General features: G+C 43.9%; 117 protein-coding genes and 4 pseudogenes (2 of these 121 running past the window's edge). 72 read left to right on the plus strand and 49 right to left on the minus strand.

All coding sequences use genetic code 11. The features are described from left to right. A protein-coding gene (locus NST47_RS01470) for a helix-turn-helix domain-containing protein (protein WP_341153622.1) crosses the window boundary here: on the minus strand, positions 1-171 show its start. The gene continues 399 nt to the left of window position 1, outside the view; only the first 171 of its 570 coding nucleotides appear in the window; the start codon lies at positions 169-171; the stop codon falls past the left edge of the window. A gap of 125 nt (positions 172-296) precedes the next feature. Here NST47_RS01470 and NST47_RS01475 point away from each other — a divergent pair, with 125 nt between their 5' ends. Both NST47_RS01475 and NST47_RS01480 read left to right on the plus strand, forming a co-directional pair. Further along, the gene (locus tag NST47_RS01475) at positions 297-608 is read left to right on the plus strand and encodes a hypothetical protein (protein ID WP_341153623.1); all 312 of its coding nucleotides are present in this window, start codon (positions 297-299) and stop codon (positions 606-608) included. A 91-nt stretch (positions 609-699) separates the two neighbouring features. Beyond that, positions 700-1,509 (plus strand): hypothetical protein, encoded by an 810-nt coding sequence (locus NST47_RS01480; protein WP_341153624.1) that lies wholly within the window; start codon positions 700-702, stop codon positions 1,507-1,509. A gap of 204 nt (positions 1,510-1,713) precedes the next feature. Here the strand turns inward: NST47_RS01480 and NST47_RS01485 are convergent, their stop codons facing one another. The 4 genes from NST47_RS01485 to NST47_RS01495 form a co-directional block, all read right to left on the minus strand. After that, positions 1,714-2,631 carry a P63C domain-containing protein gene (locus tag NST47_RS01485; protein ID WP_341153625.1) on the minus strand — a complete coding sequence of 306 codons (918 nt, stop codon included), beginning with the start codon at positions 2,629-2,631 and terminating at the stop codon, positions 1,714-1,716. Position 2,632: 1 nt separating this feature from the next. After that, positions 2,633-3,079: a transposase gene (locus NST47_RS37100; RefSeq protein WP_445667343.1), complete on the minus strand. Its 447-nt coding sequence runs from the start codon at positions 3,077-3,079 to the stop codon at positions 2,633-2,635. A 304-nt stretch (positions 3,080-3,383) separates the two neighbouring features. After that, a complete protein-coding gene (locus NST47_RS01490) occupies positions 3,384-3,950 on the minus strand; it encodes a recombinase family protein (protein WP_341153626.1) in 567 nt (188 codons plus the stop codon). 337 nt (positions 3,951-4,287) lie between these two features. Beyond that, positions 4,288-4,656: a helix-turn-helix domain-containing protein gene (locus tag NST47_RS01495; protein WP_341153627.1), complete on the minus strand. Its 369-nt coding sequence runs from the start codon at positions 4,654-4,656 to the stop codon at positions 4,288-4,290. 481 nt (positions 4,657-5,137) lie between these two features. Here NST47_RS01495 and NST47_RS01500 point away from each other — a divergent pair, with 481 nt between their 5' ends. Continuing rightward, the gene (locus tag NST47_RS01500; protein ID WP_341153628.1) at positions 5,138-6,022 is read left to right on the plus strand and encodes an SHOCT domain-containing protein; all 885 of its coding nucleotides are present in this window, start codon (positions 5,138-5,140) and stop codon (positions 6,020-6,022) included. 310 nt (positions 6,023-6,332) lie between these two features. On the opposite strand, the gene NST47_RS01505 is transcribed toward NST47_RS01500, so the two are convergent. Continuing rightward, the gene (locus tag NST47_RS01505) at positions 6,333-6,755 is read right to left on the minus strand and encodes a very short patch repair endonuclease (RefSeq protein WP_341153629.1); all 423 of its coding nucleotides are present in this window, start codon (positions 6,753-6,755) and stop codon (positions 6,333-6,335) included. A 215-nt stretch (positions 6,756-6,970) separates the two neighbouring features. Here NST47_RS01505 and NST47_RS01510 point away from each other — a divergent pair, with 215 nt between their 5' ends. Beyond that, positions 6,971-8,119, plus strand: a complete 1,149-nt coding sequence (locus NST47_RS01510) for a DNA cytosine methyltransferase (protein ID WP_341153630.1) — start codon at positions 6,971-6,973, stop codon at positions 8,117-8,119. A gap of 47 nt (positions 8,120-8,166) precedes the next feature. On the opposite strand, the gene NST47_RS01515 is transcribed toward NST47_RS01510, so the two are convergent. Continuing rightward, positions 8,167-9,777 (minus strand): hypothetical protein, encoded by a 1,611-nt coding sequence (locus tag NST47_RS01515; RefSeq protein ID WP_341153631.1) that lies wholly within the window; start codon positions 9,775-9,777, stop codon positions 8,167-8,169. Between the two features lie 480 nt (positions 9,778-10,257). On the opposite strand from NST47_RS01515, the gene NST47_RS01520 reads away from it, so the two are divergent. Continuing rightward, positions 10,258-10,830, plus strand: a complete 573-nt coding sequence (locus NST47_RS01520; protein ID WP_341153632.1) for a hypothetical protein — start codon at positions 10,258-10,260, stop codon at positions 10,828-10,830. Positions 10,831-11,070: 240 nt separating this feature from the next. Further along, entirely contained in the window at positions 11,071-11,337 is a 267-nt protein-coding gene (locus NST47_RS01525) for a hypothetical protein (protein ID WP_341153633.1), read from the plus strand. On the opposite strand, the gene NST47_RS01530 is transcribed toward NST47_RS01525, so the two are convergent. Then, a complete protein-coding gene (locus NST47_RS01530; RefSeq protein WP_341153634.1) occupies positions 11,330-11,701 on the minus strand; it encodes a helix-turn-helix domain-containing protein in 372 nt (123 codons plus the stop codon). The two genes, NST47_RS01525 and NST47_RS01530, sit on opposite strands and share 8 nt — an antisense overlap. A gap of 183 nt (positions 11,702-11,884) precedes the next feature. Here NST47_RS01530 and NST47_RS01535 point away from each other — a divergent pair, with 183 nt between their 5' ends. The 21 genes from NST47_RS01535 (at position 11,885) to NST47_RS01635 (ending at position 30,667) form a co-directional block, all read left to right on the plus strand. After that, positions 11,885-13,201: a stalk domain-containing protein gene (locus NST47_RS01535; protein WP_341153635.1), complete on the plus strand. Its 1,317-nt coding sequence runs from the start codon at positions 11,885-11,887 to the stop codon at positions 13,199-13,201. A gap of 101 nt (positions 13,202-13,302) precedes the next feature. Next, positions 13,303-13,731, plus strand: a complete 429-nt coding sequence (locus NST47_RS01540; protein ID WP_341153636.1) for a hypothetical protein — start codon at positions 13,303-13,305, stop codon at positions 13,729-13,731. A gap of 313 nt (positions 13,732-14,044) precedes the next feature. Next, complete coding sequence (locus NST47_RS01545; RefSeq protein ID WP_341153637.1) at positions 14,045-15,106, plus strand: helix-turn-helix domain-containing protein; 1,062 nt, start codon at positions 14,045-14,047, stop codon at positions 15,104-15,106. A 168-nt stretch (positions 15,107-15,274) separates the two neighbouring features. After that, positions 15,275-15,727 (plus strand): hypothetical protein, encoded by a 453-nt coding sequence (locus NST47_RS01550; protein WP_341153638.1) that lies wholly within the window; start codon positions 15,275-15,277, stop codon positions 15,725-15,727. A 117-nt stretch (positions 15,728-15,844) separates the two neighbouring features. After that, entirely contained in the window at positions 15,845-16,609 is a 765-nt protein-coding gene (locus NST47_RS01555) for a hypothetical protein (protein WP_341153639.1), read from the plus strand. 43 nt (positions 16,610-16,652) lie between these two features. Beyond that, positions 16,653-17,453: a hypothetical protein gene (locus NST47_RS01560; protein ID WP_341153640.1), complete on the plus strand. Its 801-nt coding sequence runs from the start codon at positions 16,653-16,655 to the stop codon at positions 17,451-17,453. Beyond that, entirely contained in the window at positions 17,446-18,039 is a 594-nt protein-coding gene (locus NST47_RS01565; protein WP_341153641.1) for a bifunctional DNA primase/polymerase, read from the plus strand. The genes NST47_RS01560 and NST47_RS01565 overlap by 8 nt, the downstream gene beginning before the upstream one ends. Continuing rightward, entirely contained in the window at positions 17,991-20,282 is a 2,292-nt protein-coding gene (locus NST47_RS01570; RefSeq protein WP_341153642.1) for a DUF927 domain-containing protein, read from the plus strand. Before NST47_RS01565 ends, NST47_RS01570 begins: the two co-directional genes overlap by 49 nt. Positions 20,283-20,691: 409 nt before the next feature. Further along, positions 20,692-20,889: a hypothetical protein gene (locus NST47_RS01575; RefSeq protein WP_341153643.1), complete on the plus strand. Its 198-nt coding sequence runs from the start codon at positions 20,692-20,694 to the stop codon at positions 20,887-20,889. A 48-nt stretch (positions 20,890-20,937) separates the two neighbouring features. Beyond that, on the plus strand, positions 20,938-21,360 hold the full coding sequence (locus tag NST47_RS01580; RefSeq protein ID WP_341153644.1) for a hypothetical protein: 423 nt from the start codon (positions 20,938-20,940) through the stop codon (positions 21,358-21,360). Between the two features lie 50 nt (positions 21,361-21,410). Then, positions 21,411-21,725 carry a JAB domain-containing protein gene (locus NST47_RS01585; RefSeq protein WP_341159579.1) on the plus strand — a complete coding sequence of 105 codons (315 nt, stop codon included), beginning with the start codon at positions 21,411-21,413 and terminating at the stop codon, positions 21,723-21,725. Beyond that, positions 21,709-21,855 (plus strand): DUF960 family protein, encoded by a 147-nt coding sequence (locus NST47_RS01590; protein WP_341153645.1) that lies wholly within the window; start codon positions 21,709-21,711, stop codon positions 21,853-21,855. The genes NST47_RS01585 and NST47_RS01590 overlap by 17 nt, the downstream gene beginning before the upstream one ends. An 11-nt stretch (positions 21,856-21,866) precedes the next feature. Continuing rightward, positions 21,867-22,028: a DUF960 family protein gene (locus NST47_RS01595; protein WP_341153646.1), complete on the plus strand. Its 162-nt coding sequence runs from the start codon at positions 21,867-21,869 to the stop codon at positions 22,026-22,028. A gap of 154 nt (positions 22,029-22,182) precedes the next feature. Next, positions 22,183-22,404 (plus strand): hypothetical protein, encoded by a 222-nt coding sequence (locus NST47_RS01600; RefSeq protein ID WP_341153647.1) that lies wholly within the window; start codon positions 22,183-22,185, stop codon positions 22,402-22,404. A 22-nt stretch (positions 22,405-22,426) separates the two neighbouring features. Beyond that, on the plus strand, positions 22,427-24,010 hold the full coding sequence (locus NST47_RS01605; protein ID WP_341153648.1) for a recombinase family protein: 1,584 nt from the start codon (positions 22,427-22,429) through the stop codon (positions 24,008-24,010). After that, entirely contained in the window at positions 23,983-24,435 is a 453-nt protein-coding gene (locus NST47_RS01610; protein WP_341153649.1) for a recombinase family protein, read from the plus strand. The genes NST47_RS01605 and NST47_RS01610 overlap by 28 nt, the downstream gene beginning before the upstream one ends. Before the next feature lie 5 nt (positions 24,436-24,440). Then, positions 24,441-26,105 carry a recombinase family protein gene (locus tag NST47_RS01615; RefSeq protein ID WP_341153650.1) on the plus strand — a complete coding sequence of 555 codons (1,665 nt, stop codon included), beginning with the start codon at positions 24,441-24,443 and terminating at the stop codon, positions 26,103-26,105. 100 nt (positions 26,106-26,205) lie between these two features. Continuing rightward, positions 26,206-26,970 (plus strand): DUF5986 family protein, encoded by a 765-nt coding sequence (locus NST47_RS01620; RefSeq protein WP_341159580.1) that lies wholly within the window; start codon positions 26,206-26,208, stop codon positions 26,968-26,970. 30 nt (positions 26,971-27,000) lie between these two features. Continuing rightward, positions 27,001-28,167: a helix-turn-helix domain-containing protein gene (locus tag NST47_RS01625; protein WP_341153651.1), complete on the plus strand. Its 1,167-nt coding sequence runs from the start codon at positions 27,001-27,003 to the stop codon at positions 28,165-28,167. Between the two features lie 74 nt (positions 28,168-28,241). Continuing rightward, on the plus strand, positions 28,242-29,282 hold the full coding sequence (locus NST47_RS01630) for a hypothetical protein (protein WP_341153652.1): 1,041 nt from the start codon (positions 28,242-28,244) through the stop codon (positions 29,280-29,282). 143 nt (positions 29,283-29,425) lie between these two features. Further along, positions 29,426-30,667, plus strand: a complete 1,242-nt coding sequence (locus NST47_RS01635) for a PDDEXK-like family protein (RefSeq protein ID WP_341153653.1) — start codon at positions 29,426-29,428, stop codon at positions 30,665-30,667. 164 nt (positions 30,668-30,831) lie between these two features. Here NST47_RS01635 and NST47_RS01640 read toward each other — a convergent pair whose 3' ends face one another. Further along, the gene (locus tag NST47_RS01640; RefSeq protein WP_341159581.1) at positions 30,832-31,350 is read right to left on the minus strand and encodes an ATP-binding protein; all 519 of its coding nucleotides are present in this window, start codon (positions 31,348-31,350) and stop codon (positions 30,832-30,834) included. Positions 31,351-31,462: 112 nt separating this feature from the next. Here NST47_RS01640 and NST47_RS01645 point away from each other — a divergent pair, with 112 nt between their 5' ends. The 4 genes and pseudogenes from NST47_RS01645 to NST47_RS01660 all read left to right on the plus strand — a co-directional run bounded on the left by NST47_RS01645 (position 31,463) and on the right by NST47_RS01660 (position 34,366). Then, positions 31,463-32,521, plus strand: a complete 1,059-nt coding sequence (locus NST47_RS01645) for an N-acetyltransferase (protein WP_341153654.1) — start codon at positions 31,463-31,465, stop codon at positions 32,519-32,521. Further along, on the plus strand, positions 32,499-32,870 hold the full coding sequence (locus tag NST47_RS01650) for an ASCH domain-containing protein (protein ID WP_341153655.1): 372 nt from the start codon (positions 32,499-32,501) through the stop codon (positions 32,868-32,870). The genes NST47_RS01645 and NST47_RS01650 overlap by 23 nt, the downstream gene beginning before the upstream one ends. A 125-nt stretch (positions 32,871-32,995) precedes the next feature. Further along, positions 32,996-33,109, plus strand: a pseudogene (locus NST47_RS01655) (23S rRNA (pseudouridine(1915)-N(3))-methyltransferase RlmH); the annotation flags it as partial. Positions 33,110-33,154: 45 nt separating this feature from the next. Next, complete coding sequence (locus NST47_RS01660) at positions 33,155-34,366, plus strand: protein kinase family protein (RefSeq protein ID WP_341153656.1); 1,212 nt, start codon at positions 33,155-33,157, stop codon at positions 34,364-34,366. 169 nt (positions 34,367-34,535) lie between these two features. Here the strand turns inward: NST47_RS01660 and NST47_RS01665 are convergent, their stop codons facing one another. From NST47_RS01665 to NST47_RS01695, 7 genes are all read right to left on the minus strand, one after another. After that, positions 34,536-34,709, minus strand: coding sequence for a hypothetical protein (locus NST47_RS01665; RefSeq protein ID WP_341153657.1), 174 nt, complete (start codon positions 34,707-34,709; stop codon positions 34,536-34,538). 290 nt (positions 34,710-34,999) lie between these two features. Then, the gene (locus NST47_RS01670; protein ID WP_341153658.1) at positions 35,000-36,646 is read right to left on the minus strand and encodes a recombinase family protein; all 1,647 of its coding nucleotides are present in this window, start codon (positions 36,644-36,646) and stop codon (positions 35,000-35,002) included. Beyond that, on the minus strand, positions 36,627-37,064 hold the full coding sequence (locus NST47_RS01675) for a recombinase family protein (RefSeq protein ID WP_341153659.1): 438 nt from the start codon (positions 37,062-37,064) through the stop codon (positions 36,627-36,629). Before NST47_RS01675 ends, NST47_RS01670 begins: the two co-directional genes overlap by 20 nt. Positions 37,065-37,080: 16 nt before the next feature. After that, positions 37,081-38,625: a recombinase family protein gene (locus NST47_RS01680; protein WP_341153660.1), complete on the minus strand. Its 1,545-nt coding sequence runs from the start codon at positions 38,623-38,625 to the stop codon at positions 37,081-37,083. A 118-nt stretch (positions 38,626-38,743) separates the two neighbouring features. Further along, positions 38,744-38,941, minus strand: coding sequence for a hypothetical protein (locus tag NST47_RS01685; protein ID WP_341153661.1), 198 nt, complete (start codon positions 38,939-38,941; stop codon positions 38,744-38,746). Positions 38,942-39,393: 452 nt separating this feature from the next. Beyond that, positions 39,394-41,745: a phage NrS-1 polymerase family protein gene (locus tag NST47_RS01690; protein ID WP_341153662.1), complete on the minus strand. Its 2,352-nt coding sequence runs from the start codon at positions 41,743-41,745 to the stop codon at positions 39,394-39,396. Positions 41,746-42,647: 902 nt separating this feature from the next. After that, positions 42,648-43,768 (minus strand): IS3 family transposase gene (locus tag NST47_RS01695; protein ID WP_341153663.1). Its coding sequence is split into 2 segments (ribosomal slippage): positions 42,648-43,519 and positions 43,519-43,768, totalling 1,122 coding nucleotides; the frame shifts between segments, so codons are not numbered across the junction. 93 nt (positions 43,769-43,861) lie between these two features. Between NST47_RS01695 and NST47_RS01700 the strand changes: the two genes are divergently transcribed. The 5 genes from NST47_RS01700 to NST47_RS01720 all read left to right on the plus strand — a co-directional run bounded on the left by NST47_RS01700 (position 43,862) and on the right by NST47_RS01720 (position 49,503). After that, entirely contained in the window at positions 43,862-44,068 is a 207-nt protein-coding gene (locus NST47_RS01700) for a hypothetical protein (protein WP_341153664.1), read from the plus strand. Between the two features lie 543 nt (positions 44,069-44,611). Then, positions 44,612-45,772 carry a tryptophan synthase subunit beta gene (gene trpB / locus NST47_RS01705; protein WP_341153665.1) on the plus strand — a complete coding sequence of 387 codons (1,161 nt, stop codon included), beginning with the start codon at positions 44,612-44,614 and terminating at the stop codon, positions 45,770-45,772. Positions 45,773-46,235: 463 nt separating this feature from the next. Next, the gene (locus NST47_RS01710) at positions 46,236-46,997 is read left to right on the plus strand and encodes a helix-turn-helix transcriptional regulator (protein ID WP_341153666.1); all 762 of its coding nucleotides are present in this window, start codon (positions 46,236-46,238) and stop codon (positions 46,995-46,997) included. Between the two features lie 234 nt (positions 46,998-47,231). Beyond that, positions 47,232-48,608: an MFS transporter gene (locus NST47_RS01715; RefSeq protein ID WP_341153667.1), complete on the plus strand. Its 1,377-nt coding sequence runs from the start codon at positions 47,232-47,234 to the stop codon at positions 48,606-48,608. A 43-nt stretch (positions 48,609-48,651) separates the two neighbouring features. Continuing rightward, complete coding sequence (locus tag NST47_RS01720) at positions 48,652-49,503, plus strand: creatininase family protein (protein ID WP_341153668.1); 852 nt, start codon at positions 48,652-48,654, stop codon at positions 49,501-49,503. A gap of 190 nt (positions 49,504-49,693) precedes the next feature. Here NST47_RS01720 and NST47_RS01725 read toward each other — a convergent pair whose 3' ends face one another. After that, a complete protein-coding gene (locus NST47_RS01725) occupies positions 49,694-50,332 on the minus strand; it encodes an NADPH-dependent F420 reductase (protein ID WP_341153669.1) in 639 nt (212 codons plus the stop codon). A 126-nt stretch (positions 50,333-50,458) separates the two neighbouring features. Here NST47_RS01725 and NST47_RS01730 point away from each other — a divergent pair. Together NST47_RS01730 and NST47_RS01735 are read left to right on the plus strand one after the other, a co-directional pair. Beyond that, positions 50,459-50,788 (plus strand): annotated as a pseudogene (locus tag NST47_RS01730) (winged helix-turn-helix transcriptional regulator); the annotation flags it as partial. A 92-nt stretch (positions 50,789-50,880) separates the two neighbouring features. Next, entirely contained in the window at positions 50,881-51,489 is a 609-nt protein-coding gene (locus tag NST47_RS01735; RefSeq protein ID WP_341153671.1) for a DUF4304 domain-containing protein, read from the plus strand. 146 nt (positions 51,490-51,635) lie between these two features. Here the strand turns inward: NST47_RS01735 and NST47_RS01740 are convergent, their stop codons facing one another. Continuing rightward, the gene (locus tag NST47_RS01740; protein ID WP_341153672.1) at positions 51,636-52,001 is read right to left on the minus strand and encodes a MerR family transcriptional regulator; all 366 of its coding nucleotides are present in this window, start codon (positions 51,999-52,001) and stop codon (positions 51,636-51,638) included. An 82-nt stretch (positions 52,002-52,083) separates the two neighbouring features. On the opposite strand from NST47_RS01740, the gene NST47_RS01745 reads away from it, so the two are divergent. The 7 genes from NST47_RS01745 (at position 52,084) to NST47_RS01775 (ending at position 59,784) form a co-directional block, all read left to right on the plus strand. Beyond that, entirely contained in the window at positions 52,084-52,935 is an 852-nt protein-coding gene (locus NST47_RS01745; RefSeq protein WP_341153673.1) for an SDR family NAD(P)-dependent oxidoreductase, read from the plus strand. Between the two features lie 199 nt (positions 52,936-53,134). Further along, a complete protein-coding gene (locus tag NST47_RS01750; protein ID WP_341153674.1) occupies positions 53,135-53,641 on the plus strand; it encodes a MerR family transcriptional regulator in 507 nt (168 codons plus the stop codon). Beyond that, the gene (locus tag NST47_RS01755; protein ID WP_341153675.1) at positions 53,638-54,087 is read left to right on the plus strand and encodes an SRPBCC family protein; all 450 of its coding nucleotides are present in this window, start codon (positions 53,638-53,640) and stop codon (positions 54,085-54,087) included. The genes NST47_RS01750 and NST47_RS01755 overlap by 4 nt, the downstream gene beginning before the upstream one ends. Before the next feature lie 209 nt (positions 54,088-54,296). Next, the gene (locus NST47_RS01760) at positions 54,297-54,422 is read left to right on the plus strand and encodes a hypothetical protein (protein WP_341153676.1); all 126 of its coding nucleotides are present in this window, start codon (positions 54,297-54,299) and stop codon (positions 54,420-54,422) included. Between the two features lie 522 nt (positions 54,423-54,944). Next, on the plus strand, positions 54,945-56,477 hold the full coding sequence (locus NST47_RS01765; protein WP_341153677.1) for a malate:quinone oxidoreductase: 1,533 nt from the start codon (positions 54,945-54,947) through the stop codon (positions 56,475-56,477). A 461-nt stretch (positions 56,478-56,938) separates the two neighbouring features. Then, the gene (locus tag NST47_RS01770; protein ID WP_341153678.1) at positions 56,939-58,669 is read left to right on the plus strand and encodes a sensor histidine kinase; all 1,731 of its coding nucleotides are present in this window, start codon (positions 56,939-56,941) and stop codon (positions 58,667-58,669) included. Further along, positions 58,669-59,784: a response regulator gene (locus NST47_RS01775; RefSeq protein ID WP_341153679.1), complete on the plus strand. Its 1,116-nt coding sequence runs from the start codon at positions 58,669-58,671 to the stop codon at positions 59,782-59,784. Before NST47_RS01770 ends, NST47_RS01775 begins: the two co-directional genes overlap by 1 nt. 122 nt (positions 59,785-59,906) lie before the next feature. On the opposite strand, the gene NST47_RS01780 is transcribed toward NST47_RS01775, so the two are convergent. The 5 genes from NST47_RS01780 to NST47_RS01800 form a co-directional block, all read right to left on the minus strand. Then, positions 59,907-63,044, minus strand: coding sequence for an ATP-binding protein (locus NST47_RS01780; RefSeq protein WP_445667436.1), 3,138 nt, complete (start codon positions 63,042-63,044; stop codon positions 59,907-59,909). Between the two features lie 114 nt (positions 63,045-63,158). Then, positions 63,159-65,111: an ABC transporter permease gene (locus NST47_RS01785; RefSeq protein ID WP_341153681.1), complete on the minus strand. Its 1,953-nt coding sequence runs from the start codon at positions 65,109-65,111 to the stop codon at positions 63,159-63,161. Continuing rightward, positions 65,101-65,862 carry an ABC transporter ATP-binding protein gene (locus NST47_RS01790; RefSeq protein WP_341153682.1) on the minus strand — a complete coding sequence of 254 codons (762 nt, stop codon included), beginning with the start codon at positions 65,860-65,862 and terminating at the stop codon, positions 65,101-65,103. The genes NST47_RS01785 and NST47_RS01790 overlap by 11 nt, the downstream gene beginning before the upstream one ends. 100 nt (positions 65,863-65,962) lie before the next feature. Next, a complete protein-coding gene (locus NST47_RS01795) occupies positions 65,963-66,967 on the minus strand; it encodes a sensor histidine kinase (protein ID WP_341153683.1) in 1,005 nt (334 codons plus the stop codon). Next, positions 66,960-67,655, minus strand: coding sequence for a response regulator transcription factor (locus NST47_RS01800; protein ID WP_341153684.1), 696 nt, complete (start codon positions 67,653-67,655; stop codon positions 66,960-66,962). Before NST47_RS01800 ends, NST47_RS01795 begins: the two co-directional genes overlap by 8 nt. Before the next feature lie 241 nt (positions 67,656-67,896). Between NST47_RS01800 and NST47_RS01805 the strand changes: the two genes are divergently transcribed. From NST47_RS01805 to NST47_RS01850, 10 genes are all read left to right on the plus strand, one after another. Further along, positions 67,897-68,238, plus strand: a complete 342-nt coding sequence (locus tag NST47_RS01805) for a zinc ribbon domain-containing protein YjdM (protein WP_341153685.1) — start codon at positions 67,897-67,899, stop codon at positions 68,236-68,238. A 289-nt stretch (positions 68,239-68,527) separates the two neighbouring features. Continuing rightward, a complete protein-coding gene (locus NST47_RS01810; protein WP_341153686.1) occupies positions 68,528-69,436 on the plus strand; it encodes a dihydrodipicolinate synthase family protein in 909 nt (302 codons plus the stop codon). Continuing rightward, positions 69,436-70,095 carry an SGNH/GDSL hydrolase family protein gene (locus tag NST47_RS01815; protein WP_341153687.1) on the plus strand — a complete coding sequence of 220 codons (660 nt, stop codon included), beginning with the start codon at positions 69,436-69,438 and terminating at the stop codon, positions 70,093-70,095. Before NST47_RS01810 ends, NST47_RS01815 begins: the two co-directional genes overlap by 1 nt. A gap of 8 nt (positions 70,096-70,103) precedes the next feature. After that, the gene (locus NST47_RS01820; protein WP_341153688.1) at positions 70,104-71,522 is read left to right on the plus strand and encodes an ABC transporter substrate-binding protein; all 1,419 of its coding nucleotides are present in this window, start codon (positions 70,104-70,106) and stop codon (positions 71,520-71,522) included. A 66-nt stretch (positions 71,523-71,588) separates the two neighbouring features. Beyond that, positions 71,589-72,464 carry a carbohydrate ABC transporter permease gene (locus NST47_RS01825; RefSeq protein ID WP_341153689.1) on the plus strand — a complete coding sequence of 292 codons (876 nt, stop codon included), beginning with the start codon at positions 71,589-71,591 and terminating at the stop codon, positions 72,462-72,464. A 13-nt stretch (positions 72,465-72,477) separates the two neighbouring features. Next, the gene (locus NST47_RS01830) at positions 72,478-73,320 is read left to right on the plus strand and encodes a carbohydrate ABC transporter permease (protein WP_341153690.1); all 843 of its coding nucleotides are present in this window, start codon (positions 72,478-72,480) and stop codon (positions 73,318-73,320) included. A 26-nt stretch (positions 73,321-73,346) separates the two neighbouring features. Further along, positions 73,347-74,036 (plus strand): N-acetylmannosamine-6-phosphate 2-epimerase, encoded by a 690-nt coding sequence (locus NST47_RS01835; RefSeq protein WP_341153691.1) that lies wholly within the window; start codon positions 73,347-73,349, stop codon positions 74,034-74,036. 9 nt (positions 74,037-74,045) lie between these two features. Next, positions 74,046-74,924: an ROK family protein gene (locus NST47_RS01840; protein ID WP_341153692.1), complete on the plus strand. Its 879-nt coding sequence runs from the start codon at positions 74,046-74,048 to the stop codon at positions 74,922-74,924. Positions 74,925-74,991: 67 nt separating this feature from the next. After that, a complete protein-coding gene (locus tag NST47_RS01845; RefSeq protein WP_076233791.1) occupies positions 74,992-75,846 on the plus strand; it encodes a MurR/RpiR family transcriptional regulator in 855 nt (284 codons plus the stop codon). Between the two features lie 57 nt (positions 75,847-75,903). Then, a complete protein-coding gene (locus NST47_RS01850) occupies positions 75,904-76,380 on the plus strand; it encodes a YhcH/YjgK/YiaL family protein (protein ID WP_341153693.1) in 477 nt (158 codons plus the stop codon). A 71-nt stretch (positions 76,381-76,451) separates the two neighbouring features. On the opposite strand, the gene NST47_RS01855 is transcribed toward NST47_RS01850, so the two are convergent. From NST47_RS01855 to NST47_RS01870, 4 genes and pseudogenes are all read right to left on the minus strand, one after another. Next, a complete protein-coding gene (locus tag NST47_RS01855) occupies positions 76,452-76,598 on the minus strand; it encodes a hypothetical protein (RefSeq protein ID WP_341153694.1) in 147 nt (48 codons plus the stop codon). 2 nt (positions 76,599-76,600) lie between these two features. Continuing rightward, positions 76,601-77,149 (minus strand): annotated as a pseudogene (locus NST47_RS01860) (HD domain-containing protein); the annotation flags it as partial. Between the two features lie 67 nt (positions 77,150-77,216). Then, entirely contained in the window at positions 77,217-78,089 is an 873-nt protein-coding gene (locus tag NST47_RS01865) for an RNA polymerase sigma-70 factor (protein ID WP_341153695.1), read from the minus strand. Between the two features lie 39 nt (positions 78,090-78,128). Further along, positions 78,129-79,313 carry an NAD(P)/FAD-dependent oxidoreductase gene (locus NST47_RS01870; RefSeq protein ID WP_341153696.1) on the minus strand — a complete coding sequence of 395 codons (1,185 nt, stop codon included), beginning with the start codon at positions 79,311-79,313 and terminating at the stop codon, positions 78,129-78,131. 208 nt (positions 79,314-79,521) lie between these two features. Between NST47_RS01870 and NST47_RS01875 the strand changes: the two genes are divergently transcribed. Then, positions 79,522-79,956, plus strand: a complete 435-nt coding sequence (locus NST47_RS01875) for an SRPBCC family protein (protein ID WP_341153697.1) — start codon at positions 79,522-79,524, stop codon at positions 79,954-79,956. Positions 79,957-80,159: 203 nt separating this feature from the next. Here the strand turns inward: NST47_RS01875 and NST47_RS01880 are convergent, their stop codons facing one another. Together NST47_RS01880 and NST47_RS01885 are read right to left on the minus strand one after the other, a co-directional pair. Next, on the minus strand, positions 80,160-81,044 hold the full coding sequence (locus tag NST47_RS01880; RefSeq protein ID WP_341153698.1) for a pirin family protein: 885 nt from the start codon (positions 81,042-81,044) through the stop codon (positions 80,160-80,162). After that, positions 81,019-81,492 carry a MarR family winged helix-turn-helix transcriptional regulator gene (locus NST47_RS01885; RefSeq protein ID WP_341153699.1) on the minus strand — a complete coding sequence of 158 codons (474 nt, stop codon included), beginning with the start codon at positions 81,490-81,492 and terminating at the stop codon, positions 81,019-81,021. The genes NST47_RS01880 and NST47_RS01885 overlap by 26 nt, the downstream gene beginning before the upstream one ends. A 236-nt stretch (positions 81,493-81,728) precedes the next feature. On the opposite strand from NST47_RS01885, the gene NST47_RS01890 reads away from it, so the two are divergent. From NST47_RS01890 to NST47_RS01915, 6 genes are all read left to right on the plus strand, one after another. Next, positions 81,729-82,565, plus strand: coding sequence for a YitT family protein (locus NST47_RS01890; protein ID WP_341153700.1), 837 nt, complete (start codon positions 81,729-81,731; stop codon positions 82,563-82,565). A gap of 19 nt (positions 82,566-82,584) precedes the next feature. Continuing rightward, entirely contained in the window at positions 82,585-83,280 is a 696-nt protein-coding gene (locus NST47_RS01895; protein ID WP_341153701.1) for a response regulator transcription factor, read from the plus strand. After that, on the plus strand, positions 83,273-84,376 hold the full coding sequence (locus NST47_RS01900; RefSeq protein WP_341153702.1) for a sensor histidine kinase: 1,104 nt from the start codon (positions 83,273-83,275) through the stop codon (positions 84,374-84,376). The genes NST47_RS01895 and NST47_RS01900 overlap by 8 nt, the downstream gene beginning before the upstream one ends. A gap of 126 nt (positions 84,377-84,502) precedes the next feature. Beyond that, a complete protein-coding gene (locus tag NST47_RS01905) occupies positions 84,503-85,366 on the plus strand; it encodes a M15 family metallopeptidase (RefSeq protein ID WP_341153703.1) in 864 nt (287 codons plus the stop codon). A 181-nt stretch (positions 85,367-85,547) separates the two neighbouring features. Beyond that, entirely contained in the window at positions 85,548-86,033 is a 486-nt protein-coding gene (locus NST47_RS01910) for a CcdC family protein (RefSeq protein ID WP_341153704.1), read from the plus strand. A gap of 202 nt (positions 86,034-86,235) precedes the next feature. Then, complete coding sequence (locus NST47_RS01915) at positions 86,236-87,057, plus strand: Cof-type HAD-IIB family hydrolase (RefSeq protein WP_341153705.1); 822 nt, start codon at positions 86,236-86,238, stop codon at positions 87,055-87,057. Here NST47_RS01915 and NST47_RS01920 read toward each other — a convergent pair. Beyond that, the gene (locus NST47_RS01920) at positions 87,050-88,789 is read right to left on the minus strand and encodes a glycine betaine ABC transporter substrate-binding protein (protein WP_341153706.1); all 1,740 of its coding nucleotides are present in this window, start codon (positions 88,787-88,789) and stop codon (positions 87,050-87,052) included. The two genes, NST47_RS01915 and NST47_RS01920, sit on opposite strands and share 8 nt — an antisense overlap. Then, entirely contained in the window at positions 88,789-89,991 is a 1,203-nt protein-coding gene (locus NST47_RS01925) for a quaternary amine ABC transporter ATP-binding protein (protein WP_341159582.1), read from the minus strand. The genes NST47_RS01920 and NST47_RS01925 overlap by 1 nt, the downstream gene beginning before the upstream one ends. 691 nt (positions 89,992-90,682) lie before the next feature. On the opposite strand from NST47_RS01925, the gene NST47_RS01930 reads away from it, so the two are divergent. From NST47_RS01930 to NST47_RS01940, 4 genes and pseudogenes are all read left to right on the plus strand, one after another. Next, positions 90,683-91,630: a helix-turn-helix transcriptional regulator gene (locus NST47_RS01930; RefSeq protein ID WP_341153707.1), complete on the plus strand. Its 948-nt coding sequence runs from the start codon at positions 90,683-90,685 to the stop codon at positions 91,628-91,630. 65 nt (positions 91,631-91,695) lie between these two features. Further along, a complete protein-coding gene (locus tag NST47_RS01935; protein WP_341153708.1) occupies positions 91,696-92,235 on the plus strand; it encodes a DinB family protein in 540 nt (179 codons plus the stop codon). Between the two features lie 290 nt (positions 92,236-92,525). Continuing rightward, positions 92,526-93,110, plus strand: a pseudogene (locus NST47_RS37105) (YhgE/Pip domain-containing protein); the annotation flags it as partial. Positions 93,111-93,269: 159 nt separating this feature from the next. Next, the gene (locus NST47_RS01940; RefSeq protein ID WP_445667437.1) at positions 93,270-95,246 is read left to right on the plus strand and encodes a YhgE/Pip family protein; all 1,977 of its coding nucleotides are present in this window, start codon (positions 93,270-93,272) and stop codon (positions 95,244-95,246) included. A 96-nt stretch (positions 95,247-95,342) separates the two neighbouring features. On the opposite strand, the gene NST47_RS01945 is transcribed toward NST47_RS01940, so the two are convergent. The 6 genes from NST47_RS01945 to NST47_RS01970 all read right to left on the minus strand — a co-directional run bounded on the left by NST47_RS01945 (position 95,343) and on the right by NST47_RS01970 (position 99,499). Continuing rightward, the gene (locus NST47_RS01945) at positions 95,343-96,137 is read right to left on the minus strand and encodes an energy-coupling factor transporter transmembrane component T family protein (RefSeq protein WP_341153710.1); all 795 of its coding nucleotides are present in this window, start codon (positions 96,135-96,137) and stop codon (positions 95,343-95,345) included. Next, the gene (locus NST47_RS01950; protein WP_341153711.1) at positions 96,125-97,024 is read right to left on the minus strand and encodes an ATP-binding cassette domain-containing protein; all 900 of its coding nucleotides are present in this window, start codon (positions 97,022-97,024) and stop codon (positions 96,125-96,127) included. The genes NST47_RS01945 and NST47_RS01950 overlap by 13 nt, the downstream gene beginning before the upstream one ends. Next, the gene (locus tag NST47_RS01955) at positions 97,021-97,833 is read right to left on the minus strand and encodes an ATP-binding cassette domain-containing protein (RefSeq protein WP_341159583.1); all 813 of its coding nucleotides are present in this window, start codon (positions 97,831-97,833) and stop codon (positions 97,021-97,023) included. Before NST47_RS01955 ends, NST47_RS01950 begins: the two co-directional genes overlap by 4 nt. A 19-nt stretch (positions 97,834-97,852) precedes the next feature. After that, positions 97,853-98,383 (minus strand): CD3072 family TudS-related putative desulfidase, encoded by a 531-nt coding sequence (locus tag NST47_RS01960; RefSeq protein ID WP_341153712.1) that lies wholly within the window; start codon positions 98,381-98,383, stop codon positions 97,853-97,855. Beyond that, a complete protein-coding gene (locus tag NST47_RS01965) occupies positions 98,370-98,960 on the minus strand; it encodes a CD3073 family putative ECF transporter S component (protein ID WP_076233817.1) in 591 nt (196 codons plus the stop codon). Before NST47_RS01965 ends, NST47_RS01960 begins: the two co-directional genes overlap by 14 nt. A gap of 332 nt (positions 98,961-99,292) precedes the next feature. Then, positions 99,293-99,499 (minus strand): dihydrofolate reductase family protein, encoded by a 207-nt coding sequence (locus tag NST47_RS01970; protein ID WP_341159584.1) that lies wholly within the window; start codon positions 99,497-99,499, stop codon positions 99,293-99,295. Positions 99,500-99,663: 164 nt separating this feature from the next. Here NST47_RS01970 and NST47_RS01975 point away from each other — a divergent pair, with 164 nt between their 5' ends. Next, positions 99,664-100,182: a GNAT family N-acetyltransferase gene (locus NST47_RS01975; protein WP_445667344.1), complete on the plus strand. Its 519-nt coding sequence runs from the start codon at positions 99,664-99,666 to the stop codon at positions 100,180-100,182. 52 nt (positions 100,183-100,234) lie between these two features. Here NST47_RS01975 and NST47_RS01980 read toward each other — a convergent pair whose 3' ends face one another. Both NST47_RS01980 and NST47_RS01985 read right to left on the minus strand, forming a co-directional pair. Further along, positions 100,235-100,771, minus strand: coding sequence for a hypothetical protein (locus NST47_RS01980; protein WP_341153713.1), 537 nt, complete (start codon positions 100,769-100,771; stop codon positions 100,235-100,237). A 79-nt stretch (positions 100,772-100,850) separates the two neighbouring features. Then, the gene (locus tag NST47_RS01985) at positions 100,851-101,387 is read right to left on the minus strand and encodes a helix-turn-helix domain-containing protein (protein ID WP_341153714.1); all 537 of its coding nucleotides are present in this window, start codon (positions 101,385-101,387) and stop codon (positions 100,851-100,853) included. A 281-nt stretch (positions 101,388-101,668) separates the two neighbouring features. Here NST47_RS01985 and NST47_RS01990 point away from each other — a divergent pair, with 281 nt between their 5' ends. Genes NST47_RS01990 through NST47_RS02000 form a run of 3 tightly spaced genes read left to right on the plus strand, consistent with a single transcriptional unit; the run spans position 101,669 to position 103,547 of the window. Beyond that, on the plus strand, positions 101,669-102,055 hold the full coding sequence (locus NST47_RS01990) for a DoxX family protein (RefSeq protein WP_341159586.1): 387 nt from the start codon (positions 101,669-101,671) through the stop codon (positions 102,053-102,055). Between the two features lie 47 nt (positions 102,056-102,102). Beyond that, positions 102,103-102,777, plus strand: coding sequence for an alpha/beta hydrolase (locus NST47_RS01995; RefSeq protein ID WP_341153715.1), 675 nt, complete (start codon positions 102,103-102,105; stop codon positions 102,775-102,777). Continuing rightward, positions 102,774-103,547, plus strand: a complete 774-nt coding sequence (locus tag NST47_RS02000; protein ID WP_341153716.1) for a dioxygenase family protein — start codon at positions 102,774-102,776, stop codon at positions 103,545-103,547. Before NST47_RS01995 ends, NST47_RS02000 begins: the two co-directional genes overlap by 4 nt. An 81-nt stretch (positions 103,548-103,628) precedes the next feature. On the opposite strand, the gene NST47_RS02005 is transcribed toward NST47_RS02000, so the two are convergent. Continuing rightward, the gene (locus tag NST47_RS02005; protein ID WP_341153717.1) at positions 103,629-104,207 is read right to left on the minus strand and encodes a TetR/AcrR family transcriptional regulator; all 579 of its coding nucleotides are present in this window, start codon (positions 104,205-104,207) and stop codon (positions 103,629-103,631) included. Between the two features lie 230 nt (positions 104,208-104,437). On the opposite strand from NST47_RS02005, the gene NST47_RS02010 reads away from it, so the two are divergent. Further along, entirely contained in the window at positions 104,438-105,640 is a 1,203-nt protein-coding gene (locus tag NST47_RS02010) for an MFS transporter (protein WP_341153718.1), read from the plus strand. A gap of 41 nt (positions 105,641-105,681) precedes the next feature. Here NST47_RS02010 and NST47_RS02015 read toward each other — a convergent pair whose 3' ends face one another. From NST47_RS02015 to NST47_RS02040, 6 genes are all read right to left on the minus strand, one after another. Beyond that, positions 105,682-105,966 (minus strand): hypothetical protein, encoded by a 285-nt coding sequence (locus NST47_RS02015; RefSeq protein ID WP_341153719.1) that lies wholly within the window; start codon positions 105,964-105,966, stop codon positions 105,682-105,684. Between the two features lie 89 nt (positions 105,967-106,055). Beyond that, complete coding sequence (locus NST47_RS02020) at positions 106,056-106,898, minus strand: carbohydrate ABC transporter permease (RefSeq protein WP_341153720.1); 843 nt, start codon at positions 106,896-106,898, stop codon at positions 106,056-106,058. Next, positions 106,888-107,760: a carbohydrate ABC transporter permease gene (locus tag NST47_RS02025; protein WP_341153721.1), complete on the minus strand. Its 873-nt coding sequence runs from the start codon at positions 107,758-107,760 to the stop codon at positions 106,888-106,890. Before NST47_RS02025 ends, NST47_RS02020 begins: the two co-directional genes overlap by 11 nt. A gap of 118 nt (positions 107,761-107,878) precedes the next feature. Further along, positions 107,879-109,222, minus strand: coding sequence for an ABC transporter substrate-binding protein (locus tag NST47_RS02030; RefSeq protein ID WP_341153722.1), 1,344 nt, complete (start codon positions 109,220-109,222; stop codon positions 107,879-107,881). Between the two features lie 123 nt (positions 109,223-109,345). After that, the gene (locus tag NST47_RS02035; RefSeq protein ID WP_341153723.1) at positions 109,346-110,104 is read right to left on the minus strand and encodes a response regulator transcription factor; all 759 of its coding nucleotides are present in this window, start codon (positions 110,102-110,104) and stop codon (positions 109,346-109,348) included. Position 110,105: 1 nt separating this feature from the next. Further along, entirely contained in the window at positions 110,106-111,851 is a 1,746-nt protein-coding gene (locus tag NST47_RS02040; RefSeq protein WP_341153724.1) for a cache domain-containing sensor histidine kinase, read from the minus strand. 185 nt (positions 111,852-112,036) lie between these two features. Here NST47_RS02040 and NST47_RS02045 point away from each other — a divergent pair, with 185 nt between their 5' ends. Then, the gene (locus NST47_RS02045; protein ID WP_341153725.1) at positions 112,037-112,936 is read left to right on the plus strand and encodes an NAD(P)-dependent oxidoreductase; all 900 of its coding nucleotides are present in this window, start codon (positions 112,037-112,039) and stop codon (positions 112,934-112,936) included. A 94-nt stretch (positions 112,937-113,030) separates the two neighbouring features. Here NST47_RS02045 and NST47_RS02050 read toward each other — a convergent pair whose 3' ends face one another. The 3 genes from NST47_RS02050 to NST47_RS02060 all read right to left on the minus strand — a co-directional run. Then, positions 113,031-114,209, minus strand: a complete 1,179-nt coding sequence (locus NST47_RS02050; protein WP_341153726.1) for an NAD(P)/FAD-dependent oxidoreductase — start codon at positions 114,207-114,209, stop codon at positions 113,031-113,033. A gap of 30 nt (positions 114,210-114,239) precedes the next feature. Continuing rightward, a complete protein-coding gene (locus NST47_RS02055; RefSeq protein ID WP_240415673.1) occupies positions 114,240-114,683 on the minus strand; it encodes a DUF1641 domain-containing protein in 444 nt (147 codons plus the stop codon). Between the two features lie 386 nt (positions 114,684-115,069). Continuing rightward, positions 115,070-115,343: the 3' end of a tetratricopeptide repeat protein gene (locus NST47_RS02060; RefSeq protein WP_341153727.1), read on the minus strand. Its footprint extends 608 nt past the window's final position; the window shows 274 of its 882 coding nt (coding positions 609-882); its start codon lies beyond the right edge, outside the window; the stop codon is at positions 115,070-115,072.

Genomic DNA, 115,343 nt, shown 5'->3' on the forward strand with positions numbered 1-115,343 from the left:
AAACTCCAGTATTTTGTAGCATGTAGCATAGTCGAATGTCTTTATTTTCCCTTTTTCTATTTGGGAAATGTAAGTTATTGCTTTGCCAAGTTTGGTTGATAAGTCCCTTGAACTAATTTTTTGCGCCGTTCTAGCCTGTTTTACGAAATCGCTAAAGCTGAGTAGCTCCATTTGGTTTCCCTCCGTTTATTATCGATATAAGTACAATGTAGCATAAAAAGTTTGTTGTAGCAATATGTTGACAAAAAACATTTTATATACTACAATATGCTACATAAAGATGAGGAGGTATTGATATGACAACAAAAACAATGGAAGCTGAAAAAGGAATGGAACTAATTGAGTCTTTAACAGACAATATATTGGAACTACTTATTTCAAATCATGTAAAGGACGATTATCTATCATTCTTGTTATTGTTCGGAGGAAAACGCCCTGTTGGTTATAGACCGTGGGAAGATGATGAAAAAAATAATATCAATGATTGTAGTAGGGACGAAGATGAATTAATCGATTTGTTGGAGCCTGGTGTTTATCATGCTTATATGGAAGAGAGGGATGAACAAAGAATTACGCAGTTTCTCCTTATACAAGAACACGACATATAATAACCACTAGAGTATTGGAACGATTGTAGTTAGCATTTTGTAAAGCATAATTCAGAAAATTACCAGAAATAATGTGCAAGGGAGCCATAGAATGACAGAGCATTTACATGAAGTATCTATCGATACCCTTTTCTTAGTAGCCAAGCTAACCAAAGAAGAATTAGAAGAAATAAAAGATCAGGTTCGGTTTAATCGGAATTGGAATTACAATAGCTCGTTCAAGTACATCTTGGTAAATATTGAACCGTCATATAGAGTTTATATTGAGCCGAAATTTGGCACGAGATTATACACTAATAGCAGTTACAATATAATGATTCATCTTCATAAAGATGCCATAAAAGCTAAACCTGCATTGATTACACTATTATTAAAAATAGGAAATTGGAAGGTTAAAGTTATGCATGTTGCTTATGATTGGAATATTGCCTTTTCCCGACACTTTATTTATAAGAGTGATAATGTGAAGATGGAGAGACATAAGGGAAGGAATCCAAGTTACTACTTATATAGTAAAAAGACAAATCCATGCATTGCCTTTGTGTACGATAAGAAAAATCAACTCTTAGAAAGTAAGAATATTAATATAGCTGAAAAACATCTTACTCGTTTTGAGATAAGAATCCGACCAAGACATAAAAATGCCCCATATAACGATCTAGCATGGGTAAAAAGTTATATGGATAAATTCACTTTCATACCAGACTGCGAAATAGTCACAAGGGCTTTGGCTAAAAGTCATGATAAAGAAAGTTTCGAAATTGTACGCAGAAGGAAAGGGATGAATTGGAAGGGGGTCTCAAAGAGGTCAAAGGAAAAGATAAGGGATTTATGCAAAGTAGCTGCTATTAACTTTTATGGTCTATTCGAGCAGCATAGCCTAAAGAGTAATTTATTTTAATATAAAGAGCCCAATCTATTAAGGAATGGGCTGATACATAAAAGTAACATTTCATGTAAGGCTGGAGCATCTTCTGACGAACGAGAGTGCTCTCTAAGACACGCTCATGCATTTCCAATCTATCAACATTACAAAGGTGGAGCGGTGGCGCAGAGTCAATCCTGCACATATGTTTTGATACAAATACAAAGTTTCCAAAACATACTAAGCAAAATCAAATTCACCTTGTTCTAGTTCAATAATATTAAACACCCTATTAAACTTCCTTTGAAATTCTTCCCATGTATCTGCCGCTTGCATTAATGTAATCACTTTTATTAAATGTTTCTCTAAATGAACGTTGCCTATATCAAGACTTAAAAATTGATGATGCCTAAACTTTCTTCGACCAGGAGAGGTAGTTGGGTTTTTCTGTTGAAGTTCTTCTTTTACTCCAGGAGGTAAAAGTTCATATACATACTTGTTAGTATAATAGCCGACTATACTTGGTCGTTTACCTGCTGGTCTTGGATAATCCCATTTCCTAAGTCGGAACATTTCCTTATAAAATTCATCAGGGAAACGTTTCGCCCATGGTAGAAGTTCCTCAGAAATATATGCTGCTAGTAATTTTTGAAGTTCTTCCCTGTCTCTATCAACCTGATAACCAGTAGCTTCATCTACAAGTGCAACAATACCAATTTTCGACAAACTTCTAACTATAATTTCACTTGCCTTAGCTAGATTTTCTTGTTGAACATTTAATTGCTTGTCCAAACGGGAAGATAGGTATACATCACATAACATGGGGATTATTCCTGCTTTATACCCTTCAACTAATTTTCCATTGCTGCCCTTATAGACTATTTTTTCATATAATAATTGTTTGAGGTCCGAATTGATATAAGGTAATAGGTTATTGGCATCAATGAAACTTGGTAGATCGGGCATATCTGCAACACGTATTTCACCACTTTTGCGACCGCGATTAGTCCTACCAAATACAATGAATATCGCATTTTTAGAAATAATCCTTGAGCCGTCTTCAAGAACAGCACAGTTTAATTCCTTTTCACCGATTTTTAATTTTCCATGATGCGTAGCGACCATAACGTTTTTATTCTCTTCCATATAAGTATCCATATCAATATCTCCTTCGCTTTGTATTTATCAGCAGAACTTTTGACAAAGCTTCAGCCTTTTCCGTGTCGTATCCCAGGATTTGGGCAACTTCAAGTTTATAGCTGTTAAACAGTGAGTTAAATTTCTTAAGTATTCTGTAAGCTGTCTTCTTATCAATGTTGACAATCACCGATAGCTTCCTGGAACTTAACTTATTATCTTGCAGATAAACGTCAAGTGATGTTACCCATTTTCTTAAATCAATTTTGGTGTTGTGCATTACCGTATTAACAGTTAGGCTGTGGTCAGAATTGCATGAATTACAGTGAAATCTAAAAGAGAAACGTAGTGGTGTATTTGATTTTGAGTTACAAAAGGGACAAATGATCTCAGATTTCCATTTGAGTGTTAATAGATACTCCGTGTAAGCATCCTCCGTAGGAAAGGTAATAAAGTATTCATTGACCATTATTGCAACCCCTTGAGAATTTCCCTAATATTAACATATTAAATACAATCGGACACTATAATTAGATGGGTCATTTTAGTATAAAGTTTAGTATAAGAACTTTTAGAAAATCCATATAAAGTAAAATGATCCAATATTAGCTCCAAGCATCTTCACAGCTGCGATAGGGTATCCACTAAAACAAAGATTAGTAAAGAATATATAGGTTCCTCACGATTTTCTTTTGGAATAAAAAATAAAAAAAGTACCAAGCAAGACCAATAACTTGCTTGGTTATACGAACTTTAGTTCGATAATAATGTCGTTAGTTAATTTTGACCTCATATTCTTTTACAAGTCTATAGAATGTCGGTTTGGTTAGTTTCGATAACTCCATAGCTTTTACTGCGGTTATTTCTCCATCTTTCCATTGCTTATACGCTTTCTTAAAAGCTTCTGAAATTTCTACTCTTGGTCTGCCTATTTGCTTGTTATTCATTCTGGCAACCGCAATGCCTTCTGCTTGGCGTTCTTTAATCAAGTCACGCTCAAACTCGTACAACGCTCCAAATATCGTCAGCATTAGCTTCCCTTGTGGTGTTGATGTGTCTATGCGTTCCTTTAATGATACAAGGGCTACACCTTTGTCCGATAAATCTTTAACAATGCTTAACAAGTCAACGGTATTCCTTGCTAATCGACTAAAAGATTCAATATAAACGGAGTCACCTTCTCGTACAAATGAGAGCATTTCTATGAGTTTTGGTCGTTCCTTGGTTGCACCGCTAATCTTTTCGGTATAGAATTTCTCAATTAAGTGTTCTTTCATCATTTCTAATTGACGCTGTTCGTTTTGATCTGCTGAACTTACACGTATGTAGGCAACTTTCATTCTTTCACGCCTCTCCAATTGAACTAGGTAATACTATTGTCCAACAAACCGTTTCTAAAAGTCAATAATATTTTTGATACGTCCCTAAAATAAAAAAGGACTTAAAGAAACTTACCGAACTCTTATTATACCGATACTAGAAAAGCGTTAAGAAAGGTGTGCTTTTTGATACGCTATTTTAATTAAACTAGACACTAGACACTAGATGCTCTCAAAGGGTAATACCCGGGGGTAGTTCCTACTTTATTTGATTTTGATATAACATATATGACTCGTAGCGCTACAAGAGCGCCAAGTGAAACAAAAACGACCACGACATTGAATCCGTCGTGATCGTTTAGCTTTTAGTATTCTTACCGTAATCAATTGCGGATAGCACTTCCAGACTTATTTTTTGCGCTATTCGAATTTCTTCTATTGAACGTTTCATTAGGGAAGCGTAAAGGTTGTCAAGAACCAATTTCTTATCGGCACGGGCTTCAAACAAGTTTAGATCATGAAATTGTAAGAGTTCGCTCGGTGAGGATTCTAAGGCATTTGCAATTTTTTCGATGGTTGCAAGTGATAAGTTTCGACCATCTCTTTCAAGTCTTGTTAGGTATGTATAAGACAAATTTGCTTTTTCGGCAAGTTGTTCTTGAGTCAAACCTTTTTCTTTCCGCAGTATTCGTATTTTGGCTCCGACTAACTTATAAAAGTCCGACAATCAAACCACCTCTCTATTTTAAGAGTAGGTTAGTATAAATACAACGCACAGTTAACTACAGAACAAATAATTATTGAATTTTTGTCTTATAATGTTTATAGTCTAGGAATATAGTGCAAAATTGGGAAATATTATTTACAAGTATAAGTAGTGAATGAGCAGGTTAGACAAAATGGACGGATATTTTCAATATGTAGTTAAGAGTTTATCCAAGCAAGAAGTAGCCGTGTTGTCCGCACTCAAAGATAATGACCTACAATTAAGATTAAAGCCATAAAGAATACGCTTCTATTAGAAAAGTGTGATTTATCTGAAGCGATACTTCGAAAGGTGCTTGATAAGTTAAAAGCTCTAAGGTTCGTTGAGGTTAATAGTGAATGAAGGAGCATTCTCTTTATATAACAGATTTTGTGAAGACTGCTTTGAAGATAGCATTGGAGAGTTAGTTAAGTAATATTTTATATAGAAGGGAATACAGGAAATGAACAATGAGAAAAGGAAGAGAAGCTGGAAGGGCTGGATAGTATATTTTGTTGTAGTTAGTCCTATTACGGTTTGGGCGTTCAGTTGGGAAACTATAAAGGGTGAGGAAACTAACTTTTTTGGTTGGTTTGCTTTAGTTTTTTTCTTTTTAATGATTCCTGCTTGGATTAGCAATGCGAAAGAGAAGGAACAAGAAAGAGAAGAAAAAACTAATACTAGATTGAATGCATTCCATGGCAATATCAGAGTAAATAAAGGCTTTAACGTTTCAAAGAAAATAATTGCGGCTGACCTTGACACAGCAATCTGCCTTGATGAAGAGTCAAAGACAATTTGTTTAATGTACGCAGGTATGAAAACCTCAAAAGTGTATTCATACAAGGATATTCTTGAAGTGGAAGTTGTTGAAGATGGAAATACAATTACCAAAACATCAAGAGGAAGCCAAGTAGGTGGTGCATTAATTGGGGCTGTGCTTGCTGGAGGTGTTGGAGCAATTATTGGTGGATTGTCAGGCAGTAAAGTTCAATCAAATCGAATTAATCGGATTGATCTGAAGATGGTCGTTAACGATACAGAAAAACCTGTTGTGTTTATTAACTTTATGAATGAATACGATGAAGCAACAGGCATCAAGGACACTAGAGGTGAGAAAAAGGATAGCAAGAAATATAAGTCAGCATATGAAAAAGTCACTCAATGGCATGGATTAATGAGTGTGCTAATAAAACGTGCAGATGAGGATGATAAAACAGAGGTTGCTAGGATCGATAACAGTAATTCTGTAGCTAATGAAATTTCTAAATTATTCAAACTTCAAACTGAAGGAATAATTACAAAAGATGAATTTGAAAGGCAAAAAGAGAAACTGTTAGCAAAATAACGGAAAGAGCCTATGGGGGGAATACCGTAAGGCTCTTTCCTTTTACAGCGGCACAATGAGTTCGGCTAAAATTACATTACAATGTATATTTTGTGTTCATAAGTAACTATGTTCTTTGATTGGTTTAGGTGAACCGTACCATAAATGACGGCTAAATTTTTCGTGCGGAAGGGCGTAGAGGCGCTGTAAGAGGTTGGAACTGGTAGGATGAGGGACGTAATAGAAGAAGCCCAATTAGCTTCTTTATGAGGCTAATACGGGCTTTGTTGGTTCTTTATATTTGAATATCTTCATTCTATTCTGTGCATTTTTATACACAGGTTGCTTTACACGTATAAATGAAATCAGTAATTTGTCCAACAGTTTCCTCGAAAGCCCCCCTTTTTAAATCATGCTCCCATACCCGTAACACATTCCAGCCCTTCTCTTGGTAAAAATCGTTCACAATTTTATCCCTATTTTGGTTTCTTGTTATTTTTGCATACCAATATTCCTTATTCGACTGTGGTGGTTTATAATGTATAGAACAGCCATGCCAAAAGCAAGAGTCGATAAAAATTACAATGTTGTATTTCTTGATTACAATATCCGGTTTGCCAAGTAAGTCCTTAACATTTCTGCGAAACCTAATTCCATTTCGCCATAGGGCTCTTGAAACAGATGTTTCTAACTTTGAAACTGATTTGACTGCTCTCATGTTATTACTTCTCTTATCAGGACTAATTGAATCCATTTGACTTTCACCCTCTTATACTATCATTATTAATAGCATATATGATATTAAGGGGAAGCCCAATATGATTCTTATTTCCAGTTCTTTAGATAAGAGTTGGGTTTATTTGGTTTTTTCATAAAAGCTGTTCATTAATATAATAGAATCATAGAAAAAGCTATTTTATTACGAACGTTTGTTTGGTATACTTAAAGTAAAATATGGAGGGCGTATATATGGAGAAATTAACTGCCATATCATTATTTTCTGGGGCAGGTGGATTTGACCTTGGCATTGAAGCAGCAGGATTTGAAACACGTGCCTGCGTTGAAATCGATTATCATAGCTGCACCACATTGAAAAATAATAGGCGCAATGGGAAAAAAACAGGGAAACATTCATTTTTCCATAATGCAGTTGTTCTTCAGAAGGATATTCGTACTGTAGAGCCCCAAAGATTACTTCGGGCCGCAAGATTAAAACAAGGTGAAGTTTCATTGGTGATTGGTGGACCACCATGTCAATCTTTTTCAGTTTTTGGAAGCAGAAAGGGTATGGAAGACCCTCGCGGCACTCTCTTGTGGGAATATATTAGGATGATTCGCGGCATAAAGCCTAAAGCGTTTATCTTTGAGAATGTAGCTGGACTGCTAACCATAGATAACGGAAAGGTCTTCGAGAGCTTTCTTGATGAAGTCTGCAGGGATGAAAACGGGAATAAACAATACACTTTGTCGCATTATTTGCTAAATACAGCCGATTATGGTGTTCCTCAATTCAGATCAAGATTAATTGTGTTTGGAACTCTAAACGGGGTGAAAGTGAGCAAGCCAGCGCCAACTCACCTTCCAAATCAAGAGTCGCAGTTAAAAGACCTGAACTTGCTTGCAACTCCTGTGGTAGGAGATATTCTTAAAGGTTTGCCCGAACTGCCCAACAAGGATATACCTAATCATATAGGAAGGGAGCACAGTGAAAGAATCATAGAACGGTATTCCCAACTTTCATTTGGAGAAAGGGATTCGAAAACAAGGATAAATAAATTGCATCCTGAGAAGCCGAGCTTTACTATTGTAGTTGGTTCTGACAAAGGAGGGGGAAAAGGACATATACACCCTTATCAACCCAGAGAAGTGACCCCTCGTGAGTCTGCCAGAATTCAAACATTTCCTGATTTTTGGGCCTTTTCAGGGACAAGCAGGCATCCTATAAGACAGATAGGTAATGCAGTTCCTTCAGTGTTTGCGGCTCAGCTTGCATCCCACTTAATAAAGGAAGCATTTAACGTGGATAGCACTACTAGTTATGAAGATATTATCGAAACGCTAGGCCTGAGCTACTTAAAGACTGGGAGCGCAACCGACCATGAAATGGTCACTGTATAATACATAATAGGGGATGAGCAATGAAAATCTGCTCATCCCTTATTTGTTTAACCTAGAAAATGATTCAATACTTGTCGTGATTCTTGAGGGCAGTCAAAATTTATCTCATCTACAAGCCAGCAACAATGGATGCCCCTATCTTTCACCAAATATTCGATCAACCAGGCATCGGGTTTTGTTTGAAGAACTAGACACAAAATGGAATTTGCTGAACTTGACCGAAATCTGTATTCGTAGAGTTGGGAGATTCCTTTCCTAATCTGAGCTAAAACATTGTCAGGGTTACAGCTCTTCATCTCAAAAATATATTGAGTGCCATTTAAATCAACATATAGATCGATAAATATATTTTCTAAAGGATTTCCTCCTGAGTGGCGTGCTAGAGTTGCAATCATGTTAACCATACGGGCATGGTCACGATTAGCCTTTTCCCTTTTGAGTCTTGTCAGTTCTGGGTCCGCTGATGCTTGCATGGATGAATACCGTCTTGTATTTGATACGGAATTATCATATGCCCCCATTACCGGAAAACTCATTGGTTGGGATTCCCTTATCACTCCTGCCGAGGAAGGAGCACTGCCCACTTCGGTAATCTTGTATAATAAACTTGTTGATAGATTTGCAGCAGAATCATAGTATCTGCCCCAAGCTAAACTGCGAACTTCTTTTTCTAGCTCGGCGCGCGTATTGCAATTGTTAAAAACAGCGAAGAATGATGTCATTTCAGAAATGGATTTTACCATTTCAATTTTATCATTCCTAAGGGAATCCAGTTTTAGCCCATTTGAAGTCCGGAGTAACAAACCCGTTTGTTCAAGTATATGAAAGTTGCGTTTGAATTTCGATAACTTATCACTCAGCCATCGAGGGGGGGCAATTCTCGTAAGGTCTTCCAAAACCTCAATAATTAGTTGAAAAGAAGGGTTTGGCGTAGTGTTAGTACGGATATCGTTAAAAAGCGCGAATAACTCCTTGTACGTGATTTCTGTATCTTCGAGGGGAAATCCCAAATATTGGGATTTTGCAAGCAAAGCTCTGCAAATTAGCCTGAAGGGAACTATTCTAAGATTTTGATTTATTTCCCTAAGAGTGTCAGTTAACGCATTTGCTTGAGCACGAACACTAGTATTTCCCGAGTTAGTTATTGAATAAGCAGCCCCCGCGCCGTTTGGATATTGAAACAGGGCTAATTGTGTCCGGCAGAATGCTTCAACGTCTGGTTCGGTGCAGCATAGGTACTTTTTGGCCGCATCGGTAAGATAAATGTATAGTCCTCCGCTATTCTCTTCAATTCTATACAATCCCAAATATGTTCCATAGGCACCAAATTCATCCCGATAATTAGAGGAATCCCGCTGAGTATAAGGTGAACGCTGGCTTAGTGTGGTAAATTGGTCGAGCAGCAGTTCTCGGTCATACTCTTGGCTATCGAACATGGAGAACATTTCCGCAATCTCCAATAAATAATCAGGCCAATCCTCACTTGAGCTTTCTATTTTGTTGACAAAAAACTTAGTGATTGTCGGGTTGTCGGGTAAAGCCATTATATCCATTCCTTCCTGTGCCTCAAGTAAGGGGAAATAAGAACTACTTTCCTTTCCATTATACTCCCAAAAGTTGTATATATGAACTAGAACCTTGTACTTGCGTTTGAACAACTAAATTCTAGACAAAAACCACCGATCCCTGGTGGTTTTTGTCTGACTGTATACCCATTCCTGCTAATAAGCATTGCTTATTAATATTCGTGTCCAAGCCCAAATGTTCATCAAAAAAACAATGTAGAAAAGAGAAGAAAACCATAAAAGAATACAAAAATCCCCAAAATAGCGATGGTTTCATTCTGAGCATTAGGATAAACAATGCCAGAATAAAGGAGTTACTTTTGTCATGAGATTTTTCCCAAATGAAAGATTGAAAGCCCTAGCGACTTTCGCCAGGGTTGATTTGGGATGTATACAAGTGTGGAGCGACGACTCATTAACCATCGGTTCCACTGATCGGATCGAATACTATGTTACGAAAAGGAAAAGAACAAACGGCCATTTGCTAGGCAGACAAGATGGCTTCTATATTTATGTAAACCAAATCGAAATCCCAGGGATATCAATAATTGAACCATGTGAGGAGTAGTGACAATGACTGAAAGAACAGATAATCATCCACAAGAAATCGAAAGCAAGCTGCTGAAATATTTGAAGGAAAAGCTAGAACGGAACGGTGATATAATGAATGACCCTGACTCCTACGGCAACATATGGATCATGGTGCTCTCCATAATTCCCTATGCACACAACCTAAAAGAATACTTACCCGCCTGCTTGGATGAGAGCCAAATACGCCATCCTGAGCAGGCTTTTCTAATTCGTGTGGTGCTGCGGACGACCACCTTGCAAGGCAGCAACGTATATGTAGACGGTACAACCCTCTGCCTGTCATTGGATAGCGGCACAGAAAAGATAGAGATTCTAATGGAAGAAGCTGCATTCTCTGATGCTCCCAAGTTCCATGGGGGACCCATACCAAGCGCTATTCAGTGGGTTATCCAATTGTCAGAGCCTTGCTGCCTGCAGTTCGAAGACCCGTTTCTGACGCAAGAGCAGAGGATTGCCCTGAACGGACAAGATGGGGACTACAAGCTGACAGAGGAGCAACAAGAAGTGCTCCCCTCAAAGACGGCCATTTCCGATGATTTCGACAAATGGTTCTAACCCCAGGCAAACTAGCAAACCCAAAATAGCGAAAGTGCTGTCAGAAGCGTAACATGACGCAATTGACACTACTTTCGACATTTTACTGAAAAAGGAGCCGAATCCTTCCTGCGGGGAAGATATTTTCATAGACCGCAACAGTTTCAATATCTGATTCGAAAGCTATTTACGGAGAACGTTACGTATGGAATGGCTACAAAAAGTTATCAAGGCCAGTTGCCGGAAAGGAGGTGAGGATCGATGAAGAATCCACATGAGGATTATCAAGAGCTTGTTGAGGAAGAAGATATTTTAATCAACCGCATTGCAACGTGTAAAGAGACAATCGACACAGTCTTACAGACGCTCTATGACAAAGATGGGCCAATTCATGTTCAAACTGTCCGCGATATATTGAGTGCCGTACATGACGTTCAAGTCAAACTCGAACGCGAATTGCTGATCGTCTGCGCAAACAAAAAGCTTACGGCCCGTGACATGAACCATAAGCCTTCCCAATTTACTTAGTATTCTCATTCCAATCAAGTACGGCTTTCAGAACCACCAGCGCTTTGGTGTGTTCCTGTGTCGGTCTTACCGACAACAACTCCACAATTTCCCCCAATGCATCTGTTCGGTCGGCAGGATCAATCAGTCGGAATAATTCCTCTAATGACATGGACAATCCCTCAGCAACCTTCTTCAAAGTAAAAACAGATAGGCTCTTCTCACCGCGCTCAATCTGGCCGATGTAGTTCGAGTTCAGCTCAGCCAATTCTCCCAGTTTCTCCTGCGATAGTCCTTTCTCCGTACGTAGTACCCGAATTCTATCTCCTACTATTTTTACAAACGCTTCTGCAGCCTTTTGATCACTTTTCGCTTTATGAACCATGGGAAATCACCTCATGATAAGCGTAGAGAGAGTTAATCTTAGTAACCAACTACCACAAATACGAATTAGATGATAAAATGGTATTTAATAATACATAATATGACTTTTTATTGTATTATTAGATACTACTATGCGTAGGTTGTACATCCATTATCAAATAAAAGAGGGGTATTCAAAGTGAACATGAAAAAACGAATTCTCGCACCTATTGTTACCGCCGCGCTACTGCTCGGGCAAATTGGAACTGCATTTGCAGACGACAGCATCAATGTCTACCTGAAAGGGAAGTTACAATCATTCGAGCAAGCGCCGATTATTAAGGACGGGTCTACATTAGTCCCAATGAGAGCAATTTTCGAAGCGTTCGGTGCTACAGTGGAGTGGGATGGAAACCAGCAAATCATCGATGCCGAGAAAGGTGCTAAGAACATACGACTGCAGATTGGTTGGAAAGGAGCTTGGATAGGAGAAACAAAAGCAGAGTTGGACGTGGCACCTGAGATTATCAATGGATCTACCATGGTGCCGCTGCGGTTCATCGGGGAAGCCCTTGGAGAGAAGATCGAATGGGATGGCGACACGCGTTCCGTACTGATCTCAACAGATAAGTCCCAACTTCCAAAAGCGGACAGCGGCGCTTATAAGGGATATGCTGACATTCTGAAAGAGGTCATTACTGCCAATACCGATAAGAGTTTGCAAATGAGCGATGCTACATATAACGTACTTGCGAGCAATGGAGATGCCTTCTTCTCGGAGAATAGGGGCAAGTTTTCCCTGGAAGGAAAGTCGAAACAAATCGGCAGCGGCGAGCTCTCCAAGAATCCTGTGAAATACAATTCGACCATCACAGAACTCAACCGAATCCGCCTTTTTGATGTCAAGGAAGTGAATTTGGACAACGGGCAAGTGGTGACCCTTGCATACGGAGAAAGTGAAAGCGGAGGATTGTACTTTCAGCTTTTCTATGTTGGATCGACGAACTATTCTAAAGGGCATACCATCGAAATGAGAGGAGTTCCTGTAGGCTCGTCAACAACGGGACTTGTTAATCGACTCGGAAATCAGTTCGAAGCGCCAGTAACCGTATTTGTGGCAGGGAACTTCTTTGCAGCGCTGGATAGGTATTTGGAAGATCAAAGCGCTAAAGAAGCTGAACGGAAAGCGGAAGAAGAGCGCAAGCTTCAGGATAAGGCATATAATGTAAAGACTGGACTAGTAAGCGCTATTCTTGATAAGAACGTCAATGCGGTCAAAGATCTGATTGCCAAGGGTGCGGACGTTAATCTTGTTGATGATTTGGAAAGCACTCCGCTGTTCTATGCGGTTGGACAATCAAGCCGCGACGATGCATTATCCGTACAAATTGTACAAGCATTGTTAGATGCAGGAGCTAATCCTAACCCGCCTAATAGGGGCATTACTCTTGCTAATATAGCTTACAAGAACGGAAGCACCAAAATAGGCAATATGATAAATGCAGCAGCAAAGAAAGAGTAATAGAGAAGATTGAGGAGATCCCTGTGTTCGCATTACAGCGGGCATAGGGACAATAAAAAGGAGATTGGAGGGACAAAACCTTGGGCTTACTTTTTTTCGATATGATGAAGAATAAGATGGATATGAAGAAAGCGGAAGCGGCTGTGAAAAAAGCCGAGAAGCAGGACAATAAGCGATTCCGACAAGAACAGACGTTCACAGATCGGCAAATCACGATCAGCACCAAGGCAGAGCTAAAGGATGCCGTAAGCAAGAGGTACGGTACTATCATTGTCGTAGGAGAACTGACCAAGAACGTGGGCAGAGCCTACAAGGTTAAGGACAAGCTGGGATTACTGGAGAAATCGCAACCTAACACGACTCAGGCAGGTTCTCTGGCTACTCTTGGTATCACGGAAACGGTCATCATCACAGCTATCATAGCTCTAACAGTTGTTCTCGTTGTAGCAATGCTTAAGAACTATAGCGTGGATACGGACATCGAGATGAGTGAAACAAATCCGAAAATCAGACTAAGGCTTAATAAGTAAGGCCTTTTCAGGAAGCCCCGAATTCTATAGGTCGGGGTTTTTCCTTTCCCTCAGATAACGATTTCAATACTTACATAGACTCATGTATCTTTTGTAGAAGAATATTATTCCACCGGGTAGCTTTGGAAGAGAGTAGTAAGGAGTATCACGCATTTGCATAATTCCTCGTATTTATAAAGTAGGCACCCGATAATACAATTGTAAAGAAACCCGCAAAAATCAAAAGTATATTCATCCATATATAATTATGATGCGAGAGGAGTTGCTTGTGATAGAATGAATTCAATCGATTTTTACTAAGCAGGTGAGAGCTATGCAATTAGATGCGGAAACGGTTGAATTAATGCAACATGAATTACAAAGTAATATCGGTGATGAGAGATATAGAGTGAAGCTGAGAGCTGTCCTATTTAAACATAAAGGGTTGTCAAATAAGCAGATTGCAGATGAGTTAAATGTGTCTACTGAAACGATAAGAAGATGGATTCTCACATTCAACGACCAAGGTCATCAAGCCTTGCGAGAGAAGAATCGCAGTGGAAGGCCTTCGAGTTTAGCTCCCAAACAAGAAGAAAAAATAATCAGTTTCCTTGAGAAACACCCGGTATCCAAAGGATACCATGGTTCTAGATGGTCAATTAAAATGGTACAGGACACTGTGTTAAAGAAGTTCAACGTCCATTTAAGCAAATCTTCCGCACATAGGTTACTGTCCCATAACAGAGTAGAGAGCAGGAACACAGTAACGAAAGGTGAGCAAAGGGGAATAAGAAGGGATTTTGAAAAGCGGTTTATCGAGTTAGAACACGAACGAAGGGCTGGTGACGATTGCTGGTACGTGCATCGGCTGTATCTGGGGAGATTCCTCGAAAATGCCGGATTGATCAAATTGAATTATGACTACGAACTTTTTTGTGCAGTCAATATTAGCGACATTGATCTATTCGAGGAGAGTCAGCTTGAAACGACAATCACAACGTCAAGTATGCTCCATCCACCAGACTATTCGAGATACACAAGCTTCATAAGTCGGCTCATTAAAAAAGGTGACAAAGAGAAAGGTGATAAATCCGGTAAATCTTCGAAAGTACTGATCCTTATGCAGCAATTAGATTGGGAGAAGGCAGCGGCGGAGGAAATATTCGGTGATTGTGAAAAGCAAGTCGAGTTTTTGTTTGCCCCAATTAACTCTTTAGAGTATAATATCAGGCACTTTATTGTGATGGAAAAGTTGGAAAAGCAATTAAGGAAGTCATTGAAAAATTCTAAGCTCAGCGAAGTGAACGTAAAAAGTCAATTAGTAGAGAAAGTTACCGAAGCCTTCATGGAAGGACTCAAGTATTACGAAAAACACAAGACTTTTGGGAAAAGATAATTCGATAAATCTACACTAGTCAGGGCCTATCTCAGGTCCTGGCTTTTTTGTCGCCTTGTTTCAGAGGGGAGCGAGTTGGTCATTTCTGAGCATTCTTAGGATTTCCTGTATTCTTGGTTTCGTAAGGTTGATAGCGACCTTAACACCTAAGAAACGGGAGGAAACAAAATGACAAACAATCACGAAGAAATCGTAACCAATCAACAGATTGACTCAGCCCAAGATGCTGACCTAATCAGCGGTCTTAAAGCGGTCGGCAGCAAGCACCAAAGTAAGGGCACGGGTGGTGAAAGCGTGTTTTCCGTGATAAATACCCCAGGTAACGGAAAGCGCACTACAATCAGCCCCAATTTAATAAGTAAAATCGGCTCTCCTGCAAAGGTACAAGTTTCTGTAAACGATAAAGGTATTGCTATTAGCTCCAAACTTCCTGACAACGACTCAAGTTTCACGTTAAGGAAAACGAGCAGTAAGGCGGTTATTTACTCAAAAGAGCTTGTAGATGAACTTACAGCGCTTTTCGATCTTGACTTCAGCGGTAGAAGCAGCATTTCGTTTTATGATGTAACCTACCTAACCCTGGATGATGCAGAGGTGGCTTTTGTACCACTCAGAAAATAAACGAAACGATTGTCAGGAATCCTTTGAAGCGTGTACCCGCGGAGTTCGGGTACACGACATGACATATCAAAATTTAATCGAAATGGCGATTCATTAGCCACAATGGAGGAGATCGAAATGAGGAAATTTACGATAAAAACCTTACTGGAAAAGAAGGTTCAATATTTCGGCGGTGAAATCCAAATACGGTCAAAAATCAATGCAGGGAAGGCCCGTGTTCTTGGTTTTACGGTTCAATATCAGCATGAACACAGTACCCGACTAGAGGTGGACGTTGTACCATTTAAAGTCGAATCGGAAAAGGAACTTGTAGGGTTTGCGAAGCAAATGGAGCTGAAATACAATTCTGGACCAGGTACGATCTCCGTTATAGCCGGACTTGACGAGACAGAAGCTGATTCGCACATCGAAAAGTTTGTCTTTTCCATAGGTGCCAAAGAAAACTTTGAGTGCGTCACTTACACGGAGGAGGGAGATATTTCCCTAACCGAACTCATTCACCAAAAAGGAACAGATGAGGCCGTCGATTTCATAGAAGATCGGCAGTCCGGCTTTTGTACCATCAAGGTAAACCAATGGCAAACGGGACTTAACACCGAATGGTTCATGCCGAGCTACCGCATATTTGTAGAGGCCCATGTTAACCAAGAAGCGCTAAAGAAAGAAATATCGGAACGCTTCGAAGTGCTGGAAATCGAACAAGCCGAAGACGGCGGTATGTACTTCTACTGCTATGCTGAGGAAGGCCCAATTGTCTACAGCGTGAACGATGTTTTGTGGGTCATTTCGGAATGTTTTAGCCCTCATATCATTGGCTCGTGTGAACAAATGGGTGTAACCGACTACTGGGTCGAGTTCCATGTTAACGAGCTGTACTCATAGATGATGCCAGTGCAGTGCCAGTATTCATACTTTTACAAGGAGCGTGAAAGATTTGCGCAATTTCTATATTTTGAACGAATCCGTTAATGATAATCTAACTTTTTACAGGCTTGAGAAAGAGAAAAAAGCGATTGTAAGAGGTTATGACATCGTGTGCTTCGCTGAGGAACTTTCAACTACTGAATTCAAGAAGTTGATGGCCAAGATGCCAAAAGCGCCAAGTCATATTGTTTCCCCTGCCTATAAGCCGCTATATAAAAGTGAGCACCACTTGGCTTCTTACTTATTACAAAAACCGATTCCGGTAAATGACGAAAATGCCGTGTTGCATCTGTACCACCTAATGAGGGCCTCCATGCATAATAGGTTGTATGAAGCGGTATACAAGTATGACTTCGACCTAAGGCTTGTCGCTTTTCATGCTGACGATACCGAAATGAGTAAACCTTTTTTCATGGAGGCAATCCCCACATTTCGTAATACTTGGGGAGCGAAGAAAGCAACGATAACGGCCAAGGTGGATACTTTTGAGGCAATCCCGCTTAAGAACGTGCCTGAGGACCTCCGGCGTATCTGGATTGATAACATGAAGAAGGGCCTGAAATCCAGAGATCCCAAGCCTATTCATATAAAAGAGGCGAACGATCACATCGAAGTAACGTGGCACATCACTGGAAAGGAAGAAACAACCGATATGCTAAGCAGCGTCTTTTGGCTTCCTGGGCAGAAAGATAAGATCCCCAACGAGTTTGCCCACTATTACGATCTACACGATAAAGAGGATTTTAGTCACCAGCTTGGCCTGTTGCAAAGCAAGTTCGGAGCAGGTGAATCAAATGCCTGACAAGTTCCTGCCTCCCTACAGCAATGTCACTGAAGCGACGAAGGCCCTCGCCGCGCTAGGTTGGCCCGTCATACCTCTCTGTTCGCACGATCATAGCGGCATGAGCGAACAACATCGTAAAAGTTGCTCAAGGCCTGGAAAGATGCCTCTTCTGAAAGATTGGCCGAATGCCTCCATTCCTAAACCCGGGACCATTGACGAATGGGTGAGGCAATGGCCTTCCATGAATGTTGGGTTAGTCCTCGGCACTCGAGCAGGTGTCGTCGCTATCGACGTGGACGGAGATTACGGAGAAGAGCTGTTGCAGCAATGGAGCAATGGTGATCTCCCCGATACGCTTGAATTTACGACCCCAGGGGGAGGCAGGCGGCTCATGTACGCTGCTCCCTACGGCATTCGGTCCGTCAAATATGTCGAAAGCCATCCGGATAAATCACATGAAGAATGTGCGCTTCTCTGTGACGGTCAACAGACGGTTCTCCCGCCATCCAAACACGCAAATGGCGGCATCTACGAATGGAAGGAAGGGAAAAGCCCATGGGAATTCAGTTACCAATCGCCCCAGCATGGATGGTTCAGCGAATAACCCCTCCAAAAAAGGGACTGAGGACCGTTCCAGCTGTGAAAGGGTCTTTCGATGGCCTTAAGAAGTCTTGTCCCCGATTTGCCGAAGATTGGGAAGGGCAGCAAGATAAAGGACTGAATGAAGAAGCTTGGTTCCGATGGAGCGCGGTATTTGCTAATGCGAAATTCCTTGCTGAAGCGTTAGCGTTCTCCCGAGCTTCCCACAAGCACTCCCAGCAAAGTGAACGAAGAATACAAGAGATGACTAAGTCAGATCATGGCCCTACCCGCTGTGCGACTATGGGATGCAGCGATGATCAGATGCACCAATGCTTTGGCGATCAAGTGAGTAAGAATGAGGCAGGGGAACTTACAAACTCCCCCGCCGCGTTCCTCCAACAAAAGCCCTCAAAAGGCAAAGTGGACCAAGAGGCGATACTCAACGACATACCGGAAGGCTATGCGATTGAGAACGGTTTGCTGTGTGAAATGATCTATTACAAAGGAAATGAAAAAGCTGTCCCGATCTCCAACTTTCTGGCTGTTCCGACCAAAACCATTGTGAAAGATAACGGTCAGGAAAAGCAAAGGTTCTACCTAATTGAAGGGATAATTCTTCGAACCGGAAAGAGATTCCCGGACATTCTGGTTCCCGACTCCCAATTTGCGGCCATGCAATGGCCTTCGGGATGGGGGCTGGAGCCTAACCTGTTTCCCGGACCAACCGTAAAGGACAAGGCAAGATACGTCTTTCAGCACCTGGGGAAAAATGCAGTTGAAGAATCCATATTTACTCACATTGGCTGGAAAGAGATTAATGAAAGAAACTGCTACCTTCATGCAAACGGGTGCATCGGTGCTACTAACGTAAAAGTGGAGCTAGAAGAGCGGCTTTCAAAGTACAAGTTGCCTGCCTCTTCGGGGGATCGGGTCAAAGCAAGTCGGGCAAGCTTAGAGCTACTCGACCTAGCACCGCTTCGCGTCACATTGCCGTTGTTTGCGTTTATGTACCTTGCTCCTTTACGTAAATGGCTAGAAAAAGCAAGCTTTCCGCCAGCCTTCCTTCTTTGGGTATATGGCAAAACTGGAGGTAGGAAGTCTTCTCTCTCGGCCTTATTTTTGAGCCATTACGGTACATTTACGGCCAAAAATCTTCCGGCAAGCTTCAAGGACACGGCAAATTCCATTGAAAAGATAGCCTCCGATTGCAAAGATAGCGTTCTTCTAGTGGATGATTACCATCCGAATAACAACCCAGTCGATGCAAAGAAAATGGAACAAATCGCCCAGCAGCTCATCCGTGGGTTCGGTGATTTGATTGGAAGGGGGCGGATGAATGCTGATGGTTCTTTGCGAATGACAAACGTACCTCGCGGCCTGTGTCTGATAACGGCTGAGGACATGTTAAACGGAGCATCTACCAATTCTCGCTTGTATCCGGTGGAAGTGCTTCCGGGAGACGTCGATCTGGCTAAGCTGACGCAGGCCCAAAAGGATAGCAAGCTTCTTTCGCAGGCGATGGTCGGCTACCTGGAGTGGTTGGGACAAGAGATGCAGGAGCAGGACACTGAGCACCTAATGGAGTTTCTTCACGAAAAGCGGAACGAAGCCTCCCGACTAAATGTGCATGGCAGACTCGTAGAGGCGGCTACGATACTTTACACCGGACTTCATTACGCTCTTAAATATGCCCTTAGCATCGATGCCATTACCCATGAGCGTCACGACCAGCTTCTTACCGAAGGCTGGGAGCTTTTCCTTGATATAGCCAACGAGCAGGGGGAACAAGTAATAGAAGTTAAGCCAACGACACGCTTCCTCAGCATCGTCTCACAGCTTTTGGCTAACAGAAGCATTCACACACTTAACATTAAGCCCCAAGCGGTCGATGGTGTTGCTCCAAGCGGTACCCATGTTGGCTGGCACGACAATGAGTTCTACTACTTCCTTCCTGATCCGTTGTACAACGTAGTCAGTCAATTCTTGTCGCGTCAAGAAGAACGCTTCCCCACCACCAAACAGATGCTTTGGAGACATCTCGCAGATGAAGGCTTTACGCAAATCGAGATCGAAGGCAAGCAGAAACGATACACCAAGAAAAAGTCGATTGGCCGCTTTCGTGACCGCACGCTTTGGGTAAAGGTTTCCGCCTTGCGTGGGGCAGACGAGCGTCCCGCTGCCAGAGCGCGACGAGAGCAGGCACCATCCCCTCAAATGGAGGCCATGTTTGCCCCAGAAGAAGGGGAAGAAACCCCTGCAACTTAAAGATAGCGGGGCGGTGGAGGGGCCATGCGGTGCAAGCAAAAGCCGGGCATCCGCCCCTACTGCCCCTGCAAAAAAATAAATAAAAGAAAATAAAATGTCTCCCCCCCCTGCCAATCTAGCATGACCGTCATCCCCCTCTCCAAAGCAGGGGAAACAGGGGCGCTCTTCAAGAGGCTAGACGCGACATGGTATGACACACGACGCAAGCAGGGGCATAGCCCCTGTCTGGGAGGGGAACATCTGAGCGTAAATAAACAGAAAGCATTCTTAAATTATATCCTTGTAAACCTGGTTCTAACAGGGCATTTTCTAATGACGTTTCATCAACAAAGCAAGCTGCCGCGCTTAGGGGTACAGAAAAAGTGAAGAAAGAATGAAACACCACTAAAATTTTGTAAGGAGAATTACTATGGTTAATTCAAATATTCAAATACGGAGAGTTCCAGCTTATATTAGAGTTTCAACCGAAGAACAATGTAGCCTATTAATGGAAGAGCAGCTAGTTGAGCTTGAAAAATACGTCAAACAAAATAAACAGTGCCTTTTTCAAGAGCCTGATAGTGCAATGGCGTGTAACGATGCCGCTGAAGCTCCAACCTATAAATAGATATTATTCCTTAGAATGCTGTTGATTACTAGAGAAGATTCTAAGGAGATGAGCTATTTGGTTAACCTTACAAGTCAAGATTCCATTGTGAGTCAATTCAAGAAAGGTACACTATCTCAAGAGGGTATGACGTACCTTGTAGAAGAGTTTAAGCAGATACAAGAATCCCTTCATCATGACGATGAAAAGCCGTTCTCCCTAGTGGAACATGGCTACCGTATGCTGTTGGTTCAATCAGAAGATACCTGCATCCTAACAGATGGTAACAAGATTGTTAATCTACTGGAGACTGAACCAGAGTACGTGGAAATGGTGGAACTGCCGGATGAGTTTTGTATGTACCGAGCCTGCCTTATGCCTGATAATGAGTGCTTTCTGCTGATATACGCGCTTAGGGGCACTTTAAGAGCAGATTTGGAACAATGGTTTGCTGAGAAATCTGGATGCCTAGCTGAAGAGGACATGAAATGAGAGACTCCACACAAAAACCTGCTAAGCGGATCGAAGTTGTTTCACTTCGAATGGTACGAGAGAAAACATCGCTACTCTACCCTAATCGTGTGATTCGCTCACCTCAAGATGCGGTTGATTTGTTCCGCCAATTCATCGGCGACTGTGATCGGGAATCATTTTGTATCCTATGCCTTAATACGAAAAATGAGCCGACCGCTATGCATCAAGTATCCTGCGGTTCTCTAAACGCATCCATTGTCCACCCCAGGGAGACATTCAAACTGGCCATACTTGCAAATTCTGCGTCCATAATAGCTTGTCATAATCATCCGATTTACAAGCTTGAAGGAAAGGGGACTGATGTAGATGTCTTATACATTTGAGTACCAGCGATACGTAACACGAGGAATTAATAATGAAATAACCCCTGAGCTTCAACTGGTTCTTTGGGCAATGCTGGACGAGCATATCCGAAATGGGCTAAAGATGGACTACCTTCAGGTATTTAATTGAATGCGGAAACCATGGGGAATCGGAAGATACAAGTGATTAACCAGTCCCAAGAACAGCCCAAACGTAGCAAATCAAGCAGGTTTCCAGGCATTGATAAGCCGCTGAATGATGCTACCGTTTGGATCATTGATAGTGGCGAGTATGTGACGATGCTCCTGCCATCCGAATACTGAGAGGGTACGGCATATGAATCCAAGAGTTATTAACCTCATTGTCATTGCCCTTCAAATAACAATCGAAATCATTAAGAATAGACGAAACCAAAAATAGAGCTTGCACACCTTCTTGAAAAAGAAGCAGGCTCTTTTTTTCCAAGGAGGAACCGATGTGAGCGATGTCTTCAATGTTCAAAATGAATTAGAATCGGCCATTGACTTGCTGTCTGATATGATCATTAACTATATTTCAATGCAGGATAGAAGGGCTGCACACCGCGCGGAAGCAATGATTTGGCTGGAGCCGATCATGCTGGCAGAGGTTGAGGAAATTGCCAACCATGAGCTAACAGCGGAGCTGCTTGGAACATGGGATTACCAAATCGTAGCATGAAAAAAGAAGGGATGTAAGAGCCATGGCAAGCCAAAAAGTGGCGCTCTACGTCCGTGTCTCGTCGGAGGAGCAAGTAGAGGGTTATAGTATTGACGGACAATTGGACGTGCTAAGGGAATACTGCCGCATTCATAACCTTCCCATTTTCAATGAGTATGTGGATGCAGGGAAGTCCGCTAAATCGATAAAGGGCAGACAGGCATTACAGGAACTACTGGTAGATGCCGAGAAGGGTCGATTTCAAATCGTCCTTTTCTGGAAACTCAACCGATTGGCCCGTAATCAAAAAGATCTACTCCAAATGCTGAAAATTTTTAATAAAAATAATGTTAGCGCACAAAGTATGACCGAAGATATTAAAACGGATTCGGCAATGGGAAACTTCATCATCCAGATGCTTGGCGCTACGGCTGAACTGGAGCGGGGCCAAATCTGTGAAAACGTCAAGCTTAGTATTCATGAACGAAATCGGCAGGGCCGCTGGAATAGCGGGAACATGGTACTTGGCTACCAATGGCACAAAAAACCGAAGCCAGGACAGTCGCAACTTGAAATCGTGGAGAAAGAAGCGGAACTTGTCCGATACATTTTTGAACTGTATTCGGAAGGTTTCGGGTTTAAAGCCATTACCAATCGACTGAACGCAGAAGGTCACCGAACGAAAAAGGGACTTACCTTCGGCATCGCGGCGGTGAAAGGAATCATAAATAACCCAAATTATATCGGAAAAATCCGCATCGGCAGTAGCCTATGCCGAACGAAGGCAGGTTCGGAAGTGGAAATCATGGATGGCGAACAGGAGTCGATCATTTCGCAAGAACTTTGGGATGCGGTGCAATCGATTCATAATCAGCGCTCACGACCGACAACTAAAACGATAAACCGTCATTTTCCGCTATCTGGCCTGCTCAAATGCCCTCAATGTGGGTACAGCATGATAGCAGCACATACTAAAAATTATAACAAAAGTGGCACGATTCGAAAGAATTATTATTATGTATGCTCACTCTACACCAATAAGGGTTCTGCCGTGTGCAGTACAAATGCCATTCGAGCGGATGATTTGGAACGGTGGTTCTTTGGGCAAATTCAAGAGATAGTGATGAATCCCCAATTGCTCAAGCAAATTGTCTCGGCGGTGAACGCTAAAAGGGACACGGATCGGAAACCGCTGGAGAATGAGTGGAAAAGGTTAGAGAAGGAACTTAGCTCGTTTGGGAACCGACAGCAGCACTGTTTCGAACAGTTTGAGGACGGGCATATTGAACAAATCAGCTTTGTAGAGCAGCTTACCGAGTTGAAAGAGCAGCAAAAGGCAATACAAGTTACTCTCCAAAAGGTTGAGCAAAAGCTCGTTAACCGCCAAATGGAGACTATGGAAAGTGACCATATCCGAAATGTGCTTACACAGTTTCAAAAGATGCTCCAAACGGTTCCAGTGGAACAACAAAAGAAACTTCTTCGAAGCCTGTTCGATAAAATCACGTTGCCACTTGACCGTAATATCTCCAGAGCAACCATCCATTGCAGTTCAGAGTTACAACAATTACAACTAACCAACCAATTGGAGGAAGAACTGTGGAAAACCAACAACAAACTTGCGTAAAACATACTCGTGTCGCTATTTATGCACGTACAAATCGGAATGAGCACTCAGAAAGTAGCTGGACCATAGAGGAACAAGTCGAGAAGCTAAAATCTCATTGTCATCTGGAAGGCAAAGAAATCGTCAGCATCTTCAGCGATAAAGCAGTTAGTGGCATTCATGTGGAAAATCAACACTCACTTCTGCAACTATTAGAAGCTGCAAAACAAGGTCTTTTTGATGAGATGTTGGTCTGTAATATAAACCGAGTGGCGAGGACAACAGCGGATATTCTAGAAATAGCCGGACTGTTGGATAAGCATGGCGTAACTTTTACCTCTATTTCTGAGAAGTTCGATACTTCAACTCGCATGGGTAAGTTCACTCTACAGATGATGGCTGCGATAGCTGAGTTTGAAGAGGCAAGTCGAGAGGAGTTGCAATAGGAACAATGAGTAATCAGGAAAAACCAACTCGTGTCGCCATCTACGTCAGGGTCAGTACCGAAGAACAGGCCGAGCAGGGCTACTCCATCGATGCCCAGCTCGATACGCTGCGAAAGCACTGCCTCTACTCTGAAAAAGTAATCTTTCATGAGTATGTAGATCGAGGGATTAGCGGTAAGAGCATGGAAAAACGCTTAGAACTACAGCAGATGCTCAAGGATGCAGAAAAGAATTCGTTTGACGAAGTGTTGGTTTGGAAACTCAATCGACTGGCGAGGAACACCATTGACTTGCTGCAGATGGTTGAGGTACTTGAGAAGCATAATGTTGCTTTCAGTTCTTTCTCTGAAAAATTTGACACTTCAACGCCCATGGGGAAATTCACCCTACAGATGATGGCCTCGGTAGGAGAATTCGAGCGAAATACCATCGTTGAAAACGTGAAAATGGGCTTAAAGCAACGGGCACGTACAGGAAAGCATAACGGTAAAGTACCACTTGGTTACAGAGCCGTAAAGGACGCTAATAACGTCTCAAATCATCACGAATCCAACGTGGAAATCATTGAAGCAGAAGCGGCTATTGTCACCAAGATTTTCGAGAGGTTCGCCGCTGGTCGGGGATTCAAGTCGATTGCCAATGAACTGAATCACGAAGGGTACGTTACTAAACCTGGGGGTGCCTTCTCCATCAGTGGCGTAAAGGAAATATTGGATAATCCCTTTTATGCGGGAAAAGTTCGCTATTGTCGCTTCGAAAACTGGAGTGACAAGCGGCGCAAAGGACGCAACCCCAAGCCGGACATTTTTGAAGGATTGCATCCCGCAATCATCTCCGAAGAATTATGGAATAAGGTAAGGTACCTTCGGAATATGAAGTCTGTCGTGGCACTCAAACGCTTTGATGGAGAGTTCTTGTTGACCTGGCTCATCCGTTGCCCACAATGTGGGGGGCCGATGGTAGCGAACCGCATTCAGAATCGGCAAAAGGATGGCAGCAAGATCACGCGACTGTACTATTCCTGCAGCAACTTCCGAAACAAGGGCAGTAAGGTGTGCAGCGCCAATAGCATCCGCAAGCAGGAAGCGGAACAGTATGTAATAGAACGCATCAAAGAGGTGCTTGCCTTGCCGCAAATGCTGAGAGGCATCGTGAAGAACATCAATGAAAGGAAAACGAAACGTATCAAGCCACTCCAGCAGGAGCTTGACCATCTATTGAGTAAGATAACCGAACTTGAGGGCAAGAAACAGAAATATTTTGATCTGTACGAGGCCGATGGTTTGGCAAGAGAGATGTTCTCGAAGCGACTCGATGACATTAATGGAGAACTCGACCGACTTCATGTCAAAAAGTCCGAACTGGCATTTGAACTGAAAGATGACAATTCTCAGCCTGTGTCCTACGAAGTTGTCCGTTCGCTGTTGGATAAGTTCGATAAGCTTCTGGAATCCTCCTCCTTCGACCAGCGCAAGACGCTTATGCATCTGGTCATCAAGCAAATTACGGTCAGGGATACGCGAACGATCGACCAAATCCAGATGAACTTTGATGTAAATACGGTGCAACATTTTTTAGCCGCTGACCCTTCTGCGACCCATGCAGGAGGGTCTTTTGCTGTCCATATGAAGCGAGGGATCCAAGGTCAGAGCATTTCAGTAGTAATTTGACTGGGGGTAATGTTAAATAAACATTAATAGGTTATTTGGTTGACTTTTTAAAGGGAAATGGTAATATTGATTTATACATTATGGGAGTGAGGTGTTGACGGTGAAGTTCGAGTCGAGGATTCCTCTGTCAGATCAAGAAAAGTCTGCATTTATAGAAGCTATCTATAATGCACATAAAAACGACATACGTGATTTCATTTTAGAGTATGATCTAGAGACACAAAACTGTATACATTTTCTAAGATGGGACTTCACAAACACTAATATTATCAGAAAATTCCAAGGTCAGCGATTTCAATGTTTAAAAGTCAAAAGAGGACCTTGGAAATTCGTATTAATATACGACAGAGAAACAATGTTTCTGTACTCTCTAATGAGAGATAAACGCTTTGGAGAATTACAGGATCGAACTAGCAGACAACGTGTGCACTATGCTGATGCATTAGCCTCCCATAATCAATCACTAGAAGATGTCAGCGATGTGGAGAGATTTTTGGAACAGGATTTATTTGATATGGACGGTGCAATTTGGGCCGATGAGGTTCAAGAAGTGTTGAAGGAATTAACTGCAAACATAGAGGGTGAAGTGAAATATTATTCAGTAATCACTTTTTCATCAGAAAAAGATGAAATCACTTCAGTTTCTGCATATATTCCTACAGCAAGCTTAGGTATTGCATTTGAAGAAAACTGGAATGAGCACATTACAGCCGACTTTACGAACACATACACTACTTCAGGTATATCGACTGATTCAGAAGATGAAGATATTCATATCGGTCTACGTGAAGGAATTATCCCACAACAAGAGGAAGATCTCGTACAACCTAGAGAAGATGAAAAAGAGAAGGACAACGAGGAATGATCTCCAGACTTCTCTTGGGAGGAGTTTATTATGCCAACTATAAAGGTTTTTAATGGTGACAGGCTAAGAACAGCCCGGATATATAGGGGGAAAACCATTGCAGAATTAGCTGAAGAAGTTGCGGTTACTAAACAAGCAATTTCCCAATTCGAGAATGGAAAAGCTCCTGGCCTAGAAACGTTGCTCAGACTCATAAGTGCGTTAGGTTTTCCAAGAGAGTATTTTTATGAAGAAGATAAAGAAAAAATCCAAGTGGGTAATACATATTTTAGAGCATTGCTCACCTCTAAAAAGAAAGATCGAATGTCACAAATTGAAAAAACGAAAATTGTAGCAAGTATATACCATTTTCTTAACAAGTTTGTGGAATTCCCAAAGCTTAATATTCCTGATCGAAATTTTAACATTGATGAAATTGAGGACATTGCTAATCGGGTACGTCAATATTGGGGATTAGGGAATGAACCAATAAACAATATGGTTCGACTTCTTGAGAAGAATGGATTAGTTGTTACTTCGTTCGCGACTGATGGTGATGACATTGACGCATTTAGTCAACGTCAACAAGTCGAAGGGGTTGAGTATTATTTTGTAGTTCTGGGGGACGATAAAAAGTCTGCTACAAGAAGACAATTTGATGCAGCCCACGAACTAGGTCATGTTATACTCCATGACTGGTCGCATGACTTGGAGCTATTATCTCGTGAGGAGTTTCGTCAAGTAGAAAGCGAGGCTAACCATTTTGCAGCCTCATTTTTACTTCCGAGGGATACATTCATTAATGATTTAGTTTACCCGAGTAAGCTAGACTATTACGTGGAACTGAAGAAAAAATGGAGAGTTTCTATATCTGCAATGATTGTCCGCGCGTATCAACTAAAAGTGATTAATAATAATCAGTATCAAAATTTGATGAAGCAGATTTCTAAGAAAGGCTGGAGATCAAAAGAGCCACTAGATGACATAATACAGGTTTCAAAACCCTCGTTAATGAAAAAGGCAGTGGAGATTTTAACTATAAATCAGGTAATGAGTGGGGACCAAATTGTAAAGCAACTCTCTAATAATAACCTAAGTTTAAACGTCAATGAAATTGAATTGTTACTTGGGTTAGACAAAGGAACATTAACCAGTAAAAACCAAAGCAGTCCTGTGGTAAGCATAAAGAAAAACAGAGAATTCCCTCAAGATGTATAAGGAGTGTAGGAGTATTTTAAGCCTATACTCCTTTTTGTATTACCTAACAATAGACGGAGATGGAGGAGTAAAGTATGTCGGCATTAACAAAGAAAGAGATAGAGTCCATCGCGAAGGTGGTATCTGAGCATTTCAGCGAGTATGCATCAAAATATGAGGAAGCAAAGTACCCCGAGGAACCCTATAAGAAATGGTTGTCTGCGTTCCCTGATCCCAAAAGTGTAGAGATAGATGACATTAGACAAGTGATAGAGTGGAGGCATGGTCATTATGGAAAGTCCTCCTATGTCCCTGCACACAAGGTCATCATAGCCAAACTACAGAAGCATTGGTTGGAGTTTGCCGAATTAGGGCAATGTGATCTTAATAGTACCTTTACCTATTGGGAAGATCGGCTGGCTGGGCATCAATCTTTTACAACAGTAGCTTTCTTGGCCCATCTAATGAATCCGGAACAAGTGGGTCTTATAGACCCCCATAGCTTTCGAGCCATGAATTACCTCATGTCATCGATTAGAGAGGATTGGGTTTGGAAACGTAATCCGATGGGCATGGACGACATCGTAGCTTTCTCCGACTTTTTGAGGGTAATCCCACCTGCTGTCAAAGAATTGAAAGGTAGCAAACGCAATCTGAACAAGTTCCTCATGATGTTCGGAAAGCATAGGGTCAAGACCGTTCCCGTATCCAGGTCTAAAGTGGCGCCAGCAGTCTCAAAGAAGCATGATTGGAATACATTCAAATCGGAAGTCTTTGATCTTGATAAAATTACTCTGAGATCGAACGCTGATTTGTTGTTTGCATTACTCTTGCAATCCTTAGAAGGATGCGGCGTTGAGCCTAAGACTGCTTTTACAATAGAAGAGATTCAAAAACAGATCCCCATGCAGAAGACAGGGATTGCGATTGGCTCCAGCTACAATTACGCGATGGTCGCATTGTTTGGAAATCAGAGAGGGAGGGATTACTTCTTGTTTGAGAAAGGCAGTATAGGAGCATATTTCACTGAGCAAGCCAATGATCCTTCTAGAGATAATACCTGTTGGAAGAAGTATCTGGACGAGAAGGTACAGATCAATCCTAAGTACATTAAAGTGTCCAATCTCAGCGGTTAGGCTTGAATAAGTAGCGGCTATTTCGTTCTTGCGCTCTGCTATATTTGTGCTAGTTAGTTAGAAAGGAGAGAGGCGCATCTACATCGAATACTATTGTTATGGATACTTTTGTTAAGTGCTATTGAGGAAGAGGGGTTTAAGGTATGATTAATGAAAATCATCAGGAATTGTATCAGAAAATAACAAGATTTGTTGCTAACAATCAGCTTCTTGATAGGCTTGATTCTAAACTTAATGAGTTCAACCCATTCAAAGTGTTGAAAGTAGATCAGTTCGAAATAAGACATTCCAATATTTTGGCTTGGCTTCTTGATCCGAATGAAAATCATTCTTTAAGTGATATGATTCTCAAAAAGCTAAGTGCCGAAATACTCTGTGGAGATGTGCTTACTAAAAATCATGATTTACAAATAACTGATATTCTTCTTGGAAGTTTTCACGATGCTGAGGTTCTTCGTGAATGGAGGAACATAGATATTCTTGTTGTCTCCAAAAAAAGTAATTTCATTCTTTTCATTGAGAACAAGGTCCATGCAGGTTTAGGAGATCACCAACTACAAAAATATCTAAACATTGTCAGGTCTGCCTATCCCTCAATTCAGCACGTAATTCCTGTGTTTCTTACATTAGATGGGGAAGAAGCCCCTCACTCAGGATATTATAGCTTCAGTCATATTGGCATTCTAGATATTCTGAAAGCAATTCTAGAAACGAATCAAGATAAAATGAACGAGAAAATATTTGACTTCATATCCTATTATGCCAAGACTTTGGAGGTATTAACAATGCAGGACGAGCAGTTGATTAATTTGTGCCGTGAAATTTACAAACATCATAGAGACGCAATAGATGCAATAGTTAAATATGGTGCGGTATCAACATCTACATTAAACCAAGCTATAGACATACTTAAAGGTAATATCTCAGTTATTGACCATTCAGTTCATCCTGGCTTCCATTTGAGCGATAAAGAGCATTGGTTTATACCAGAATCAATTAGAGGAAACATGCCGGAGATAGTAGGTCCGTGGAAATCACCTTATCCTTTCACATATTTCTTCGCTGCACAGGAAGAAAGGCTATTCTTGATACTCGAAGTTGGACCTATACAGGATGGGCAATTGAGGGTGAATTTACTGAATCATATAGTTCAAAGTGATAGTGATAATTTATTTAGAATAAGGGCAGCTGCTCTAACGAATATGAGCGCCAGATTTACAAAATTGAGAACTAGAAGCGTGGATATAGAGGATTGGTCGGATGCTGACCATGTATTTGAACGGATGAATTTCTTGATGAACGAATTTAAATTTAATGAAGTCAATACTGTTCTTGATGGTATCCTTAGAGGATTTAATTTGGGCCAACCGAATATCAAGATCTAAACTTCATCGACAATCCAATCTAAACACCATAATAGGTCCCCCTCCAGTTTCCTGAAGGGGACCTATCAGTTAGAGGAGAGTAGGTAATAGTGCCTCAGAAATTTAGCCGTTATAGCGTGTAAGGTGAACCGTATCATAAATGACGGCGAAAAATTGCCGAATATCTAGTTTGGAATGACCCTATCTACGAAGTCGTAAATAGTCATTTTATCTCCGGATTGGGCTATTAAAATAGGGATTTGAAGATTATTACTGATCTCTTTAGCATACTCTATCTCTGCATTTTGGAATCCCTCAAGGAGATTCGGGGAGAACTGGTAGCCATCTCTTTGAGAGAATCTTTCTTGGATAGAGCTTATTAAATCAGTCAGTACAATAATTAAGCTAGGCGATATTTTATCAAATGTATCAAATGGGATGCGGGTAATCTCGCTCATTTGATTAAGTAGGCAACAATGACCGTCTAACAAGAACCAGCCGTTGATGTTAAGACGGTTTATCGAATTTGAGAGATGGTCTTGGTTTTGTTCTATATCGGGGATAAATTTGTTCTTTGAATAAACTTCCTTTTTTTCATCGGAGATCAGTTTGCTCGCTGAATAGTGAGGGATTTTGTAACGTAAAGTGAGTTCTTTACACAATGAGGTTTTCCCTACCCCATGAATACCTCCAATAAATATCATACCTCTCACGAGTTCCATCCTCCAATCGGATAATATAGATTGTTGAAAAATCAACGTTACCAATTATTCAAGAATATGGTAACATAGAGGTGGAGCTAGACTCAATAAGGAAGTGATAATCTTGGAAGGGTATATTCAACATAAAATGTTTTCCCAAATTGATCTTACAGATTCATTTTTTGATAGTTTAAAGGAAGACTACCCGGGTTTTGAAAACTGGTTTGCAAGGAAAGCACAAGAAAAAGCATATGTTTTATATAACCCTCAAAGAAAATTAGAAGCATTTCTTTACTTAAAGGTAGAGACAGGCCCAATAGAAGACGTCACACCAACTATATTGGCGAATCGTGTTCTGAAAATAGGTACAATGAAAGTTAACCCGCACGGTACTAGGTTAGGAGAGCGGTTTATCAAAAGAGCTCTAGATATTGCGATTAGCGAAGGCGTTGAAGGTATTTATGTTACTGTGTTTTCAAAACATGAAGCGTTAGTAAATCTTTTTGTTAAATATGGTTTTTTTCAACGATCGACCAAAGCATCTGGAACGGGAACTGAGCTTGTATTGTGGAAGACTCTAACAGAAATTAAGAATCATATGCTTCTGGATTACCCAAAAATTAGTCAGAGGGGTAAACGGAAACATATTCTCTCGATCTTTCCGGAGTTCCATACGAGACTTTTTCCAGATTCTATCTTGAATAACGAGAGTTTTAATATACTTGAGGATGTTTCACATACAAATAGCATTCATAAGGTTTTTATTTCTGCTGCTCCAGTCTCTGGACTTAATCCTGGTGATATAATTGTCATTTATAGAACCACTGATAGACCTGGTCAGGCAAGATACAGGTCTGTGGCCACTTCCATTTGTGTGGTGGAAGAAGTAAAGTCTAGACAGAGCTTTGGAGACGTTAGATCATTTATTGATTATTGTGACAAATATAGTGTCTACACGTCAAAAGAATTGCAAGATATTTATGCTGAAGGAAAACGACACTATGTAATCAAAATGGTGTATAATATTGCTCTTAGGAGAAGGTTAACTCGTGGACAGCTTATAGAACAACTTGGGATTGAGAGTGATCGTTGGACGTTTTTTGAACTGACCGACAATCAGTTTGATTCCATTTTACAGGCAGGTGATGCACATGAAAGTCTTGTTATCGATTAAGCCAGAGTTTGTTGAAAAGATATTTGCTGGAGAAAAGAAATTCGAATATCGTCGTACAATCTTCAAAAAAGATGTTGAATCGATAGTTATTTACTCAACTAAGCCTGAGGGCAAAATTGTAGGGGAATTATTTATAGAATATATTATAAATGATTCCCCTGAGTCCATTTGGTCATCGACCCAGAAGGATTCTGGTATCAGTTACAAATTTTTCCAAGAGTATTTTGGGGATCGAGCAGAAGGCTACGCGATAAAGATTTCTAAAGCAGTGCAATATGAGAATCCTTATGACCCCACTCAGCTAGATAGTAATTTTCGAGCACCACAGTCCTTTTGTTATATTGATTAGTAGAAAAAGGTTTCGACTACTGACGTCGAGACCTTTTTTGAATACGATCGATAAATATGGTTTTGTCAGAAGAGACTTTTCCGAAGGTAAAGCCCCTTCATTGATTAAACTGAAGGAACTGCACTGACCTGAAGCTGTCGTTCGGGTGGATGAAATTGCTGCATCAGCTTATGTGGCTGGTGCTGGTGGAGCGGATGTATCGGGCAATTAGATTAATTGGGGGACAGTGCCATAAGTGACGGCGAAAAAATTGAATTGAATTAGAGAGAGGGGATAGCTCTACAATGGCACTTCCATTTATTGATGACTCTGTTATTTTGATTGAAAGGAAGTTAAACCAACTTATTAGTATTTTTGGTGCGGAAAAGGCCCGGATGTATGAGGAATTTTATCATTCGATTCCAAACAAGAATCAGAAAGCGCTGTTCTCATTGCTTCATTATGAGATTAATCAACTTTTAGCTTTCATGTATTCGAAACATAACGGTCACTACAATGCTGAAGAAAGTCGTAGGCTGAAAAGTATTATTGAGATTGTCCACTTGCTACAAGCGAATTTAAAAGACACAGTCTACAGCTTTATGCTAGATTCATCTTATGCTTCATTACTAAACCAATGTAAAACTTTTTTAGTGGCCACAAATGGGAGTCCTATTCCGAATGATTTGCAACTTGTTGAGCTTATTGATTATAGGGCTATTTTTCATTTGATCGAATCGGTTTCTGCTCCAGGTTCATCTACCGTAGCTTACCCCCTTCATCATGTAGATGAAGGATCGTATGCCCACGTTTATAGGTACTTGGATGAACAATATAGTTTTCCTGTTATCGTAAAAAGAGCAAAGAAGAACTTAACCCCTGAAGAGATAACTAGATTTAAGAACGAGTTTGCGGACTTGAAGAAATTGGACTCTCCATATGTTATCAAAGCTTATCAGTTTAATGAAAATAAAATGGAATACAGTATGGAGTGTGCTGATGAAACATTAGATAAGTACATTACTAGAATGAACGATCGCCTCACAATGAATGAACGTATTCGATTAGTACAGCAACTTATGAGGGCTTTTGTCTATATACATGAAACGGGCCTTCTGCATCGAGACATCTCTTACTCTAACATATTGATAAAGCAACATAATGATGGCGTCACTTTGATTAAGGTATCCGATTTTGGATTAGCTAAACATCCTGACAGGAATCTTACGAGGCAAGGTACGGTAATAAAAGGGGTATTAAACGATCCCAATCTAGCTAGGGTTGGATTTGAGAATTTCGAACAGCGGCACGACATATATGCTCTTTCTTTTGTTATAAATTTTATTCTATCAGGCAAGAAAAACGGGATTCATATTACTAACAGCACCATTCTCGGATTTTTTGATAGAGGAATTGATGCGGATATAAATAACAGATACGCGGATGTCGTAACTATGGCTAATGAGTTTCAACGTATTATCCCCACTTTGCGTCAGTTGAATGTAGATAAGGTTTAATCTCGTTGCTTTATATGATAATGGAGACGACTTGTTTCGACGTAGAGGCTTTTCCTGGAAAAGGAAAAGCCCTTTCTGCCATTGGTTCAGCAGAAGGGGCTAAGTTAAAAAATGTTTCTCGGTCTACTCGTTGAAGGCGAACTTGACACTGCTGACGAGCTTCTTGTCATCAAGTATTAATAGTGTCTTGATCTACTTGCTGGGCATATAGCTTCACCCAAGCCAATCGACTCGTAATAACGCGTCCACATGCTCCATCCGCTTCATCATAGCCCCAAACATGCCCCACCAAGCCAACACAAAGGAGAACGACCATCACAGGCGTTCTCTTTTCGTCAAGCATGATCTTCCATTGCTTCTCTTGCTACCTGCTGTGCATAGGCTTCGCCGAGGCCGATGGATTCGTAATAATCCCGCGTCACCGTTTCCATAAGCTCGATCACTGCCTATATACCATCCAAAAATGAACCAATCCATCATAAACCTTCACAATTTAATGTGGGCAACTTTAACAGCTAGTGCGCCGTACAGACAGTGTGAAAGGCGTAGTGCTTTCTATGCTCTTTTCCCATAAAAAGAACTGCCCACCCCATAATTGTTGAGATGAGCAGTTATGAAAGTGTTTTCATTAACTCAGATGGCGATTTCGATTTTCTCCCGCTTCCGCGCTTGTTTTCGCTGGAGGGAATCACCCGCCGCTACTGCGACAGGAGAATCGGAGAAGTAAGAATCCACGGTTTCATCGAAGCTCAGTTCAATGGCCTCAATCTTCTTGCTTGTATCCAGCGTGATTCGCTTGATGAACAGGTGCAGCATTGTTTTTCGCTGTTCAAACGGCGCGGCGGTGAGCACCTGATGGAATCCATGAATCAACTCGCGCACCTGCTCGAAAACGACAGGAGAAGTATTGTCTTCGGTTAGTTCAAGCTCCAGCCGGGACTTCTCCGCTCGAAACTTGATTAAATCGGCCTGAATCTCCTGCATTCTTCCGGTGAAGAATGATTTGTCCACATTCCCATGCTCGAATAGATCGAGGTATTTCCGTTTTCTGGACTCAGCCTGTTCTAATTGGCTTCTAATGTGCTCTAGCTCCGCTTGGAGCGGTACTGTCCGGGTCGTGAGCCTGTGGTTAATTTTGTCCACGATGGCCTTTAGAATGCGGTCTTTGAACAGTACCTGTGCTAACCGATTCATCACTTCATCTTCGGCATCTTGCTTCCGAATGCTATTGGCCGAGCACACGCTGCTTCCCTTACTCCGAAAGGCTCCACACGAGTAATACAGGTGATGTACAATTTCTCCTGTCTTCGTTTTGCTCCGTGTGCGGCTGGCGACCATCGCCGAGCCACACTTCGGACAGCGGATTAACCCGGATAGCAGGAACTCACCATTAAAGATGCGGGATGGCGTGAATGATTTCTTCTGCAACAGGGACTGGACTTTCTCCCATAACGCATCGTGAATAATGGCTTCATGCTTCCCATCGGCAATGATCGGCTCAGCGCTCTTGCCTCGTCTACGCTTATTGCTCCAGTTTTCATAGCGGTTGTAACGTACTTTACCGTTGTAGAACGGATTGTTCAGGATTTCCTTTATGGCTGTTGTGGAGAAAGTATTGCCTGTCTTCGTCTTGTAGCCGCTGTGGTTTAGCTCATTCGCAATGCTCTTTAATCCACGGCCAGCAGCGTATAGCTCGAATATCTTTCGGACGATGATGGTTTCGTCCGGCACAATAGCAACAGCCTTGGAACGCTTGGAAAGGTTGCTGGGGTCGGGAACAACCCGATACCCCAGCGGCAGCTTGCCGTTGTGTTCTCCTTTCTTTGCTCGTTGCTTCATGCCCATTTTCACGTTATCGACAATCGTGTTTCGTTCAAGTTCACCGACAGCACCCATCATTTGCAGGGCGAACTTACCCATGGATGTGCTTGTATCGAAGTTCTCCGAAAAGGAACGGAAGGTGATGTTATATTTTTCTAATCGTTCGACGATGTGAAGTAGGTCAATGTTTTTTCGAGCCATGCGGTTAAACTTCCAGACGATAACCTCGTCGAATTTCCTTTCTTCCACATCCTTTAGAGGTTGTTGCAGTTCGTATCTACCGACGATGCTTTTGCCGCTAATTCCCCTGTCCACATACTCTTTATAGACCGCTTTTCCATATAATTCGCAGTATTTACGCAAGGTGTCGAGTTGGGCATCAATGCTATAGCCTTGCTCGGCTTGGTCGTCGGTGCTCACACGTGCATAAATGGCGACTTTAGCAGGTTTGCTGGTCATACCGATCGTCCTCTCCGCTTGCAAGCTCCAATTCGGTTACTGCTGCCATCATTTGCAGGGCGAACTTACCGATTGGTGTGCTGCTTTCAATACTCTCCATAATGGATCTGAGGGTAACGCCACAACTGTCCATTTTATGAATGATACTCATCACATCAAGTACGTTTCGTGCCAGTCGATTGATCTTCCAAATAATTACCTCTTGAAACTCCTGCTTCTTTGCATCTTCCAATAAGCGTTGAAGCGAATGGCGGCCTTCCATGCTCATCCCGCTTACGCCTTCGTCCACATACTCCGCGTAGATTTCTTTACCATTCGCTTCACAGTAGGCGCGTAACTCTTGAAGTTGTTTTTCGACTCCTTCATGTGCCTGATTGGTACGTGTGTAGATGGCAACTTTCGTTTTATCTGTGGTCATTGTGAAAAATCTCCCTTCAAATGGTTAGATGTTTGATCGCGGCTGTGCCTTGGATATGTATTCCGGTCACATCGCGATTCGGCGGCACTTGAACGCTTTGGATAAATCCACGGAGCAGGGCATTTCGTTTCCCCGCTTCGATGGTATGGAATGATTTAAACAGCTTTTTCATTGCGCTACGGACTTCTTTCAGCGATACTGTGCTGTTGTTGATTTCAGCGAGCTTCGATTCCAACTGGTGCTTGTTCTCGTTCAGTGCTAACGTAGCTTGTCTCAAGGATTCGAGTTGTTCCACAAGATCCGTAAGTTCTATACATTTACTCTCAAATTGCTCGTAGCAGTGTCGTTGTTGCTTTTCCAGTTTTTTCAGCTTCATTGTGGCCTGAGTTAACTGCTCACGTAATGGCGCTTCCGCTTCCTTGCTCCTGCGATTAATTCGGCTGACGATTTCGTTTAACAGGCGCTTGTTCGTAAGCATGTTCTGGAAGCGGGACAGCGTTTCGTTCTCTACAGGCGAAGCGGGAATTGCGTTCGCTTTACAGGCCGTTGAACCCTTGTTTGTGTAATTCCCACATACGTAGTAGTGGTTCATGTGAACACTCCCGTTCTTCCGATACGCTTTCGTATGGGCTGGAACCATGCTATACTCGCATACTGGGCATTTTAACAAGCCAGCCAGCGGATAATGCCGGTTAATCTGCTTGGTTGGCGGTCGGGAGCGTTGATTTAGAAGCGTCTGAACCTCTTTCCATACCTCCATGCTGATAATTGGCTCGTGTGTGCCTTGTACTACCTGCTTCGAACGGTCACTGGAAGCTCCGTTAAACTTCTCGTGGACGGTATACTGAATCTGGCCGATGTAGTTGACGTTGGTCAGGATACCTCGAACGGCAGCGATACTGAACGGTTTATTCCGTTTTGTCGTGTATCCAGCACCGTTTAAATGGCTCGTAATGGCTTTAAGCCCTTTTCCCACCCGATACTGTTCGAAGATCATCTGCACCAAGTTAGCTTCATGCGGTACCATTCTAACGTGCGGCTCCGCATCGCCCTCCGTTACCCATTCGTATCCGAGAACGTTATTGCCGCTGTTCCAGTTCCCCTCCGCGCTTCGTTTTTGCATCCCCAAGCGTGTGTTCTGGGCAATCTGCTCCCGCTCCATTTGAGCGATAGCTCCGAGCATTTGTGCCGTGAAGTACCCCTGTGCTGAATTGGTTTCTAGTGGCTCGGTCAGGCTCACACAGCCGATATTATGCTGCTTGAAAATCTCCAGCATCTTGAGTTGATCCGCTAAGTTCCGTGCGAGCCGATTCAGCTTCCACGTGATGATGGTTTGGAATCGGCCTCGCTCCGCATCAGCAAGCAGTTCAAGCATCGCGGGTCTTCCGTCTATGGATTTGCCGGAGTATCCATCGTCCACGTATTCATGGTAGATGGATAGATTGTGCTCTGCGGCATAGGCACGCAGTTCTTCAAGTTGTCCGGGGATGCTATAGCCTTTCAGTTGGTCCTCGGAGGATACCCGGACGTAAATTGCAATTGAATTGTTTATAACGATCACCCCTAAAAATGTAAATAAGTGGAATTTAATCGATCATAGGTGCAGTCTGAGAAAAGTTCAACTCGTATTTCCGTGGGTTTTAATGGCGCTTGCTCGGAATATCTCCGCTTTTCAAGCGTTAAATAGAGCAGGTGGCACGGGCTGTTTCTATGCAGGTAGTAGACTTATGAAGTGCGGGAAGAAGCATATCCGTAAGCAAATCAAGCAACTGTTCAAACGTTTGTTCTTCGAGTGCTTGGGCTTTCGACTGTACCTGTACCTGTTGCTGAAACTGCGCTTCGTTGCGGGGAAGCCTCCGCTGATCTCTTCTGGTCACTGTGAACCCTCCTTTTTTCTCCGGTGATGGCTAAATAAAGGGGGTTTACTCCGAATTCACACATGGAATTGATAAAATAGTGAGGAAACCAATCAAGAAAGTTAGTATGGTGAAGTTCACAAAGGGAAAAATGAACAAAACGGGGAATCAGCGTCGAAAATGACGATATTTGAGCAATTATTGAAAGCGCAATTATCTTTAATTTTACTTTATATGGTGTTTCTTCCTTTCCATCCGTCGAGAGCGGTAGATAGCGAGTCTGATTCGAATGCCGGGGGTAAACGATGATTCTTCACGTTGACCGAAAATTTACGTTCAGCCGAATTATGGCTTCACAACGGAATAGTGGGATAAGCGCTTCTCAGCACCCCAAAATTCCGAAATTCCAAAATTCGAGTGCGGTATCGGGTAAACGTTAAAGGCCACGTAGTGTGAACGTGGCCTTCGGAAGCTTATCGGTTTAGTAGTTCTATTGCTTTTGGATTCAGTCCGTACATCGTCGAGTCACGCCCGTTTCCATGCCGCTCCATGTGCTGTACGAGTAAATAGTTACGATCTACAAGCTCTTGTAAGTCCTTGTCCATATAAGTGACTTTGGCGTAACCTTTTCGTTTCAACAGGTTCCAGATATTCGTTGGCGTGAACCACTTGATTAGCGTGTCATTCCCCTGCGCTATAGCCAGTGCTTGAAGAATATACTTCTGCTTTTCGGCGTGAACGCCTTCGGAAGCTTGCCCGAACGCCTTTAGCGTATGTGCGTAAAGGTATTCCTCCAGCCGCACTGCCGCTTCTACCGTGGATGCAGCCACTTCTTCGGGCAGCTCCTCCTGATCAGCGTGTTCGGCCATGTGGAGTAGCCCGCCGATACGCATAACACGCCCGACAAGCTTACTCAGCCACGAGCGTAAATCGCTTGTAAGGTGGGTATCATCCCTAAGATAAGGTTGAACCTTCATGGACAAACGATCATATACTTCACCGGCCTCCTGCGAAAATCGTAAGGTCTGCGCTGGTTCATCCTCCTCGGAGAGCTTTCCTCGGACTTCATTCAAGACAAGTTCGGTTAGGTCGATCTTATTTCCACCGTGAGTCGCAGGCTTCCGATTCAATAAAAGAGTCACCATGCTATGGTACGTGGTTTCTACCTCACAGGGGATGCTCGCCCCTCGCGGAGTCATTTTCCCCGCCAGGGAGTCAGGTATCGCATATAGAAATCGAGCGAAAAGCCCTTGACCGTGTAAGGAACGATTTGATAAAACACCCTTAAGCTTATCATTCTGTACCATCAATCCAATAGAAATAGCGGGAGAATCCAGATAGATGGAACCGCCATTCTTTCGGTCGTAGGCGTAGTATTCACAGTCAAATCCCTTCAAGTATATGTCTACGTTGGTTTTTTTATCGGCGTAAAGTCCAGATGCAATGTCCAGTATATTACTCTCCGGGCCCAGTATCCCTATCCTATTTTGATTTTCGGACAACACCTGTATTAGTTTCTCGGCTGTTATATCTTGCTTAATGAGCGCAGGTGGAAATAACTCTTTCGTTTCATCCAGACTTTGTTGAATCTCCACCAACCTAGATTGCGTATCTGCAGTACCCGTTTTGATACGTTTTAGTTCATTGGCGTACTGATCTTTGAGATTTTCAATATGAACTTTACGCTTCGCAATAACACTTGCCATCTCCTTTCGTAATTGTTTTTCGTAAGTTTGGATTGGTTCGACCATTTTTTTGAATACTGGCGATTTTCGCGCCCCCGAAGGTAATGCGGTTATCGTGTATAGACAGAGTGGCTCTACATAGCCCGGATAAATCTCCACGTTAAAGCGTCGTTGTACAGCTACAGCTAGAACGGACAGGGCCATCATGGCGGGCGCGTCAACGGGTGTTTGTACGAAGTTCGCCACACCACCTACGTAATCACGCAGCCACTTCGGAAAGATATCGAGTGGGAACGTAGGGATGGAATAAGCCTCGAAAGGTGCGATTTCGGGGTATTCGTCACCCTCGCTGTTATGATTATCAGGTTCCACCCCCACCTCGTTCTGAGTCTGTCTTGAGCGTTTGGAATACTTCTCCACCTGACCGTCCATTGCGTTGGTAATAACCCTGTCCTGGTAGTCCGCACGACTCTCCCATTTATCCCGTTTCCCTAAAGCGCTGGCGCTAAATAGGCAGCGGATTTGCTCCGTGTCACTGCTGTAAAAGGCAAGCTTGCTGGCGAAAGCAAAGTCGGCCTCACTGTGGCTCCGGTATCCCAGCCCTTCATTCCATCCCTGCTCGTAGAGCATTCGCCACTTGGCTCCTTGTGGCTCCCGGAATAGCTTTTCAAGGATTACGGTATCCGACAGTGCGTTTAGCCGATCTTCACCGTTTTTTATCACAGACGGCTTATTGGCATAGTCACGCTTGGCTGGCTCAGGAAACACCTGCGTATACAGCTTGTTCAAATCGCTTTGCCGCTCCATGACTTCCAGTGGCTCCCCGAAAACGTTGCCAGTGACCACGAAGAAGCGCTGGGAATCGTACATTTCGATTTTGTCCTTGCGGTTTTTTTTGCCCGGAATCGTTCCTTTCACGATAATGTGGAAGCCTGTACCCGACACGCTAAATTCCGTATAGGAATCCATACCCCTAATGATATCTTCGGCCCAAGATTCGATTGCGCCCGTGTCCGGGTCAATGCATTTATCCAGATCAATGCCGGTCAGCCCACCTCCCTCTTTGAAGACGAAGCCGATACCGTCGAATTGCCCGGCAGAGCTATTGAGAATCGTATCGGTAGCTTCTTTGAAGCTCATGTGATTTTGAACGTCGTTAGCATTACAAAGTGCCCCGTGGATATTACAAGGCACTTTCGTCGCCTTTCCTTCGCGGTTTTTTACTTGCCACAAAACCCATTGGTTTAGTCTCCGCATGGAGTCCGGTACGTTGTTGTAATCATCATTCATTTTTAATTTCTCCCTTCAATTTAGCGATAAGATTGGGAAGGGGATAAAAGCCCGGTATTTCCCCTACCCACGGCTAAATAAAGGGGGGGAGTAGAAGAATTCACACTGGAAACTCGATCACTGACATGGGAAATACAGGAATAAACAGGTGGAATTCAATGATAAAATTTTTTTATCACAAATTCATTATATGATCTTCACGTATGAAAACAATCCAAAGGGATGTACAGATGGCAGCAACACATTAAATTTAGGAAATTTGGAATTATGGTCTCCAAAATGCCTGTCATCCCGCTTGTAAGTGGGAGAGCCAAAATTTCGGTTCACAGGAATTTAGGCTGAGATTGCTCGTTCATGCCGTGTGCTTCACATGGAGAATAGGCAGATTGGGAGGAAGGTTTAGTAACCAGCGAAAGCAAAAGCCCCACCAGCGATAGTCGGGACGCTAATCGTCCTTCGTAACGCAAGTGGGGACAGAGAGAGCAGGTGTGTCATACTGCCATTCTCATCCATCGACAGGTAATTGCTTGAGTGGAGTTGATAACGAGCTATCTAGTTGAATTTCAACAGCGTAGCCCATACAGGTTACGAGCCAAAAGAGAGAACTGCGTATCTGAAACGTTCGAATTGAACGTGGAAGCGGGATTATAGCGTTCAGCAGCCGAGAAGTCGGTGTGATGTATTGAATTCAGTTTTGGCTCCAGTGTAAAACGAATATTAACGTAACAATGAGTTGGATTGTCAACAGTAAATCAGACAACTTTTTTAAGGGCTTCTTGTCGATATTGAACAGGCGTCATATAGTCTAAGGTTCCATGGATGCGATGCTTGTTGAACCAGTTGACGTAATCGTATAATTCCAATTCCAGATGGCGAAGGCTCTGGAAGTTCATCTGGTTCACAAACTCTGTTTTCATGATCTTGTAAGTGGCTTCAGCCACAGCGTTGTCGTAAGGACAGCCTTTCATACTTAGCGATCGACCGATTTCAAACGTCTCCAAGAGCTCATCCATCTTTTGATTTTTGAACTCGCTGCCACGGTCGGTATGAAACCATTGAATCTGGTGTAGATCACTCTTAACGGTTGCGAAGGCACGGGTAATCAGGACAGCGTCCTTGTTCGGACCTGCACTATGACCAATAATTTCGCGATTAAACAGATCTACTAGCACACAAATGTAATGCCATCGGTTCTGGACGTTCACATACGTCAAATCACTGACGACAAAGCGTTTAGCTTCCGTTTGCTCAAACTCTCTCTTTAGAACATTGGTCGTTGTCGCTTCGTTACAGGACGATTTATGGGGCTTATATTGTGCCACCGTGTAAGTGGAAACGAGCCCTTGCTCTTTCATGATGCGGCCAATGCGGCGTCTGGAGACGATGAACCCGCGCTCGTAAAGCTTCACTTTGATCTTGCGTGTACCGTAGGCTTTTCGGTTCTTGAGAAAGATATCCACAATAGCTTCGGTGACATCATCTTCAGTGGCTCGTTCTTGGGCGTCATAATAAAATGTACTTCTTGCGATTTGCAGGACGTCGCACAGTGCTGATACCGAGTATTTATCACGGTTGTTCTGGATGATAGCTACTTTCGTCCCATGATCAGCGCGGCTTGCTTTAAAATATCCACCTCCATTTTCAGACGCTGGTTTTCTTTTCGCAAAGCCATCAATTCCTCTTCTTCTGCCGAGCGATTGTCCTTCTCTTTGAAGGAGCCCGTTGTCTGGGATTGGTGGATCCAGCGGTCTAAAGCAGATGCTGTGAGGTCATATTCCTCCACAATCGCTGCTCTGGTTTTTCCATTTTCATAGAGCTGCACCATTTGCTTTTTGAATTCCGTTGTAAACGTGCGTCGTTGTTGTTTAGGCATTGTAGAGATCCGCTCCTTAGTATGATAGGTTTATTCTACAAGCCCTTATTTTTTCTGTCCAGCTTAGTGTAGCCGATCCATTATGCTACGAAGATGTGGACAAAACACGAAAGAATTGCTGCCCAAGCAAGAGCTTTTAAAGAAAATAGAGAGTACATACTCCCACTAATTTTAGATGACACTGAGATACCCGGTATCTTATCTACAGTTGGATATCTGGATATAAGAGAGGATTCAATAGACTATATTGTAGAAATGCTTAAGAAGAAATTAAGAGGAATTGATGAGCATTTCGTCTAACAATGTTATGGTGCTTATCCACTCTGTCTTTGATGCAATGGATAAACTGACATAAATAGTTGGATATACAAACTAACTAGACTAAGCGCTCCTCATCGGGGGTAGTGTATGGAAAGGAACTGGAAGAACAAGATGCGCAATAGTTTTGTACATCTTGTGGTCGGGTTACTGACAAGTGTAACCGCGGGTCTAATACTCATCCTTATCCAGAAGTTACTATGAGCGCATAACAAAGAAGAGGGGAAGCACGCTCCCTCTTCTTTGCGTTTCAGTTGTCCAAGCTCCAAATGAGGTAAAACCCCCCTGCAATTAATGATGAAAAAAATTTAATTTAATCGATTGTTATACGTTGAAAGTGCCCCAAAGGATAAGGCGTATATTCGGTAAAGTATTGGGCTTACTTAACTTGTTTACTTGCTTTGATTCTCAATCTCCAAGGCAAAAATAACTTTGCATAACACCATATTCAGGCCTTCTGTTATTTATGGTAAGATGTTAGGTGTGGATTACCATTTCTATTTCAATTAGTGGAGGCGCTTACTTATGGAGCAAGAATTGCAGCAAGAGGGATACTTTGGAGAGTTCGGGGGCAGCTTTGTCCCGCCAGAATTGCAGGAAGTGTTAAGCTATTTGAGTGAGCAATTTTACAAGTTTAGAGACGACCCAGAATATAAGGAAGAGCTTCGGTATTACCTGCGAGAATACGTTGGTCGCGAGAATCCGCTGACGTATGCGGAGCGGCTGACCAAAGCTTGGGGAGGGCCGAAAATTTACTTAAAGCGGGAGGATTTGAATCATACCGGAGCGCATAAGATCAACAATGCCATTGGCCAGATTCTGCTCGCTAAGCGGATGGGTGCCCAGCGGATTATCGCCGAGACCGGTGCCGGACAGCATGGTGTTGCTACGGCAACGGCTTGTGCCATGTTTAATATGGAATGTGTCATCTACATGGGAGCTGAGGATACGCGCCGGCAGGCGCTTAACGTGTTCCGAATGGAACTGCTCGGCGCGACTGTCGTACCGGTTCATAAAGGCCAAGGACGACTGAAGGACGCTGTAGATGAAGCGCTGGACGATCTAGTTCGCAATTATAAAAATACGTTTTATTTGCTGGGTTCCGCAGTGGGTCCGCATCCGTTTCCGACAATGGTCAAGCACTTTCAGGCGATTATTAGCGAGGAATCGAAGCTGCAGATTATGGAGAAAGAAGGCCGTTTGCCGGATGCGGTAGTGGCCTGCGTAGGCGGTGGCAGCAATGCGATTGGTGCATTCGCCCATTACATCGACGAGCCGACCGTGCGCTTGATCGGCGTTGAGCCCGATCAAGCACCATCCTTAACCCAGGGTGTCCCGAGCATCATTCACGGCTTCAAGTGCTTAGTGCTGCTGGACGAGGAAGGTCAGCCGAGGAAGACTTATTCGATCGCCGCGGGACTTGATTATCCGGGCATTGGGCCGGAGCATAGCCACTTGAAAGTGACGGAACGGGCTGAATATGCAACTGTCACCAATGAGGAAGTTCTGGAAGCCTTCCAGGAACTGTCCCGCACGGAGGGAATTATCCCTGCCCTTGAGAGCGCGCACGCGATTGCCTACGCGAAGAAGCTGGCGCCGACGATGAGTCAGGATCAAATTATTATCGTCAATCTGTCTGGCCGCGGGGATAAGGATGTCGAGCAAGTGTATCAAATGCTCAAATAAAATAACGGATGCATCACTTATTACAATATAGCAGAAACAGTTGTGTAAGACGGAAGGGCGTCCAATTGGGGCGCCCTTCGATTTTGCCTTAGATAGGTTACGTTGATCCCTACGACAAGTAGCGGCATGGTATTGGAGAAAATTCAGTAATAACCCGCCCGTTCTGCTTTTTCCCGCTTACTGACCCCTTTCCGTGATTGAACAATTATAGCTCATATGTTGAATATCATACCAAACCACCTGCATTATCGATTGCAAACAGTCTCATAGCCTATAAGATGATAGAACTCATGACTACCGCCAAAAACAATAGGTCACTTCAAATCTTTGAGTACGTAGAGGCAATATCGATGGTTTGTGACACTACGACGAACTTAATTTAGAAGAGACGCTGTTTTTATGTATATAGTGCCCGAAGAATAACATATAATGATAATTAGGTTATATAAGGCAGGGAACTTAGATGAGGGAACATTCTAGAGTAAATGAAGACGAGGTAGTTATTGATCCTAATAGACCCACAGCTGAATATATTGAGGCTGCACATAAGCAAAGGGAAAAGTTTCTGTATGCGATACAAGTGTGTGATCGGGATGTAGTTAAAGAATTTGAAAATGACTTATTTCAGAAGTTTAGAGATAAGCAGCTAAACATTTTGAATAGAATCCCGAATGATAAAATTCGATCTTATAAGAATATTCTATTGTCCCATAATACGCTCTACAGCTATTCTGCTGAAAAGGGAGGGTTGAGTGCATGGCAGACTCATTTTATTTCAGAGAAATATGCGATTATGATCGAGCACTCAGCAACGATTGCAGAGCTGGATCAGATTCATTCTAATATGGTCAAGGAGTACTCGGACCCAACGATACGAAGGTCTAACAGCGATAAAATGACCATTGCGGAGAAAGCAGAAAAATATATTGAAATGAATTTTGCTGAGGAGATTTCCATGGATGGAATAGCTGCTAAGCTACATGTTCATCCCTCACATCTAATGCGGGCTTTTAAAAAGGAAAAAGGGACAACCATTAGCTTTTATCGAAATCAGCGAAGATTAAAGGAAGCCAAGCAATTGATTCTTTACTCTAATTTATCCATTACAGAAGTATCCATTATTGTTGGCTTTAGCACCCCTCAATATTTTTCAACATTTTTTAAAGAGGTTGAAGGAGTAACCCCCGTAGAGTATAAAAAAGCTGAAAAAAAACAATATGAATAAAGTATTTTTGGCGTATGAATCTCATGCGCCTTTTTTGTTTGAGTTTATTATTTTGGAAAAAAATGGATGCAATTATAATATAAAAAAAGAGCAACTTTAGTGAAAATGTTTTAGTTGTTTTAATTGTATACTTTAAGCAGTAATTAAAGCGCTTACTCCTAAGGGGATTTTTACACAAAGTAAGGATATTCATTATTAACTATCTTCGCAAGAACTACAGAGGAGGGTCTACACATGAAAAAGTTTGGATTAAGAGACCAGGTTGGATATGCACTAGGAGATATCGGTGGAAGTTTTGTCAATTTATATATCGGTGGATTTTTCCTGATTTTTTGTACGTATGTTTTAGGTGTAAGCCCTTACTTTATGGGAACGTTATTTTTATTAGGGAAATTTTTTGATGCAGCCTGCAATGCGATCATGGGAACTATCCCAGACCGTTGGAAGCTTGGAAAGTCCGGTAATAAATTTCTTCCATACATTAGTATTTCAAAATGGATATTGGCAGCTTCCTGCTTATTATCATTTGCTGATGTATCCAACTGGGGATCTGCAGCAACCCATGTTTGGGTAGTGTTCATTTATTTGTTCTTCTGTGTTGCTTACACAGCCGATTCCATCCCTTATGGCTCATTAGCTTCTGTAATTACAAATGATCCTATTGAACGTACAAAATTATCTCGTGCCCGTGCAGTAGGCGGAATGATTGTCGGATTAGGGTTCTTATCCTTTGTTCCCATGTTTATCTATGATAGCTCTGGTGCTGTCATTTCTAAAGCATTCTTTCAGATTGCAATTGTGTTTAGTATTTTATCTGTTTTAGCTTACACAGGACTTGTACGATTAACAACAGAGCGTATACGGGACGATAAACCAGCGGGAAAAAACCTGGATTATAGCTTTAAGGATGCATTTAAAGTCGCGATCAAAAACAGGCCATTAATTGGAATGATGGTTGCATCCATTGGCTCCCTTCTGATCATCAATGGCGTAAACCAACTGGCTCCCATCGTTTTTGCTGAGCGCTACCATATGCCAGGGGCCTTTACCATTAACTCTTTTATTAACATTAGCATTACACTTGTATTATTTGTAATTATTCCCAAATTGGTTGCGAGGTTTAATAAAAGAAATTTAGTTATTGCAACCTCATTCTTTAGTTTAGCGGCGACGTTAATAATTACGCTGGTTACCGTTGAGAACGTATATGTGTTTATGACGTTATATAATGTAGCGACAGTAGGGTTGGCTGTATTTGTAATGGTTGTTTGGGCACTTGTAACGGATTGTATCGACTATGCTGAATTGCAAACAGGCAAGCATTATGAAGGGACACTTTATGCACTCTATTCATTCGCACGTAAGGTGGGTATGGGATTAGGAGCTGCCATTGGAAGCTATTCTTTGGGCTGGATCGGCTTCGTTTCAGGTGCACCATCACAAACACCTGGAGTAGCGAACAGCTTGTTGAAGATGTATACAGGTATTCCCGTGATTGCATTCTTATTGATAATAATCGGTATGGGCTTAATCTATAACCTGAATGCTAAGAAAACAAATGAAATGTATGCGGCATTAAAGGAAATGAGAGCCAAAAAGGCAGCTGTGTGATTCACAACAGTTCTTATTAAACAAAATGACAGGTGGGTATGAGATGCGAACTAGATTTCTTTCTAAAATGACCAATGAAGAGGTTGAACAATATTTAAACCATAATGATATCATTTATATTCCCGTTGGCGTCACCGAAACTCATGGGGCTTTACCATTAGACTCTGAAACGGTTTTAGCAGAGGCGATTGCTTTAAAAATGGCGGAAGCATCCGATGGACTTGTTTTGCACAACTTGCCTTATTTCTTCGCTGGTGGGACAATTGTCGGCAGAGGTACGATTCAAATGACTGTACGAGACGGAATGGCTTATCTGGATAAAATCGCAAAATCGTTATTGAATCAGGGATTTAGACGACAAATATATATGACAACTCATGGTCCAGCATATTTGACTGTCAGCGGTATGGTTCGTGATTTCTTTGATGAAACTAAGGTGCCGATTTTATATATGGATATATTAAAAGCCGCCGAATCAGTAAATTTGAATCTGATTGATGTATTCCACGATGTGACAATTGGGGCATATAAGGTTTTGGGCAGACTAGAAGATGTTCCATTAAATGTGCCGGAATCTTTATCTGTCACTTATGATGTTCAGCATATGTTATCTGGGATGAACCAGAATCCTGGCAATAGGTTAGGGAAGTATGCGTATCAATCTGGTGCCGTGGGCTCATATTTTCACGAACCTTCTAATCATATGGCAACACCGCTGCTGCAAACACCTGAAGAAAGAGAAAGATTCGCAGATTCGGGTGTTCAAGCGATACATGAGCTTGTTCGCGCATTGGATATGCCCGCTATCGTTGAATCCCTTCGACAGGCAGATATGTATACGAAGGAAACAATACTACCTAAATATGGGTCCCACTTACCCCATACTGCGAAATAACTTCTGCTATCGTTATATTCCTCCCAGCATGACAGTTCGTCCTACTCCCCAATTATTAAAAAAGTTCAATTTCATTAAAATGCAGAATCGTTAATGGAGCGTTTCAAGCCTGAAAGCTGTCGTCTCAATATGAGCGACAGCTTGTTGGTGTTCATATGAGCTTTTTAAGTGGCTTACTGACCGTAAACAGTTAATGCTTTAGCAAAGCAAAAGCCGAATCAGGTGCTTGTAACTGGATTTCGCTTATTACACATACAAGCATGATGGATTCTTGCAGGCGGCTTTGTCGAATGTCCCCCAAGTCCACGATGTCAATCCAACCAAGATCGTTAAGAAGAGACTTGACCTGATTTTTGGAATGTATTTCATTGCCTGAGATAAACATCGTTGGCATGCCTTCAATGAAGTTGGGATGAACCATTTTCTTATCACTGATCGTATTGAGGGTTTTAACGACATAACTGTTTGGTAACCACTCCTGAACCAACTCACCTGCTGAAGTACTATCGAATAGCAAGCGGGGAGCGTTGTCAAATTGAACAGCGTTACTTACATCAATTATAGTTTTGTTTTTCAGGTGCGCAGGGTCAATCTTTTCTAGTACTTCCCTCAAACATGACCAAGGAAGCGCTACAATGATAATATCAGCCAACTTGGCAGCAATATTAAAGGTAGTAATATCTCCATTATTCCCGACTTCATGCTTCCAAGCATAATATTTAGAATTTTTAGGATCGCGGCTGCTAATTAATACATGATGACCTGCATGAACTAATCCTTTGCTTAATGCTAACCCTACATTACCCGCCCCAAGGATTCCAATATTCATATCATCCTCTCCTCTCAATGATGTGATTATATGAGCTTTTTATTTTGCAGGCAATAAGGCACTTTTTAGTATCCAATAGTGGGATTGATATGATGTATAATTTAGTTAAAAACTTGAGGTGAAACAATGCCGGTCCAATTAAACGATTGCCCCGTTGAACTTGTCATTTCAATTATAGGTGGGAGATGGAAAATCCCCATATATCGGTATCTGTATAAAAATATGGAATCAGTACGTTATAGCGAACTGTTGCGTCATTTACCGTCGATTTCTAAAAAAATATTGACTGAGCAACTTCGGGAGCTTGAGGCTGACGGTATCATCGAAAGGAAAGTTTATTTAGAGACTCCGCCAAAAGTAGAATATTCGTTGACTTCCCGTGGACGTTCAATGATTGTATTTCTTAATAGCATGAGCGAGTGGGGCGAAAGGTACATCTATTCGGAAAAAAATAGTGTGCAGCATTCATTTGGGTGGTCCGCTCACAACAGCACACGTAAAAGACAAGCCATCGGAACATTTATGCAATCTTCCAGGAGGGGATCCTATTGCAGCAGCATTTTAACGATCTGATAAAGCAGGACGTAAAACCGTTTCTTGCCAAGCATGGCTTCGCCAAGAAAAGTTTGAATTTTAATAAGATAACAGGAAACCTCATCTACATGTTCAATTTCCAAAAATCCTCTGGCAATACAGCGGACAATGTAATGTTTTATGTGAACTGCGGTATTTATTCAGCAGAGTTGGCACAGATACAATCCAGAGAGATTCTGACAGCACCCCAAGAGTCAGAGTGTCACTTCAGAGCAAGAATTGGGGAAATTGTTGAATCCGTTCCAGATCGATTTTCTATCACTTCTGATACGAATAAGGAGGATTTAATACAAACGCTGCTAAGCGGATTAGAAGAGGTTATTCATTTCTATGATACGATGACCAGTGCCAGATCAATTGTTGATTATTACACTTCAGGTCCATTTTTACATCTGGGTGAAGAGAGCTTTCATTTGCTGTTACAATCCAATGATGTGGCAGCAGCACGACATTATTTGAAGGCTTTGCAGGAAAAACACGGAACAGAAAATCGATGGAGCATCTTTGAAAATAAATACAAGACCATTTTCAATAAATACGAAGTCGAATTTGAAAAGCTATAAGTCAGCATATGGAACGAGGCCGCCGATTACTTCGACGGTCTTATTTGTACATTAAAATAGTCCTTGAGCCAAACTACATGGTTTATCATATCCAAAAGGTGAACGTTTATATTGAATCATTGTTGGTATAATAGGGAGCTGCGTTTTTATAGGTCCTCGTTCTCCCTGGTTTTTAAAAATTTAATTTTTCCACTTACAATTTCTTTTATCCGTTGGAGTTCCTCGATTTCCTTTTCAACTTTAATTTGATAATTTTTAAGATATTCTCTTCTTTTTCTTAAACTGGTTGATTGTGCGCCAATAAACTCTGTTGTTCCTATCCCAATGCCTCTTAAGTATTTTACCAAAATAAGCCAATCAACATCTTCTTTGGAATACATTCGATAGTTATTAGTGTCCCTGCCAATACGCTGGAGAATTCCTATTTTCTCATAATACCGCAATGTATCCTTCGATAATCCCGTTAATTCAGTGGTTTGTTGAGTGGAATAATATAGTTCTTCGTCAGACATTTAAGTTCTCTCCTCTTGCTGTAGAGTTAACTCCACAGTTTATATTGTAATTACAATTCAGAATAAGTAAAGGATGATTACCTTGAAAAATGTTGAGAGTAGAAATAAAATTGCTGTCATATCGGGAGGAACGTCTGGGGTAGGGAAAAAAACCGCTTTAGATTTAGCGAAGAAAAATATAAATACAATTATACTGGGTAGTAATAAAGAAAAAGGAAGTCGAGTCAAGAACGAAATCATCAAGGAATCTGGCAATGTTAATGTTGAATTTTATCCCGTGGATTTATGCTCCTTGGACGAAATTAAAAAATTTCGTAGTGATCTTGAAACGAAGTATGATCATATTGATATTCTCGTTAGTGCAGCAGGTGTTATGCTCTCGGATTTGAAATTAACCAAGGAGGGATATGATCAAAATTTTGTAATTAATTATTTGGCGCATTTTTGGATGATAAACGAAATGCTTCCTCTTTTAAAAAACGCCAAGCAAGGGAGAATTTTGCTTGTTGGAGCTATTCCCTTCGTGATAAATCGTAGTAAAGTAGAGCTGCCAAAACTTGAACGAGGCACTAAATACAGCGGGTTTAAAATAGTTGGAGAATCCACCGTTTCAAAGGTGTTACTAACTATTGCTTTAAGTGAAAAGTTAAAGGGCACTCGGATAACGGCAAATATATTTCACCCTGGATATGTTACGGATTCAAATTATGGAGCAGACTCGTCATGGTTTGTAAAACTATTGGGAAGCATTGCTGGAACGTTATTTTCTAAAAAAAATCCAACGATAGGTTTGGAATTGGCGCTGGAACCGTCTCTTTCAACTACAAGTGGACAACTGTTCAATGAAAAAAAAGAGATAATTCCATTGTCTTCTAACTATAATAAAGCTTTGGCGGATGAATTGTGGCGCTTTAGCCTGAACTTGTATAGATAATACTGTCGGTATTCTGAAAAATGGCATTAATGAGCGCCGCGGCGGAGTTATCGCCGTTATACCTAATAGCTTGTGTTCAAAAATAGTGGTGCAAAAAAATTCTGGTAGATCATCACGATTTTGCTTGCACCTTACGTAACGTAATGTTTTACAATAGAGCTAACGGTACATAGCTAGCGCCAAGGAGTGGAGATGGTTCATGAAGAGACATTGGAAGGTCGGAGATCTCGCCAAGCTGACGGGGCTTACCGTACGAACCTTGCGGTTTTATGATCAAATCGGGTTGTTCCCTCCGTCGGGACAAACGGAATCCGGCCATAGACTCTACAATGAATTGGACCTGTCGCGATTGCACCAGATATTATCGCTTAAGGAGCTGGGGTTATCTCTTGAGGAGATTAAGTCGGCTCTCATTGGCGGGCAGATCAGTCCGCTTGAGATCGTCAACCTGCAGATAAACCAAATCAAAGGACAGATCAAACTTCAGCAGAAACTATTGGAGCAGCTCAGTTATGTATCCAAGCTTATGCAGGGCAAGGCAGAATTAACGGTTGAAGATTTCACGAGCCTTCTGCAAGCGATGAAGGTGGGATTTGAGAAACCGGTTATTGAGCGGCAAACGAGTTGGGAGCGACATTTGGACCTGTTGGGAGACTTTCTTGCCGAAGAGAGCGAAATTCCGAAACATAAGGAGGAAAATCAATGAACGAACGATTTGTCAAGCATGGAACCTTCGTCGTCGAGCGGACTTATGCCGCTTCACCGGAGCGGGTTTATCACGCATGGGCCGACCCGATTGCCAAGGCCAGGTGGTTTTCGAAGCCAGACATCTTCGATTTCCAGGTTGGCGGGCGCGAGTACAGCAGCGGCGGGCCGCCGGAAGGGCCGATCTTCATCTTCGACGCCAGCTACCAGGAGCTTGTTCCAGAGCAGCGCATTGTCTATACGTACACCCTGGATGCGGACGGCATACGTATCTCCGTCTCGATCACTACGGTCGAGCTTATCAAGGTGGAGGGCGGTACGAAGCTGATTTTCACGGAGCAAGGTGCGTTCTTTGACGGACACGATACGCTGGAAGTACGGGAACACGGTACAAACGTTATGTTGGACGCACTGGGTAAGGTGGTAGAAGGGGAGGAAGGAACATGACAATAGGTGAAATGAACTTATTGCTACGTCGGCTTGGCAAGGTACTGGCGGAATTGGCCTATTAGCTTTGCAAAGTAATATCTACTTAGAACTGCCAGTTATGTGATGACTCTAAAATTGTCGCCGTTTTCGTTCCCTGTTGGGAATCGGACGGCGATTTTTATTTTAGAAATGGGAGGACGGAGGTTGAGAGATGACAGCCTATCAAGGTGGTGGTAGCAACTGCCGGGTATGTTGCCGAATTTCCAGCGTTAATCGGCGCTATTGCGGCTGGCAAGCTTAAAGTGAACTTGGGGCTGTTTTTTTGCGCACGGTATTTATTTTTTGATCGATGAGATTGGTGACCAGCATATTTACTGAGGAATTTCTAGTTTTGTAATCTTGCTTGCTATTGTCGGTTACTTATATATGATCAGAAAAGCAAAAAATAAATGGATGCGAGCCGTTCATCGCTGGCAATCCATTGTTGCTATCTTGCTGGAAAAAATGACGGTTCGGGCAGGAGCAGTGCGCGGCGCGGAGAACCTTATCACAAATGACAGTTCATTTTTCTGGAAGGCTAGTTGAATTCGGGCACATTCCGGGGAAGTACGGAAGTACGGAAATTTAAAAGAAAACCTTGCCCAATATTTGAAATAAGGTCAAATAAAGTCATCCATTCGCATATAATAAATGTCGATTCTTTTTTTGCTTACAACTATCATATAATAGTAAATTTTAATATTTTAATCTACAATTAATAGTGGTACACTATGAGTAGGTTATATTTGATCCAGAAAAGATGTTACATTAGGTCGCGACCATGCTCGTAGCGCCTACATTTTTTCTGTAAATCTTAGGGCATAAGGACGGTAAAAATGAGTAACAGACAAACTAAAACAGACGTTATCTTAATTGGTGCTGGAATCATGAGTGCTACTTTGGGGTCGCTGCTGAAAGAACTAGTACCGGACTGGGACATTACAGTGTTAGAGAGGCGTGAAAACGCAGGAGAGGAAAGTTCTAACGAATGGAATAATGCGGGAACGGGGCATTCTTCACTGTGCGAGCTTAACTACACCGTCGAGAAACCGGACGGATCTATAGATATTAGCAAAGCTATTAAAGTTAATGAAGAGTATCAGGTTTCAAAGCAGTTTTGGTCTTATCTGGTTAGCAGCAAGCTGATACGCAATCCGCGTGATTTTATCGTGCCAGTGCCTCATATGAGCTTTGTACAAGGGGAACAAGATGTCACGTTTTTAAAAAATCGCTACGAAGCGCTGTCTGACAATCCTTTGTTTCAAGGCATGGAATTTTCCGATGACCCGGCAAAGCTGCTGGAATGGATTCCGCTTATGATGAAAGACCGGACATCCAATAAACCTATAGCGGCTACAAGAATTGAATCCGGTACGGATGTCAACTTTGGCGCTTTAACGCGTACATTGTTTGACCACTTGAAAAGTAAAAATGTCGATATAAAATTCAAACATAATGTTGATGATATTACACGTACTAGCGATGGCTCATGGGAATTGAAAGTGCGTAATGTCGATAACGGTACCGTTGAAAGCCATGCTGCAAAATTCGTCTTTATCGGTGGCGGCGGTGGAAGCCTGCATTTGCTGCAAAAATCCGGTATTCCTGAAGGAAAAGGTATTGGTGGATTTCCGGTAAGTGGACTATTTATGGTCTGTAAGAAACCCGATATCGTAGCCAAGCATCGTGCCAAAGTATACGGTAAAGCTGCGATTGGTGCTCCGCCAATGTCGGTTCCACATCTTGACACCAGATTTATCGACAATAAAGAATCGTTGTTCTTTGGACCGTTTGCCGGCTTTTCACCAAAGTTTTTGAAATACGGTTCTATGTTTGACTTGATAACTTCCGTAAAACCGCATAATCTCGTAACGATGATGGCAGCAGGTGTAAAAAACGTTCCATTGACCACCTACCTGATCAAGGAAGTTATGTTATCGAAAGAAAAGCGCATGGAAGCATTACGGGAATTTGTCCCGAACGCCAAGAGCGAGGATTGGGAGTTACTGGTAGCAGGTCAGCGCGTGCAAATCATTAAAGATACAGCTGCGGGCAAAGGAACGCTTCAATTTGGTACGGAAGTTATTAATGCCGCCGATGGCTCGATAGCTGCATTGCTCGGCGCTTCTCCGGGTGCTTCTACCGCGGTTTCCGTTATGCTGGAAATCATCAATAAATGCTTTCCGCAGCATATCAAAGCGTGGGGGCCGAAAATCAAAGAAATGATTCCTTCTTATGGCGTGTCACTGTTGAAAAACCCAGAGCTTATTGACGAAATTCATACTTCAACCGCGCAGACGCTTGGCTTGACAGATAAAAAGCAAGCAAATGCGAATAGTCTAAAAAAACGTATGGTAAGGGAAGCATAAATTAAGCGTAAGTTGCCGTATAAGCAGCTTATGCTTTTTCTTTATGTTTTTCAATTACCTTTGTTGGTTTAATCGACAGCAGATAATTGGGATGACTGTTAGCCAATTGTTACATCTACGACTCAGCAAGCCCATTATATCAGGTGCGCGGGGCATCGGTGTCCCAGGTTCAGGCCCGCCAACCGCATATAGACGTAGTCTTCGAAAGAGGGTGTCTCAAAAGCCATGAAAATGGTGAGGGACATCCTCTTTTCTTCTATGTTCAGCATTAAAAAGGAAGCTTTTGACTCTGCTGGAGCAGCAGTACGGGCTATACGATTTTTCAGATTGGTTATCTACGGTCTGAAATGTCATTCTCTCTATGTTCAAGTCTTGCGCTCTATGTTTTCGTATACTACTATATTAATTGAAAGGAAAATATAGCAAAATTCTTTTTACGTCATACTAAAAGGGCTTACCTCATGAATTCTACAGTAGAGCTTGTCTTTATGATTGCCTCCGTGATCATGACGTGCATCATTTTATTTTTTGCATACAGGTTTAGAAAAGCACGCGGAGTCAGTTATTTTATCGGTGTGATCGTGTGCAGGCTTATTTACTCAAGTGGCGTCATTCTGGAGAAAAGCAGTTATTTATTAATGGAGAAGCTGTTTTTTCACAATATTCAGTATACGGCGCTTAATTTTATAATACCTTTTATGATTTTGTTCGTACATGAATTGACCGGTCATGAAAAGATATTGAGGGTACGATGGAAGGTCATGCTGTTCGTAGGGTTCGCGCTCTGGTCGCTTCTTATGTGGTTCGACCCTGAACTTCATTTGACATATCGCACCATTCAGCTCTATGACGGACATTTAGTCACGACAAGAACCGCCTATTCAATCGCGTTCGTTATGATTTGTTATAGTACTCTGGCTGTATGTATTTATTTTATATTTCAGTATATACGGAATATCCGTAACGATTTTCGTAAGCCGGGAATGTTGGTGCTGTTTCTGTCCTCATTTCCGCTTGTTCTTGAGATTGTGAAATCGGTGAAGCCCGCATGGTCATCCTGGCTGCTTCCGTTGTCAGTTTACTGTGGATTTACAGGTATGTTAATGCTCGTCATTACACTGCGACTCAAATTTTTTTCTACCGTTCCCATTGCCAGAAATATTGTGTTAGATACACTTCAGGAAAGTATTGTGATCGCGAATGCTTCGGGAAAGATTATCGATAGTAATAAACAGGCCGCCGAATGGTTTGCAGAGTTGGGTTACACCTCTATTTATGGTCGGAATATGACGGAATTATTGGCGTCCTGGCCGGAGTGGCATAAGCTGTGCATGTCAATGGAACAGGGCCGTGTCGAGATTGACGCATGGCTGGATGGAGAAAGAAAAATCTACAATGTGAACATATATCCGTTACATATACTGGGGAAGCAGGGACAAGGCAGCATTTCTCTTATCTTTGATATTACGGAGAAGCAGCGGCATCTGGAGCAGATTGCACAGCTGAGCCAATTGAAGGATCAACTGTTTACGATCGTATCACACGATATTCGCAGTCCACTGGCGCTGCAGTTTCAACTAGTGGAATTGCTAGAAGAAGATAGGTATCGTTTCGATAGGGAACATCGGGAAATCATTGAGATGCTCGGTGACCAGATTCGTAATACACTCGGAATGGCCAACAATTTGTTAGAGTGGTTTCGCAGCCAGAGGGAAGATTTATCTCTTCGTCCACAGTCATTGGATTTGTCTGAGGTTGTGGAGGAATGCTGCCATATGCTGCATATTAAAAGTGAGGCCAAACATATCGATGTGACTCATACGATTGCCGTAGGCACTCGTGTGTATGCTGACCGGGAAGCACTTGGCTTAATTATTCGTAATTTGTTATCAAACGCCATTAAATTTACCGGACTGGGAGGTTCAGTCCATGTGTATGCCCAGTTATCGGGGGACATGGTGACCATTTCCGTCCGCGATAACGGGGTAGGTATGGATGAGGAGCAGGTTCAACAGTTATTTGGCGAAAAGCAGCTCAACTCAGTGGCAGGCACCTTGGGTGAGAAGGGGGCGGGACTTGGACTGCTCGTAAGCCGACAGTTTGTACAACTAAGCGGCGGAAGTCTATGGGTGGAAAGCCAAGCAGGGCAAGGAAGCGTATTTCACTTCACTATGAGAGGCGGATCAGATTGATGAAGGTTCTCATTGTTGACGATGAGCCTGCGATGCTGTTGGCTATGAAGCGACTGCTGTCGAATATGGAAGGCGTGGAGCTGGTTGGAAGCTTCCAGAGTGCGGCAGAGGCGCTCGACTTCATTCGGGACAGCGAGGTGGATCTCGCATTCCTGGACATCCAGATCGCTGCGGACAACGGATTAGAGCTGGCTCGCAGCTTGCGTTCGGTTCGTGCAGAACTTGAGATCGTGTTTACAACCTCCCATGCGGAATTTGCGATTCAGGCTTACGATGTTTATCCACTCGACTATATGGTTAAGCCTGTTTCCAGAATGCGACTAGCCCAGACTATTACTAGAGCGTCCAGCAGACGCGGTACTTCTTCTTCTGATGGTGGCGACCTCAAATTTAATCGCCTGACGGTTCGGGGACTGGGCTGCTTCGAGGTCAGCAGCAAGCAATTGGGTGCTGTGAAATGGATTTCCAAGAAAAGCATGGAATTATTCGCTTATTTGCTCGTTAATCGAGGCCGAAGTGTAGCCAAAATCCGTGTTTTGGAGGATATTTTCCCTGAGATGCCTGTTAAAAATGCGGAGACGTACCTCCATACGGCGGTTTATCAGCTTCGGAAAGCGTTGTCACAGCATGGGTTCAAGGAGATGGTCATTTCTGCGCAAGAACAGTATCGTGTAGATTTGGATCAAGCAGATGTTGATTTCATTCGATTTGAGCAGGCCGTAGGGGCATTATCGGAAATTCATGCAGCAAATGAAGCAGCGGCAATCACTTTGGAGAAACAGTTTGCAGGTGAGCTGTTTGAGGACAGATCGTTTGTATGGGCTGCTGCGGAGCGAGAACGATTAATGATCGTGTACGATGCCTTTGCCAAGCGTCTCGCAAGCTGGCTGCTAGCCCAGCAGAGATATCGAGAAGCAGTACATATTGCGAGAAAAATGGTATCCCACAATGAATTTGACGAGGAGTCCAATCTTCTTCTGCTGAATATCGTAGGGGCTATGGGCGATCGTCAATCCCTGCATCGCTATTATGAGCGCCATACACAATTGCTGCACCAGGAACTCGGCCTGCAGCCATCCTTGGTTATACAAAAGCTATATGAACAATATCAATGATGTCCCGTAGAGCAAGAGATATTTTTGACTCATTGGGTTGAGAGCCCGAGAGACTTGATTTCAGAAACAGGCTATGATACGGCTCAATCGGCAGAAACCGAGTAATTAAGGTTCTTGCCGATTCAATAATTCGTCTTACTATGGTTATTCGGAATAGCAAAGGAAACGGTAGTACCTTCATAGGGCTTACTGCGAATAGACAAGCCCTTACCGTATAATTGTATCAATCGTCGATTCGTATTGGAAAGTCCAATTCCCCTCTTTCCCTTCATTGTTGGACTCAACAGTTGATTAGCCTGTTCTTGTTCCATCCCCCTGCCATCATCTTGTACTTCAATCAGCGTGAAACTGTCTTGGCAGGTGATCCGAATATGAACTGTGCCGCCTTTGTTTTGACTCAGGACGCCGTGCTTGACCGCATTTTCAATCAGCGGCTGTAAGGAAAGCGGGGGAAGAAGCAAGTTGATGCAGGGCTCCACCTCCCATACGATGGACAGCCTGTCCTCAAAGCGTACTTTTTCAATATACAAATAGGCTTCGGCAAGCTCCAGCTCACGGGAAAGCTCGACCTGTTCCCCCGTACTTAGAAAATCAAAGCTGATCCGTAAAAAGGAGGCAAAGGCCTCACCGAGATCTCGCATTTTTTCCGTGTCTATCTCACTAAGCGCCATAATCGAATTCAGTGTATTGAATAAAAAATGAGGATGAATTTGTGCCTGTAGGTAGGCGGCTTCCATGCGTGAACGTTCATGGATGGATTGCTTCAGCGTGATCAGTGCCCGGATTCGGTATTGGAGCTCCAGCGCGTCCACTGGCTTGGTCACATAATCGTTGGCTCCCGACAAAAATCCGGTGTAAATGTCAGCAGGCTGACTGCGTGCAGTCAACAGCAATACCGGAAGCTCCGATACGGAGTAATGCTCCCGGACTCTCTGCGTCAACTCGTAGCCGGACATATGCGGCATCATGACATCGGCAATCAAGAGATCCCATGGCCTGGTACCGAGTAATTCCAACACCTCGCGTGCTGATGTAGCTGTCGTAATGGCATAGGGCTCTGCGGAAAGAATACCTGTAAGCACACTCAGATTGACAGGGTCATCATCAACAGCAAGTATGTTCATCATACCGTCATTCAATAGCGGCGGGATCAGTACGGAAGCTGCCAATTCACCGATTGCGGTGTCTGGAAAAACAAAGCCTGCGGGACCGGCTTCAATTCGATCCGCTAGTTGGCGGAGAGGAGGAGATTGCTGCGACAAAGAGAGATTCGACATGTTCGCTAACGGCAGATCAAAGCTGAATACGGAGCCCTTACCCAGCTCGGAGCGAACAGTCAATGCGCCGCCGTGCAATTCCACCAGCTGTTTGCATATGCTTAAACCGAGTCCGATGCCCCTCCCATCGCTTATTCCATAGGTACCTTGTTCATAAGGAAGAAACGCCCGTACCTGTGTTTCCCCGTCCATGCCGACGCCGGTGTCGGAGACATGGATGAGGACATGCTCGTCCCGCATCTCGGTAGAAACGGAGATCTGTCCTTCCTCCGTATATTTGAGAGCGTTATGCAATAAATTATACAAAATTTGCACGAGTCTTTTCTCATCGGCCATAACCGGGGGCAACGATTCTGCAATATTTATATGTAGTTGGATAGGCTTGCCATCTATCATAAATCTGAGCATACCCACGATGCCGGGAACGATAGATTGAATCTGCAGGGGCTCTTGCTGCAGGACGATGCGGTGTTCCTGGAGCCGAGCGACATCGAGAAGATCACCGAGCATGTGCGACATGCGGCGGCTTATAGTGATGAGCAGCTCCATGTCTTTAAGGCTTTGCTCATTCATAGTAGCTTTCTCTTTAGTTGCAACGGTTTGAGCGATATTCATAATGCCGTGCAGCGGCGTTCTCAGTTCATGCGACGTATTGGCGAGGAATTGATCTTTCAGCTTATCCGCCTTTTGCAGCTGCTCGTTAAGCTTGGTATTTTCCTTGGAATGGCGGAAGTATTGCTTAAACCAATAAGTAGAAAATCCAATAATGGCGGCTATGATATCCATTGGATAGTAAACGATCGTAAACTCTCGGATAGAATCCCATAAGCTCCACAGAAAATTAGACACAATGCCAGATGCTGATAACAGCAAGTAAACGGTGTCGTTGTCGGCTGGCCTCCTGAAGATCATGGTTCCTATTGTATAAACAAACCAAATAAAAGGTAATAAATAGAAAATGGCGAATATCTTGAGCTCAACCATCCCATTCACCAGTGGAGCCGATGCGGCCAATAATAATCCTGAATAAGAAATGAGCACTACCGTGTATGCTCGCAACCACTTGTTGTGTGGAGGTGCCGAAGCGAACCTTCTGAACACAAGAAGAATAAAATAGGTTTGCCACATCAGGGAGAGCAGCTTGATTTTCAGTGCCCACGTATAATTAATCGGCAGCCATAATAAGAGCAGGTTATCATGCCCGACCACAACCGAAACTCCAACCGCCAGCGTTAACAGACCGACAAACAACAAAGCCTTTTCTTGAGGATTAAATAAATAGAGAAGACTTGCGTATAAACCGTGAAGCAGCAAAATAATAAACGAAACCAGCTGAAAACCGATGGAATACCAACGCACGTAGTCAATCGCTGCCTGAGAGCCAAAGCGAATGGTGCGCAGAATACCGCCGTTGTAGGGATCGTCGAAGTTAGCTACTCGTATGAGTAGTTCAATCTCTTGAGTGCCTTCCACCGAGTAGGAGGCTGTGTAAGAGACTTTTCTCGGTCTGTAGTCCCGAGCGTTGTCGGCAGGCTTTCCAATACTGGCCTCAACCAGCCCATTGATCTCGACAGCAGATGCAGCTTGGATTCCTTGAAGCCAAAAAGCGACAGGCTGCTCCAGTGGATCGATTAAAAGACGCAATCGATACGTTCCGTACCCATACGACGAACCGGATCCATTCGTCAGGGCACTGCTCCAGTCTCCCGGAACCTGAATATAACGCGATTCGTTCTCTACCAACCGCACATCCTGATGAGAAACCAGTTTAGCAGGGTAAAACGCCCATTCACCATTTAACGGGATTGTAGGGGAATTCGTTAAGTCCATACCGCGCATGTCGAGTACACCTTGGACAATAGGAGGGTGCTCCGATGTCGAGAAGGTTTCGGACCAAGCCCATCGCAGGCCGAGGAGAATGGTAAGAAATAATAGAATTATGGCTATATAGGTTAGCGTGGTTTTATTGTATATTCGCATCATCATACAAGGAAATTCTACATAAATCGTGTTTATTCCTCTATTTCCTTTATTAAGATACCGAATTGAACGACACAAACCCCAGAGCCTTAGGGTCTGGGGTTTGTGTCATTTTTATTAAAGTGCCTCTTTAATCACCTTTTTGTAATAAAATACGGACAGTATCCCAAAAATCGAGTACAGCGCTGCATAGAGGATCATGACTATAATCATCGGAGTCCAGAGCTCAGAGCCAAAAAAGAACCAGCCGGATTGGACGGCAAAATAACTGTGGAGCAGCCCTACGATCAAGGGGATTCCAAAATTAAAGACCTGCTTGGCCCGAATGCCCTGTAATAAATCGTTCTGCGTGAAGCCAAGCTTTCTTAGAATCGTATAACTCGACCTTTCATCTTCACTTTCATCCATTTGTTTAAAATATAGAATGCAGCCGGATGTAATCAAAAAGGTCAGTCCGAGGAAGGCAACAATAAACATGATCAGTCCCATATTTTGTTTCTGACGGTGGCTCATTCCGAGTTGCGAATCGAAGGCATTGTTATCGTCAAAGCTCATCTCGTTAAACAGAGCATTCGCTGCTTTAACCATAGCCTTATCTTGAATCTCAATGCCGATATACACGGAAGAGGCTATTTGAATGGCTGGATTGAGATCTTTTTTCAAGCGCTCAAATATGGCTTCGTCTACAATGGCAACGGGCAAGCCGCCGCTCGTGAAATAACCCGATATAGGAGCATCGATATGGAGCCGTTTATATTGCTGTGGAATGACCTCATGCTGGCCCTTCAATTCAATAGCTCCAGCGTCCTTCATGGGCATGAATTTCTGCAGCATGCCACTGGAGTCTGTGAAAAGCGTCTCATCAGCGGACAGCTGGATATTGTCGACGGCACGCTCACTAATAACAGGTAGGGTCATGACTTTCGGGTCAAACTTTGCATTCATTTCTTTTAGATTGGTGTCCATGATTTTCTCTGTATTAACGGCTACCTGTAGGACATCAACGGTTTTGTCTGTGTACCCAATATGATTGGCAGTTAATGCTTTTTTAAATTTCTCTGCATCCTGGGTATTGGTGATTGAGAAATCTGCAGGAACATACAATTCAGCCGACTTTTCAGCGGAGTAATACGAAATGTAGCTTAACGACAATAAACCAATGGCAAGCCCGGATACGGTTGTAATGATGGTTAATAACACAGCATTCGATTTCATTCTGAACATAATAGAGGAAAGCGACAATACCTCATTAATGTTTAAATAACCTTGTTTCTTTTTTCGAATGATATTAAATATAAAGCTGACAGAACCTTTATAAAAAAGATAAGTCCCGAATATAACGGACCCGAGAATAACAATCATCGCCGAGAAGAGCTGATTCATTGTAGTGAAGTCTCCACCGAATAATTTGGAAGATAGATAATAGCCAACAAGGATCAGAATGATCCCAAGCATTCCGATAATCATTTCAAGGAGGGACACTTTTTTTAATTTGCCTTCTGTCAGGGAGGTCACTCTAAATAGAGATAAAATACTTTGTCTTTGGATGAACGTATAATTCATTAGCATGATGAAGAGATAAATGATAAAAAATACAATCAGTGTCTGAATAAGTGCCTGGTAAGAAAAATACAGGGCTGCGATAGCATCGACACCTATCGTTTTAAAGAGAATCATAATAATTAATTTGGAAACGGAAAACCCTCCAAAGATTCCTAACAGTAAGGATCCAAAATAAAGGATAAAATTCTCGGCTGTTAAGATCCAAAATATCCTGTTTTTGGTCATCCCTATAAGTTGGAACAAGCCAATTTCTTTACTGCGTCGTTTGATAAAGATGTTGTTGGCATATAAAAGAAAGATGAAAACAATGGCGACAAGCAAGATAGATGCTGCTTTAATGGCCGCGGCCCCTTTAATAGACCCTTCTAATTGCTCCATCGAGGGGTCATATTGTAAGGTGACAAAGGCGAAATAAAGCGCGGCACTGAAGATTAAGGCAAATACATACAGGTAATAATTTTTCAAATTCTTTTTCAGATTGCGAAGCATGAGCTGATTAATACTCATTCTGCACCCCGCCTAATACACCCTGGGTTTTCATGATATCTTTAAAGAACGTTTGTCTCGTTTCTTCCCCTTTATTGAGCTGTGTATAAATTTGCCCATCCTTGATAAAGATGACTCGACTGCAATAACTGGCTGCTACCGGATCGTGAGTTACCATAATAATGGTAGCCTTTCTTGTCTGATTTAATTCGCTCAGCTTATTTAATAAATCCGAAGCGGATTTGGAATCCAGTGCACCTGTCGGTTCGTCAGCAAAAATAAGGCTGGGCTCGTGAATAAAAGCCCGTGCAGCCGAGGTACGCTGTTTTTGCCCGCCGGAAATTTCGTTCGGATACTTATTGTGCAGATCCACTATCCCCAGTTCTGTCGCAAGGGCTTGGAATCGCTGCTCGGCTGCTTGTTTGGATGTCTTGGTGATGGATAACGGCAGAAGGATATTTTCCTTGACGGTCAGCGTATCTAATAAGTTGTATTCCTGAAAAATAAAGCCCAAATGATTTTTACGAAATTCGGCTAACTGCTTTTCCTTCATGCCCGAAATTTCGATGCCTTCAATCTTAATGGTGCCGCTGCTGATCTTATCAATCGATGAGAGAACGTTAAGCAATGTCGTTTTACCTGAGCCGGATGCGCCCATGATACTGACGAATTCACCTTTCTCAATCCGTAAATCCAGACCGCTTAATACGGATTGCTGATTCGATTTATTGCCATAGCTTTTGTGAATTTTATTAGCTTCCAAAATAATCATATCAATACACTCCCTTGTCTCATTGGTCTTATTATAAGAGAGTCTGCCTTTCTTATCCTCCGATTGACCGAACAAAACAACAAAGCATGTGACATTGTTGTCACACGCCTGTGATCCGAACAAATTCATTTTTTTGTGGAAACGTTAAGGTGAACGTTGTTCCTTCTCCCACCACAGATTGTACCTGGATATGGATGAGCAGCGACTGTGCTGCCTTGTGGGCTAGATATAACCCCATGCCTGTTGCGGCATGGTCTTGATGCATGGCTGTGGAGGTAAACCCTTTATCGAATATGCGCGGCAGATCCTTGGGGTCAATGCCACGTCCACTATCCTGCACCTCGACGAGGATTTGATCCGTTCGCTGATAGCTTCTGACGATGATGTCGGATGCTGAGCTGTATTTCACGGCATTGGTTAAGAGCTGTCTGAGGATAAAGGCCAGCCATTTGGCATCACTAAGCACCTCCGCTGCTTCTAACTGAATGTCAAAGCCGATCCCCTTTTGAATACACCACGACTGCAGCGTTCTGATTTCGTTGAAAATAATCGTTTCCAGATCGGTGTGCTCGATAAACAAATCATTTTCTATAAACGGAATGCGTCTTTGGTGGAGCTGCTGGTCGAGCAGAAGATGAATGCGCAGCCATTCATAAGTTAAATGTGTTTTCATCATGTCGTCGTCCAAGCGATCAATCATGAGGTGCATCGCTGTCAGCGGCGTTTTAACCTCATGAATCCAGGCTAACAAGTCATCCTTTTCTTCCTCCAGAGTGATCAGGTTCTGTGAAGCGGTCCTTTTCAGGAGCTCGATTTGGTTCGTCATACTGGTATCAATAATTTTCTCGAATGGACTTTCCGGACTGGCGATACTTGTTAAATCGAGATTGTTGTCCCGTTCTTCCAGGCTTTTATAGAAACGGGTCTCAGTATGATAACGAAACATCAAAAAGACTGTAAACACGATCATCGATAAAAACACCATATAGAGGATGGATGGGAGCGGGATGGTCGGATCCATATAAGCGACGAAGAGGATCAGCAGCTGCTGGCATATAAAAAGCAGAATCCAGCTGCGTCTTTCGATGAGATACGTTTTAATCAAACGAATTCGCCTCTTCAGTAGCCATATAACCTTGCCCGACCTTCGTCTCAATAAAGCGTCCCAGGTCAAGCTCATCCAGCCTTTTACGCAGACGATTTACATTGACAGTAAGGGTGTTATCGCTTATAAAACGTTTATCCTCCCACAAGCTGTTGATGAGCTCATCCCGGCTTACGATCTTATTCTTCTTCTCGATAAGCAGCTTTAATATGAAAATTTCGTTTTTGGTTAGCTCAATCGAGCCTGCTTCATTGGATACTACATTTTTCTCATAATCCACAGCTGCGCCGCACCACGATTTGAGCTCGACGGGGTCTGTATTGTAGTTGTATACACGTCGAAGTATCGCTTGTATTTTGGCAATAAGCACATCAAAATGAAAGGGCTTTTGCATATAATCGTCTGCGCCCAGCTGCATGGACATGACGATATCCGTTGGGTGATCGCGAGAGGACAGGAATATAATCGGAATATTCGAATGGGACCGAATCATTCTACACCAATGAAAGCCGTCGAATTTTGGTAGTTGAATATCAATAATGACCAGATCGGGTTTGATCTCTGTGAATTCCTGAATGACCTTACTGAAATCCGTAATCCCATATACATCATAGGACCACTGCGACAATCGATCCTTGATCTCAGTAAACAGCGTTGTGTCATCTTCGATTAATAAGAGTTTGAACAAATCGTTTCACCACACAGTTAGATTGATTTATGGTAATTGTATAGTAAAATCTTAGGGTATGCCACAGAGGGCTTGTTCCCCAATCGCAAGGTCATCCATGTAACCATAAAAGTATGCTATCATGAACAGACATCAATTCATCATGGAGGAATCAACTTGAGCAGGATGCCGAACATACTCGTGTATAATCGGGAACAGGGATATTAAATCTATCAAAATAAGGAATGGAGCACACCCAATCATGTCTAATTTACCAAATTGCCCAGCATGTCAGTCCGAATATACGTACGAGGATGGAAGTTTATTGATTTGCCCGGAATGTGCGCATGAATGGACTTTAGAATCGGAGTCCGAACATAGTGAAGATAAAAGGATTGTTAAAGATGCAAATGGTAATATCTTGAACGATGGTGATTCGGTAACGGTCATCAAGGATTTGAAAGTAAAAGGAAGCTCATCCGTCATCAAAATAGGAACACGAGTCAAAAACATACGTCTAGTTGATGGGGATCACGATATTGATTGCAAAATTGATAGCTTTGGAGCTATGAAATTAAAATCCGAATTTGTCAAAAAAATATAAAATCAGCTGAACCCAACAGAACAGGTAAGTATTGGAGGCCCTTTAATTTGAAGGGCTTTTTCCTATTGGAATGCTGCATAGGGATGGAATGAATGATCCATAATAAGGGATAAATCAGGCGAAATAATGCCTTTCCCGGAAATCCGTTACCGAGAATTTACATCAAGAGGTTTTAATTAGGAGGAAATAATTTTCATAATATATTTATTGGTGAAATTAATTTACAGACTCAAAAAATTGTGATATGTTATTTATGCTCACATTATAAAAACTACAGGAGGGGAATTCATTGAAATTAGAAAAGTTCCATGGAATTATACCGGCCTTTTATGCATGCTATGACGATCAAGGAGATATCTCAGAAGCCAGAACCCAAGCTCTGTGTGATTATTTGTACGAAAAAAAGGTCCAGGGGGTCTATGTCGGAGGAAGCTCCGGCGAGTGCATCTACCAAAGCCTGGACGAACGCAAAGCGGTACTTAGCTATGTAGCGAATCATTTGAAAGGTAAAATGACGCTCATCGCTCATGTGGGAGCACCTTCTACGAGAGACAGTATTGAATTGGCCAAGCATGCGGCAGCTTTGGGATACGATGCTTTATCTGCCATACCACCGATTTATTTCAAGCTTCCCGATCGTTCTGTATTTAAATATTGGACGGATATTATCGAAGCAACGCCTCTGGACTTTATTATTTATAACATTCCGCAAACTACGGGCTACACGTTAACGACATCCTTGTTCGAGAAGCTGCTCGCTAACAAAAAGGTGATTGGCGTCAAAAATTCCTCGATGCCGACGATGGATATTGAACGATTCAAAAAAACAGGCGGAGACGATGTTATCGTATTCAACGGCCCGGATGAACAGTATGTGGCTGGAAGAATCATGGGCGCTGATGGCGGGATTGGCGGCACCTATGCAGCAATGCCGGAGCTATTCCTCCAGGCTAATCAATTCATCCTGCAAGGCAAGTTTGAGGAAGCCAAGCACATCCAGAGCGATATCAACGACATCATTATTGCATTGTGCTCACAGAATGGGTCGATGTACGCCGTGATCAAAGAAATACTCAATAGAAGAGGCGTAAATGTAGGTAGTGTAAGAGCGCCACTCGAAGGCATTTCCAGCGAGGATTCAGGTCCAATCGATGAGATTATTGTGATGATCGATCAGGCCATTCAACGCTATTGCTAATGAGGTCATTAACGAAAAAGACGATTGTATGCTTCGGGGACTCGAACACTTGGGGCTACAACGCCGAAACGGACGTTAGGTTCGATGAAGCGACAAGATGGACGGGGCTTCTAGCCGCTGAGCTTGGCAGCTCATGCCGTATTATCGAAGAGGGCCTCAGCGGTAGAACGAGTGTAAATGAAGATCCCTTGTTCGAAGGCTTGTCAGGACTATCCTATCTGTGTCCATGTCTGATGTCGCATTCACCCTTGGATTTGGTTGTCATCATGCTCGGAACCAACGACACGAAAGCTCGCTTTCATTTGACTTCTTATAATATTGCTCAAGGCATTGTTCGACTGGCGAAGAAAGCTAGAGGAACTACGTCAGGTATAGATGGTAAATCTCCAGAGGTGCTGGTAATTGCCCCGCCTCCAATAGGTGAGAAGTATGTGGACACCTCAATAGGCAAATCAATGGGAACTCATTGCAGTCAAAAATCGTTGGAGCTCGCAGAACATCTGAACGATCTGCTGAAGGGAACGGACATTCATTTTGCCGATTCCAAAGCAGAGGTTGTCATGAATGAAATTGATTATATGCATCTGGATAAGGATGGGCATCGTCAAATGGCGAAATTTGTGCGGGGTCAAATCACAAGTATTTTAAATGAGAGGTAGATGTATACATGAAAAGAAAACGCCTACTTGCTGCTACTGGCGCGTTGATGATGTTGACTTCGGTTATTGCTGGCTGTTCAGGCGGCAATAACGAAGCTAATAGTGGAACCGGTACCAATGCGGGATCGACTTCTACTGGTAAAAAAGTAGAGCTTAAGGTTTGGCTGACTCCTCAGTGGAAAGGTGTCTTGGATGCTACGGAACCAGGCGCCGACTATGACAGTTTTTTGAAATACGCAGCTGATAAATTTACGAAACAATACAAGAAGTATGATACAACAATCAAGGTGGAAGTTATCGCCGGAGATCAGCGTGATCAGCTTCTCAACGTTAATTTGAGCAGCGGTACGGCTCCGGATGTATTTTATGAAGGTGTTTTTACAATGGGCGATTATGTCCACCGTGGTGCTTTGGTACCGTTGACCGACATTGTGGATGACGCAGCCAAAAGCGATATTCCTAAAACCTTTTGGGATGCAGTTACCTTCGGAAAAGATATTTATATGTATCCGTTCCAACATAGTCCCGGGACCTTGGTGTACAACGCCGATATGTTTAAAGCCGCAGGCTTGGAGAAGTTCGTCGGCGGAGAAAATGATATTAAAACATGGACTTTAGATGAATACGAACAAATTTTGAAAGGTCTTAAAGACAACCTGCCGAAAGATAAGTATTCCAATGCTTACCCGATGTCTTTATTCGCTGTGAATAACCAAGGCGATACATGGAACCTTGCTTATATGAGAATGTTTGGAAACAAGTTCTTTGATGACCAGGGGAATATTGTTCTCGATGATGCAAAGGGTGCTAAGGCTGCAGCGTGGTTGAAGAAAATCAAAGACGCGGGTTATACGAATCCAGGTCCTGAATCGGTGTCATCCAATGATGCTAACGGGATGTTCTTGAATCAGCAGCTTGCGATTAGCTTCACGAATCCGATCTTGTTCAACAATGCGAAAACGGATATGGCTAGCGGCAAAACGACGAAGTTTGATGCAAGACTTGCCAACATTCCGTCTGAAAGCGGAGACCCGCTATCCTTCACGTATGTGGCTGGAGCCACTGTATTCCAAAATAAAGATCAGACCAAGGTCGAAGTGGCAAAAGATTTTGTTAAATTCTTCTCCACCGATCCGGAATTGGTGAAATCCTCCAAGAACGGCATTCCTGTAAGAAGCTCCGTTGCTAAGCAATTTGAGAAAGAGAAGCCGCTCTTTGCAGCTTACGATGCGAATTCCAAATATTTGTTTAATTTCACTGGCAATGTTCCGGGATACAGCCAACTAAGAGAAGTTTTGTATCCAGAGCTTCAAGCTTTGTATATGGGAGCCAAAACACCTGAACAGGTCGTGAAGGATTATCAGTCTAAAGGGAACAAGGTCATTCAAACCAATAAAGCAGATTCGGTGATTTACCAAAAAAAATAAATAATTGATTAGTAGCCTTGGGATCAACGAGGGTCCTAAGGCTGGTAATTAGAAAGGTCCAACGATATGAGAATTCGTAATCAATCCATCAAAGATAATATCACCGGGTATTTGTTTATTTCTCCGCAGATGCTGATTTTCCTAATTTTTTTGGTGTATCCGATTATTGAAGGTATAAGGCTTAGCATGTATCGGATCACTTATCAAAGTGAGAAGTTTGTTGGACTGGACAATTACGTAACGCTGTTTAACGATCCTGTATTTTTTAAAGCGCTCTTCAATACAATTGTGTTCGTTGTGTTCATCGTCATATTGACGGTTGGATTTGCAATGTTTGTAGCTTCTGCTGTATTCGATAAAAATGCTAAGTACGTCTCATTCATTAGAGGAAGCTATTATGTACCCGTAATGGTATCCATGGTCGTCATGAGCATGGTGTGGAGCTTTTTGCTGAATCCTGCTAATGGACTTATTTCTTATTTTTCTAAGGAAATGGGTTTAGGTACGGTTAATCTCCTTGGGAAATCAACAACGGTTATGCCGGTTATTATATTCGTAACATTCGCTACAAATGTTGGGCAAGCGATTATCCTGTATATCGCCGCGATGCTCGGCGTTCCTAAAGATCTGTTTGAAGCTGCGGAAGTGGACGGCGCCAGCAGATGGCAAGTTATTTTCAAAATCCTGATTCCTTCTGTTCAATCCACGACCCTATATATTGTGATCATCAACATCATCGGGGTTTTGAAAATATTCGTTGTTATCCAGCTCTTAACAGGCGGGGGACCGAATAACTCCTCAGTGACATTGATGTACTATCTTTATAATAACGCCTTTAAATTTAATCAACTTGGTGTGGCTTCTGCGGTAGGGGTCATTATGTTTGTGATTACGTTGTTGTTATCGTTGCCGCAGTTAAGAAGCTTGATTAAGGATAAGTAAGGGGGGAGTCAGCATGGCGAAGACAACAAATAAAAAGAAGTTGGAGAAATTTGATATTATATCGAATGTGATCATCTTTCTCCTTGCACTCTTCAATTTATTTCCTTTGTATTGGTTAATAACAAGTTCTCTAAAAAACAGCTCGGATGTTGTGAAGATGCCGCCCGATTGGTGGCCTACAACCATTACTTTCTCCAACTATGTGGATGTGTTTAAAAGCCAGCCGGCTTTAAGATGGGCATTCAACAGCATATTTGTTTCAGGTGTTACCACAGTCCTTGTTATCGCCGTAGGGGCGATGGCCGCTTACGCTTTCTCAAAACTTACGTTTAAAGGTAAAGATACCATATTCATTATTTTCATCGCGAGCTTGATGATTCCTAAAGAAATTATGATTGTGCCTTTATTTCGGATTACGCAGCAATTCGGGATGGTCAACAGCTACAGCGGGATGATATGGCCGAACGTCGCTACTGCCTTTGGTGTATTTTTATTAAAGGGTTTTTTCGATGCGACTCCGAATGCATTAAGAGAAGCGGCAAGAATTGATGGGGCCGGGGAATGGAAAACCTTCATGCAAATCATGCTGCCCATTGTCAAACCTGGCATCGGGGCGTTGTTTATATTAAATTTCGTTCAAGTATGGAACGATTACTTATGGCAATCTGTCGTAGGGCAAGAGAAAAATATGAAAACCTTGATGGTGGGTACCGCAACGTTGATGCAGGATCTAAATCCGAATTTTGCATATAAAATGACGGGCGCTACTGTTGCCGCAATTCCGATGCTATTAATTTTTGTGTTATTCCAACGTTACTTTACCCAAGGAATGACGGCTGGTGCAGTCAAGGAATAAATTTATAGGTGTGGAGTTGGAAGCAGATGTATACAAACAGAAATATACTCGATATGATAAAAAGAAAAGTGGTCGTTTCTTGTCAAGCCTTGCCTGAAGAACCGCTGCATAGCCCATTTATTATGGGAAGAATGGCGTATGCGGCTTATTTGGGCGGAGCTTCGGGAATTCGAGCTAACAGCGTGGACGATATTAAGGAAATCAAAAAGCATGTGGATTTACCGATCATCGGGATCATTAAACGAGTTTACGAAGGATCGGAAGTATTTATTACACCTACCATGAAGGAAATCGATGCGCTATGCCATGAAGGCGTAGATATGATCGCGATCGATGCGACGGATCGCCCGAGACCGGATGGCTTGACGCTGTCAGAGCTGTTTTCGCAAGTAAGAGAGAAGTATAAAGACCAGCTCTTTATGGCAGATTGCTCAACTTACGACGAAGCGATTATGGCTGTTGAGCTTGGATTTGACACTGTAGGAACTACATTAAGCGGTTATACGAAAGCGACGAAGGACAGGTCCTTGCCTGATTTTGAATTGGTCGAGAAGCTCGTAAATACGTTATCCGTTCCAATCATTGCAGAGGGTGGCATTTCGACACCTGAGGAATTGAAAAGATTATTTGACTTGGGTATTTATTCGGCAGTGGTGGGGTCGGCCATTACAAGACCCATGGAAATCACGAAAAAATTCATCAAGGCTGTTCAATAACCGATGGCTATGAAAATATTAGCGGCGGATATCGGCGGAACCAATACCAAGATGGGCATTTGCGATGAACGAGGACTTATCGTCGAATTTAAGGAATATGCTACGGAAAGCCATTTGGGAGGCCCTCATGTAATGGATAATTTGCTTGCCCAGCTGTCAGCGTATGCTGACTACGATGCTATTGCCATCAGTACGGCTGGACAAGTAAATACCGAAGAAGGTTATATTGTTTATGCAAACGAAAACATTCCCAATTACACAGGGATGAAGATTAGTGAGACGCTGCAAAATCGATTTCACACGCCGGTTAAGGTAGAAAATGATGTCAATGCCGCCGCGCTCGGAGAAGCTTACTTTGGTGCAGCCAAATCGTTTGAAGATTTCTTATGTCTTACTTTTGGTACAGGGATCGGCGGTGCTATTGTTATTAATCATCAGATATACCGTGGAGCGAACGGTGTGGCCGCGGAGTTTGGGCATATCTTTACGCGTCCGTTACCGGAAATGAACGGCGGAGCAAGTAAACCTTACTATGAAACCTCAGCCTCAACGGCAGCCTTAATCCGAATGGCCAAGCAAGCAGATCCGGAATGTGTGGACGGGAAAGTTTTATTTGATAAAATAAGAACAGGCAACGATAAGCTGCAGCAAATTGTACACGCCTGGACGGCCGAGGTAGCCGTTGGTTTAGCATCACTCATTCATATTTTTAATCCATCGGCTATTATTGTTGGTGGCGGAGTGATGGAGCAGGATGAGCTGGTTCGTCTAGTCGAGGTACAAACCAAGGATTTAATTATGGAGAGTTTCTCGGACGTGAAGATAGTTAAGGCATCACTTGGGAACAAGGCTGGCTTATTAGGTGCGGCATCACTATTTTTACGATGAATGTCGCGCAGCTGTAATCCCTGAAGCCCCGAGCGTCTGAATCCTGAGGATTAAAAGAGGTGATAGGGTGCGTGCAGTCAATATTTTTACTACGATACATTCCAAGTACAATAACCTGACGAATACGGAAAAAAAAGTAGCGGACCATGTCCTGGAAAATGCGAAAAGTGTGGTATACATGTCCATTACCGACCTTGCGGATGTCTGTGGAGTGGGTGAATCCAGTATATTCAGGTTTTGCAGGTCCTTAAGCTATAAAGGGTATCAGGATTTCAAGATTGCACTGGCACATAGCATCACGGTGGAGAATGAAATTCCGCAGCTCACGGACAAGGTTCTGATGAATGATACGATCGATCAGGTGGCTTCCAAGGTGCTGGCAACGAATATAAGTGCGCTCAACGAAACGTTTAATTTAATCGATATCGCCAAAATGGATCAAGCCATAGACCATCTGCTTAAAGCGGAGCGGGTCATCTTTTTTGGTGTCGGCTCTTCGTTAATGACGGCTATGGAAGCAAAAATCAAGTTTATGCGCATCACCAACAAAACGGAATGTACGATCGATTCGCATCTTCAGATGATGTCGGCGGCGTTAATGACCAAACGGGATGTTGCCGTGATTATTTCATATTCCGGCTCTACCAAGGATACCATCGAGGTGGCCAAAAAGGTAAAAGAACGCGGCGCGACAATCATTTCCATTACCAGATTCGAGAAGTCCCCGCTCACTTCCTATTCGGACCTTACGCTGCTGTGCGGTGCGAACGAAGGCCCTTTGCAGGGCGGTTCCTTATCTGCGAAAATATCACAGCTCTATTTGCTGGATCTCCTCTATGTTGAATATTTCAAAAGGGATTATGAGGAGTCCATTAGAAATAAGGAAAGCACGGCTGCGTCCGTGACTGTTAAATTGCTTTGATAATGTGCCATTACTGAATGAAATGCTGTCTGAGATACGCAATTGGAGGAATCAGTTATGATTATAGGTTCAATGTCATTATGGGAAAATCAAGCCACCTTCGAGCATAAGATTATCGTATCGGCGATAGAGCAACTGAATACAATCCTCAAACAAAATTCCGATACAGGACGAATTGAAATCAAGGGTGACCAGATATATGCGACGATTATGGAATTCGATACCAAACCCATGCAAGAGCAGCTTGCGGAGAAACATGAATTGTATATCGACATCCATTACCTGATCGAAGGCGAAGAGACGATCGGCTGGTTTGCACTTCGGGACGATGTTGAAATCGTAAAGCCTTATGACAGTGAACAGGATTACGCGTTGTATGAGCCTTCGCCGGACGAGCTGTTGCTCCAGCTCAAGCCTGGAATGTATGCCGTCTTTTTCCCAAATGATATTCATAGACCCGGCATGGGGCAGGGGCAGCAAACGAAAATCAAGAAGGCCGTAGTGAAAATTCATGTCGATTTGTTTAAATCCTAAATTCGCAGCCCGGTATCTATTAAGGTACTGGGCTTTTGCTATTTTAAGCTGGAGGAAGCCTACTGTAAAGGTCACGTCGATGGAAGCAGCAAATGATAAGCTTCTGTCGTTTTCTTTAATAAATCGATGAATTCACGAGCAGCGTAACCCATATATTTTTCCTTGTGATGGACCACTCCGATTTGTCTGTGGAAAGAGGGATTTTTGATTTTGATCATGTATTCCCGAATATCGTTTCCGGCTTATGTTTAAAGCCTTCAAGGAATGCTGGCAATATTTTTGTTTTAAAATTATCACGCGGGAAAGCAACAACCACCTTCTCACGTATGTCCTCCGAGATGCTGCCAAAGTTTTCACCCATCACATCATAGCCTACTCCTGAATAGATTAACGCCACTTCGGGCTCTTAATACTGGGCAACCCCGATGGTCGTATGCAGGGCGATAGCATCCCATACAAGTCGAATCGATTCATCGGGAACTCCGTGCTGCTGAAGATAGCTTCTGGCTGCATTGGCCCCGTCGATTTCAAAATGTTTGTCAGGGCTGCTATATTTGGGGGTAAGCCCCAAGTCATGAAACAGTACGCTAATATAAAGAAGCTCGGGATCGAATTTGACTCCCGCATTCTGGCCTTGAGGAGCTCCGTAAAGATAGACACGGTGAGAATGGTTCCATAATAGGGTATCACCATGCTTACGAAGCAATTCAGCCGCGCCAATCGCCAGCTTACTGTCAGGAATACGAATATCAGCAATGGATTTCGACATCATAAAGGGCTTCCTCATAGGCAGTTGAATACAGCATGATTAATCGTATCTATGAAGTATCCATTGGTTATTTATCACTTGCCTTGATGAACCTCAGCTTGTCGGGGTTTCTAATGAAGTAGACACTACGAATCGTATGGTGTTCAATGTGCAGAAAGCCAACGGTGTCAATGTGTTCTCCCGTTCGAATTACAAACCCGGTCTGGCCGTTCAAGGGTCGAACCTCCACTTGAAAGCTCACTTCGTCTTGTGCGGCTTGGCGGATGAGGCCGAACAGGAAGCGGGCTACGCGGTCGCGTGTAACTATAGGATGAACAGCGGCTAAGACTTTGCCACCTCCGTCGGATAGAAGCACAATATCCTCAGAGAGCAGGGACAACAGTGATGGGACATTGCCTTGTTCGAGCGCTGATAAGAAGCGGCCTACCCATTCCTCCCTTGCTCCTTCAGCGGGAACTGAAGCATGCTGGGCAATTCCCATCTTTTCTCTGGCGCGACTGATGAGCTTACGGCAATTCGTTTCGCTTTTGCCTACCAGTCCAGCGATATCAGCATAATCAAAGCAGAGAGCTTCGCGAAGGACGAACACCGCCCGTTCTGACGGAGACAGACGTTCAAGCAGTACGAGCATGGCGTAAGATAGCAAGTCTTTGTGAATGACTGCTTCGAATGGATCTTCGTCTGAAGTCGGGATAGGTTCTGGAAGCCACGGCCCTATATAAAGCTCACGTCTTGAGCGGGCCGATCTCAGCAAATCGAGGCAGCGATTGGTTGTCATTTTGCACAAGTACGCTTTGGGATGTGCTAATCGTTCAGGGTGGATGTCGTGGACTTTCACGAATACGTCCTGCACGATATCCTCGGCGTCCGCCGCCGAGCCGGTCAACTGGTAAGCAAGCCTAAATAGCAGTCCTTTATACTTTTCGTACAGGTCCTCCATCACGGATTCAACACCTTTCTCTCAGGTCATGGATTCCCTTTATTTTAACAGACTCGCCATATCCCATGTAAACTTGCGAATTTTCCAACCGAGCTTTCCAGTCAGGATAATATCCAGCCCCCATTGGCGGGTCCACACCATTCCACGTTCCGGCCCGAGTCCAATGCAAAAGAAATCCATATAGCTCTTATGTGAAGGCGCAGGGGTTCCTTTCAAATCGGCTAACAGGATTTTGCCCAATCGCGCGGCTTGCCCAGTCGCTTCCTTACATGTCAAGCGATCGGCTTGACCACTGTTCGGATCCACGATGTGGGCGCAATCGCCGATGCCGTATACACCTACAGCACCCTTCACACGATATGAAGCATCGACGATGACCTGCCCTTCCTTCGTCAGCGGCAAGCCCATGCTGCGAAGCATGGGGTTGGGCAGCAGTCCGAGCGTCCAGACACACAATCCGACCGGAATTGTGCTGCCGCGAGACAGTGACAAGTGACCATCCCGTTCGTGGAGCGCCTTCTGCTCGTGAACGACAGTAACCCCGCAATCGGATAAAGCCTGTTCCAGCTTGCGTCCCATCCTGGGTGGGCCTTCCGAAAAAAGCCGGTTCTGCGCATTCAGCAGGTAGATCTTCACTTCTTTAGGGTCAAGGGCAAGCTTCTTCGCTTCTGCCCTCACCGTGTAAGACAGCTCGGCGGATGTTTCGATACCACTAATCCCTGCTCCGGCGACGGCTAGAGTCAGCAATCGCTGCCGCACTTCCCCTTGCGGCTCTTGAACAGCTAGCCGCAGGTTCGTGAGCCATGCTTCACGGATAGCCGAAGCTGAGTCCAATCCGGTCAAAGAGATGCCGCCTTGCTCGGGTTCTGCTTGCCGAACGAGACTACCCACCGCCAGAACAAGAATGTCATAGCTCAATACCTTCTCGCTATCCTCTTCATTCCGGTACAGCAGCTGTCTTTCTTTACCTTTTACCATCGTTACCGTACCTTGGACAAATTGAACGCCTTCCGTGAAAAGGGTTTTCAGCGGCACAGTAATGTCCATCTCTCCGGCAGCGGGCTTGAATAGCAATACTTTACGAAGATGATAGGGCTGCTTGTCGATTAATATGAGGTTTAGGTTTATGGTGTTTGCATGTTCTCCCAAGGTTTTGCGAATGGCTTGGATTGCATTAATTCCAGCATAGCCACCCCCAACGATAACGCATGTCAATTGTTTCATGTTAACCATCTCCTTGTTGCGGTATGTACATATAACGGAGATGGCGGTATTGTTGTGACAAAAGATGTCATCCTATATTTTACAATGGTGAAAGATGGTATTATGATGAAAAAAAGGTGTTAGTCAGTTAACAGTAACCAACCAAAGAGTCCGCTGTGAAGCTGCTTGGTGGTTATCGATCCCCACTACGATGAATGAGGTGTTGTAATTGGACAATAAGCTGTATTCCGGGGCGCACAAGGTTATTGGTCAAACGGCTTCAGTAGGTTTTCAAGTCGGAGTTCGAAGAACGCTTCCTGTCTCTCAGGAGCAGGCCTGGGCATTTCTGATCTCTACTGAGGGCTTGAAATTATGGCTCGGCGATCTGCCATCCCTTCATCTAAACGTGGGGGAATCTTTTCGATCCAAAGAAGGCATTACAGGTCAACTGCGAGTGGTTAAGCCGTTTCAACAACTCCGTATGACATGGGGGACCAAGGACTGGGAACAGCCATCCACTCTGCAAATTCGTTTGCTATCCGCTAAGCCTGACAAAACAACGATTAGCTTTCATCAGGAAAAGCTGGATAGTTCCAATACAAGAGAACAGATGAAGCTTCATTGGGAACAGGTATTAGCCGCGATCACAAACCAGATTACATGAAGAGGTTATTGTGGTCGATGACCCGGGCATTGATCATCATACAAACCTAGTCGAAGGTGGATGTTGAACTTTCAATGGCAAATTATGTGGATGAAAAGAAAAGAGAGATCAACATAAAAAAGAGATCAACATAAAAAAGAGATGACTCCTGATAAATCCAGGAAGTCATCTCATGGCCGCTGAGCAGGGCTTTCCCTGATGTGTTAGAAATTTGCGTTACCCATTTTGCCTGATTGAAAGTCTTGATAAGCTTCAGTAATCTCTTCGCGGCTATTCATGACAAAGGGACCTTGTTGAAAGATAGGTTCATCGATGGGCTCCCCGCTTAGGATAATGACCAGTGTGTCATCACTTTGTCCTTCAATGACGATCTCACCGGGAGTATTGCCAAATAACACAAAGGTTCCTTCGCTCGCGATGGTGGTTTCGTTGATTATGGCCTCCCCTCTAAGCACCAAAGCGGCAGTGTTGAACGAGGAGGGAAGCTCGAATTGCGCTCTCCCATTAGCTTTGAAATCAATATCAAACAAATGGATCGGTGTGAAGGTGCTGGCAGGCCCACGAACGCCGTTGTACTCGCCGGCAATGATACGGACTTCTCCACCATCATCAGGCAGTGCTACTCTACCCATATTTGATTTCAGCAATTCCTGATATTGGGGCGGGTGCATCTTATTCGCACGAGGGAGATTAACCCACAGTTGAATAAAATGAAAGCTGCCGCCGCGTTGTGAAAATTCCTTTTCATGATATTCCTTATGCAGCAGTCCAGAGCCGGCTGTCATCCACTGAACATCCCCGGGCCCAATGATCCCGTGATTGCCATGGTTATCATGATGCTCCACATAACCATCATAAGCAATAGATACCGTTTCGAAGCCTCTGTGAGGATGAGCGCCGACTCCTTTGGTTTTACTGCTGGGTGGAAAAACAAACGGTGCGTTATAGTCCATCAGAATAAACGGGCTGAATCGTTGTCCGAAGTTATTACCCGATGGAAAGTAGTTGGATACACGAAATCCATCCCCTACCATATGGAATGGTGCACCCTGATAGGTTCCTTCAATGGTCCTGAATGTTGTTGTCATATTCATGCACTCCTTTACCTAATAGTTTGAGCAGCACAATGGTTTCCTGCTTTTGCGCTGGTGAAAGGCCATTCATAATTTGCTGTATACTTTCTGCATGCTGTGGGAAAATGCGATCCATCATTTCTTTACCTGCAACCGTCAAGTCTGCATAAACAACCCTTCGGTCTTCAAGGCAAGGGATCCGCTCGACGAGCCCCTTTTTCTCCAGCTTATCCAGGTTATAGGTCATTGTGCCGCTTGTGATTAGAATTTTCTCGCCAATTTGTTGAATGGGTATTTTGCCTTTGGTCGATAATACCTCCAGAATTCCGAACTCGGAAGGAGTTAACTCATAGTTTTTAATATCCTTGGCAGCCTTATCCATAAGGCTCTTGTAGGTTTTGGATAACACGACCAAGAGCTTGAGTGAAAGAGCTTGATCATCATCCGCGGCCTGCTTCGTCATGGTGCATCACCCCATTGATAATATCTTTATATAAATAATCTTAAATTAAAGATATCATATGAAGAATGTTTAGTCAACCCATGCTTCCATCGATATGATGGGGAGATAAGGGGTTCCATCGTCGGACAGCCAGCCTAAAAATTCGTCGATTTAATGCGTAAATGCGTAATATGGTATACTATTCTCGCGTATGGGACGCTCGCATATGGATCGTGTATATAAAAGGTGGCATTGTCATGAAACAAAAGGGCATAGATATGATTTTTCTTATAACAGGTTCGTTGATGTTCGCACTGGCGGTTAATCTTTTTATTATTCCCAATACGTTCGGTGAGGGTGGGGTTACGGGATTAACGATTATTTTATTTTACTTGTTCCAATGGTCCCCGGGACTGGTCAACTTGATATTGAATGCATTTTTACTGATGATTGGCTATAAATTTTTGGATAAGACGACGATTATTTATACGATCATTGCTGTGGTCTTCAATTCCTTTTTTCTGTACGTCACAGAGGGATGGCGCATTTCCTCTAATGAACTGCTGGTGAATGCCATATTTGGCGGGGTATTTGCAGGTATCGGGCTGGGCTTGATCATACGGGTTGGTGGAACTACGGCAGGTTCGACGATACTGGCCAGAATTGCAAATAAGTATTTGGACTGGAATATAAGCTACTCCTTGCTGATGTTGGATCTGATCGTAGCAGCCTCTTCCTATTTTATTATTGGGGCCCAAAGCTTGATGCTTACGATTATTATGCTTTATGTGGGCACCAAGATGATGGATTTTATTATTGAAGGCGTTAATCCCAAAAAGGCGGTCACGATCATATCCGAGGAACAGAATAAGATCGCCGAGCAAGTGAACGTGCGGCTGGACAGAGGCGTTACCGTTATGTACGGTCATGGTTACTATTCCAAACAACCCAGAGAGATTCTCTATATTGTCGTCAGCAAGCAGGAAGTCAGTTTGCTCAAAAAAATAGTGAAGTCGATAGATAAAAATGCGTTCATTACCGTTCATGATGTGCGAGATGTATTCGGCAATGGGTTTGTTGATATTTCAAAGTAATACACAAGGGATGGTTCCTATGAAACGAATTACAATTTTGATAGCTGATGATGAGTTGGAAATTGCAGAGCTGGTTGAGCTGCATCTGCACAAAGAGGGTTATGACGTTATTAAAGCTTCGAATGGGCTGGAAGCTGTTCAAGCTGTTCAGCTGCATGCCATTGATTTGGCGATTTTAGATATTATGATGCCCAAGCTGGACGGTTATGAGGTCACTCGACAAATTCGGGAACAGCATACCATGCCTATCATTTTTTTGAGTGCCAAAACCTCTGATCTGGATAAGATCGCAGGACTCGTAAGGGGAGCGGACGATTATATGACCAAACCGTTCAACCCGATGGAATTGGTTGCTCGTGTGAATGCGCAGCTGCGGCGTTCGATGCAGTTGAATCAAGCGGCGGAAGCAAATAAACCCGTGTTGGAAGCAGGGGGGTTAGCCATTTATCCGGATCAACGTACCGTTACCCTGTATGGGCAGACTGTCGAGCTGACGCCGAAGGAGTTCGATATTTTGTATTTGCTGGCCCGTTCTCCCAAAAAGGTCTATGGTGCGGAACATATTTTTCAGCAGGTGTGGGGCGAAGCCTACTATGAAGGGGGGAACACGGTCATGGTGCATATCCGTACCCTACGGAAAAAGCTTGGAGAGGATATGCATAAAAACAAGCTGATCAAAACCATATGGGGAGTTGGATACACATTTAATGGGTAAAAAGTTGCGCAGCTTCCGGTCTACGATGATCCTGTTACTCGGTTTAAGTATGCTTCTATCCGGTACCATTACTTATATACTCTATAAAGCTCTCCAGCTGTATTATCATTCCCAAGTCCAATATGGAGATTCACTGGTTTATATTCGCTTGTTTGTGAATAGGATTGGAGACGTCAACTTTTTCCTGATTATATTTGTCCCGCTCGCGATAATGTTTTTCTTTTTCTTAACGAAGCCTTATGCTGCTTATTTTCATAAAATTTCCAACGGCATACATCATCTCGCCAATGGCGATTTTATAAACCGGATTCATATCTCAGCGGGCGATGAATTTGGCGATATTGCGAAGGATATTAATCTGGCGAGTGAAAAATTGCAAGCCGCTGTAGAGAGAGGCGATTTTGCAGAAAGCAGCAAGGATCAGCTGGTCTTGAATTTGGCTCATGATTTGCGTACGCCTCTGACTTCTGTTTTGGGTTATTTGGACTTCATTCTTAAGGACGATCAGTTGACAGAGGAGCAAATCAAGCATTATACGAGCATCGCTTTTACCAAGTCTCAACGATTAGAAAAGCTGATTGATGAGCTATTTGAAATCACCAGAATGAACTATGGTATGCTTCCCATTGATAAGAAACAAATAGATCTCAGCGAGCTGCTTATACAAGTCAATGAGGAGCTATATCCGATTCTGGAGAAAAATCAGCTCATAGCCCGATTGAATGTGGCTCCACATCTGAATATGTGGGGTGACGGCGAGCTATTGGCACGTGTATTTCAAAATCTGCTGACCAATGCCATCCGTTATGGCAGTGACGGTCAGTTTGTTGATATTAATGGCTATCTGGATGCCGGAGATGTGGTAGTTGAAGTAATCAATTATGGTGATCGTATTGAGCCTGAGGAGCTGCCCCATATCTTTGAAATGTTTTATACCGGCGACCCATCACGAACCCATCAAAGGGGAAGCACAGGTCTCGGCTTGTTCATTACAAAAAATATTGTGTCCCAGCATCAGGGTACGGTTTCGGTCCAAAGCAGCTTGATTCGCACGGTCTTTGAGGTGCGGTTACCCCGAGAGCACACAACCATTTAGAGAAGCCATACCATCCTATCGCATGCTTCTATTCCTCATAATTTAAGAAAAACTTTAAGTTTACCCGACTTCTTTTTTAAAATTTTCCCCTATCCTAAAGATGTGTAGGACAGGAGGAAATTGAGGATGAAGAAGTGGGTTTTTTTGTTTATTTTTGTTATGCTGCTCGGTTATGGAGCCTTTCAACAAAAGGCTGAGGTCGCATCGTTGTTTCCAACTAATAAACCGAATCAAGCACAAGAGGTGTCTTCCCAGGAGAAGAGCCAAACGATAAAGGTTGCAAAGGATCAGATCTACCAAGGGAATCTGATATTGGTCAATAAGGTATATCCCCTTCATCAGCAAGGTGTACGATCGGATGTGATCCAGCTGTCTCAGCATAAGGAACTCGTTAAGGGTTATGGCTTGTACGATAACAATATCCAACTATCGAAAAGTGTAGTTCAAGCCTTCCTGAAGCTGGTTGGTGCTGCTGAACAAGATAAAGTACGCAACTTTTCCATAACAAGCGGCTATCGGGGCCTGAAGGAGCAAGCGAAGCTATATGATGAAATGGGCTCGGACTATGCATTGCCCGCGGGGTACAGCGAACACAATCTGGGTTTATCTCTGGATATTGGATCTACTTTGATGGAGATGAATCACGCGCCTGAAGGAAAGTGGCTTAATCAAAATGCGTGGAAATACGGTTTTATTTTACGCTATCCAAAGGATCAGACAGCGATCACAGGCATTCAATATGAGCCATGGCATTATCGTTATGTTGGTTTGCCTCACAGCGCCATTATGCAAAAACAGCATTTGGTTCTGGAGCAATATTTGGACTATGTGAAAAAAGAAAAGAACATTACGTTCAAGGTCGATGGTGAGAAGTATGAGGTCTCTTATTATGCTGTTTCCAATAACATGACGATTAAAGTGCCAGCCAACCGCCGCTATGAGATATCAGGCAATAATATGGATGGAATCATTGTGACTGTGTATCCCTGACTTCAGAATTCGCTTTTTGGTGTATCCTGGAACTCCAGGCAAGCAGTGAGACCGGAGATATTTACGACATATGGATAACAGTCACGATTGACTACTGCAGATTAACGATATATAATCATAATTACATTAGTCACGAATGACTAATTGAATATGGGAAGCCTACTATTGGAGGGGTACAGTTATGGTCCAATTCGGTGCACTTCATATGCAAGTTATTTCGGGCATTGGAATGGTGGCGATGGCACTGCTAGCCATCTTTGTCCGTATGCGAGGGACCAACAAACCGATCACAACCGTGAAAATCATCATGCCACCGATCGGTATGAGCACTGGTTTTTTGATGTTTGTTGCGCCTGCCTTCCGGGTGCCAGGGATGTGGGGCTTGCTTGCTTTTTTGGTGGGACTGCTGTTATTTTCTTATCCATTAATCCGAAGCTCGCAATTGGAGCTGCATGATGGTCAAGTGTTCGTCAAGCGATCCAAGTCGTTGGCATTCGTCATGTTCGGTCTGTTGGCATTACGGATAGCGCTTCATAGCTATATCGAACAATATATATCGATTCCGCAAACAGGAGCGTTTTTCTTTTTACTCGCTTTTGGCATGCTCGTACCTTGGCGGGCTGCCATGCTGCTTAGATACCGAAAGCTGCAGCGCACAGTTTCGTAAAGCATCACACATGAAAATGTGGATATAATATAGCAATCTTGCTTGTGTTCAATTGAGATCAAGGACTGTGTGTTCTGCCGTTGCAGAGCCATGGTCCTTTTCTTTGGTAAAGTCATCAACCTCTTGCTTTCATAAAAGAGTTCTGGGACAATGAAAAGCAGATTCTTCATACGAAAGAGCAGATTGGAAAGGGCGTAATAGGATGAACTACAAAATGATCGTACTTGATTTAGATGACACGCTGCTTCGGGATGACCATACCATTTCTCCGCGTACCCTGAAAGCTTTAATCAGCGCACAGGAAGCAGGGGTTAAGGTAGTGCTTGCTTCCGGCCGTCCTACGTTTGCGATGACCCATATCGCCAAGGAGCTGGAGCTCGAAAAATACGGCAGTTATATATTGTCCTTCAACGGTGCGACAATTATGAACTGTGCAACCAATGAACCGATATTCAGCAGTACCTTAACGCCAGAAACCGTACATGAGCTATACCACATAAGTAAACAAGAGGAAGCATGGATTCACACCTATACAGGTGATGGGATCGTAACGGAAGCCCATAATGAGTATACCGATATCGAATCCGTTATTACGGGAATGAAAGTCGTCAAGGTAGACAGCTTTGTCAATGCGATCCAACAACCCGTTGTCAAGGTATTAATGATGGAAAACCCTGAAAAGCTGGTAACGGTCGAAAAGAAACTTCAAGAGCAGCTCAAAGGCAAGCTGAGTGTTATGCGCTCGAAGCCGTTTTTCCTGGAGTTCACGGAAGCTGGCGTAGATAAAGGGACAAGCCTGCATCATCTGATTCAGCAGCTTGGCATTCAACAAGAAGAGGTCATCGCCATCGGAGACAGCTACAATGACCTGGCCATGATTACATTTGCAGGACTGGGCGTGGCGATGGGCAACGCCCATGATGATATTAAGCAAATCGCCAATTTTGTGACGGATACCAATATGAACGATGGCGTTGCCAAGGTCGTTGAAGCCTTTATTTTAGATAAGCTTGCAGCTATTTGACAGCCAATTCTTCAATAGAGGTAACATTCATATAGGCAGGAACGACCAGTCCGAGCTTGGTTCCAATGAGATTGGGCCCCAGGTCCTCGAATTTACCTTGAAATTTCTCGTAATAGTCTTGATGTGTAGTGGGAAGCCAGCCAGCCACCATGGCGTCAGCGTCTCCGCTGGCGATCCCTGCCCACATCGGTCCGGCTTCCACCTGTAGCATATCCACCTGGTAGCCTAATTTGCTTTCCAGCACGTATTTGACTACATTCGTACTGGAAATTTCAGAATCCCAAGCGACATAGGCAAGCTTTAATTTCTTTCCGCCCACTTTGGGAATCCCGCTAATCCAGGCATTCACTTTATCTGGGTTAGCCTCCACCCACTGCGAAGCCGCTTCTTCCGGTTTGTGCCCCTCCTGAATGCTGGCCATCACCTGCTCCATATCGGCAGGCTTCCACTGAAAACGATCAAGGAATTGGTATGCAGCAGGTTGATCGGCTTGCAAATGCAGACGTACAATGGTGTGAATCTCCTCATCACCACCGAATACGTTTTTCGGATCGGCCAAATATTTGAGCTTGTACTTGGCAAACATCCAGTGTGGTGTCCAGCCAGTCACGATAATGGGCTTGCTTTCCTTGTAGGCTTTGTCCAGGGCTATGGTCATAGCTGTACTGGACCCTTCGATGAGCTTCCAGGAGGTAAGGTCATAGGCTTTAAGTGCTTTGTCCGCAGCATTCATCAGGCCTGAACCGGGATCAATGCCAATAATGCTGTAGCCCACCTGATCTCCCACTGAAGAACCCGTCGCAGCAGGAGCCTTGTTCTTTATTCCGATAAAGATAGCAGCGATGCATAAAGCGACTACAGCCGCGAGGATCAAAGGCTTTTTTAAGGCGAAAGACGTTTTCGCGGTTCTTTTCTTACCGATTACGCTCTGTGTCAATCGGTCCAGCAAGATGGCCAATACGACAACGGCAAGTCCTGCCTCAAACCCCTGTCCTGTTTTCAATTGGGTGACCGCCCGGTATACATCGGCTCCGACACCCTGAGCTCCGATCATGGAAGCAATAACTACCATCGACAAAGACAGCATGATGGTCTGATTGACCCCGGCTAATATAGTCGGCAGCGCAAGTGGAAACTGGACTTTAAAAAGCTTCTGAGCCGGAGTCGACCCGAAGGAATCCGCAGCCTCCACCAAATCATCTGGTACCTGTAAAATGCCGAGATTCGTTAAACGAATAGTTGGCGGGATTGAGAAAATAACCGAGGCGATAACACCTGGAACGACGCCAAGACCAAAAAAGGTAACCGCAGGGATCAGGTATACAAACGCTGGCATCGTTTGCATAAAGTCCAGTATCGGGGTCAGCGTACTCCTCACTGAGCGGTTTCGGGCACACCAGATGCCGAGCGGCAGACCAAGAATAATGGAAATAAGAGCGGAGGTTAATACCAACGCCAAAGTGTCCATGGTGGGTTCCCAATAACCGAGATTAAGAATAAGCAGCAATCCGAGTACAGCAAACAGCGCCAGCCGCCATTTACCGAAGTAGTAGGCAAGAAGCGTCAGGATTATGATAACGACAAGAGCGGGGAAAGCATGGAAAAGGAACGTAAATCCACCTACAATCCCGCCAATAATCGAAGAGAAGAAATGAAACAGAAATGCCAGATTCGTATTCATCCAGCTGATGACGGATTCTACCCAGCGGTCCAAAGGGATTTTCGGAAGCATCAGGGGTTCACCTTCTTGTCAGTAGGTTCAGAGGTTCCTGCAATGGCAGCCAGAACTGCGCCGCGGACGATAATACCTAATAGACGTCCTTTTTCATCGATCACTGTAACCGGAATTTTGGCACTGCTAATCAGCTCAAAGCACTCATTCAGATGGATGTCAGGTGGAACCGTAGGCACATCCCGAATGACGATATCCTCAATGGTTTGACGAGCTTGTACAGCCATCGCTGCATCTTCTGCCGTAATGGCACCTATCAGCCTCTTGGCTCTGTCCACGACATACAGGTTGGAAATCCCGCTTTCCTGCATCAGCTGCAGGGCGACTCGGGGTCCGCGTTCCATAGTAATGGTTTCCGGTCTACGCATCACGTAGGCAGCTGTTAATACTTTGGATAAATCGACATCCTCTACGAAACGTTCCACATATTTGTTCGCCGGATTCATTAATATTTCCTCAGGTGTCCCAATCTGGACAATCGAGCCGTCCCGCATAAGCGCGATCTTGTCGCCGATTCGCAGTGCTTCATCCAAGTCATGCGTGATGAAAATAATCGTTTTTTTCATTTTATCCTGAAGCTCCAGCAGCTCGTCCTGCATATCTTTGCGAATTAAAGGGTCCAATGCGCTGAATGCCTCATCCATAAGGAGAACATCGGGATCATTCGCTAAAGCGCGAGCCAGTCCAACCCGCTGCTGCATGCCACCACTCAGCTGGTCGGGATTACTGTCCCCGAGTCCATGCAAACCGACAAGCTCCAAGGCCTCCAGCGCTTTCTGCCGATTGGCCTGCTTGGAGCCACCTTGAATCTCCAGCCCAAACTCGACATTCTCAATGACTGTTTTATGCGGAAACAAGGCGAACTTTTGAAAAACCATACTGATCTTGCTGCGCCTGACTTGACGAAGCTGTTCCTGGTTCATCGTTACGATGTTCTCTCCATTAATGAGAATTGTTCCTGAGGTCGGTTCAATAAGACGGTTCAATAGACGGATCAGAGTCGACTTACCGCTTCCAGACAATCCCATAATGACAAAGATTTCACCAGCCTGTATGGTCAAATTGACTTTGTTGACGCCAATGGTATGCTTGGTTTCTTCGTATATTTTCTTTTTGGACCATCCCTTATCCAGAAGCAAGAGGGCCTTTTTGGGGTCTTGTCCAAATACCTTCGTCAAATTGATAACTTCAACAATATGCATAGTGACCTCCATCGACAAATTCCACTCGAACCCAAGTTTCAATGTTAATGGTATATACATAAAATAGAGAATTCATTCACCAGCTTCCGAAACTCACATCGCTTGCACGACAAATGGGGAAAAAGAATTTTTGATAATAAATGGCTGCTGCCTGCTATGGCGAATGGTTCCGTCAACATAAAAAAAGCTACCCTTTCCGCCTGAGCGGTCCTGGATAGCTTTTTTGCCGTGAAGATGTTATTCGTCTTCTTCCCATTTACGTGAGTAGGCTTTTTTGGTAATCCAAAAAGTCAAACCCAATACGATAATCAAAGAAATAACCGACCCAAAGATGATAGCAACCATCATGTTTAACACGATCCTTTTGGATATATTGAATTCCTAATTTCCAAACCCCATACCCTGAATGAGATAATGCTAGTTTACCCAGATCCTGTTGAATTCATGGCTATGCTGTTTATGGAGTATGGATTGTATATACGATTATTATATCACGTTGTTTGCTATATCTGACTATTCGAATGTGGCAAAATTGAAGCAGCGCCTGGGGGATGTCGAGGCTGGGCTAATAACGGCGAAGAGCAGCCCGACGGTTCCCTTTTGCCTTCAGAGTGCGCTGCTTATCGAGTTTTATGGTAAGCTTTACAAATGAAGATAGTAGGGTTGTATATTCCGGAGGGGATACATCGGTATGAACAAAACAGACCGTCTGTTAGCCATCGTACTCGAGCTGCAGCGCAAGGGAGTTTTAAGAGCAGAGGATCTGGCGGCCAAGTTTGAAACAAGTACAAGGACCATATATCGTGATATTCAAGCTCTTAGTGAGGCAGGCGTACCGATTGTCGGTGCTACGGGATTAGGATATTCCTTGATGGAAGGGTATTTTTTACCTCCGGTGAGCTTTACCGCGGGAGAAGCCGTGGCGCTAATGATAGGTACGGACTTTGTCGAGCATAAATTTGATTCGGATTACGGTGCAAAAGCACAAAGTGCTCGAGAAAAAATCGAAGCGATCTTACCGGAAAGTGTAAGTCAGGAGACAAACCGGGTGCGAACGACGATCAGATTGCTCACTACGCGTGAAACTCATAATAGTGGACGAGAAAAAGAAGGCTTGGAAGCTTTACGCCGGGCCATACTGGACAAGCGCAAGGTAAGATTCCATTATTCGAAGAACATACCTGGAGCCGATGGAAATCGTCATAGTGTTCGTGATGTTGCCCCATATGGACTTGTGTTTGCTCAAGGTTCATGGATATTGGTAGCGTATTGTGATTTACGTCAGGAGCTTCGCCATTTTCGCTTATCCCGTATGAGTGATTTGAGCTTATTGGAACACACATTCACGTTTCCAACTGACTTTAATTTACAGGACCATAAGCCTGCAGATGACCGGCATGTCCTTGTGCGTGTTCAAGTACACCCGGATATTGCGGATAAAGTTAAGGGGTCAGGCAGCTTTTTCATGACACAAATGGAGGATCATGAGGAAGGTTTATTGATGACCTTTCACGTTCGTCAGCCTGAGGATCTGCTGCATTGGGTGCTGGGCTGGGGGGCAGATGTCGTGGTGCTTGAGCCAGAATCGCTGCGTGATCGGGTCCGTGAAGAAGCTGAGAAAATGCTGAAACGCTACTGACATTATGGTGTCAGTAGCCTTGTTGTATAGTAAGAGCAGATCAAAAAGAAGGAGCTGTTCAAGCTATGCATACAACCGAAACCTTACGGCATTTTGAAGAAATCACCGATCATTATATTCAGGAATTAAATGAATTTACTATGGAGCAGCTAAGAAGACAACCGAGTGAGAGCGAATGGTCGCTGGGACAAATGTATGTGCATCTGATTAATTCTGCTCTGTATATGCAGCTTCGCAATGCGGATGATTGCCTGACGGGCAACGAAGCTGCGGTTATTTCTACAGAAGGAAAAACAGAAACAGGAGAAGCGACATTTAACCAAGGAAGCTTGCCGCCAATCCGTATTCAGGTTCCCGCTTCACCGCAATACACACCCGGACAGCCAGATAGTAAGGAGCAGCTTGTCCAAGGGCTGCAAGCGGTCTTGCGTCGAATGAACGAAATTGGACCGATGCTTGAACAAGAATCCTTGCAGCACACCGTCGCTCATCCAGGTTTTGGCATGTTAAATGCCAAGGAATGGTTTAGGCTCGTCGAGATGCACTACCGTCACCATTTACGACAGAAGGACCGGTTGAAAAGCGAGTTAGCAAGCAGCGTATAAGGATAGGCCATACCTGAATAACAACCGCCGCTGGTATTTGTTCTTAAAAGCCTTGAGCTTATAGCTCTAGGCTTTTTGTGCGCTGTAAGGAACGTGTCACACCTGCGATCTGTTGGACTGATAATGCTGATCATTACACGGTTACAGGTTGGGTCAAAGTTTTGAGGCTCTTAGATTTGTTATTTTCATGCCAGAGCGGGTAATTTATGATGAATAAAGCCAATCTATAACGGATAAGGTTTCTTCTCAATCATTTCCTTTCATGATAAGATGTCACTTAAGTGTTGAGATCGATTAGCACGTTATTTCATTCCAACAGTACAGGTGGTCCATACATGCGTTCCATATGGGAAATATACAAAACAGATTGGTTAAATATTTTCAAGGTGCCTACCGGGATTTTTCTGATCATAGCCATTATTTTGCTTCCATGCTTATATGATTGGGTAAATATTAAATCGGTTTGGGATCCGTATGCCAATACGGAAGGGGTCAAAGTTGCGGTCACGAGCGAGGACCTGGGAACAACTGTTGCCGGTAAGAGCATTAATATCGGCAAGGAGCTGCTGGACAGCTTACACAATAACAAGAAGCTTGGCTGGACCTTCGTCACCAAGGAAGAGGCGGAGAAAGGTCTGGACCGCGGCACCTATTATGCCAGCATCTTGATACCGTCCGACTTTTCCAGCAAAATCACAGGGATTGTCAACGGCAATTTGGAGCGGCCCGAAGTGATCTACAGCGTTAACGAAAAAGTGAATGCAGTCGCACCCAAGATCACTTCATCAGGTGTCTCAGCGATTACCAAGCAGATTAACGAGAACTTCACGGAAGCTGTCAGTGAAGCTTTACTTACGAAGCTTACAGAGATCGGCATTCAGATCGAGGAGCAGCTGCCCACAATTCGCAAGATCGAGACCGGCATCTTTGAACTGGAAGGCAAGCTTCCCGAGATTCAGGCTGCAGGACAAAAGGTGCTGGAGCTTGAACAGAAGCTACCTGAGATTCATGACAAGGCGCAAATCATTCTTGAAGTGGAGCAAAAAATTCCCGAGATCAATCAAGCCGCTCAATATGTTCTGAAAATCCAGCAAAATTGGCCGAAAATCAATGAGGCGCTCTCGGAAATCGTCGTCATTCAGAATAAACTACCTGAGATCAAACAGGCCGTCGCCCGAATTCAGGAGCTGGATGATAATTTTGACAAGGTAGCCAATACGATTTCCCTTGCCTCAGATAAAGCGGGTAAGGCTATCGAGATCGTGACGGCTGCCCAGAATGCATTGCCGCGAATTGCTGAAATCGCTGATGAAGGTACCGCAATCGCCAATGAATTGAACAAGTTCCTGACAGCAAACGAGGAGACGTTCAAGCTGATTGCTCCGCTGGTTAAGCAGAATTTAACGTTGGCACAGCAAGCTGCGGATGCAACCTCGCTGCTCACAGAGAGATTGTTGAATATTAATCCGGCTTTGCTGCCTACTGCAGCAGAGGTGACTGCCGTGAAGGACAGGCTCTCTACAGTTGTACGATTGCTGGGACATACCTCATCGCTGCTTAGCCGGATCAACAGCTATATTCCGGGTCAGCCATTAAATGATCATATAGCGCGGCTGCAAACCATTGAGAAAAATATGAATCTGCAAATCGCAATTTTGGGCGCGATTGCAACCGATCTGGAGAATGGGAAAACGCCCCTTAAGGATGCGGTTAAACGCTTGAACGAGCTATCCCAAAATACGAGTGCTGCGTTAGGGATCATTCTCTCCAAGTACGATAGCGAGATTGTACCCAACCTGACCAAGGGGATCGAAATACTAAAAACCGTCAACGGTACGGCCTCCGATATTCTTCAGACGGCCAAAGGCAAGCTCCCCGACATTAAAGCGATTCTGGAGGACGTGAAGAGTGGACTTGAATTCGGGCAAGCCGAATTGATTAAGATCCAGGAGCAGCTGCCGCAGATTCGCGCGAAGGTCCATGAAATGGCGCAAGCGCTGCAGAGCAAGGCAGAAGCTTTCGAGAAGGCGATTAATATCGCCGCCCCTTTTGTACAGGATAAGCTCCCTGAAATCGGGGAGAAGCTGGACAAGGCAGCAGCTTTCATCAATAACGATCTGCCTCAGACGGAGGAGGAGCTCGTCAAGCTATCCGATTTTGTGCGTAACAAGCTGCCTGAGGTGGAGTCCGGCGTCCATAAAGTCGCGGGTTTGGTTCGTGATGATCTGCCTCAGCTTGAGCGTGCAATCAGTCAGGCAGCGGACAAGCTTAGAGAGGTCGAGGCGAACAATCACTTCGCTGATCTGGCCAAGCTGCTGCGTGGGGACATTAAGAAGGAAAGTGAGTTCCTGGCCAGTCCCGTACAGATCAATGAGAATCGGAAATACCCGATACCGAATTATGGATCGGCGATGTCACCCTTTTATTGTGTATTATCCTTATGGGTGGGTGCGACTTTGTTGATTTCATTATTGAAGTCGGAAGCGAGTAATCCGGAAGGGCGCTTTAAGCCCTATCAACTATATTTGGGCCGATTGGCAACCTTCGTGACGATTGGGCTGTTCCAGGCATTATGCATCACACTGGGCGATTTCTTTATTTTACACGCCTATGTGGCAGATAAAATATGGTTCGTTCTGTTCGCTATGCTGGTCAGCACCGTATTTGTGACGATAACCTTTACACTCTTGTCCGTCTTTGGCAATGTTGGGAAAGGCATCGCAATCATCTTCATGGTATTCCAATTCTCCAGCTCGGGCGGAACGTTTCCGATCAGTATGACGACGCCTTTTTTCCAGGCTCTGAATCCATTCATGCCCTTCACTTATGCGATCAGTCTGCTGCGTGAAGGGGTTGGCGGGATTCTATGGGCAACGGCGCTCAAGGATATCGTTTGTCTGATCGTTATTATTGGTCTCAGCCTGTTCGTGGCTCTGGTTCTGAAGCGTCCGCTCAGTGGTATTATCAAGAAATCGATGGAAAATGCCAAGAAAACGAAAATTATTGATTGATGAAGGTTGACGTATGCGATAATCAAATCGTCCACGACAGGAAAGAGGTACACTGCATAGGCAGTATACCTCTTTCTTGTGACCACAGACATTGAATTATTTAAAAATAGTAAGCGTGAGCAGCACAACGGAAGCAGTCAAAACGAGATAATCCCGTAGCTCGAATCGGTATAATCGAATCGGCGTTCGCCCTTGATCACCAAGGTAACAACGGGATTCCATCGCTGTTGCCAGATCCTTGGCGCGAAGAATCGCGAGAACGAACAGAGGTACCAGCATCGGGAGCACTCCGCGAAATCGGGCTATCACGCCTTTACGGTGAAAACCGCCTCCGCGCGCTGTCTGCGCCTTTTGGATTTTATCAAATTCCTCCAGCAGCAGCGGAAGGAATCTCAAAGCGATGGAAAACATCATGACAGCTTCATGAACGGGTACCTTCCACCTTTTAAACACATTCAGCAGCAGTTCCATGCCTTCCGCCAAAATAATAGGCGATGTCGTTCTCACTACAAGAGACAATACGATGACGATTCCGAATATTTGCTCGCACATCATAATGCCTTTGATTGCCCCATTGTAGGAAAACTCAATAAAGCCCCATTGAATCAGCGTTTCGCCTGGTACTGTGAGCAGCATCGATTGATAAATCATCGTAGTAGCAAAAAATAACAACAGTGATAGGATCGTGAAAGCCAACATCCGCCAAGACAGCTTGGCGACAGCCCACAGGACGATCAGCAGAACAATTTGAATGCTCTTCAGCTCCAAATTGCTGGATAATAAAAGGCCCACTCCAAACAACAATGCGGCGATTATTTTCATTCTCGGATCCCAGCGCTCCAACCAGGAATCCTTCTTTTGATAGATGAGAAAGCTGGCTACGGAAGACATAGACGTTCCTCCTCCAATGAGCGCTGCCGCTTCTTAAACAGACTAATCAGTAATGGAGTGATTTCACTGATGTTGTACGGATGATTGATTTCAATACCGCAGGCTTCCAATACCAAGTCACGCAGCACCAAGGCAGGAGGTTTTTCCCAGCCCAGTGACGCAAGCAGCGTCGGGTCTGAAAGCAGCGCTTGCGGCAAGCCGTCGGCGACAATTGTACCGTCCTTAATAATCAACAGCCTAGAAGCGTGCCCAAGCATTTCTTCAAGCTGATGGCTGACCCATATAATTGTTGTGCCCAGCTCCTTATTGAGACGGTGCAGCATGTCAAACAAAGAGGTTCTGGATGGATAATCCAGACCTGCTGTAGGCTCATCCAGAATGATCAACTCCGGCTCAAGAACCACGACACCGGCAATCGCGACTCGTCGTTTCTCTCCACCGCTTAGCTCAAAGGGGCTTCGCTCTGCAAAAGCATCATAATCCAACCCGACTGCTTCCATCGCACGCTTTACTTTAGCTTTCTTCTCCTCAGGCGTAAGCCCGCTGTGACGCAGACCAAAGGCAATATCCTCCGCGACCGTTACCGAAAAGAGCTGATGCTCCGGATATTGGAAAATAAATCCAATTCGATCAAAGAGCTCGGGGCGCTTTGAGGTAAATGGGTTGGTTTGGTCCAACAGCACATCTCCAAAGGACGGTTTTAAAAACCCTTTGATCAATTGCATGAAGGTCGATTTGCCTGATCCCGATTTGCCAGCGACCGCCAGCATTTCGCCGCTTTGAATATCAATGTTCACCTGTTGTAATATGCAGGAAATGTCCGTTACTTTTGTTTTCCTGCTGCGCTTCTCGTAAGTAAATGAGACCTCCGACAGTTCAATATTCATAACCATTTCCTCAATTCCTCAATGCTTGAAGAAGCCGATACAGGGACGCCTGCTTTACGGAGCGATAGAGCAAGACTTCTTTCGAATGGGAGCTCTAAACCGCACGAAGTCAAAAGATCTTCATCATTCAAAATATCATCAGGCTTGCCCATCTGCCGGACACAACCTTGCTCAAACAAGACGAGGCGATCCGCATCTAGAACCTCCTCCAGGTGATGGGTGATATAAATGATGGCAAAAGGATGTGCCTTACGCGCTGTATGCAGCGTATCGACAAACTGTCTTCTTGCAATAGGATCGAGCATGGATGTGGACTCATCCAAAATCAGATACCGCGGGGCCAGCGCCAGCACGGAGGCCAGCGCCAATTTTTGCTTTTCCCCACCCGATAATTGGCTGACCAATCGATCCTCCCCCGCGTTTAGTTGAACCAGCTCCAACGCCCATTGAATTCGGTTCTGAATATCGTGCTGCGGCCATCCTATGTTGGATAATCCGAAGGCGATATCCTCCCCGACTGTTATTCCCACCTGTTGGTTTTCAGGGTTTTGAAATACAATCTGTACCGCCCTGCGAATCGCAGGAAGCTGCGCAGCATCCATCGTAGATCGTCCATCCACGGTAATGGTACCTTCCGTTGGCCATTCGATACCGTTAAGAAGCTTGGATAAAGACGATTTCCCTGAACCATTAGGCCCCAAAAAAGCAACGAATTCATCGGGTGCGATGTCCAGGTGGATATTCCGCAAAGCCCACCGATCGGTTTCACTCCCATAGTAGGAGAAGGAAACATCGCGAATAGAAATCATCGTTTCCACACCGCCTTTTCTAGTTGTTCAAATCATTTGCTTGCCGCGAAGTGGCAGATGGTTTCCGATCGGCTGCGATAGGACCGAAAATGCTTTTGTCATCTGTAGGATCAAAGTGTCCTTCTACCGTGTTAGGAATTTGCCAAAAGAAATCAATATGGACATCTGCTTCCTTAGCCATATCGAGCAGGTCCTGCATAAATACGCCTTTACCCGGATCGCAGGAAGGGCTCCCTGCAATGCCCAGCCCCCCTACGATTGTATAGCCGTGATTTTGATAAACCTGTAATTGTTCAATGACGGGAGCGAGTATTTTACGGTTATGCGCATGAAATTCAGGAGTGTCATACTGCTCGACTGTCATCGGTGGACGCTCAGGGCCGAGAAAAGTGAACTCGGGGCACGGAAGCTGAATAATTCCATAGCCTTGTTGATGGGACCATTCAATGACACTTGTCATGACCCCGTTGCTCCGCGCCAACTCGGCAACTACAGCGTTTTGATTCAGCACGCAGTGAGAAGTTACGATAATTTTCTTATTTCGCTTCATGAGAAGCACCTTTGTTTCTTAGTTTGAAATCCGGACGTTTCAACAATGATTGGGGAATGCTTTTGATAACGTAATAAATCAGGACAGCGGATAAAATCTTATCAATCAGGTTATCGAATAATCTCGGCAAAAAGGCAGAGGCGAACACGCTGGAACCTGCATTTTTAAGCCACAATACGGCAATATCCTGAATTCCGCCCGTCAATCCGCCGAATAGGCCTACCGCAATCACGGTTCCTACAACCGGGCAGACGATGCCAAGAATAATACCGGAGATAATGGAATTAAAGAAATTAAATCCGCGTTTGACGGCGATGAAGCCGACTATAAGCCCGACAAATGCATTAACGAGGGCAAAAGGAATCGATGTATAAGACTTGGTAACACCCAGCACCAAGTTAGTAAGAATACCTACAAGTGCTCCCCAGAAGGGGCCAAAGATAGCTGCAATAAAGATCGTACCGACGGTATCGAGAAAAAGGAACGGAATTTTCAGGCTGCCAATAACAGTGCCTGCGATCACATTGATAGCAACCGCCAGCGCACCTAAAGTAATAATTAATGTTTTCTGATTCATGCAAGAACTACCTCCAAGGATTCAATTAATAAAAACAGAACTTTCTATAAGTAGAACGTCACGCTTTAATAGTGAATCCAGATTCCCCCTTTGTACATAAACGAGACAACATTTTGGCGCCTTACGAATGTTACCTACCGACGAATAAAACCAAGTTAGTTTATAGTATTACTATAAGTATTCATTGTATGTTTTATTTTCGATAAGTCAATATGCTTTTCAAAAAATAATTAAATAAATTCAGATTTACAACGATTACGTACAACGCAAAAAAAGGAACCTGCCCCTGCTTGAGTGGCAAAGCTCCTTTTTCGTTTTGTAGATTTAATTGTTCAAGGACCCTTTGCAGCAATTCTATAGTGAAGCAATACGATTCCGGAATCAAAATGCTTGGTTTCCAACAATACGAGCTTCATTTCTTTGACATCTTTAAATAGCGGTTTTCCCGTTCCTATAACAACCGGCGTTGCCACGATCAAGAGCTCATCAATCAAGCCTTCATTGGCAAGCTGCTGCACAATCGTACCACTGCCAAATATACACCTTTCTCATATGGTTTGCCTCCTTATGCTCACTGTCCTGTCGGTTAGGCTCAGTCCGATACCTGTCGAATCTTATTTTCGCATGTACAAGCAGACGAGGGTTCTTATAGATTGCTACTTATTATGTTAAAATAAGGAAGATAATATTCTGCTAATTAGAGGTGATTGTATTGGCTGATGAAGTGCAAATCGAACCAATATTTTCGATAGAAGAACATAAAAGTGAGCTTTCGGAGCTGCTGATCCGGGTAGTAGAAGAGGGGGCATCGATTGGTTTTTTGCCTCCATTGAAGCTTTCTGAGGCGACTCGCTATTGGGAACATGTATTAAGTCCTGAGGTGATCTTATTTATCGCTACAACAAATAATCGGGTAGTGGGTAGTGTCCAGTTACATTTATGTACGAAGCAAAATGGCGGCCATAGAGCGGAAATTGCCAAATTGATGACCCACCCCGAGTATCGACGTCATGGTATTGGCCGGTTGCTCATGAACAAGGCCGAAGAAAGGGCCAGGCAGGAAGGCAGGTCGTTATTGGTTCTCGATACAAGAGAAGGAGATCCGTCCAATCTCCTGTATGCTTCCATAGGTTATATTCAAGCTGGACGGATTCCGGAATATGCGAGGTCTGCCACTGGGGAATTACACGCAACGATATATTATTATAAAAGCTTTAGTTAAGTCTGCGCGGCTGAAGAAAGCGCGATCTCACGGGAATAACAGTGTAATGGTATTAAGGAAAATCCAATGTATCGTGGATAATCATAAACATGGATTCTAATTGATCTGGATATTGCTGCTGCATTCGCTGCCAGACTTCGTTCGGAAGCACCAAGATTTCATGCGTATCAGACATATACGATTCCGTAATAAGACGTGGCTCATATTTGTCTTTGATAATAGCTGCGAAGCCTCTAATGGTTATATACCGGTCTTGGGGAGAGAAGCTCAGCTTAATGGGATAAACCTCCCCATCGTAGGTCACCTGCAATCCATCATCCGTATTTTCGACTTCAACCTCCTCCGGAATCGATTCCCCAAGCAAGCGAACAATTTCATCATCATATTCCCGCCAATCAATCGTTTTCGCGAATACAAGTGCAAAAGCATGAATCACCTGCTGGTCTAACGATTCGGCCGCGAGCTCCTTGAAATCTGTCTCCGTCATCCCATAACGCTCGAAAACGTTCTTATGATTGTGCAGAAATGGTTGGAGTTGAGACTCGTCTCTTTCAAAAAGAAAAGCTAAATCCTTTTCAGTCGGCATCATGGTCATCGTCTCCCTCGAATTTGGAATAAGCTGCTATTAAATTTTAGCATACGAGATGATAGAGGTCGATTTCTGTGGTTCAAGAATCCAGTTCCCTATAAACGGCGATCAGCACTAACGCAGGCTGGTCTCGGGTATTGGTTACTTTATGAGGGACACTCGCATTCCAGCTAAAGGAATCTCCCTGCTCCAGCACGGCGCTATCTTCCCCTTGTTCGGCTACGACGGTTCCGTTTAAAACAAAATGACATTCCTCTCCTTCATGAGCATGTGGATGATCCCCGGTCGATGCGCCTGGAGGAAATTCGACGATACGCATGCGCAGGTTCCCTTGTGTAGAGAGATGCTCAACCCTTAATTTTTCTATGCCGGTTGTTGTGTGCTGTCGTTCCGCTTGTCGTACGACCTGCATCCGTTGTTCTTTTTGCAGCAGCAAATAAGGGAGGGGAACCTTTAAAAAGGAGGCTATGCTTTCCAAAGTAGCGATGGAAGGGGACGTTTTATTATTTTCTACATTACTGATAAAGCCTTTGGAAAGGCCGGTTCCTTCGCACAGCTGTGGAATGGTTAGTTTCTTTCGTTTGCGTATTGCCCGAATCGTAGATCCGATATCCATAGTCGCATACCCCTTTAGTTTTGTAATAAACATATATTATTCATAATAGCAAATTGTTATTGACAATCCAACGATGAAATGATAGATTTGTTTTGTTAATACAGATATAAGTATCGTATAAGAATACTAATGAGGAGGGTTTGAGATGGAATTCCAATCTTTTTAGCATTCTCATAATAGGAGATAGCTTTTTATAGGGGATAACTTAAATATACGAGAGTTTAATAAGACAAATCAGCTTATGAATATAAAGGAGTGTTATTCACTTGAAGACAACAACAATGGTAACGATCATGAGAGTTCTATTAGGTATTTTGTTTATGGCACACGGCATCTCGAAATTCCAGATAGGGCTTGGCAATGCAGCAGGGTGGTTTGGCAGTATTGGTCTTCCTGAATCTGCAGCTTATGTGGTTGCCTACCTGGAGCTCATTGGTGGAATCGCCTTGATCATCGGATTCGCAACCCGTTACTTCGCAATCGGCTTTATGGTTATGCTTGTGGGGGCGATCATAACGGTGAAGCTTCCGGTGGGGCTGCTGGGGAACGCCCAAATGGCAGGTTATGAGCTGGATCTGGCGCTGCTGGTTATGGCGGGTTATTTGGCTATTGCGGATGAGCGCGGGGTAGGCCTGGATCGGCTGCTATTCAAAACGAAAACTCAATAACAACAGCATCAATGACTTGAAAATAAACCCGGTAAAGGAAGGGTCTTATGTCTATCGATTATGTCTACGATGTCAAATTGCCTGACGAGTACAATTCGGAAACGAAATATCCCGTTATTTTTGCTCTTCATGGACTCGGTTCTAACGAGCAGGATATGCTCGGTTTACTAAGCGATTTAAGCTCCGATTTTATTGTGATTGGCATTCGGGGACATCTTCCTCAAGGCAGCGGTTTTGCGTATTTTCATATCAAAAGCATAGGTAACCCCATACGTGAACATTTTGATCAATCGATGCAGCAATTGCAACAGTTTATTGAAATGGCAGCTACCCAATATGCGATTGATCCAGTCCGCCGCTATTTGCTTGGTTTCAGCCAGGGCGCTGTGCTTTCCATGTGTTTGGCTTTGACCATGGGTGAACGAATAAAAGGGATCGTAGCTTTAAATGGATACATCCCGAGCTTCGTTAAGGATGAATACTGGATTCAATCGGTAACCGATTTGTCCGTTTTCATATCGCATGGCGAGCATGACCCGATTTTTCCGAAGCAGCTGGGCGATAATAATCATGAGTTTTTCCGGAAGCTGTCCCATCATGTTACGTATACAACGTATCCATCAGCACACGGTGTGTCTCTGGAGAACCAACAAGACTTTATACGCTGGATCAGGCAAGATGCAGCAGCAGCTCATATACCCGGTAAAGGAGACTTACAATGATACCTTCTTTTTTTATGGCTCATGGCGCCCCCTCGCTGGCACTCGAACAAAACGACTACACAGCACTCCTCAAAAATTTTGCAGCAGATTATCCTAGACCCAGAGCGATCGTGCTTTTTTCCGCGCATTGGGAGAGCAGAGAGCAGCAGGTGTCGGCTTCTTCAGCACCATACGAAACGATCTATGATTTTTCCGGATTTCAGCCTGAGCTGTATCAAGTCCAATATCCGGCTTCCGGCGATCCTGAGCTTGCGAAGGAGATTCAAACCTTGTTTCAACAGGAACAAATCCCTGTGAGTCTTGACAGCGAGCGCGGATTGGACCATGGCGCCTGGGTTCTTCTGCATCTGATATATCCAGCGGCACATATCCCGGTAATCGCATTATCCGTAAATCGGCATTTGTCGAACGCAGAGCAATATCGGATCGGCAAAGCACTAGCCTCACTTCGGGAAAAAGATATACTGATCATCGGCAGCGGTGGGACCGTTCATAATTTGCGGAGACTGGAGTGGGGAGCCTCCCAAACTACGGATTGGGCAGCACAATTTGACGGTTGGCTGGAAGAGAAGCTGAATGCGTGGGATTTGGACTCGTTGTTTCAGTATGAGCAATTGGCTCCTTACGCCAAGGAAGCGGTGCCTACTCCGGAGCATTTTATTCCATTGCTGCTGGCTATGGGCACCGGAGATGCTAATCGAACAGCTTCGCTGATGCACCGCAGCTACCAATATGGAAACCTGAGCTTAAGCTGCTGGAAGTTTGACTGACCTAAGAAATATGATGAAAATAACGAGTAGGCTGGCCCCAAAAGGGTGCAGCCTCTTTTTCAAGAGATAATGTATAAGTTTTCATGACAAGCGGATTCCAGCGAATGCGGTTTTGACCAATTGCTGCACATAGGACTCGTCCAGTTGATCACCTGTTACCAGCAGACGATAAAAAATCGGCCCATACATGAGATCCGTGCATAATTCAATATCGAGATTGTTTTTCAATTCCCCGCGCTCTATACCCCGTTCAATCAGTTTCCTGGCCTCCATCCGGCGAGGATGGAAATATCGGGTCCGATAGGCCTCCGCCAATGCCGGATCAAACTGTCCTTCGCCTAGCAGCTCCGTAATGATGATTCCTTCCCGACTAGTTAAGAACTTCAATAAATTTGTGGCATGGATGAGTATATCGTTGAATACCGAACCCGTGTCAGGCACCGGCAATCTTGCTGTGGCCGTAGACATAAAACCATCCATGACTACGGCGGCCTTGTTAGGCCACCATTTATAAATCGTAGCTTTGCTCACCTTCGCGCGGTCAGCAATTTTTTCAACCGTGACCCCACCAAATCCATTTTCCAACAATAAAGAATAAGAAGCGGAAAGAATAGCATTTTGCGTTTCAACATTTCGAGGCCGCCCTTTTTTGCCCTGCAAGCTTAATCTCCCCCTTTTGTAAATTGTCCCTAAAAATAAACGATACGTTCAGTATACTAAGATTCATCTCAAAAGAAAATGAAAACACCTATTTACAAAACGATACGTTCAGTATATTATTTGATTATCAATTAGTAAACTGTACGTTCAGTATTTAGTAAGTGGAAGTAGTAGTTCTTAAATGAACGATACTGACGCACGCTCAGAAAACAATTATGAGGAGGATTATTATGAAAGAGGAGCAAGTGAAAGAGAATATCGACCTATCAAGCTGGATGATGTTTTTGTTGGCAGCCGCGTGTGGACTGATCGTTGCCAATCTCTATTATGCTCAGACCCTGGTAGGTCCTATCCGTATCTCTACGGGCCTTTCCTCCACAGCGGCAGGGCTGATCGTCACCTTAACTCAAATCGGGTATGTAGTAGGACTCCTGTTTCTCGTACCGCTCAGCGATATTGTTGAAAATCGCCGACTTACAGTTGTATCGCTAATTGTAGCGGTCGGTGCACTGCTTGTAGCCGGAATCGCACCCAATGCAACGGTGTTTCTGACTGCGTCTTTATTTATCGGTATTGGGTCTGTTGTTGCTCAAATTCTGGTGCCGTATGCGACCTATTTAGCGTCTGAAGAAAAGCGCGGCCGTGTAGTTGGCAATGTGATGAGCGGCTTATTGCTTGGAATTATGTTTGCCAGGCCGACAGCAAGCTTTATAACCAGCATATGGGGCTGGCAAGCGGTGTTTGTCTTATCGGCCATTGTAATCACGTTATTGGCTGCTCTGCTAGCGTTTGTTCTCCCAGAGCGCAAACCATCGCCATCGGTTTCCTACGGTAAATTAATTATTTCCTTAGGCACCTTATTCAGACAAACACCTGCATTACGCCGCCGTGCCTTTTATCAGGCCTGCTTGTTTGGAGCCTTCAGTCTCTTTTGGACCGTCGTTCCAATGCGGTTGGCGGATGATTTCGGAATGTCTCAAACAGGTATTGCATGGTTTGCCTTAGTTGGTGTAGGAGGAGCTATTGCAGCGCCGATTGCTGGGAGATTGGCGGATAAAGGGTGGAGCAAATGGTTAACCGGGCTTGCTATGGTCATTGCCGCCTTGTCCTTTTTGTTAATCCATCTTTTCAATCGCCATTCAACTACAGCGCTTATTCTGCTTTTTATTTCTGCAATCACACTGGATATGGCCATATCGGGAAATCTTGTTCTTGGGCAGCGTGTGATTTATTCATTGGGGAGTGAGGCGAGAGGACGCTTGAACGGGCTATTCATGGCTGTCTTTTTTATTGGCGGAGCTATAGGCTCATCATTAGGCGGTTGGGCTTATGCCTACGGGGGCTGGAGTTTTACCTCTCTTATCGGATTCTTCATGCCGATTATTGCTTTGCTTTACTTTTTCACTGAGAAAAGAACGGCAACATCAAAATGAAAAAGGCTGTCCCCAAATGGACAGACCCTTTGTTAGTAATCCTACTGTTCGTTCTCGATAGCTTGAGCTTCCGCCTGCTGCAAGAGTTCACGATTGTCATTCAATTGCTCTTGCAGCTGCTGAAGCGCCTCTTCATTTTCTTCGATTTTAAGTGTGTTCGTCAGCCCGTTATCTGCCCGCTCCAACGCATTGTGTGCTTGCTCGATCAACTGTTCACTGGGGTGTGAGGCAGCTTGCTCTACAGCACTCGTTACTTTATTGACGGAGTTGAACAGCTGGTTGATCGGTTTGTCCGGCTTCCAGCTCGTTTCTGTATGTTTGGCCATATCCATAACCTCCAGGTATCGTAATATACAAGAGAACTACTTCTTTACTATGGCAAAATAACTGGATTTTATGCATGGCAAACAGCTGGCTACTTTAAGCCTGTCATGGCTACTCCCTCGATAAATTTTTTCTGTGCGAAGAAAAACACCGTGAGTAGTGGGAGGGTGGCCACAACTGAAGCAGCCATCACCAGATGCCATTCTGTTCCGCTGTCCGAGGTGAATAAAGAAAGCGCAAGCGGAATGGTGAACAGCTTACTGCTGTTCAAGTACACCAATGGCTCAAAAAACTCGTTCCAGCTGTGCAAAAAAGTCAAAATCGACAAGGTAGCTATCGCAGGAGAGGCCAGTGGCAGCATGATTTTGCGAAAAGTGGTCCATGGCGTGCATCCGTCAATTTTTGCGGCTTCATCAAGATCATTGGGAATCGTGATAAAAAACTGGCGGTACAGGAAAACACCGAACATCCCGCCAGCTCCAAGCATCGGAGGAACAATAAGCGGAAAATGCGTGTCCACCAATCCGATTTTGGACAACCATATAAACAAGGGGATCGTAGTGATTTCCGTAGGAATCATCATACTGCTCAGGAGAATCAGAAATGTAGCATTTTTCCATGGGAAGGCGATCTTGGCAAAGGCATAGCCGGCCAGCGCGGCAAACAGGCAGGTTCCGATTGTGACCAGAGTGGCGATATACAAGCTGTTGAATAGATACAAATGAAAGGGCTGCTTCGCAAACAGGTCAAAGTAATTACTCCATTGGATTGGACTCGGTATCCACTGCGGCGGAAACGATAAAGCTTGCTGGAAATCCTTCAGCGATGTGCTGACCATCCAATAAAACGGAATCAGAATAAAGCTGGTAATCACCATCAGCACTGTGTATTTGGGAATGGCTTTTACAGCTTTTGACCACTTTTTATTGCTCATGATGCACCCACCTTCTCCTCAGGCTCCATTGCAGGATCGTCAGTACGAAAATAATGAAAAACAGGATAAACGCTACCGCCGAGGCATAACCAAATTCGTACATTTTGAACGCCTGCTCGTAAATATAATAGACGAACACATAGGTGCTTGTTCCCGGTCCGCCTCCGGCCAGCACGTAAATTTGCCCGAACACCTTCAATGATCCGATCATCGTAATCATGACGACCATGAACACGGAGGGAGTGATCAGCGGAAGCGTCACGTTGCGAAAGGTTGCCCACCTGCTGGCTCCATCCATCCTGGCTGCCTCATAGTACATATGGGGGACATCATTCAGCGCCGCCAAAAAGATCACCATGTTGATCCCGAGCCCCTTGAGCAGCGTCACGATAATAACCGTCGGCATCGCCAGTGAAAGATCATAGAGCCAAGCAGGTCCCGTAATGCCAACTATGCGCAATATGGAATTAACGAGTCCGTTGTCAGTTTGGAAAATATATTTCCAGACGGTTGCCCATACTACTATTGAGGTAACGACAGGCGTGAAAATAGCAGTTCTAAAAAAGCCGACACCCAAAATCTTATCCTTGAGCAATAAGGCCAAGGCCAATGTCAGCACGATATTAAGCGGTACAAATACAAGAGTGAAATAAAGGGAATTCCATACGGTGCTCCAGAAAACAGGGTCCTTGGTAAACGCCCTGATATAATTCCCCAGACCAATAAACTGCTCTTCCTTAATTAATGACCAATCAGTAAAGCTCATCGTAAATGCCGCGATAATAGGACCTAACAAAAATAGCGCATACCCGATCACCATCGGTAAAATGAACAGATAACCGTACCATTTCTCGCGCTGCATGAATTTCGCACTGTTTAACAAGGTAGACGGTTCCTTCCTTCGGTAAAATAGGTTCAAGAAATATCGCCAAGCGCGGGCTTGGCGAAGGGTATGTCATTAACCTGACATTACGTGCTGCTTATTTCATCAATGGGGTGACTTCTTCCTCCATTTTTTTGAGCATTTCCTTCGGCGTCATGTTGCGGGTATACAGCAGGTCAATGATCGTCTGAACCTTCACATCGATTTGCTGCCAGTTTTTATGAGCGTTTTGCGCTCTGAGCTTTCCATTCATCGGATCGATCAGTGCCGCTTTAATGCCTTCCTTGGTTGGGGATTCGAAGCCTTTGGTCAGCGCATCTGAAGCCAGGACGGAGCTGCGGTTCGGCACGTACATAAAGGCGAACTCGGTCATGGCCTCTTTACTTGTCATAAATTTCAACAGCTCGAGAGCCTCCGGTTTATGCTTGGATTCCTGCATGACGGAATATGCGGCCAGTCCTGTTGCTGCCGGTGCATCGGTGTTTGGACCCTTGGGCATCGGAGCGATATCCCATTCGAAATTTTTAATATTTCTGGCTGTATTGACATAAGCGTAATTTTGCCGGGACATCCCGATTTTCCCGCCTTCGAATGTGATTTGATCCCCCGGCTTCGGATGGATTTGATCCTTGAACATCATATCCGATATGAGCTGGAAGGCTTTTTCACCCTCAGGACTATTCAGCATAAACTTGGTGCTTTCCTCATTCATGAAGTCAGCTCCATAAGCCCAGAAGGTATCCAGGAAAGCATCCTCCCAAGCCTTCCAGCCGTTGGCTGTGATCAGGAAATTTCCGTAAATGCCCTTGGAAGGGTCGCTGATCGCCTTGGCTGCCTGAATATATTCATCATAGGTCCATTTGCCATCCTTGTACTGCTCCAACGGGGTTTTGAGTCCTTTTTCCTTAAACAGCGTCTTGTTATAGAAGATGACCTTCGGCGGGTTCAGAAAGGGTACGCCGTAGAGCTTGCCGTCTTTTTTCAAACGTTGAAAGCTCGAAGGGATGTTATCGTTAAAATCATAGGCCTTATCGTTCTGAATCTCGGAGATATCTGCCAACTGCTTGGCTTCGATAAACTGCGGAATCATTTTATCCGACATCCATACGAGATCCGGCGCCGTTCTGGAGGCGACCATAATCGAAAGCTTCTGCTGGTAATCGGCAAACGGAACAAGCATGAACTCTACCTTGATATGCGGGTTTTTGGCGGTGAATTGCTGGACGTACGCCTCCAGTATTTTTTTGCGTGAATCGTTTTCTCCCCACATTCCGACCTTCAGCAGCACCTCTTCTTTAGGCGCTTCCTTGTCAGTCTTCTTAACTTCACCCGGCTTCGGCGCAGCCGTCGTTCCCTTGGCTGTGTCCGCTCCTGCTGAACACCCGATGATGGAGCTTAGGGCCAATACAGAAAGCAAAACCAGCGACAAATGTCTTTTCATATTCGATTCCCCTTCATAGATCACTTTTATAAGCGCTTACACCTTTATAATAGTGAAAAACCGTACCCGGAAAAATCCAAAAGTTTCGAGTTATGGTTCAAAATTTCGAGTGTTATGCGTAAGCTAGCGTGGATGGTTTTCCCGAAAGTCCGTAGGGGTAGTACCGGTCAGCTGCTTGAACACGGTCATAAAATATTTGGCATTGTCATATCCCGACAGCTTGGCGATTTCGTAAACCTTTAAATTCGTCTCCTGCAGCAGCTGCTTGGCCCGTTCCATACGGCATTGAATCACATAATCGACAAAGTTTTGCCCGGTTTCCAGCTTGAATAAATACGATAAGTACTGAGTATTCATATGTACTTTGTTGGCAATGAATTGAAGAGAGATGTCCTGCCCCAGATGGGCATGGATGATTTCCCGGACCTCACGGATAATTTTTTTCTCGTTCTCCTCTATAGGAGCGTCAGGTGCAAGAGAATGTTTGCGGACGACGCTGCTGTTCTTTTCATCCAGTCGTTCCTTGAGCTGGGTTAAGTATTGCGTCAATTCCACTCTATCGACCGGCTTCAACAAATAATCATCGACCTTGAAACGGAGTGCTTTTTTTACATATTCAAAATCCCCGTAGCCGCTGATCACCAGAATCGCAATATCGGGAAAATTGTGCCGCACCTGCTCAATCATTTCAAGCCCATTCATATTCCGCATACGGATGTCGGTAATAATGCAATCGGGAAGACAACGTTTCATCGCTTCCAGAGCCTCCCGGCCATTCTTAGCCTCCTGCGTTACCTTAAATCCACCGATAACGTCCTCAATCAGCGTCTTCAAGCCTTGTCTGATCAGATCCTCATCCTCAATAAGCATAATGCTGTACATGTTATTCCTCCCATTGGAACGGTAATCGAATGAGCACCGTCATTCCTTGATGTGCATTTTTACGCAGGACGAGCCCGTAGGGCTTTCCATACAAAAGCCGGATTCGCTGATGGACGTTGCGAAGCGCATAACCGCTGCTCTTGTGCCCGAATTCCTGCTTGACGTGGGGATCTTCCCCGGCATAATCAATGCGCCGCAGCACCTGCTCTATCTCTGCTTCGTCCATCCCCAAACCATCGTCCTCCACGGATACGATCAAATCGTCATTTTCCGTTACCGCTTTGATCCTGATGGTCACCGGCTCGCTGCCCATGCCATGCTCAATGACGTTTTCTACGAGCGGCTGCAGGATCAGCTTGAGCACAAGCACGATTTGCAGTGAAGGATCAATGAAGATTTCCGCACGCAAACGGTCACCGCTGCGCAGCTCCTGAATTTGCATATAAGCTTCTACAAACCGAACCTCGTCTCGCAAATATACAAACGTCTGGCGTTTATCGACTGTATATCTCAGCAATTTGCCCAGATTGGTTACGACATCCGATAGCGCCAGATGATGATGCCTGACCGCCATCATATTGATCGATTCTAAGGTATTGTACAGAAAATGGGGATTCATCTGGCTCTGCAGCGCCGATATTTCCGCATCCCGTTCACGCAATTTGGTTTCGTACACTTCACGCACGAGACGCTCAATTTCCCCCACCATCCGGTTAAACACTTCGGTCAATTGCCCGATCTCATCATGGGTGGACACGATGGCCCGTTCTTTGAAAAAACCTTTTTTGACCAATTCCATCTTACTCTGCAAATGCCGGATAGGCTTGACTAACCGATCAGAGGAAAGGACGGCCAGCAGCAGAGCAGCCCCGAGCGATATCAGGGAGATCATCAGGGTGTAGCTCGTGATTTCCTTGGCTTCCTTTCGCAGCTCTGCCAGTGGAATCTGGCCCCATATTTGCAGCCCTGTATATTTGGAGCGGGTAGAAGCGCTTAACAATCCCGGATCGTTCAGGTCAGGCTCCGATGCTGAAGCTTGGGGATACAGGATCGTCCCTTTTTGATCATAAATGTACAGCTTGCTGTTATTGCCGAATTGAACCGAGGAAAAGATGTTTTCAAAGCCTTCCGTTTTGAGATCGACCTTGATATAGCCAATTTTGCTATGGGTGTAGGGCTCACGAATGAGGCGTGACAAGGATACGACCGTTTTTGGTCCAGAGGTGTAATAGGAGACCGTATGCGGGGGGTTAATCGTCAGCCCGCCATCCTCCAGGATGTCGTCTGCCATCCAGTTATTCGTATCCTGCGACCAATAGTTCATGACGCTCGTATCCGAATTGCTGAACAGGCTGCCGTCGTCGGTGAAGATGAGAATGCTTTCAATTTCCGAACGCTCAAAAGCCATTGAGGAGATAAACAAATTCATTTTAAACTGTTCCTCAGCAGTCAAATAAACCCCTTTCTGATAGGAGCTGGTGTGGTTTTTCAGAATGGCGAGGACGTTGGGATCGTACAGCGGAGACAGGGTTAATCTATCAATCTCCTTCATATACCGGTCCAGATTAATTCGGATTTGATCGACGATCTGCAGTGTGTAATTTTTGGTGCTTTGCTCGACATTCGCCGCGTATTTCGTATACGTGAAAGCACCGCTGATCATGAACGGTATCGTAATCAGAGCCATGAACAAGATCATAAATTTCGTGCGGAGCGAAAAAAATGTACGGTTAAGATGTACCAGCAAGATCGATCACGTCCCCTAATGGTTTCTTATTTGGAAGGCTGCAGGCATGGGACCCTGTGTTTTGCTGCTATCGTATCACATAAGTTATTTTTCCGTAATATGGTATGATAAATGAGGCGGACGGGTGAGTCACGGTCAGCCGTACCCAAGATAGCCATACATAGAACGTACCAAGCTGGAGGGTGATGAAACTGCAACGGATTAGCTTTATTGGGATGGGGGTCATGGGCTCCCGAATGGCGGCACGACTGGTTAAAGCCGGATATGAGGTCACTGTGTACAATCGTTCGGCGGATAAGGTAGAGCCGCTGGTACAGCTGGGGGCGAGCCGCGCGGCGACAATTGGGGAAGCTGTAGAACTGGCAGACGTGATATGTACCTGTCTATCGATGCCGCAGGATGTTCAGGCATTGTATATGGGTGAGCAGGGTATTTTTAAACAAGCGAAGCCCGGCGCCATCTGTATGGACTTTACAACCGTCGGTCGCGAGCTGAGTGTGCAGTTGGGGGTGGAGGCGGCATCGTATAAGCTGGTTTATTTGGACACACCTGTGAGCGGCGGCCCGGAGGGTGCAGAGCGAGGTACATTAACGATCATGGTGGGTGGACAAGCGGATGCCTATGAGCAATGCTTGCCTGTGCTCCAACAATTAGGCTCCAATGTGCAGTATTTGGGCAGCTCGGGCTTGGGCAGCGTAGCCAAGCTGATGAATCAATATTTGGTTGCCACCCATACTTTAGCGGCTGCAGAAGCTATGGCAGCAGGCAGTGCCTATGGAATCAATCCCGAGCAGCTGTATCAAATTCTCTCCACAAGCTACGGGGATAGCCGGATGCTGCGACGCCATGTTGAGCAGCATATTCTGGATCGCAGCTTTCAACCAGGGGGCGCTCTGAAGTACCTGCTTAAGGATGTCGGATTGGCTAACCGACTCGTAGCCGAAGCCGGGATAGAAGTATCAACCGGAAATCATGTAGAAGCCGTACTGCATAAGGCTGTGGAGCAGCAGCTGGGGGAGCTGGACATGTCTGCTGTGATCTTGTCTCTGGAGCTGCTAACGGGGACCAAGGTGGAAAGAAAGTAGAAGCACTTTTTTAAATAATCCATATATATCTGTATAACAAAAAGCCCCTTCACAACAATATGCTGTGGAGGGGCTTGATTGCATAGTCAGCTTATTAATAAGCAAGGGCAAATAATCCGTTAATGTGGGACAAGTAACGGGCGTTGCTCGCTTTCTTCATCAAGGATGCCGGAGTACCTTTTAATTCAATACCGCTTCCACCTACGGAGCCGATACCGTCTTTACGGCCAAGGCTTGCCAATGTTCCCGAGAATACAGGGCTGAAGCTGTCCATGGTTGTACCTTTGAAATGAGCAGCGATATTAGCGCCAGCAAGCTCACCCATTTGCCAAGCCAATTGCGCAGTTGGCGGGAATGGACGGCCTTCAGGTCCAAATACGACTGCGCAGTCGCCAGCCAGGAATACATCAGGATGAGAAACGGATTGCAGCGCTTCGTTAACCGTTGCACGACCACGATTCACTTCTACTCCACAGTTCGCTACCAGCGAGCTGCCTTGTACGCCGCCAGTCCAAACCAATGTGCTGGTATCAATCGTTCTACCGTCTTTGAGGCTTACGGTTGGTCCGTTCACTTCAGTAATCGCAAGGCCCGTCAAGAATTCAACACCGCGATTTTGCAGGCTGACCGTTGCACGCTCGATAAGCTCAGCAGAGAAGATTGGCAGAATGCTTGGCATAGCCTCGACCAGATACAGCGATACATCTGCGAAATCAACGCCATATTTGCGGCAAATGCCTGGAAGCTCATCAGCCAGCTCACCGACCAGCTCAACGCCTGTCAAGCCTCCGCCACCGATAACGAAAGTAGCGTCTGCTTTGTTGTTGGTGCTGCTGTAATTGCGAATGCTTTGCTCCACATGTGCAAATAGACGGTTGGCATCGGCTACGGATTTCAGCGTAAAGCTGTTTTCCTGCAGACCTGGAATACCAAAGTAGTTGGTTTCACTGCCAAGAGCGAGCACCAAAGCGTCATAGCTGAACGTTTTGCCACCCAAAAGAAGCACTCTGCGTTCTTCCACATTAATTTCATCAACCGTACCAACCACCACATTGATTTGTTTACCTTTAAGCAGCTTTTCCAAAGGCAAAGCTACTGCCTTCTCGGCAACATTGCCTGCAGCAAGACGGTGCAGCTCAGTAATAATTTGGTGCGAGCCCACGCGGTTAATAACGGTAATTTCTGCTTCTTCATGCGTTAGATGGGCACGAGCGGAAAGAGCGCTCAATAAGCCGCCGTAGCCGCCACCCAAGATCAAAATTTGTTTACTCACGTTTATCCTCCATTCTGGCAATAGGTTGTTTTATAGGTGGTCTTGCTTTTTTCTCTCGCTTAAAATATCAAGGTATGCCTGGCTAAAACGAAGCATTTTTTGCAGTTCCGGATCTTTAAGCAGCTTTAGCATGCCAAATAGGCCGATGGTGGCATCGCTTTGATCAGCACGATCGTTGGCTTCAATAGCAGCCGATGCGTAACCTTTTACTTTTTCCTCAATTGGTTTGACAACTTCCTGAATACCGCCAACCATGTCTTGAATCAATACACGGTCGTTGGCTACTTTATTAGCCAAATCATACGTTTTGGTAAGCAGAGTCATCATTTCCGTAAGTCGTGGCAGTTGATCTACCAATACGGTCAATGCCTCTTGTACCTCAGGTTTTAACAATTGATCCAATACATCTGCTTTAACGGTTGCCGGAGCTGCTGAAACTTCTTGTTCTGATACTTGAGCAGTGGTTTGTGCCATTCTTTGTTCCTCCTTTATTCATCTGAATTGTTCGCAAGTAGCAAAAACGATATTCCGCGATCTATATGAAATATAATATAGGTTATTATTATATTATCCATTCACTTGTGAAAAAAATCACATAGAAGTTAGAAAGTTTCCGTGTCTAAGCTGCTGCGAACCAAGTAATTGCTAAGCTATATTGTATACCTTATAACGCCGGGAGACAATAGTTTTTTCATCATTTAGTTACAAATTATTCGGTGTTCCTGGAGTTATTGCTGTAAAGGAAATTATGATGCGGATTTACATGCATAAAGTGGGAGCTGTCAGCCAAAGGAGATGTCCCCTCAAGCAGCCAAGCTGCTGGTGACATCTCCTTTTTCACGTCATAAGTAACTCGCGATTTATGATTGTTTTCTAAAAATCGATCGCCAGCCGAACACCTTGGCTTTAACCAGGAGCTTGCTCGTCCAATGCGAGAGAACATGCAGCACAATAAATAGGATTATCAACGGTTTGAATAGAAGCCAGGCGACGACCCAGGTGAGGAAGATTTGCCACGGCTTCATCTTTTTGATAAATGAGGGCAAAAGAAGCAAGCGGTAAAACCAATAGCTTTTTTGCAGGCTTTTCAGATATTCCCTGCGGATCTGTGCATCTGTGGGATCGAGTCTTATT

This window comes from Paenibacillus sp. FSL H8-0034 (assembly GCF_038000305.1).
In the GTDB taxonomy this organism is placed as follows: Bacteria; Bacillota; Bacilli; order Paenibacillales; family NBRC-103111; genus Paenibacillus_S.

Excerpts from the sequence above, each read along its gene's own strand:
- NST47_RS01475 (WP_341153623.1), top strand. The coding sequence starts at position 297 with ATGACAACAAAAACAATGGAAGCTGAAAAAGGAATGGAACTAATTGAG.
- NST47_RS01480 (WP_341153624.1), top strand. The coding sequence starts at position 700 with ATGACAGAGCATTTACATGAAGTATCTATCGATACCCTTTTCTTAGTA.
- NST47_RS01485 (WP_341153625.1), bottom strand. The coding sequence starts at position 2,631 with ATGGATACTTATATGGAAGAGAATAAAAACGTTATGGTCGCTACGCAT.
- NST47_RS37100 (WP_445667343.1), bottom strand. The coding sequence starts at position 3,079 with ATGGTCAATGAATACTTTATTACCTTTCCTACGGAGGATGCTTACACG.
- NST47_RS01490 (WP_341153626.1), bottom strand. The coding sequence starts at position 3,950 with ATGAAAGTTGCCTACATACGTGTAAGTTCAGCAGATCAAAACGAACAG.
- NST47_RS01500 (WP_341153628.1), top strand. The coding sequence starts at position 5,138 with ATGAACAATGAGAAAAGGAAGAGAAGCTGGAAGGGCTGGATAGTATAT.
- NST47_RS01505 (WP_341153629.1), bottom strand. The coding sequence starts at position 6,755 with ATGGATTCAATTAGTCCTGATAAGAGAAGTAATAACATGAGAGCAGTC.
- NST47_RS01510 (WP_341153630.1), top strand. The coding sequence starts at position 6,971 with ATGGAGAAATTAACTGCCATATCATTATTTTCTGGGGCAGGTGGATTT.
- NST47_RS01520 (WP_341153632.1), top strand. The coding sequence starts at position 10,258 with ATGACTGAAAGAACAGATAATCATCCACAAGAAATCGAAAGCAAGCTG.
- NST47_RS01525 (WP_341153633.1), top strand. The coding sequence starts at position 11,071 with ATGAAGAATCCACATGAGGATTATCAAGAGCTTGTTGAGGAAGAAGAT.
- NST47_RS01530 (WP_341153634.1), bottom strand. The coding sequence starts at position 11,701 with ATGGTTCATAAAGCGAAAAGTGATCAAAAGGCTGCAGAAGCGTTTGTA.
- NST47_RS01535 (WP_341153635.1), top strand. The coding sequence starts at position 11,885 with ATGAAAAAACGAATTCTCGCACCTATTGTTACCGCCGCGCTACTGCTC.
- NST47_RS01540 (WP_341153636.1), top strand. The coding sequence starts at position 13,303 with ATGATGAAGAATAAGATGGATATGAAGAAAGCGGAAGCGGCTGTGAAA.
- NST47_RS01545 (WP_341153637.1), top strand. The coding sequence starts at position 14,045 with ATGCAATTAGATGCGGAAACGGTTGAATTAATGCAACATGAATTACAA.
- NST47_RS01550 (WP_341153638.1), top strand. The coding sequence starts at position 15,275 with ATGACAAACAATCACGAAGAAATCGTAACCAATCAACAGATTGACTCA.
- NST47_RS01555 (WP_341153639.1), top strand. The coding sequence starts at position 15,845 with ATGAGGAAATTTACGATAAAAACCTTACTGGAAAAGAAGGTTCAATAT.
- NST47_RS01565 (WP_341153641.1), top strand. The coding sequence starts at position 17,446 with ATGCCTGACAAGTTCCTGCCTCCCTACAGCAATGTCACTGAAGCGACG.
- NST47_RS01570 (WP_341153642.1), top strand. The coding sequence starts at position 17,991 with ATGGGAATTCAGTTACCAATCGCCCCAGCATGGATGGTTCAGCGAATA.
- NST47_RS01575 (WP_341153643.1), top strand. The coding sequence starts at position 20,692 with ATGGTTAATTCAAATATTCAAATACGGAGAGTTCCAGCTTATATTAGA.
- NST47_RS01580 (WP_341153644.1), top strand. The coding sequence starts at position 20,938 with ATGAGCTATTTGGTTAACCTTACAAGTCAAGATTCCATTGTGAGTCAA.
- NST47_RS01585 (WP_341159579.1), top strand. The coding sequence starts at position 21,411 with ATGGTACGAGAGAAAACATCGCTACTCTACCCTAATCGTGTGATTCGC.
- NST47_RS01590 (WP_341153645.1), top strand. The coding sequence starts at position 21,709 with ATGTCTTATACATTTGAGTACCAGCGATACGTAACACGAGGAATTAAT.
- NST47_RS01595 (WP_341153646.1), top strand. The coding sequence starts at position 21,867 with ATGGGGAATCGGAAGATACAAGTGATTAACCAGTCCCAAGAACAGCCC.
- NST47_RS01605 (WP_341153648.1), top strand. The coding sequence starts at position 22,427 with ATGGCAAGCCAAAAAGTGGCGCTCTACGTCCGTGTCTCGTCGGAGGAG.
- NST47_RS01615 (WP_341153650.1), top strand. The coding sequence starts at position 24,441 with ATGAGTAATCAGGAAAAACCAACTCGTGTCGCCATCTACGTCAGGGTC.
- NST47_RS01625 (WP_341153651.1), top strand. The coding sequence starts at position 27,001 with ATGCCAACTATAAAGGTTTTTAATGGTGACAGGCTAAGAACAGCCCGG.
- NST47_RS01630 (WP_341153652.1), top strand. The coding sequence starts at position 28,242 with ATGTCGGCATTAACAAAGAAAGAGATAGAGTCCATCGCGAAGGTGGTA.
- NST47_RS01635 (WP_341153653.1), top strand. The coding sequence starts at position 29,426 with ATGATTAATGAAAATCATCAGGAATTGTATCAGAAAATAACAAGATTT.
- NST47_RS01640 (WP_341159581.1), bottom strand. The coding sequence starts at position 31,350 with ATGATATTTATTGGAGGTATTCATGGGGTAGGGAAAACCTCATTGTGT.
- NST47_RS01650 (WP_341153655.1), top strand. The coding sequence starts at position 32,499 with ATGAAAGTCTTGTTATCGATTAAGCCAGAGTTTGTTGAAAAGATATTT.
- NST47_RS01660 (WP_341153656.1), top strand. The coding sequence starts at position 33,155 with ATGGCACTTCCATTTATTGATGACTCTGTTATTTTGATTGAAAGGAAG.
- NST47_RS01665 (WP_341153657.1), bottom strand. The coding sequence starts at position 34,709 with ATGCTTGACGAAAAGAGAACGCCTGTGATGGTCGTTCTCCTTTGTGTT.
- NST47_RS01670 (WP_341153658.1), bottom strand. The coding sequence starts at position 36,646 with ATGACCAGCAAACCTGCTAAAGTCGCCATTTATGCACGTGTGAGCACC.
- NST47_RS01675 (WP_341153659.1), bottom strand. The coding sequence starts at position 37,064 with ATGACCACAGATAAAACGAAAGTTGCCATCTACACACGTACCAATCAG.
- NST47_RS01690 (WP_341153662.1), bottom strand. The coding sequence starts at position 41,745 with ATGAGCTTCAAAGAAGCTACCGATACGATTCTCAATAGCTCTGCCGGG.
- NST47_RS01700 (WP_341153664.1), top strand. The coding sequence starts at position 43,862 with ATGTGGACAAAACACGAAAGAATTGCTGCCCAAGCAAGAGCTTTTAAA.
- trpB (WP_341153665.1), top strand. The coding sequence starts at position 44,612 with ATGGAGCAAGAATTGCAGCAAGAGGGATACTTTGGAGAGTTCGGGGGC.
- NST47_RS01710 (WP_341153666.1), top strand. The coding sequence starts at position 46,236 with ATGAGGGAACATTCTAGAGTAAATGAAGACGAGGTAGTTATTGATCCT.
- NST47_RS01715 (WP_341153667.1), top strand. The coding sequence starts at position 47,232 with ATGAAAAAGTTTGGATTAAGAGACCAGGTTGGATATGCACTAGGAGAT.
- NST47_RS01720 (WP_341153668.1), top strand. The coding sequence starts at position 48,652 with ATGCGAACTAGATTTCTTTCTAAAATGACCAATGAAGAGGTTGAACAA.
- NST47_RS01725 (WP_341153669.1), bottom strand. The coding sequence starts at position 50,332 with ATGAATATTGGAATCCTTGGGGCGGGTAATGTAGGGTTAGCATTAAGC.
- NST47_RS01740 (WP_341153672.1), bottom strand. The coding sequence starts at position 52,001 with ATGTCTGACGAAGAACTATATTATTCCACTCAACAAACCACTGAATTA.
- NST47_RS01750 (WP_341153674.1), top strand. The coding sequence starts at position 53,135 with ATGAAGAGACATTGGAAGGTCGGAGATCTCGCCAAGCTGACGGGGCTT.
- NST47_RS01755 (WP_341153675.1), top strand. The coding sequence starts at position 53,638 with ATGAACGAACGATTTGTCAAGCATGGAACCTTCGTCGTCGAGCGGACT.
- NST47_RS01765 (WP_341153677.1), top strand. The coding sequence starts at position 54,945 with ATGAGTAACAGACAAACTAAAACAGACGTTATCTTAATTGGTGCTGGA.
- NST47_RS01770 (WP_341153678.1), top strand. The coding sequence starts at position 56,939 with ATGAATTCTACAGTAGAGCTTGTCTTTATGATTGCCTCCGTGATCATG.
- NST47_RS01775 (WP_341153679.1), top strand. The coding sequence starts at position 58,669 with ATGAAGGTTCTCATTGTTGACGATGAGCCTGCGATGCTGTTGGCTATG.
- NST47_RS01780 (WP_445667436.1), bottom strand. The coding sequence starts at position 63,044 with ATGATGCGAATATACAATAAAACCACGCTAACCTATATAGCCATAATT.
- NST47_RS01785 (WP_341153681.1), bottom strand. The coding sequence starts at position 65,111 with ATGAGTATTAATCAGCTCATGCTTCGCAATCTGAAAAAGAATTTGAAA.
- NST47_RS01790 (WP_341153682.1), bottom strand. The coding sequence starts at position 65,862 with ATGATTATTTTGGAAGCTAATAAAATTCACAAAAGCTATGGCAATAAA.
- NST47_RS01805 (WP_341153685.1), top strand. The coding sequence starts at position 67,897 with ATGTCTAATTTACCAAATTGCCCAGCATGTCAGTCCGAATATACGTAC.
- NST47_RS01815 (WP_341153687.1), top strand. The coding sequence starts at position 69,436 with ATGAGGTCATTAACGAAAAAGACGATTGTATGCTTCGGGGACTCGAAC.
- NST47_RS01820 (WP_341153688.1), top strand. The coding sequence starts at position 70,104 with ATGAAAAGAAAACGCCTACTTGCTGCTACTGGCGCGTTGATGATGTTG.
- NST47_RS01825 (WP_341153689.1), top strand. The coding sequence starts at position 71,589 with ATGAGAATTCGTAATCAATCCATCAAAGATAATATCACCGGGTATTTG.
- NST47_RS01830 (WP_341153690.1), top strand. The coding sequence starts at position 72,478 with ATGGCGAAGACAACAAATAAAAAGAAGTTGGAGAAATTTGATATTATA.
- NST47_RS01835 (WP_341153691.1), top strand. The coding sequence starts at position 73,347 with ATGTATACAAACAGAAATATACTCGATATGATAAAAAGAAAAGTGGTC.
- NST47_RS01840 (WP_341153692.1), top strand. The coding sequence starts at position 74,046 with ATGAAAATATTAGCGGCGGATATCGGCGGAACCAATACCAAGATGGGC.
- NST47_RS01850 (WP_341153693.1), top strand. The coding sequence starts at position 75,904 with ATGATTATAGGTTCAATGTCATTATGGGAAAATCAAGCCACCTTCGAG.
- NST47_RS01855 (WP_341153694.1), bottom strand. The coding sequence starts at position 76,598 with ATGATCAAAATCAAAAATCCCTCTTTCCACAGACAAATCGGAGTGGTC.
- NST47_RS01865 (WP_341153695.1), bottom strand. The coding sequence starts at position 78,089 with ATGGAGGACCTGTACGAAAAGTATAAAGGACTGCTATTTAGGCTTGCT.
- NST47_RS01870 (WP_341153696.1), bottom strand. The coding sequence starts at position 79,313 with ATGAAACAATTGACATGCGTTATCGTTGGGGGTGGCTATGCTGGAATT.
- NST47_RS01880 (WP_341153698.1), bottom strand. The coding sequence starts at position 81,044 with ATGACAACAACATTCAGGACCATTGAAGGAACCTATCAGGGTGCACCA.
- NST47_RS01885 (WP_341153699.1), bottom strand. The coding sequence starts at position 81,492 with ATGACGAAGCAGGCCGCGGATGATGATCAAGCTCTTTCACTCAAGCTC.
- NST47_RS01890 (WP_341153700.1), top strand. The coding sequence starts at position 81,729 with ATGAAACAAAAGGGCATAGATATGATTTTTCTTATAACAGGTTCGTTG.
- NST47_RS01895 (WP_341153701.1), top strand. The coding sequence starts at position 82,585 with ATGAAACGAATTACAATTTTGATAGCTGATGATGAGTTGGAAATTGCA.
- NST47_RS01900 (WP_341153702.1), top strand. The coding sequence starts at position 83,273 with ATGGGTAAAAAGTTGCGCAGCTTCCGGTCTACGATGATCCTGTTACTC.
- NST47_RS01905 (WP_341153703.1), top strand. The coding sequence starts at position 84,503 with ATGAAGAAGTGGGTTTTTTTGTTTATTTTTGTTATGCTGCTCGGTTAT.
- NST47_RS01910 (WP_341153704.1), top strand. The coding sequence starts at position 85,548 with ATGGTCCAATTCGGTGCACTTCATATGCAAGTTATTTCGGGCATTGGA.
- NST47_RS01915 (WP_341153705.1), top strand. The coding sequence starts at position 86,236 with ATGAACTACAAAATGATCGTACTTGATTTAGATGACACGCTGCTTCGG.
- NST47_RS01920 (WP_341153706.1), bottom strand. The coding sequence starts at position 88,789 with ATGCTTCCGAAAATCCCTTTGGACCGCTGGGTAGAATCCGTCATCAGC.
- NST47_RS01925 (WP_341159582.1), bottom strand. The coding sequence starts at position 89,991 with ATGCATATTGTTGAAGTTATCAATTTGACGAAGGTATTTGGACAAGAC.
- NST47_RS01930 (WP_341153707.1), top strand. The coding sequence starts at position 90,683 with ATGAACAAAACAGACCGTCTGTTAGCCATCGTACTCGAGCTGCAGCGC.
- NST47_RS01935 (WP_341153708.1), top strand. The coding sequence starts at position 91,696 with ATGCATACAACCGAAACCTTACGGCATTTTGAAGAAATCACCGATCAT.
- NST47_RS01945 (WP_341153710.1), bottom strand. The coding sequence starts at position 96,137 with ATGTCTTCCGTAGCCAGCTTTCTCATCTATCAAAAGAAGGATTCCTGG.
- NST47_RS01950 (WP_341153711.1), bottom strand. The coding sequence starts at position 97,024 with ATGAATATTGAACTGTCGGAGGTCTCATTTACTTACGAGAAGCGCAGC.
- NST47_RS01955 (WP_341159583.1), bottom strand. The coding sequence starts at position 97,833 with ATGATTTCTATTCGCGATGTTTCCTTCTCCTACTATGGGAGTGAAACC.
- NST47_RS01960 (WP_341153712.1), bottom strand. The coding sequence starts at position 98,383 with ATGAAGCGAAATAAGAAAATTATCGTAACTTCTCACTGCGTGCTGAAT.
- NST47_RS01965 (WP_076233817.1), bottom strand. The coding sequence starts at position 98,960 with ATGAATCAGAAAACATTAATTATTACTTTAGGTGCGCTGGCGGTTGCT.
- NST47_RS01980 (WP_341153713.1), bottom strand. The coding sequence starts at position 100,771 with ATGATGCCGACTGAAAAGGATTTAGCTTTTCTTTTTGAAAGAGACGAG.
- NST47_RS01985 (WP_341153714.1), bottom strand. The coding sequence starts at position 101,387 with ATGGATATCGGATCTACGATTCGGGCAATACGCAAACGAAAGAAACTA.
- NST47_RS01990 (WP_341159586.1), top strand. The coding sequence starts at position 101,669 with ATGGTAACGATCATGAGAGTTCTATTAGGTATTTTGTTTATGGCACAC.
- NST47_RS01995 (WP_341153715.1), top strand. The coding sequence starts at position 102,103 with ATGTCTATCGATTATGTCTACGATGTCAAATTGCCTGACGAGTACAAT.
- NST47_RS02000 (WP_341153716.1), top strand. The coding sequence starts at position 102,774 with ATGATACCTTCTTTTTTTATGGCTCATGGCGCCCCCTCGCTGGCACTC.
- NST47_RS02010 (WP_341153718.1), top strand. The coding sequence starts at position 104,438 with ATGAAAGAGGAGCAAGTGAAAGAGAATATCGACCTATCAAGCTGGATG.
- NST47_RS02015 (WP_341153719.1), bottom strand. The coding sequence starts at position 105,966 with ATGGCCAAACATACAGAAACGAGCTGGAAGCCGGACAAACCGATCAAC.
- NST47_RS02020 (WP_341153720.1), bottom strand. The coding sequence starts at position 106,898 with ATGAGCAATAAAAAGTGGTCAAAAGCTGTAAAAGCCATTCCCAAATAC.
- NST47_RS02025 (WP_341153721.1), bottom strand. The coding sequence starts at position 107,760 with ATGCAGCGCGAGAAATGGTACGGTTATCTGTTCATTTTACCGATGGTG.
- NST47_RS02030 (WP_341153722.1), bottom strand. The coding sequence starts at position 109,222 with ATGAAAAGACATTTGTCGCTGGTTTTGCTTTCTGTATTGGCCCTAAGC.
- NST47_RS02035 (WP_341153723.1), bottom strand. The coding sequence starts at position 110,104 with ATGTACAGCATTATGCTTATTGAGGATGAGGATCTGATCAGACAAGGC.
- NST47_RS02045 (WP_341153725.1), top strand. The coding sequence starts at position 112,037 with ATGAAACTGCAACGGATTAGCTTTATTGGGATGGGGGTCATGGGCTCC.
- NST47_RS02055 (WP_240415673.1), bottom strand. The coding sequence starts at position 114,683 with ATGGCACAAACCACTGCTCAAGTATCAGAACAAGAAGTTTCAGCAGCT.